General features: G+C 59.9%; 118 protein-coding genes, 9 tRNA genes, 5 pseudogenes and 1 riboswitch (1 of these 133 cut by a window edge). Of the genes and pseudogenes, 95 read left to right on the top strand and 37 right to left on the bottom strand.

Going from position 1 to position 109,868, the window contains the following annotated elements; genetic code table 11:
• Both PSH87_RS18855 and PSH87_RS18850 read right to left on the bottom strand, forming a co-directional pair.
• Nucleotides 1-141, bottom strand: the 5' end (the start) of a protein-coding gene (locus PSH87_RS18855) for an ABC transporter substrate-binding protein (protein ID WP_305430644.1). 870 nt of this gene lie to the left of the window's left edge; the window shows 141 of its 1,011 coding nt (coding positions 1-141); it begins with the start codon at nucleotides 139-141; its stop codon lies beyond the left edge, outside the window.
• Between the two features lie 116 nt (nucleotides 142-257).
• A riboswitch (cobalamin riboswitch) is annotated at nucleotides 258-452 on the bottom strand.
• Nucleotides 453-732: 280 nt separating this feature from the next.
• Nucleotides 733-2,115: an aldehyde dehydrogenase family protein gene (locus PSH87_RS18850; RefSeq protein WP_305430643.1), complete on the bottom strand. Its 1,383-nt coding sequence runs from the start codon at nucleotides 2,113-2,115 to the stop codon at nucleotides 733-735.
• Between the two features lie 103 nt (nucleotides 2,116-2,218).
• On the opposite strand from PSH87_RS18850, the gene PSH87_RS18845 reads away from it, so the two are divergent.
• A complete protein-coding gene (locus PSH87_RS18845; protein WP_305430641.1) occupies nucleotides 2,219-3,091 on the top strand; it encodes a LysR family transcriptional regulator in 873 nt (290 codons plus the stop codon).
• Nucleotides 3,092-3,196: 105 nt separating this feature from the next.
• On the opposite strand, the gene PSH87_RS18840 is transcribed toward PSH87_RS18845, so the two are convergent.
• Nucleotides 3,197-3,406, bottom strand: a complete 210-nt coding sequence (locus PSH87_RS18840) for a hypothetical protein (protein ID WP_017737877.1) — start codon at nucleotides 3,404-3,406, stop codon at nucleotides 3,197-3,199.
• A gap of 99 nt (nucleotides 3,407-3,505) precedes the next feature.
• A complete protein-coding gene (locus PSH87_RS18835; protein WP_017737876.1) occupies nucleotides 3,506-4,702 on the bottom strand; it encodes an amino acid aminotransferase in 1,197 nt (398 codons plus the stop codon).
• A 343-nt stretch (nucleotides 4,703-5,045) separates the two neighbouring features.
• Between PSH87_RS18835 and uvrB the strand changes: the two genes are divergently transcribed.
• A complete protein-coding gene (gene uvrB, locus PSH87_RS18830) occupies nucleotides 5,046-7,061 on the top strand; it encodes an excinuclease ABC subunit UvrB (protein ID WP_305430638.1) in 2,016 nt (671 codons plus the stop codon).
• A gap of 120 nt (nucleotides 7,062-7,181) precedes the next feature.
• Here the strand turns inward: uvrB and PSH87_RS18825 are convergent, their stop codons facing one another.
• Entirely contained in the window at nucleotides 7,182-8,672 is a 1,491-nt protein-coding gene (locus PSH87_RS18825; RefSeq protein WP_177325343.1) for an MDR family MFS transporter, read from the bottom strand.
• A 49-nt stretch (nucleotides 8,673-8,721) separates the two neighbouring features.
• Nucleotides 8,722-9,768, bottom strand: coding sequence for an HlyD family secretion protein (locus PSH87_RS18820; RefSeq protein ID WP_305430637.1), 1,047 nt, complete (start codon nucleotides 9,766-9,768; stop codon nucleotides 8,722-8,724).
• 196 nt (nucleotides 9,769-9,964) lie between these two features.
• Here PSH87_RS18820 and gltX point away from each other — a divergent pair, with 196 nt between their 5' ends.
• From gltX to PSH87_RS18755, 13 genes are all read left to right on the top strand, one after another.
• Nucleotides 9,965-11,446, top strand: a complete 1,482-nt coding sequence (gene gltX, locus PSH87_RS18815) for a glutamate--tRNA ligase (protein ID WP_017737872.1) — start codon at nucleotides 9,965-9,967, stop codon at nucleotides 11,444-11,446.
• A gap of 147 nt (nucleotides 11,447-11,593) precedes the next feature.
• Nucleotides 11,594-11,669, top strand: a tRNA-Ala gene (locus PSH87_RS18810).
• 79 nt (nucleotides 11,670-11,748) lie between these two features.
• Nucleotides 11,749-11,824: transfer RNA gene (locus tag PSH87_RS18805), tRNA-Glu, on the top strand.
• A gap of 50 nt (nucleotides 11,825-11,874) precedes the next feature.
• A tRNA-Ala gene (locus PSH87_RS18800) sits at nucleotides 11,875-11,950 on the top strand.
• An 81-nt stretch (nucleotides 11,951-12,031) separates the two neighbouring features.
• A tRNA-Glu gene (locus PSH87_RS18795) sits at nucleotides 12,032-12,107 on the top strand.
• Nucleotides 12,108-12,289: 182 nt separating this feature from the next.
• Nucleotides 12,290-12,829, top strand: coding sequence for a TetR/AcrR family transcriptional regulator (locus PSH87_RS18790; protein WP_017737871.1), 540 nt, complete (start codon nucleotides 12,290-12,292; stop codon nucleotides 12,827-12,829).
• Nucleotides 12,830-12,844: 15 nt separating this feature from the next.
• Complete coding sequence (locus PSH87_RS18785) at nucleotides 12,845-13,678, top strand: alpha/beta fold hydrolase (RefSeq protein ID WP_017737870.1); 834 nt, start codon at nucleotides 12,845-12,847, stop codon at nucleotides 13,676-13,678.
• 38 nt (nucleotides 13,679-13,716) lie between these two features.
• A complete protein-coding gene (locus PSH87_RS18780; RefSeq protein ID WP_017737869.1) occupies nucleotides 13,717-14,151 on the top strand; it encodes a thioesterase family protein in 435 nt (144 codons plus the stop codon).
• Nucleotides 14,152-14,206: 55 nt separating this feature from the next.
• Nucleotides 14,207-15,175: a tRNA-dihydrouridine synthase gene (locus tag PSH87_RS18775; protein WP_305430635.1), complete on the top strand. Its 969-nt coding sequence runs from the start codon at nucleotides 14,207-14,209 to the stop codon at nucleotides 15,173-15,175.
• A 422-nt stretch (nucleotides 15,176-15,597) separates the two neighbouring features.
• Nucleotides 15,598-16,512 carry a hypothetical protein gene (locus PSH87_RS18770; RefSeq protein ID WP_305430633.1) on the top strand — a complete coding sequence of 305 codons (915 nt, stop codon included), beginning with the start codon at nucleotides 15,598-15,600 and terminating at the stop codon, nucleotides 16,510-16,512.
• Nucleotides 16,513-16,601: 89 nt separating this feature from the next.
• Nucleotides 16,602-17,531 carry a hypothetical protein gene (locus PSH87_RS18765; RefSeq protein WP_305430632.1) on the top strand — a complete coding sequence of 310 codons (930 nt, stop codon included), beginning with the start codon at nucleotides 16,602-16,604 and terminating at the stop codon, nucleotides 17,529-17,531.
• 98 nt (nucleotides 17,532-17,629) lie between these two features.
• A complete protein-coding gene (locus tag PSH87_RS18760; RefSeq protein WP_305430630.1) occupies nucleotides 17,630-18,190 on the top strand; it encodes a hypothetical protein in 561 nt (186 codons plus the stop codon).
• Nucleotides 18,191-18,206: 16 nt separating this feature from the next.
• Nucleotides 18,207-18,926, top strand: coding sequence for a hypothetical protein (locus PSH87_RS18755; RefSeq protein WP_305430628.1), 720 nt, complete (start codon nucleotides 18,207-18,209; stop codon nucleotides 18,924-18,926).
• A gap of 3 nt (nucleotides 18,927-18,929) precedes the next feature.
• On the opposite strand, the gene PSH87_RS18750 is transcribed toward PSH87_RS18755, so the two are convergent.
• Nucleotides 18,930-22,208 (bottom strand): EAL domain-containing protein, encoded by a 3,279-nt coding sequence (locus tag PSH87_RS18750; RefSeq protein ID WP_305430626.1) that lies wholly within the window; start codon nucleotides 22,206-22,208, stop codon nucleotides 18,930-18,932.
• 66 nt (nucleotides 22,209-22,274) lie between these two features.
• Entirely contained in the window at nucleotides 22,275-23,165 is an 891-nt protein-coding gene (locus PSH87_RS18745) for a LysR family transcriptional regulator (protein WP_017737863.1), read from the bottom strand.
• A gap of 140 nt (nucleotides 23,166-23,305) precedes the next feature.
• Here PSH87_RS18745 and leuC point away from each other — a divergent pair, with 140 nt between their 5' ends.
• The 19 genes and pseudogenes from leuC to PSH87_RS18650 all read left to right on the top strand — a co-directional run bounded on the left by leuC (nucleotide 23,306) and on the right by PSH87_RS18650 (nucleotide 42,275).
• The gene (gene leuC / locus PSH87_RS18740; RefSeq protein WP_257782138.1) at nucleotides 23,306-24,724 is read left to right on the top strand and encodes a 3-isopropylmalate dehydratase large subunit; all 1,419 of its coding nucleotides are present in this window, start codon (nucleotides 23,306-23,308) and stop codon (nucleotides 24,722-24,724) included.
• Nucleotides 24,725-24,734: 10 nt separating this feature from the next.
• Entirely contained in the window at nucleotides 24,735-25,379 is a 645-nt protein-coding gene (gene leuD / locus PSH87_RS18735; RefSeq protein ID WP_017737861.1) for a 3-isopropylmalate dehydratase small subunit, read from the top strand.
• A 145-nt stretch (nucleotides 25,380-25,524) separates the two neighbouring features.
• Nucleotides 25,525-26,290 (top strand): annotated as a pseudogene (locus PSH87_RS18730) (class I SAM-dependent methyltransferase).
• Between the two features lie 53 nt (nucleotides 26,291-26,343).
• A complete protein-coding gene (gene leuB, locus PSH87_RS18725) occupies nucleotides 26,344-27,426 on the top strand; it encodes a 3-isopropylmalate dehydrogenase (protein WP_305430624.1) in 1,083 nt (360 codons plus the stop codon).
• Nucleotides 27,427-27,490: 64 nt separating this feature from the next.
• Complete coding sequence (gene asd, locus PSH87_RS18720) at nucleotides 27,491-28,603, top strand: aspartate-semialdehyde dehydrogenase (protein WP_017737858.1); 1,113 nt, start codon at nucleotides 27,491-27,493, stop codon at nucleotides 28,601-28,603.
• Between the two features lie 231 nt (nucleotides 28,604-28,834).
• Entirely contained in the window at nucleotides 28,835-29,845 is a 1,011-nt protein-coding gene (locus PSH87_RS18715; protein WP_305430622.1) for an aspartate-semialdehyde dehydrogenase, read from the top strand.
• A 162-nt stretch (nucleotides 29,846-30,007) separates the two neighbouring features.
• Nucleotides 30,008-32,572, top strand: a complete 2,565-nt coding sequence (locus PSH87_RS18710; protein ID WP_305430621.1) for a FimV/HubP family polar landmark protein — start codon at nucleotides 30,008-30,010, stop codon at nucleotides 32,570-32,572.
• 169 nt (nucleotides 32,573-32,741) lie between these two features.
• Nucleotides 32,742-33,566: a tRNA pseudouridine(38-40) synthase TruA gene (gene truA / locus PSH87_RS18705; RefSeq protein WP_017737855.1), complete on the top strand. Its 825-nt coding sequence runs from the start codon at nucleotides 32,742-32,744 to the stop codon at nucleotides 33,564-33,566.
• Nucleotides 33,567-33,629: 63 nt separating this feature from the next.
• A complete protein-coding gene (locus PSH87_RS18700; RefSeq protein ID WP_017737854.1) occupies nucleotides 33,630-34,250 on the top strand; it encodes a phosphoribosylanthranilate isomerase in 621 nt (206 codons plus the stop codon).
• 244 nt (nucleotides 34,251-34,494) lie between these two features.
• Entirely contained in the window at nucleotides 34,495-35,415 is a 921-nt protein-coding gene (gene accD / locus PSH87_RS18695) for an acetyl-CoA carboxylase, carboxyltransferase subunit beta (RefSeq protein ID WP_017737853.1), read from the top strand.
• A complete protein-coding gene (gene folC, locus PSH87_RS18690; protein WP_305430617.1) occupies nucleotides 35,412-36,719 on the top strand; it encodes a bifunctional tetrahydrofolate synthase/dihydrofolate synthase in 1,308 nt (435 codons plus the stop codon). The genes accD and folC overlap by 4 nt, the downstream gene beginning before the upstream one ends.
• Nucleotides 36,703-37,362, top strand: a complete 660-nt coding sequence (locus PSH87_RS18685; protein WP_305430615.1) for an SPOR domain-containing protein — start codon at nucleotides 36,703-36,705, stop codon at nucleotides 37,360-37,362. Before folC ends, PSH87_RS18685 begins: the two co-directional genes overlap by 17 nt.
• 258 nt (nucleotides 37,363-37,620) lie before the next feature.
• Complete coding sequence (locus tag PSH87_RS18680) at nucleotides 37,621-38,178, top strand: CvpA family protein (RefSeq protein WP_003192538.1); 558 nt, start codon at nucleotides 37,621-37,623, stop codon at nucleotides 38,176-38,178.
• Nucleotides 38,179-38,219: 41 nt separating this feature from the next.
• Nucleotides 38,220-39,725: an amidophosphoribosyltransferase gene (purF, locus tag PSH87_RS18675; protein ID WP_017737850.1), complete on the top strand. Its 1,506-nt coding sequence runs from the start codon at nucleotides 38,220-38,222 to the stop codon at nucleotides 39,723-39,725.
• Nucleotides 39,726-39,790: 65 nt separating this feature from the next.
• Complete coding sequence (locus PSH87_RS18670) at nucleotides 39,791-41,002, top strand: O-succinylhomoserine sulfhydrylase (RefSeq protein WP_017737849.1); 1,212 nt, start codon at nucleotides 39,791-39,793, stop codon at nucleotides 41,000-41,002.
• Nucleotides 40,999-41,778 (top strand): SDR family oxidoreductase, encoded by a 780-nt coding sequence (locus tag PSH87_RS18665; RefSeq protein ID WP_017737848.1) that lies wholly within the window; start codon nucleotides 40,999-41,001, stop codon nucleotides 41,776-41,778. The genes PSH87_RS18670 and PSH87_RS18665 overlap by 4 nt, the downstream gene beginning before the upstream one ends.
• A 107-nt stretch (nucleotides 41,779-41,885) precedes the next feature.
• A tRNA-Val gene (locus PSH87_RS18660) sits at nucleotides 41,886-41,961 on the top strand.
• Nucleotides 41,962-42,016: 55 nt separating this feature from the next.
• Nucleotides 42,017-42,093: transfer RNA gene (locus tag PSH87_RS18655), tRNA-Asp, on the top strand.
• Nucleotides 42,094-42,198: 105 nt separating this feature from the next.
• Nucleotides 42,199-42,275, top strand: a tRNA-Asp gene (locus PSH87_RS18650).
• Between the two features lie 242 nt (nucleotides 42,276-42,517).
• Here PSH87_RS18650 and PSH87_RS18645 read toward each other — a convergent pair.
• Nucleotides 42,518-43,801 (bottom strand): FAD-binding oxidoreductase, encoded by a 1,284-nt coding sequence (locus PSH87_RS18645; protein WP_305430613.1) that lies wholly within the window; start codon nucleotides 43,799-43,801, stop codon nucleotides 42,518-42,520.
• 184 nt (nucleotides 43,802-43,985) lie between these two features.
• Between PSH87_RS18645 and PSH87_RS18640 the strand changes: the two genes are divergently transcribed.
• Nucleotides 43,986-44,062, top strand: a tRNA-Val gene (locus tag PSH87_RS18640).
• Nucleotides 44,063-44,183: 121 nt separating this feature from the next.
• Here the strand turns inward: PSH87_RS18640 and PSH87_RS18635 are convergent.
• Nucleotides 44,184-44,435, bottom strand: coding sequence for a Pathogenicity locus (locus tag PSH87_RS18635; RefSeq protein WP_017737846.1), 252 nt, complete (start codon nucleotides 44,433-44,435; stop codon nucleotides 44,184-44,186).
• 403 nt (nucleotides 44,436-44,838) lie between these two features.
• Here PSH87_RS18635 and PSH87_RS18630 point away from each other — a divergent pair, with 403 nt between their 5' ends.
• The 4 genes from PSH87_RS18630 (at nucleotide 44,839) to pcp (ending at nucleotide 47,830) form a co-directional block, all read left to right on the top strand.
• Nucleotides 44,839-45,264, top strand: coding sequence for a GNAT family N-acetyltransferase (locus PSH87_RS18630; RefSeq protein WP_305430611.1), 426 nt, complete (start codon nucleotides 44,839-44,841; stop codon nucleotides 45,262-45,264).
• Between the two features lie 253 nt (nucleotides 45,265-45,517).
• Nucleotides 45,518-46,234: a DUF969 domain-containing protein gene (locus tag PSH87_RS18625; RefSeq protein ID WP_305430609.1), complete on the top strand. Its 717-nt coding sequence runs from the start codon at nucleotides 45,518-45,520 to the stop codon at nucleotides 46,232-46,234.
• On the top strand, nucleotides 46,231-47,181 hold the full coding sequence (locus PSH87_RS18620) for a DUF979 domain-containing protein (protein WP_017737844.1): 951 nt from the start codon (nucleotides 46,231-46,233) through the stop codon (nucleotides 47,179-47,181). Before PSH87_RS18625 ends, PSH87_RS18620 begins: the two co-directional genes overlap by 4 nt.
• Nucleotides 47,182-47,188: 7 nt before the next feature.
• Entirely contained in the window at nucleotides 47,189-47,830 is a 642-nt protein-coding gene (pcp, locus tag PSH87_RS18615; protein ID WP_026136930.1) for a pyroglutamyl-peptidase I, read from the top strand.
• A 15-nt stretch (nucleotides 47,831-47,845) separates the two neighbouring features.
• On the opposite strand, the gene PSH87_RS18610 is transcribed toward pcp, so the two are convergent.
• Nucleotides 47,846-48,163: a hypothetical protein gene (locus PSH87_RS18610; RefSeq protein ID WP_305430607.1), complete on the bottom strand. Its 318-nt coding sequence runs from the start codon at nucleotides 48,161-48,163 to the stop codon at nucleotides 47,846-47,848.
• A gap of 269 nt (nucleotides 48,164-48,432) precedes the next feature.
• Here PSH87_RS18610 and PSH87_RS18605 point away from each other — a divergent pair, with 269 nt between their 5' ends.
• Entirely contained in the window at nucleotides 48,433-49,053 is a 621-nt protein-coding gene (locus PSH87_RS18605) for an HAD-IA family hydrolase (RefSeq protein WP_050558326.1), read from the top strand.
• Nucleotides 49,054-49,064: 11 nt separating this feature from the next.
• On the opposite strand, the gene PSH87_RS18600 is transcribed toward PSH87_RS18605, so the two are convergent.
• Nucleotides 49,065-49,328, bottom strand: coding sequence for a hypothetical protein (locus tag PSH87_RS18600; protein WP_305430606.1), 264 nt, complete (start codon nucleotides 49,326-49,328; stop codon nucleotides 49,065-49,067).
• 205 nt (nucleotides 49,329-49,533) lie between these two features.
• A complete protein-coding gene (gene csrA / locus PSH87_RS18595) occupies nucleotides 49,534-49,728 on the bottom strand; it encodes a carbon storage regulator CsrA (RefSeq protein WP_003192511.1) in 195 nt (64 codons plus the stop codon).
• Between the two features lie 263 nt (nucleotides 49,729-49,991).
• Here csrA and PSH87_RS18590 point away from each other — a divergent pair, with 263 nt between their 5' ends.
• Nucleotides 49,992-50,357 carry a hypothetical protein gene (locus PSH87_RS18590; RefSeq protein WP_017737839.1) on the top strand — a complete coding sequence of 122 codons (366 nt, stop codon included), beginning with the start codon at nucleotides 49,992-49,994 and terminating at the stop codon, nucleotides 50,355-50,357.
• 30 nt (nucleotides 50,358-50,387) lie between these two features.
• Here the strand turns inward: PSH87_RS18590 and PSH87_RS18585 are convergent, their stop codons facing one another.
• The 3 genes from PSH87_RS18585 to PSH87_RS18575 all read right to left on the bottom strand — a co-directional run bounded on the left by PSH87_RS18585 (nucleotide 50,388) and on the right by PSH87_RS18575 (nucleotide 52,615).
• A complete protein-coding gene (locus tag PSH87_RS18585; RefSeq protein WP_305430605.1) occupies nucleotides 50,388-51,077 on the bottom strand; it encodes an endonuclease I family protein in 690 nt (229 codons plus the stop codon).
• Between the two features lie 4 nt (nucleotides 51,078-51,081).
• Complete coding sequence (locus tag PSH87_RS18580) at nucleotides 51,082-51,333, bottom strand: DUF1654 domain-containing protein (protein WP_017737837.1); 252 nt, start codon at nucleotides 51,331-51,333, stop codon at nucleotides 51,082-51,084.
• A gap of 193 nt (nucleotides 51,334-51,526) precedes the next feature.
• Entirely contained in the window at nucleotides 51,527-52,615 is a 1,089-nt protein-coding gene (locus tag PSH87_RS18575) for an asparaginase (RefSeq protein ID WP_026136927.1), read from the bottom strand.
• Between the two features lie 482 nt (nucleotides 52,616-53,097).
• Here PSH87_RS18575 and PSH87_RS18570 point away from each other — a divergent pair, with 482 nt between their 5' ends.
• From PSH87_RS18570 to PSH87_RS18540, 7 genes are read left to right on the top strand one after another with little or no spacing between them, the layout of a single operon-like run.
• Nucleotides 53,098-54,054 carry a sugar ABC transporter substrate-binding protein gene (locus PSH87_RS18570; protein WP_026136926.1) on the top strand — a complete coding sequence of 319 codons (957 nt, stop codon included), beginning with the start codon at nucleotides 53,098-53,100 and terminating at the stop codon, nucleotides 54,052-54,054.
• 57 nt (nucleotides 54,055-54,111) lie between these two features.
• Nucleotides 54,112-55,665 (top strand): sugar ABC transporter ATP-binding protein, encoded by a 1,554-nt coding sequence (locus tag PSH87_RS18565; RefSeq protein ID WP_017737834.1) that lies wholly within the window; start codon nucleotides 54,112-54,114, stop codon nucleotides 55,663-55,665.
• Nucleotides 55,662-56,639: an ABC transporter permease gene (locus PSH87_RS18560; RefSeq protein ID WP_017737833.1), complete on the top strand. Its 978-nt coding sequence runs from the start codon at nucleotides 55,662-55,664 to the stop codon at nucleotides 56,637-56,639. The genes PSH87_RS18565 and PSH87_RS18560 overlap by 4 nt, the downstream gene beginning before the upstream one ends.
• A gap of 3 nt (nucleotides 56,640-56,642) precedes the next feature.
• Nucleotides 56,643-57,665, top strand: a complete 1,023-nt coding sequence (locus PSH87_RS18555) for a LacI family DNA-binding transcriptional regulator (protein WP_017737832.1) — start codon at nucleotides 56,643-56,645, stop codon at nucleotides 57,663-57,665.
• Between the two features lie 23 nt (nucleotides 57,666-57,688).
• Nucleotides 57,689-58,606 (top strand): ribokinase, encoded by a 918-nt coding sequence (gene rbsK / locus PSH87_RS18550; RefSeq protein WP_305430601.1) that lies wholly within the window; start codon nucleotides 57,689-57,691, stop codon nucleotides 58,604-58,606.
• Entirely contained in the window at nucleotides 58,603-59,007 is a 405-nt protein-coding gene (rbsD, locus tag PSH87_RS18545) for a D-ribose pyranase (protein ID WP_124525712.1), read from the top strand. The genes rbsK and rbsD overlap by 4 nt, the downstream gene beginning before the upstream one ends.
• Nucleotides 59,008-59,033: 26 nt before the next feature.
• Entirely contained in the window at nucleotides 59,034-60,062 is a 1,029-nt protein-coding gene (locus PSH87_RS18540; protein ID WP_017737829.1) for a nucleoside hydrolase, read from the top strand.
• 33 nt (nucleotides 60,063-60,095) lie between these two features.
• Here the strand turns inward: PSH87_RS18540 and PSH87_RS18535 are convergent, their stop codons facing one another.
• On the bottom strand, nucleotides 60,096-60,308 hold the full coding sequence (locus PSH87_RS18535) for a hypothetical protein (protein WP_017737828.1): 213 nt from the start codon (nucleotides 60,306-60,308) through the stop codon (nucleotides 60,096-60,098).
• A 170-nt stretch (nucleotides 60,309-60,478) separates the two neighbouring features.
• Here PSH87_RS18535 and PSH87_RS18530 point away from each other — a divergent pair, with 170 nt between their 5' ends.
• Together PSH87_RS18530 and PSH87_RS18525 are read left to right on the top strand one after the other, a co-directional pair.
• Complete coding sequence (locus PSH87_RS18530) at nucleotides 60,479-60,787, top strand: hypothetical protein (RefSeq protein ID WP_017737827.1); 309 nt, start codon at nucleotides 60,479-60,481, stop codon at nucleotides 60,785-60,787.
• Nucleotides 60,788-60,930: 143 nt separating this feature from the next.
• A complete protein-coding gene (locus PSH87_RS18525; protein ID WP_305430600.1) occupies nucleotides 60,931-61,251 on the top strand; it encodes an I78 family peptidase inhibitor in 321 nt (106 codons plus the stop codon).
• Between the two features lie 73 nt (nucleotides 61,252-61,324).
• Here PSH87_RS18525 and PSH87_RS18520 read toward each other — a convergent pair whose 3' ends face one another.
• Both PSH87_RS18520 and PSH87_RS18515 read right to left on the bottom strand, forming a co-directional pair.
• On the bottom strand, nucleotides 61,325-61,537 hold the full coding sequence (locus tag PSH87_RS18520; protein ID WP_003234260.1) for a cold-shock protein: 213 nt from the start codon (nucleotides 61,535-61,537) through the stop codon (nucleotides 61,325-61,327).
• A 289-nt stretch (nucleotides 61,538-61,826) separates the two neighbouring features.
• Nucleotides 61,827-62,142 (bottom strand): annotated as a pseudogene (locus PSH87_RS18515) (hypothetical protein).
• Between the two features lie 366 nt (nucleotides 62,143-62,508).
• Here PSH87_RS18515 and thrS point away from each other — a divergent pair.
• The 9 genes and pseudogenes from thrS (at nucleotide 62,509) to PSH87_RS18470 (ending at nucleotide 69,967) form a co-directional block, all read left to right on the top strand.
• Nucleotides 62,509-64,433 (top strand): annotated as a pseudogene (thrS, locus tag PSH87_RS18510) (threonine--tRNA ligase).
• Nucleotides 64,433-64,984, top strand: a complete 552-nt coding sequence (gene infC / locus PSH87_RS18505) for a translation initiation factor IF-3 (RefSeq protein ID WP_169850653.1) — start codon at nucleotides 64,433-64,435, stop codon at nucleotides 64,982-64,984. The pseudogene thrS and the gene infC overlap by 1 nt, the downstream one beginning before the upstream one ends.
• 60 nt (nucleotides 64,985-65,044) lie before the next feature.
• Nucleotides 65,045-65,239, top strand: a complete 195-nt coding sequence (gene rpmI / locus PSH87_RS18500) for a 50S ribosomal protein L35 (protein WP_002553160.1) — start codon at nucleotides 65,045-65,047, stop codon at nucleotides 65,237-65,239.
• 30 nt (nucleotides 65,240-65,269) lie between these two features.
• Nucleotides 65,270-65,626, top strand: coding sequence for a 50S ribosomal protein L20 (rplT, locus tag PSH87_RS18495; RefSeq protein ID WP_003174975.1), 357 nt, complete (start codon nucleotides 65,270-65,272; stop codon nucleotides 65,624-65,626).
• A gap of 109 nt (nucleotides 65,627-65,735) precedes the next feature.
• A complete protein-coding gene (gene pheS / locus PSH87_RS18490; protein WP_017737822.1) occupies nucleotides 65,736-66,752 on the top strand; it encodes a phenylalanine--tRNA ligase subunit alpha in 1,017 nt (338 codons plus the stop codon).
• Between the two features lie 26 nt (nucleotides 66,753-66,778).
• Entirely contained in the window at nucleotides 66,779-69,157 is a 2,379-nt protein-coding gene (gene pheT, locus PSH87_RS18485) for a phenylalanine--tRNA ligase subunit beta (protein WP_017737821.1), read from the top strand.
• A gap of 3 nt (nucleotides 69,158-69,160) precedes the next feature.
• Nucleotides 69,161-69,463 (top strand): integration host factor subunit alpha, encoded by a 303-nt coding sequence (ihfA, locus tag PSH87_RS18480; RefSeq protein WP_002553164.1) that lies wholly within the window; start codon nucleotides 69,161-69,163, stop codon nucleotides 69,461-69,463.
• A complete protein-coding gene (locus tag PSH87_RS18475) occupies nucleotides 69,444-69,800 on the top strand; it encodes a MerR family transcriptional regulator (protein WP_010209127.1) in 357 nt (118 codons plus the stop codon). The genes ihfA and PSH87_RS18475 overlap by 20 nt, the downstream gene beginning before the upstream one ends.
• A gap of 90 nt (nucleotides 69,801-69,890) precedes the next feature.
• Nucleotides 69,891-69,967, top strand: a tRNA-Pro gene (locus PSH87_RS18470).
• 89 nt (nucleotides 69,968-70,056) lie between these two features.
• Here the strand turns inward: PSH87_RS18470 and PSH87_RS18465 are convergent.
• The 6 genes and pseudogenes from PSH87_RS18465 to PSH87_RS18440 form a co-directional block, all read right to left on the bottom strand.
• Nucleotides 70,057-71,171: pseudogene (locus PSH87_RS18465) on the bottom strand (phage integrase Arm DNA-binding domain-containing protein).
• Complete coding sequence (locus PSH87_RS18460) at nucleotides 71,171-71,383, bottom strand: hypothetical protein (RefSeq protein ID WP_059404374.1); 213 nt, start codon at nucleotides 71,381-71,383, stop codon at nucleotides 71,171-71,173. The pseudogene PSH87_RS18465 and the gene PSH87_RS18460 overlap by 1 nt, the downstream one beginning before the upstream one ends.
• Nucleotides 71,384-71,456: 73 nt before the next feature.
• Entirely contained in the window at nucleotides 71,457-71,780 is a 324-nt protein-coding gene (locus PSH87_RS18455; RefSeq protein ID WP_305430599.1) for a hypothetical protein, read from the bottom strand.
• Between the two features lie 49 nt (nucleotides 71,781-71,829).
• Complete coding sequence (locus PSH87_RS18450; RefSeq protein ID WP_178918758.1) at nucleotides 71,830-72,231, bottom strand: HNH endonuclease; 402 nt, start codon at nucleotides 72,229-72,231, stop codon at nucleotides 71,830-71,832.
• Nucleotides 72,232-72,510: 279 nt separating this feature from the next.
• On the bottom strand, nucleotides 72,511-72,927 hold the full coding sequence (locus PSH87_RS18445) for a DUF4406 domain-containing protein (protein WP_305430598.1): 417 nt from the start codon (nucleotides 72,925-72,927) through the stop codon (nucleotides 72,511-72,513).
• Nucleotides 72,928-73,132: 205 nt separating this feature from the next.
• Nucleotides 73,133-74,086 (bottom strand): DNA cytosine methyltransferase, encoded by a 954-nt coding sequence (locus PSH87_RS18440; RefSeq protein WP_305430597.1) that lies wholly within the window; start codon nucleotides 74,084-74,086, stop codon nucleotides 73,133-73,135.
• A 75-nt stretch (nucleotides 74,087-74,161) separates the two neighbouring features.
• Between PSH87_RS18440 and PSH87_RS18435 the strand changes: the two genes are divergently transcribed.
• Nucleotides 74,162-74,422 carry a hypothetical protein gene (locus PSH87_RS18435; RefSeq protein ID WP_305430596.1) on the top strand — a complete coding sequence of 87 codons (261 nt, stop codon included), beginning with the start codon at nucleotides 74,162-74,164 and terminating at the stop codon, nucleotides 74,420-74,422.
• 34 nt (nucleotides 74,423-74,456) lie between these two features.
• On the opposite strand, the gene PSH87_RS18430 is transcribed toward PSH87_RS18435, so the two are convergent.
• Both PSH87_RS18430 and PSH87_RS18425 read right to left on the bottom strand, forming a co-directional pair.
• Nucleotides 74,457-74,582: a hypothetical protein gene (locus tag PSH87_RS18430; protein WP_305430595.1), complete on the bottom strand. Its 126-nt coding sequence runs from the start codon at nucleotides 74,580-74,582 to the stop codon at nucleotides 74,457-74,459.
• A gap of 31 nt (nucleotides 74,583-74,613) precedes the next feature.
• Nucleotides 74,614-74,847 carry a hypothetical protein gene (locus PSH87_RS18425; RefSeq protein ID WP_305430593.1) on the bottom strand — a complete coding sequence of 78 codons (234 nt, stop codon included), beginning with the start codon at nucleotides 74,845-74,847 and terminating at the stop codon, nucleotides 74,614-74,616.
• A 411-nt stretch (nucleotides 74,848-75,258) separates the two neighbouring features.
• Here PSH87_RS18425 and PSH87_RS18420 point away from each other — a divergent pair, with 411 nt between their 5' ends.
• Complete coding sequence (locus PSH87_RS18420; RefSeq protein ID WP_305430591.1) at nucleotides 75,259-75,501, top strand: hypothetical protein; 243 nt, start codon at nucleotides 75,259-75,261, stop codon at nucleotides 75,499-75,501.
• 6 nt (nucleotides 75,502-75,507) lie between these two features.
• Here the strand turns inward: PSH87_RS18420 and PSH87_RS18415 are convergent, their stop codons facing one another.
• Nucleotides 75,508-76,068, bottom strand: coding sequence for a hypothetical protein (locus tag PSH87_RS18415; RefSeq protein WP_305430589.1), 561 nt, complete (start codon nucleotides 76,066-76,068; stop codon nucleotides 75,508-75,510).
• Between the two features lie 102 nt (nucleotides 76,069-76,170).
• Between PSH87_RS18415 and PSH87_RS18410 the strand changes: the two genes are divergently transcribed.
• Nucleotides 76,171-76,668 (top strand): hypothetical protein, encoded by a 498-nt coding sequence (locus PSH87_RS18410; protein ID WP_305430588.1) that lies wholly within the window; start codon nucleotides 76,171-76,173, stop codon nucleotides 76,666-76,668.
• A gap of 144 nt (nucleotides 76,669-76,812) precedes the next feature.
• Here PSH87_RS18410 and PSH87_RS18405 read toward each other — a convergent pair whose 3' ends face one another.
• The 7 genes from PSH87_RS18405 to PSH87_RS18375 all read right to left on the bottom strand — a co-directional run bounded on the left by PSH87_RS18405 (nucleotide 76,813) and on the right by PSH87_RS18375 (nucleotide 80,279).
• On the bottom strand, nucleotides 76,813-77,178 hold the full coding sequence (locus PSH87_RS18405; RefSeq protein WP_305430587.1) for a hypothetical protein: 366 nt from the start codon (nucleotides 77,176-77,178) through the stop codon (nucleotides 76,813-76,815).
• An 81-nt stretch (nucleotides 77,179-77,259) separates the two neighbouring features.
• Complete coding sequence (locus PSH87_RS18400) at nucleotides 77,260-77,574, bottom strand: hypothetical protein (RefSeq protein WP_305430586.1); 315 nt, start codon at nucleotides 77,572-77,574, stop codon at nucleotides 77,260-77,262.
• Nucleotides 77,571-77,747, bottom strand: coding sequence for a hypothetical protein (locus PSH87_RS18395; RefSeq protein WP_305430585.1), 177 nt, complete (start codon nucleotides 77,745-77,747; stop codon nucleotides 77,571-77,573). The genes PSH87_RS18400 and PSH87_RS18395 overlap by 4 nt, the downstream gene beginning before the upstream one ends.
• A 494-nt stretch (nucleotides 77,748-78,241) precedes the next feature.
• A complete protein-coding gene (locus PSH87_RS18390; RefSeq protein ID WP_305430583.1) occupies nucleotides 78,242-78,406 on the bottom strand; it encodes a hypothetical protein in 165 nt (54 codons plus the stop codon).
• A 2-nt stretch (nucleotides 78,407-78,408) separates the two neighbouring features.
• Nucleotides 78,409-78,846, bottom strand: a complete 438-nt coding sequence (locus tag PSH87_RS18385; RefSeq protein ID WP_122822414.1) for a tellurite resistance TerB family protein — start codon at nucleotides 78,844-78,846, stop codon at nucleotides 78,409-78,411.
• A 371-nt stretch (nucleotides 78,847-79,217) separates the two neighbouring features.
• Entirely contained in the window at nucleotides 79,218-79,469 is a 252-nt protein-coding gene (locus PSH87_RS18380; RefSeq protein WP_069553742.1) for a DUF1654 domain-containing protein, read from the bottom strand.
• A gap of 156 nt (nucleotides 79,470-79,625) precedes the next feature.
• On the bottom strand, nucleotides 79,626-80,279 hold the full coding sequence (locus PSH87_RS18375) for a LexA family transcriptional regulator (RefSeq protein ID WP_069553743.1): 654 nt from the start codon (nucleotides 80,277-80,279) through the stop codon (nucleotides 79,626-79,628).
• An 87-nt stretch (nucleotides 80,280-80,366) separates the two neighbouring features.
• Between PSH87_RS18375 and PSH87_RS18370 the strand changes: the two genes are divergently transcribed.
• The 27 genes and pseudogenes from PSH87_RS18370 to PSH87_RS18240 all read left to right on the top strand — a co-directional run bounded on the left by PSH87_RS18370 (nucleotide 80,367) and on the right by PSH87_RS18240 (nucleotide 101,211).
• The gene (locus PSH87_RS18370; RefSeq protein ID WP_069553753.1) at nucleotides 80,367-80,582 is read left to right on the top strand and encodes a YdaS family helix-turn-helix protein; all 216 of its coding nucleotides are present in this window, start codon (nucleotides 80,367-80,369) and stop codon (nucleotides 80,580-80,582) included.
• 88 nt (nucleotides 80,583-80,670) lie between these two features.
• Nucleotides 80,671-81,093 (top strand): phage regulatory CII family protein, encoded by a 423-nt coding sequence (locus PSH87_RS18365; RefSeq protein ID WP_069553754.1) that lies wholly within the window; start codon nucleotides 80,671-80,673, stop codon nucleotides 81,091-81,093.
• Nucleotides 81,094-81,163: 70 nt separating this feature from the next.
• Nucleotides 81,164-81,907 carry a phage antirepressor KilAC domain-containing protein gene (locus PSH87_RS18360; RefSeq protein WP_305430578.1) on the top strand — a complete coding sequence of 248 codons (744 nt, stop codon included), beginning with the start codon at nucleotides 81,164-81,166 and terminating at the stop codon, nucleotides 81,905-81,907.
• A gap of 11 nt (nucleotides 81,908-81,918) precedes the next feature.
• Nucleotides 81,919-82,680 carry a helix-turn-helix domain-containing protein gene (locus tag PSH87_RS18355; RefSeq protein WP_069553755.1) on the top strand — a complete coding sequence of 254 codons (762 nt, stop codon included), beginning with the start codon at nucleotides 81,919-81,921 and terminating at the stop codon, nucleotides 82,678-82,680.
• On the top strand, nucleotides 82,677-83,366 hold the full coding sequence (locus tag PSH87_RS18350; RefSeq protein ID WP_069553745.1) for a replication protein P: 690 nt from the start codon (nucleotides 82,677-82,679) through the stop codon (nucleotides 83,364-83,366). The genes PSH87_RS18355 and PSH87_RS18350 overlap by 4 nt, the downstream gene beginning before the upstream one ends.
• A 198-nt stretch (nucleotides 83,367-83,564) precedes the next feature.
• Nucleotides 83,565-83,873 carry a DUF1364 domain-containing protein gene (locus tag PSH87_RS18345; protein WP_305430577.1) on the top strand — a complete coding sequence of 103 codons (309 nt, stop codon included), beginning with the start codon at nucleotides 83,565-83,567 and terminating at the stop codon, nucleotides 83,871-83,873.
• The gene (locus PSH87_RS18340) at nucleotides 83,870-85,165 is read left to right on the top strand and encodes a site-specific integrase (protein WP_069553748.1); all 1,296 of its coding nucleotides are present in this window, start codon (nucleotides 83,870-83,872) and stop codon (nucleotides 85,163-85,165) included. The genes PSH87_RS18345 and PSH87_RS18340 overlap by 4 nt, the downstream gene beginning before the upstream one ends.
• 2 nt (nucleotides 85,166-85,167) lie before the next feature.
• Nucleotides 85,168-85,371 (top strand): hypothetical protein, encoded by a 204-nt coding sequence (locus tag PSH87_RS18335; RefSeq protein ID WP_305430575.1) that lies wholly within the window; start codon nucleotides 85,168-85,170, stop codon nucleotides 85,369-85,371.
• Nucleotides 85,368-85,688, top strand: a complete 321-nt coding sequence (locus PSH87_RS18330; protein WP_305430573.1) for a hypothetical protein — start codon at nucleotides 85,368-85,370, stop codon at nucleotides 85,686-85,688. The genes PSH87_RS18335 and PSH87_RS18330 overlap by 4 nt, the downstream gene beginning before the upstream one ends.
• A gap of 3 nt (nucleotides 85,689-85,691) precedes the next feature.
• Nucleotides 85,692-86,045, top strand: a complete 354-nt coding sequence (locus PSH87_RS18325; protein WP_305430571.1) for an antiterminator Q family protein — start codon at nucleotides 85,692-85,694, stop codon at nucleotides 86,043-86,045.
• 213 nt (nucleotides 86,046-86,258) lie between these two features.
• Complete coding sequence (locus PSH87_RS18320) at nucleotides 86,259-86,582, top strand: phage holin, lambda family (protein ID WP_221294105.1); 324 nt, start codon at nucleotides 86,259-86,261, stop codon at nucleotides 86,580-86,582.
• A gap of 151 nt (nucleotides 86,583-86,733) precedes the next feature.
• Nucleotides 86,734-87,066 carry an HNH endonuclease gene (locus PSH87_RS18315; RefSeq protein WP_305430567.1) on the top strand — a complete coding sequence of 111 codons (333 nt, stop codon included), beginning with the start codon at nucleotides 86,734-86,736 and terminating at the stop codon, nucleotides 87,064-87,066.
• A 202-nt stretch (nucleotides 87,067-87,268) separates the two neighbouring features.
• Complete coding sequence (locus PSH87_RS18310; RefSeq protein ID WP_064450968.1) at nucleotides 87,269-87,691, top strand: hypothetical protein; 423 nt, start codon at nucleotides 87,269-87,271, stop codon at nucleotides 87,689-87,691.
• Nucleotides 87,692-87,724: 33 nt separating this feature from the next.
• The gene (locus PSH87_RS18305) at nucleotides 87,725-89,482 is read left to right on the top strand and encodes a terminase large subunit (protein ID WP_169912461.1); all 1,758 of its coding nucleotides are present in this window, start codon (nucleotides 87,725-87,727) and stop codon (nucleotides 89,480-89,482) included.
• 7 nt (nucleotides 89,483-89,489) lie between these two features.
• The gene (locus PSH87_RS18300) at nucleotides 89,490-89,654 is read left to right on the top strand and encodes a hypothetical protein (protein WP_167345845.1); all 165 of its coding nucleotides are present in this window, start codon (nucleotides 89,490-89,492) and stop codon (nucleotides 89,652-89,654) included.
• Complete coding sequence (locus PSH87_RS18295; protein WP_305430562.1) at nucleotides 89,647-90,840, top strand: phage portal protein; 1,194 nt, start codon at nucleotides 89,647-89,649, stop codon at nucleotides 90,838-90,840. The genes PSH87_RS18300 and PSH87_RS18295 overlap by 8 nt, the downstream gene beginning before the upstream one ends.
• Nucleotides 90,830-91,168 (top strand): phage tail protein, encoded by a 339-nt coding sequence (locus tag PSH87_RS18290; protein ID WP_305430561.1) that lies wholly within the window; start codon nucleotides 90,830-90,832, stop codon nucleotides 91,166-91,168. Before PSH87_RS18295 ends, PSH87_RS18290 begins: the two co-directional genes overlap by 11 nt.
• An 8-nt stretch (nucleotides 91,169-91,176) precedes the next feature.
• Entirely contained in the window at nucleotides 91,177-91,926 is a 750-nt protein-coding gene (locus PSH87_RS18285; RefSeq protein WP_305430560.1) for a phage minor tail protein L, read from the top strand.
• 2 nt (nucleotides 91,927-91,928) lie between these two features.
• Nucleotides 91,929-92,684, top strand: coding sequence for a C40 family peptidase (locus tag PSH87_RS18280; protein ID WP_305430559.1), 756 nt, complete (start codon nucleotides 91,929-91,931; stop codon nucleotides 92,682-92,684).
• A 33-nt stretch (nucleotides 92,685-92,717) separates the two neighbouring features.
• Nucleotides 92,718-93,062, top strand: coding sequence for a hypothetical protein (locus PSH87_RS18275; protein ID WP_305430558.1), 345 nt, complete (start codon nucleotides 92,718-92,720; stop codon nucleotides 93,060-93,062).
• 58 nt (nucleotides 93,063-93,120) lie between these two features.
• Nucleotides 93,121-93,714: a tail assembly protein gene (locus PSH87_RS18270; protein WP_305430557.1), complete on the top strand. Its 594-nt coding sequence runs from the start codon at nucleotides 93,121-93,123 to the stop codon at nucleotides 93,712-93,714.
• A gap of 58 nt (nucleotides 93,715-93,772) precedes the next feature.
• Nucleotides 93,773-97,343: pseudogene (locus PSH87_RS18265) on the top strand (phage tail protein).
• A gap of 434 nt (nucleotides 97,344-97,777) precedes the next feature.
• Nucleotides 97,778-98,335 (top strand): hypothetical protein, encoded by a 558-nt coding sequence (locus tag PSH87_RS18260; RefSeq protein ID WP_305430555.1) that lies wholly within the window; start codon nucleotides 97,778-97,780, stop codon nucleotides 98,333-98,335.
• Nucleotides 98,336-98,400: 65 nt separating this feature from the next.
• Entirely contained in the window at nucleotides 98,401-99,792 is a 1,392-nt protein-coding gene (locus PSH87_RS18255; protein WP_017736525.1) for a hypothetical protein, read from the top strand.
• Nucleotides 99,789-100,139: a hypothetical protein gene (locus PSH87_RS18250; protein ID WP_017736526.1), complete on the top strand. Its 351-nt coding sequence runs from the start codon at nucleotides 99,789-99,791 to the stop codon at nucleotides 100,137-100,139. The genes PSH87_RS18255 and PSH87_RS18250 overlap by 4 nt, the downstream gene beginning before the upstream one ends.
• A 59-nt stretch (nucleotides 100,140-100,198) precedes the next feature.
• Nucleotides 100,199-100,708 carry a glycoside hydrolase family 104 protein gene (locus PSH87_RS18245; RefSeq protein WP_017736527.1) on the top strand — a complete coding sequence of 170 codons (510 nt, stop codon included), beginning with the start codon at nucleotides 100,199-100,201 and terminating at the stop codon, nucleotides 100,706-100,708.
• Complete coding sequence (locus PSH87_RS18240; protein ID WP_305430553.1) at nucleotides 100,705-101,211, top strand: lysis system i-spanin subunit Rz; 507 nt, start codon at nucleotides 100,705-100,707, stop codon at nucleotides 101,209-101,211. Before PSH87_RS18245 ends, PSH87_RS18240 begins: the two co-directional genes overlap by 4 nt.
• On the opposite strand, the gene PSH87_RS18235 is transcribed toward PSH87_RS18240, so the two are convergent.
• Nucleotides 101,192-101,551 (bottom strand): hypothetical protein, encoded by a 360-nt coding sequence (locus PSH87_RS18235; RefSeq protein WP_305430551.1) that lies wholly within the window; start codon nucleotides 101,549-101,551, stop codon nucleotides 101,192-101,194. The genes PSH87_RS18240 and PSH87_RS18235 overlap by 20 nt on opposite strands.
• Before the next feature lie 994 nt (nucleotides 101,552-102,545).
• Between PSH87_RS18235 and PSH87_RS18230 the strand changes: the two genes are divergently transcribed.
• Nucleotides 102,546-102,977, top strand: a complete 432-nt coding sequence (locus PSH87_RS18230) for a hypothetical protein (protein WP_081609247.1) — start codon at nucleotides 102,546-102,548, stop codon at nucleotides 102,975-102,977.
• A gap of 143 nt (nucleotides 102,978-103,120) precedes the next feature.
• Here the strand turns inward: PSH87_RS18230 and PSH87_RS18225 are convergent, their stop codons facing one another.
• On the bottom strand, nucleotides 103,121-103,972 hold the full coding sequence (locus PSH87_RS18225; RefSeq protein WP_017737067.1) for a hypothetical protein: 852 nt from the start codon (nucleotides 103,970-103,972) through the stop codon (nucleotides 103,121-103,123).
• A gap of 350 nt (nucleotides 103,973-104,322) precedes the next feature.
• On the opposite strand from PSH87_RS18225, the gene PSH87_RS18220 reads away from it, so the two are divergent.
• From PSH87_RS18220 to PSH87_RS18200, 5 genes are all read left to right on the top strand, one after another.
• Nucleotides 104,323-104,991 carry a GntR family transcriptional regulator gene (locus PSH87_RS18220; protein WP_017737068.1) on the top strand — a complete coding sequence of 223 codons (669 nt, stop codon included), beginning with the start codon at nucleotides 104,323-104,325 and terminating at the stop codon, nucleotides 104,989-104,991.
• A 77-nt stretch (nucleotides 104,992-105,068) separates the two neighbouring features.
• The gene (locus PSH87_RS18215) at nucleotides 105,069-105,875 is read left to right on the top strand and encodes an ABC transporter substrate-binding protein (RefSeq protein WP_017737069.1); all 807 of its coding nucleotides are present in this window, start codon (nucleotides 105,069-105,071) and stop codon (nucleotides 105,873-105,875) included.
• 12 nt (nucleotides 105,876-105,887) lie between these two features.
• Complete coding sequence (locus PSH87_RS18210; protein ID WP_017737070.1) at nucleotides 105,888-106,664, top strand: amino acid ABC transporter permease; 777 nt, start codon at nucleotides 105,888-105,890, stop codon at nucleotides 106,662-106,664.
• Nucleotides 106,665-106,666: 2 nt separating this feature from the next.
• Complete coding sequence (locus PSH87_RS18205) at nucleotides 106,667-107,446, top strand: amino acid ABC transporter ATP-binding protein (protein ID WP_124525702.1); 780 nt, start codon at nucleotides 106,667-106,669, stop codon at nucleotides 107,444-107,446.
• A gap of 30 nt (nucleotides 107,447-107,476) precedes the next feature.
• Complete coding sequence (locus PSH87_RS18200; protein WP_305430549.1) at nucleotides 107,477-109,087, top strand: gamma-glutamyltransferase family protein; 1,611 nt, start codon at nucleotides 107,477-107,479, stop codon at nucleotides 109,085-109,087.
• Nucleotides 109,088-109,868 lie beyond the last annotated feature (781 nt).

The raw sequence follows: 109,868 nt of genomic DNA, 5'->3' as shown, positions 1-109,868 counted from the left end.
GGTCACGCTGCGTGCGGGGGCTTGTTGGAAGCTGAGGCTGCTGCCGCAGTTTTCCAGCGACAGCGGGTAGTGGGTCGGCGCGGCGTGGGCCAGGGCACAGAAACCCAGGCCGGTGAGCAGGGCGGTAACGCGTGGCAGCATGGGGCAATCTCCGTTGGGACCGTACAGTGGACTGGGGAGGTACGGTAGTGGAAATACACCCACGAACACGGCCGCCGGGGCCGCGCAAGGATGTCCTTCCCGGACACCCCGCCGGTTGGTGATAACGCTGGGCCGGCAGGTCTCCTGACTGGTGCGTCGTCGCCTCGCTCCGGCCTTCCCGGACAGCGTCCAGTGGCAGTGGGGAGCAGGCTCGGCACCTACAGTTGCGGGGGCAGTTCCGATTGGCGCGATGGGGCGCGCTGGGGATTCCCTGTTAGTCCCCTTCGGGAACCGGCGCGCCATGGTAGTCGATCGTGGTGCGAAGGGGGAGTTGCAACGGGGAAATCGCAGAACAAATGCGATCTCTGAGGGAACTGGCTTGTGTGGGAGCTGGCTTGCCTGCGATGGCGGCGGGTCAGCTTGCATCTCTTTAACTGACAGACCGCTATCGCAGGCAAGCCAGCTCCCACAGTTGGACTGTGTTGGTAGGGCTGACAGTGTTCGGACCCAGGTCTCACGGACACAGCCAATCCCTGTGGGAGCTGTCGAGCGCCAGCGAGGCTGCGAAGGCGGCGGCACTGGTTGCCTGGTTTATTTACGATCCAGCCACACAGTCTGCGCATTGCAGAACTCGCGCACGCCGAAGTGCGACAGCTCCCGGCCAAAGCCACTCTTCTTGATCCCGCCAAACGCGACCCGAGGGTCAGAGATGCTGAACGAGTTGACGAAGATCCCACCGGTTTCCAGGCGGTTGGCGATATCGCGGGCTTTCGCCGCATCGGTGGTGAAGATGCTCGCGGTGAGGCCAAACTCGCTGTCATTCGCCAGTGCAACGGCGTGGTCAGCGTCGCGGGCGGTGATGATCGAGGCGACGGGGCCGAACAGTTCCTGTTTGAACGAGGTCATCTGGTCGGTGACGTTGGCCAGTACGGTGGGCTCATAGTAGTTGCCTGCGCCTGGGACCTTATGGCCGCCCAGCAGCAGGGTCGCGCCTTCTTCCAGGGTGGCCTGGACCTGGCCGTGCAGCTCGTCGCGCAGGTCGAAGCGGGCCATCGGGCCGATGTAGGTGCTGGCGTCTGTCGGGTCGCCCATCACCAGCGCGCGGCTGGCTTCGAGGAACTTGGCGGTGAAGGCTTCTGCCACGCCGGCTTCGATGATCAGGCGCTTGGCGGCAGCGCAGACTTGGCCGCTGTTCTGGAAGCGGCCGATCAACGCAGCTTGTACGGCGGCGTCGAGGTCGGCGTCGTTGAGCACGATGAACGGGTCGGAGCCGCCCAGTTCCAGCACGCATTTTTTCAGCGCGGCACCGGCCTGGGAGCCGATGGCGATACCGGCGCGCACGCTGCCGGTGAGGGTGACGGCAGCGATGCGTGGGTCGGCGATGGCTTTGGACACACCGTCCGGAGTCACGTTGAGCACTTCGAACAAACCGTCAGCGAAGCCGGCCTTTTTGAAGGCTTGCAGGATCAGGTAGGCGCTGCCCATCACGTTGGGTGCGTGCTTGAGCACGTAGGTGTTGCCGGCGAGCATGGTCGGCACGGCGCCGCGCAGCACTTGCCAGACCGGGAAGTTCCACGGCATCACGGCGAGGATCGGGCCCAGCGGGCGGTATTCGATCTGGGCGCTGCCGTTGTCCACCAGGGTCGGCTCCGGCGCGAGCATGGCCGGGCCTTGGGCGGCGTACCACTCGCTGAGCTGGGCGCATTTTTCGATTTCGGCACGGGCCTGGGCGATGGGCTTGCCCATTTCCAGGGTGATCATCTGCGCCATGTCTTCGGCTTGCTCGCGCAGGGCGGCGGCCAGGGCCAGCAACAGCTCGGCGCGCTGGCTGACCGGCTGGCGGCGCCAGGTGCGGAAGGCGGTGGTGGAACGGTCGAGGGCGGCGTCCAGCTGCGACTCGCTTTCGTATGGGTAGCTGCCGACGGTTTCGCCGTTGGCCGGGTTGATCGAGAGGGCGTGGGTGGTCGCGTTCATGGCACCGTCCTGCTGAATGAGTAAGTGGGGTTCAGCCTACGGGGCTGGCTCTTTTCTGGAAACTGAATAATATTAAGCAATACGTTCACGATTGGAGAATGACTTGGACCTGGTGCAGCTGGAAATCTTCAAGGCCGTTGCCGAGCAAGGCAGCATCAGCGCCGCCGCGCAGTTGATTCATCGGGTGCCGTCGAACCTGACCACCCGTATCAAGCAACTGGAGCAGGACCTGGGCGTGGAGTTGTTTATCCGCGAGAAGAGCCGCCTGCGTCTGTCGCCAGCGGGCTGGAATTTCCTCGGCTATGCGCGGCGCATCCTCGACCTGGTGCAGGAAGCCCGCGCGACGGTGGCGGGGGAGGAGCCCCAGGGCGCGTTTGCCCTCGGCTCACTGGAAAGCACCGCGGCGGTGCGTATCCCGGCCTTGCTCGCGGCCTACAACCAGAAACACACCAAAGTCGAACTGGACCTGAGCACCGGGCCGTCGGGCACCATGATCGAAGGCGTGCTGTCGGGGCGCCTGGCGGCGGCGTTTGTCGATGGGCCGGTGTTGCATGCAACGCTGGAAGGCGTGGCGGTGTTTGAGGAAGAGATGGTGGTGATCGCGCCGCTGCATCACGCGCCCATCACCCGGGGCCAGGATGTGAATGGCGAGAACATCTACACCTTTCGCTCGAACTGCTCGTACCGGCACCACTTTGAGCGCTGGTTCTCCCAGGATGGCGCAGTGCCGGGCAAGATCTTCGAGATCGAGTCGTACCACGGCATGCTCGCCTGCGTCAGCGCCGGCGCGGGCTTGGCCCTGATGCCGCGCAGCATGCTGGAAAGCATGCCGGGGTTTGCGGCGGTGAGCGTGTGGCCGTTGATGGACAGCTTTCGGGTGTTGCACACCTGGCTGATCTGGCGGCGGGGGACGGTGTCGCAGAGCCTGAACAGCTTTGTGAAGCTGCTGGAAGAACGCGTTCTAGAGCCAACATAGATCAAGTGTGGGAGCTGGCTTGCCTGCGATGGCATCAACTGGGTGGACCTGATGTACCGAGTCGCCTGCATCGCAGGCAAGCCAGCTCCCACAGTTTGATCGGTGCTAGCCGCCGAATTGCAGGGTGCCCATGGCGAGCTTGGTCATCAGTGCTGTCGCACCCAGTTGCACCAGCCATAGAGCCAGGCCACCAAGGAACACACCCAGGGCCACCTGCAACACTAGGCTTTTCTGCCGCTTAACCTGCGGCGCGCGCGGCGTGTAGTCATCCAGCTCATCGCGGTCGGCACGCAGGTCCAGGTCGTCGTTTCTCATAAGGCTCTCACAGCAAAGGGGCGGGCAAGGTTCAGTCTAGGGGCTGGCGACAAAAAAGGGGAAGCCATTGGCTTCCCCTTCTGTGCAACGGTTACCGGCTTACAGCACCTGAACGATTGCCTTTGTGACCGCGTCGATGTTCGACTGGTTCAACGCCGCGACACAGATACGGCCCGTGTCGAGGGCGTAGATGCCGAACTCGTTGCGCAGGCGGGTGACCTGCTCAACGCTCAGGCCGGAGTAGGAAAACATCCCACGCTGGCGACCGACAAAGCTGAAGTCATGGCCCGGAGCAGCCTTGGCCAATTCCGACACCATTTGCTCACGCATGCCACGGATGCGCAGGCGCATTTCGGCCAGTTCGGCTTCCCACTGCGCGCGCAGCTCAGGGCTGTTCAGCACCGCAGCGACAATCGCCGCGCCGTGGGTCGGCGGGTTGGAGTAGTTGGTGCGGATCACGCGTTTGACCTGGGACAGGATGCGCGCGCTTTCTTCCTTGGACTCGCCGACGATGGACAGCGCGCCGACGCGTTCGCCGTACAGCGAGAACGACTTGGAGAACGAGCTGGACACAAAGAAGGTCAGGCCCGATTCAGCAAACAGGCGCACCGCGGCGGCGTCTTCGTGGATGCCGTCGCCAAAGCCCTGGTAGGCCATGTCGAGGAACGGCACGAGGTTCTTGGCCTTGACCACGTCCAGCACGTTCTGCCAGTCGGCCGGGCTCAGGTCGACGCCGGTCGGGTTGTGGCAGCAGGCGTGCAGCACCACGATGGATTGTGGCGGCAGGGCGTTGAGGTCTTCGAGCAGGCCGGCACGGTTGACGTCGTGGGTGGCGGCGTCGTAGTAGCGGTAGTTCTGCACCGGGAAGCCGGCGGTTTCGAACAGCGCGCGGTGGTTTTCCCAGCTTGGGTCGCTGATCGCTACGACGGCGTCTGGCAGCAGTTGCTTGAGGAAGTCAGCGCCGATTTTCAGTGCGCCGGTGCCGCCAACCGCTTGCACGGTGGTGACGCGGCCAGCGGTCAGCAGCGGCGATTCAGCGCCAAACAGCAGGGTTTGCACGGCCTTGTCGTAGGCCGCGATGCCGTCGATTGGCAAGTAGCCACGGGCGGCGTGTTGCGCCACGCGAATGGCTTCCGCTTCGGCAACGGCACGCAAGAGTGGAATCTTCCCCTCCTCGTTGCAGTAAACGCCTACGCCAAGGTTGACCTTGGTGGTTCGTGTATCGGCGTTGAATGCTTCGTTGAGGCCCAGGATAGGATCGCGTGGTGCCATTTCGACAGCGGAGAACAGGCTCATTTTTGCGGCAGCTCTATGGGGGAAAGGAGGGACGTGTCGCGCTCCAGCCGAATGCACTAGAGCGGTGCACAAACGGGGAGCTAGTATAGAGGCCATCACCGCCTGAGGCGACAACCGAAACGGCTTTTCGGCCAAGTTTTTCGGTTTATTTGCTGACCGTTAGTCTTATTGCAACATTGACCGTTCAGGGCGTGTAGGACGATTGCCTTGAAACCCGTCACATTCGCCACCACTTCTACGGCTATCATGGTTTTTTCCTGCTGCCCGCTCTGAATCTTCGCGGGGAGCGGTCTTTTTCGTTCCCGACGGGTTTACAGTCTGGGGTGATTTCAAGAGGTACGTTATGTCGGATTTCCAACTCGTCACCCGCTTTGAACCCGCCGGCGACCAACCCGAGGCGATTCGCCTGATGGTCGAGGGCATCGAGGCCGGCCTGGCCCACCAGACGCTGCTCGGGGTGACCGGTTCGGGCAAGACCTTCAGCATTGCCAACGTGATCGCCCAGGTTAACCGGCCCACCTTGGTGCTGGCGCCGAACAAGACCCTGGCTGCGCAGTTGTATGGCGAGTTCAAGTCGTTCTTCCCGAACAACGCCGTCGAGTACTTCGTTTCCTACTACGACTACTACCAGCCCGAAGCCTATGTGCCGTCCTCCGATACCTTTATCGAGAAGGATGCGTCGATCAACGACCACATCGAGCAGATGCGGCTGTCGGCGACCAAGGCGCTGCTGGAGCGCAAGGACGCGATCATCGTCACCACGGTGTCGTGCATCTACGGCCTGGGCAGCCCGGAAAGCTATCTGAAGATGGTGCTGCACGTGGATCGCGGCGACAAACTCGACCAGCGCGAAGTGCTGCGCCGCCTGGCGGATTTGCAATACACCCGCAATGACATGGACTTTGCCCGCGCCACCTTCCGCGTGCGCGGCGATGTGATCGACGTGTACCCGGCCGAATCCGATCTGGAAGCGATTCGCATCGAGCTGTTTGACGATGAAGTCGAGAGCCTGTCGGCCTTCGACCCGTTGACCGGCGAGGTGATCCGCAAGCTGCCGCGCTTCACCTTCTATCCGAAAAGCCACTACGTCACCCCGCGCGAAACCTTGATGGACGCCGTCGAGCACATCAAGGTGGAACTGGCCGAGCGCCTGGAATACCTGCGTTCCAACAACAAGCTGGTGGAAGCCCAGCGCCTGGAGCAGCGCACCCGTTTCGACCTGGAGATGATCCTGGAGCTGGGTTACTGCAACGGCATCGAAAACTACTCGCGCTACCTCTCGGGCCGCGAATCGGGTGCGCCGCCGCCGACTTTGTATGACTACCTGCCGGCCGACGCATTGTTGGTGATCGACGAATCCCACGTCAGCGTGCCGCAGGTCGGCGCGATGTATAAGGGCGACCGCTCGCGTAAAGAGACGCTGGTGGAATATGGCTTCCGCCTGCCGTCGGCGCTGGACAACCGGCCGATGCGTTTCGACGAATGGGAAAGCATCAGCCCGCAGACCATCTTTGTCTCCGCCACGCCGGGCAACTACGAGGCCGAGCATGCCGGCCGGGTGATCGAGCAGTTGGTGCGCCCGACCGGCCTGGTGGACCCGCAGATCGAAATCCGTCCGGCGCTGACCCAGGTCGACGATCTGCTCTCCGAAATCAACAAGCGCGTGGCCCTGGAGGAGCGGGTGCTGGTCACCACGCTGACCAAGCGCATGTCCGAAGACTTGACCGACTACCTGGCCGATCACGGCGTGCGCGTGCGCTACCTGCACTCGGACATCGACACCGTGGAGCGCGTGGAAATCATCCGCGACCTGCGCCTGGGCACCTTTGATGTGCTGGTGGGGATCAACCTGCTGCGGGAAGGTTTGGATATGCCGGAAGTGTCGCTGGTGGCGATCCTCGATGCCGACAAGGAAGGTTTCTTGCGCTCCGAGCGCTCGCTGATCCAGACCATCGGCCGCGCGGCGCGTAACCTCAATGGCCGGGCGATTCTCTACGCCGACCGCATCACCGGCTCCATGGAGCGCGCGATTGGCGAGACCGAGCGCCGTCGCGACAAGCAGATTGCCTTTAACCTGGCCAACGGCATTACGCCCAAGGGCGTGTTCAAGGATGTCGCCGACATCATGGAAGGCGCCGTCGTGCCGGGCTCGCGTAGCAAGAAGCGCAAGGGCATGGCCAAGGCCGCCGAGGAAAGCGCCAAGTACGAAAGCGAACTGCGCTCGCCGAGTGAGATCACCAAGCGCATTCGCCAGTTGGAAGAGAAGATGTACCAGTTGGCGCGGGATCTGGAGTTTGAGGCGGCGGCGCAGACGCGGGATGAGATTGGCAAGTTGCGGGAGCGGCTGCTGGCTGTTTGATTTGTAGTGACTGGGCTGGCCTCATCGCGGGCAAGCCCGCTCCCACAGTTGACCGTGTTCTAACTTTGAAATGCAGTCAAATGTGGGAGCTGGCTTGCCTGCGATGGAGGCAACTCGGTCTCAATGACTCTCCCCAGCCTTCAACCCCGCCGGCAACGCCTTGGTCAACAACACCGCAACCATGCTGATCCCCAACGCCAACCCGACAAAGTGAAACGCATCGTTGTAGGCCATGATCTGCGCCTGCTGGTGCGCTATCTCACTGAGCTTGCCCAGCGCCGCCGTGTCGCTGCCGAACGTCTGCGCCAACGTCGCCAAGCGCTCCGCCACCTGCGGGTTGGTCGGCACCAGTGCCTCGCGTAAATAATCGAAGTAGGTCTTGGTCCGCGCATCCAGCAAGGTCGCCAGCAGCGCAATGCCGATGGCGCCGCCAAGGTTACGCAGGATATTGAACAGGCTCGACGCCGAACCCGCGTCCTGGGGCAGGATGTAGGCGGTGGCGATCAACGAGATGGTGACCATGATCAGCGGCTGCCCAAGGGCGCGGATGATCTGGATCTGGTTGAACTGGCTGCCGGCGAAGTCGGGGTTGAGCACCCCCGAGGAAAAACTCGCCAGGCCGAACAGGCCGAATCCCACGGTGCATAGCCATTTCGGCGACACGTATTTCATCAGCTTGGGCACCAGCGGGATCAGAAACAGCTGGGGCACGCCCATCCACATGATCACTTCGCCGATCTGCAGCGCGTTGTAGTTCTGGATCTGCGCCAGGTACAGCGGCAACAGGTAGATCGAGCCGTACAGGCCCACGCCCATGCCCAGGCTGGCGATGCTCGACAGGCCGAAATTGCGGTTGGCGAGGATGCCCAGGTTGATCAGCGGGTTGGGCTTGGAGAGCTGCACGATGACAAAGGTGATCAGGCTGAGCAGGGCGATGCTGCCGAGGCTGACGATCAGGCTGGATTCGAGCCAGTCCTTGCGGTGGCCTTCTTCGAGGAACACCTGCAAGCAGCCAAGGCCCACCGCGAGGGTGACGATGCCCAGGTAGTCGGTGCTTTTCAGCAGGTCCCAGTTCGACGCCTTTTTCTCCAGGCCGTAGAGCAGCCCGGCGATCATCAGCAGGCCCGGCGGCACGTTGATGTAGAAGATGTACTCCCAGCCCCAGTTCTCGGTGAGCCAGCCGCCGATGGTCGGGCCGATGGAGGGGGCGAAGGTGGCCGTCATGGCGAACATCGCCATGCCTTTGGCGCGGTGGTGTTCGGGCAGCTTGATCAGGGTGAGGGTGAACGCCAGCGGGATCAGCGCGCCGCCGGTGAAGCCTTGCAGGGCGCGGAACACGATCATGCTTTCCAGGCTCCAGGCCATGGAGCACATCAGCGAGGCGATCAGGAACCCCACCGACACCCACACCGCCAGCCGCCGCGCCGAGAGCAGCTGCACCAGCCAGGCGGTGAGGGGGATCATGATGATTTCGGCGACAAGGTAGGAGGTGGAAATCCACGAGCCTTCTTCCAGGGTGGCTGACAGCGCGCCCTGGATGTCCTTGAGCGACGAGTTGGTGATCTGGATGTCGAGCACCGCCATGAACGCGCCGAGCATCACGCTCATCACCGCGATCCAGTCGCGCCGGGTCGGTTCGCCGACCGGGCGCAGCAGTTGATCACCGGCCATCGGGCTGGTCTTGGATGTTCACTTTGACGGTCACGGACATGCCGGGACGGATCTTGCCGTGCAGCGGGTTATCCGCGGCGAACGTGAGTTTTACCGGAATCCGTTGTACGACTTTGGTGAAGTTGCCCGTGGCGTTGTCCGGTGGCAGCAGGCTGAACTGCGCGCCGGAGGCGGCGAACAGGCTGTCCACTCGGGCGTCGATGGGTGTGTCGGCATAGGCGTCGAAGGTCAGTTGGGCCTTTTGCCCGGGTTGCATGTGGCCGATCTGGGTCTCCTTGAAGTTGGCCTGGATCCAGATGTCCTGGTCGGGAACGATGGACAGCAGGTAGGCGCCGGCCTGCACGTACTGGCCGTTGCGCGCGGCGCGCTGGCCGACGAGGCCGCTGATGGGCGCATGGATCTCGCTGCGGGTGAGGTTGAGTTCGGCCTGGGCCAGGTCGGTCCTGGCGTTGGCGATCAGCGCGTCGAGGCGCTTGATTTCGGCGTTGAGGGCGTTGACCTGCTGACGCTGGCCCTGCAAATCGGCCTCGGCCATGGTCACCTGGGAGCGGGCGATGTGGTTGTCGGCGGACAGGGTAGTCACGCGTTCTTCCGAGACATAGCCGGGTTTGCGCAGGGTTTCGGCGCGGGACAAGTCGATCTGCGAACGGCCCAGGCTGGCCTGGCTTGACGCAACCCTGGCTGCGCCGGCGGCGATCAGGCTGGCTTGTTGGGTGAGCTTGCTCTGGGCCTGGGTGCGTTCGGCCTCGCGCATGGCCAGGGCGGCGTTGGCGCGGTCGACGGCGAGGTGGAAGTCGTCGCCTTCGAGTTGCACCAGGAGCTGGCCTTTTTGCACGTGTTCGTTGTCACCCACCTTGACCTCGACGATGCGCGCGCCGAGCTGGCTGGAGACGCGGGTGATTTCGCCCTGCACGTAGGCGTTGTCGGTGCTTTCATAGAAGCGGCCCTTGAAGAACCAGTGGGCGAAGAAGCCCAGGCCGATCAGGATCACGATAAACACGAAGATAAACAGGCGGCGCTTCAATGGGGCTGGCATGGGGGCAGTGTCTGTAACAAGAGGTAATGGAATATAGCCACCCAAGCATCTGTCCAATAGCCATGACTGGCGTTGAGACCGAAGCTTGGCCTAAATGCCATGCTCGATAGGGTGGGTGCTGGAGCCCAAGTGCCGAGGGCTGTTACCATTCGCCCCTTGTTTCAATTCCAGTTTCATCGCCCATTCGAGACCCGCCATGACCACCGTCCGCACGCGCATCGCGCCATCGCCTACTGGGGATCCCCACGTCGGCACTGCCTACATCGCCTTGTTCAACTACTGCTTTGCCAAGCAGCACGGTGGTGAATTCATCCTGCGGATCGAAGACACCGACCAGGTGCGCTCGACCCGTGAGTCGGAGCAGCAGATTTTCGATGCCCTGCGCTGGTTGGGCATTACCTGGGCCGAAGGCCCGGACGTCGGCGGCCCCCACGGCCCGTATCGCCAGAGCGAGCGCAGCGACATCTACAAGCAGTACACCCAGCAACTGGTCGACATGGGGCATGCGTTCCCGTGCTTCTGCACCGCTGAAGAACTCGACCAGATGCGCGCCGAGCAACAGGCCCGCGGCGAAACCCCGCGCTACGATGGCCGCGCACTGCTGCTGTCCAAGGAAGAAGTGGCGCAGCGCCTGGCGGCCGGCGAGCCCCACGTGATCCGCATGAAAGTGCCGAGCGAAGGCGTGTGCGTGGTGCCGGACATGCTGCGCGGTGACGTCGAGATCCCGTGGGACCGCATGGACATGCAAGTGCTGATGAAGACCGACGGCCTGCCGACGTACTTCCTGGCCAACGTGGTCGATGACCACCTGATGGGCATCACCCACGTGCTGCGCGGCGAAGAATGGCTGCCGTCGGCGCCGAAGCTGATCCTGCTCTACGAATACTTCGGCTGGGAACAGCCGCAGCTGTGCTACATGCCGCTGCTGCGTAACCCGGACAAGAGCAAGCTGTCCAAGCGCAAGAACCCGACCTCGGTGACGTTCTACGAGCGCATGGGCTTTATGCCGGAAGCGATGCTCAACTACCTGGGCCGCATGGGTTGGTCGATGCCGGACGAGCGCGAGAAGTTCTCGTTGCAGGAAATGGTCGATAACTTTGATCTGTCCCGCGTCTCGTTGGGTGGGCCGATATTCGACATCGAGAAGCTGTCGTGGCTCAACGGCCAGTGGCTGCGTGACCTGCCGGTGGAAGAATTCGCCAGCCGTGTGCAGCAGTGGGCGCTGAACCCTGAGTACATGATGAAGATCGCGCCGCTGGTGCAGGGCAGGGTGGAGACATTCAGCCAGGTCGCGCCGTTGGCCAGCTTCTTCTTTGCCGGGGGTGTGAACCCGGATGCCAAGTTGTTCGAATCCAAGAAGCTCTCGGGCGACCAGGTGCGCCAGTTGATGCAGTTGATCCTGTGGAAGCTGGAAAGCCTGCGTCAGTGGGAGAAGGATGCGATCACCGCGACGATCCAGGCGGTGGTGGAATCCCTCGAATTGAAATTGCGCGACGCCATGCCGCTGATGTTTGCCGCGATCACCGGGCAGGCGAGTTCGGTGTCGGTGCTGGATGCGATGGAAATTCTCGGCCCGGACCTCACCCGTTTCCGTCTGCGCCAAGCCCTTGATTTGCTTGGTGGTGTCTCGAAGAAAGAAAACAAAGAGTGGGAAAAGCTGCTGGGCGCTATCGCTTAATCAGCCCGTTGCAACGGCGAAACCCCGGTTTTCCGGGGTTTCGCCGGTAAGTGATTGTTATCCCGGCAAAAAACTTTGGAAAATGTTGAAAATAAATTTGACACACTTCCAAAGCGCCATTAAGATTCGCCCCGTCCTCACCGATGAGGGGCTATAGCTCAGCTGGGAGAGCGCTTGCATGGCATGCAAGAGGTCAACGGTTCGATCCCGTTTAGCTCCACCAATTTACAGGTTCAAGGTCTGGCCACACCGTCCTTGAATCGATCAGCTCTCAGCGCTGATCACGTTGTACAGAAGGTTTTGTCCCCTTCGTCTAGTGGCCTAGGACACCGCCCTTTCACGGCGGTAACAGGGGTTCGAGTCCCCTAGGGGACGCCAGTTTCAACAAGCAGCTCGAAAGGTCTGCTGCGCCGCGAGGCGAAAAATACGGGGCTATAGCTCAGCTGGGAGAGCGCTTGCATGGCATGCAAGAGGTCAACGGTTCGATCCCGTTTAGCTCCACCAATTTACAGGTTCAAGGTTCCGGCCACACCGTCCTTGAATCAGATCAGTTCTCAGCACTGATCGGTTGTACAGAAGGTTTGTGTCCCCTTCGTCTAGTGGCCTAGGACACCGCCCTTTCACGGCGGTAACAGGGGTTCGAGTCCCCTAGGGGACGCCACGATTACCCGCTCTGCGGGATTTTTAAGGGTCATTCAATTATTGAATGGCCCTTTTGTTTGTCTGGCGTTTGGCCAATTCTTTCTTCCCTTCCTGCTTTCTCTTCAGACCAATGGTCGTGCCTGTCGCTTGCCAAATATTATTATGGTAATAATATTCAACCCATGAGAACCGGAGGCTTTGATGAGCGATAAAAAAGCGCAAACCCGCGAACGCATTTTGCAGGCTGCCAGCGCGGCATTGATCCAGCGTGGCCCGGCCGAGCCGAGTGTGGGTGAAGTCATGGGCGCGGCGGGGCTGACCGTCGGTGGTTTCTACGCGCATTTTGAAAGCAAGGACGCGCTGATGCTGGAGGCGTTCACCGAACTGCTGGCCAAGCGTCGTGCGGCCATTGACGATATGGATGCGCTGTTGACGGGTGAAGAGCGCCGAGGCCTTGTGGCGGCGTTCTACTTGTCGCGCAAACATCGCGACTCCAGCGTTCAGGCCTGTCCGATCCCGGCGACCGTCGGCGAAATGAGCCGCCTGCCGGACGAGTTCCGCCAAGCGCTGAACGAACACTGCGAGCTGATGGCCGCCCAACTGGCCGCCAGCCCCGAAGACACCGACAAGGCCCTGGCTGACATGGCGCTGATGATCGGTGGCCTGGCCCTGGCGCGTGCGCTGGGCCCCGGTGAATTGTCTGACCGCGTATTGCGCGCCGCCAAGTCGGCCGTGCGCTAGAAGAGGGCTCTAAGGATGGGCACGTTAACCTGGATTCGTCGCTTCAACGGCACCCTGGGGCATCTGGCGCCGCACACCGTGGCCAACAAGATGCGGCGTGCCTTCATGACGCCGCGCGACCTGCCACCCCGCGACTGGGAGTTGCCGCTGCTGGCGCAGTCGGAACGCATCACCTTGCGTTTCGGCCTGTCGGCCCTGCGCTGGGGCCAAGGCCCGGCAGTCTTGCTGATGCACGGCTGGGAAGGGCGCCCCACCCAGTTCGCCAGCCTGATCACCGCCCTGGTCAATGACGGTTACTCGGTGATTGCCCTGGAGGGTCCGGCCCATGGCCGTTCGCCGGGGCGTGAGGCGCATGTGCTGCTGTTCGCGCGGGCGATGCTGGAAGCGGCCGCCGAACTGCCGCCGCTGCATGCGGTGGTCGGGCACTCCATGGGCGGAGCCAGTGCGATGCTGGCCGTGCAACTGGGGCTGCGCACCGAAGCGCTGGTGAGCATCGCTGCGCCGTCGCGTTTCCTCGATGTGCTGCGTGGGTTCACCAAGATGGTCGGGTTGCCTGCACGGGCCCGCTCGGCGTTTATCCACGAGGTCGAACAGACCTTCGGCATGCCACTGAAGCATCTGGACGTTGCCCACTATCAGATGAATATGCCCGGCCTGATCGTGCACGCCGAAGACGACACCTTCGTCCCGGTCAAAGCCGCCCAAGCCATCCACGAAGCCTGGTTCGACAGCCGCCTGCTGCGCCTGGAGCAGGGCGGCCACCAGAAAGTGCTGGCCGATCCCCGGGTGATCGAGGGCGTGCTGGCGCTGCTGGCCGGCCGTCGTCTACAGGCGCGACAAAGTGCCTGATACACTGCCCGGCCGAGATCAATCGACTGGAGCAAGGCATGGGCTGGGATCTGGCAACGCCGTTTATCATCGACCTGCAGGTCGGCGCCGAGGACATCGACGGCCTGGGCCACGCCAACAACGCCGTCTACGTGTCCTGGCTGGAACGCTGCGCCTGGCGCCATTCCCAGCGCCTGGGCCTGGACCTCACCGAGTACCGCCGCCTGGACCGCGCCATGGCGGTGGTGCGTCACGAGATCGACTACCTCGCCGCCGGCTACGAAGGTGACGAGCTGCAACTGGCCACCTGGATCGTCGACTGGGACCAGCGCCTGAAAATGACCCGACGCTTCCAGCTGGTCCGCCCCCACGACGGCGCCACCTTGCTGCGCGCGCAAACCACCTTTGTCTGCATCGAACTGTCCAGCGGCAAGCCCAAGCGCATGCCCGCCGAGTTTCTTGACGGTTACGGCCCCGCCCTGACAGGGGGTTAACGGTTGCCGCAGGAAACCCAGTAAACTGCGCGACGATTTTTGTTGAGTGTTTCCCATGCAAATTGCTTTGGCGCCCATGGAGGGGTTGGTCGACAACATCCTGCGGGACGTGTTGACCCGCGTGGGCGGGATCGATTGGTGCGTGACCGAGTTCATCCGCGTCAACGACCGCCTGCTCACCCCGGCGTATTTCCACAAGCTCGCCCCGGAACTGCTGCACGGTGCCCACACCGCTGCGGGCGTGCCGTTGCGCGTGCAGTTGCTGGGCTCCGACCCGGTGTGCCTGGCGGAAAACGCCGCGCTGGCCGCCGAGCTGGGTTCCGAGGTGATCGACCTGAACTTCGGCTGCCCGGCCAAGACGGTGAATAAATCCCGGGGCGGCGCGGTGCTGCTCAAGGAGCCGGAGTTGCTCAACCAGATCGTCGAGCATGTGCGCCGTGCGGTGCCGGCGCATATCCCGGTCACCGCCAAGATGCGCCTGGGTTTCGACAGCCCGGACGGCGCGCTGGTCTGCGCCACGGCGCTGGCCGAAGGCGGTGCGGCGCATATCGTGGTGCATGCGCGGACCAAGACTGACGGTTACAAGCCGCCGGCCCATTGGGAGTGGATTCCGCGGGTGCAGGACGTGGTCAAGGTGCCGGTGTTTGCCAATGGCGATATCTGGAGCGTCGAAGACTGGAAGCGCTGCCGCGAAGTCAGCGGCGCCGAAGACATCATGCTCGGTCGCGGTCTGGTGGCGCGTCCCGACCTGGCGCGGCAGATCGCAGCTGCAAGGGCAGGCGAAGAGGTCGTGGAAATGACCTGGGCGCAGATGCAACCGATGCTCCAAGAGTTCTGGACCCAGTCGGTGGCCCAGCTCACTGAGCGCCAGGCGCCGGGCCGTTTGAAACAATGGCTGGCCATGTTGACGCGCAATTACCCGGAAGCGGTCGAGTTGTTCACAGCCATGCGCCGCGAGACGGACCTGAAGCAGGTCAGTCGTCTGTTGGGTATGGCCCATCCGGGGCAATGCAGCGTGCCGTGAGATCCGTCCTGAGGTGCAAAAAAATGCCCCGTATCGAAAGATTCGGGGCATTTTGCGTTTTTGCGCTTGAACTCGGGGCTGCACCCGGTGGTGGTATTTATGTGCGCGGGAATACCACACCAGGTCGGCGCGTTGGCTCTTGAAGTATGTCGGTGAGTTGCTTTCTCAGCGGTTTATTAGCGAGTGTGTCTGTGAAAGTGCCGTCAGCACAGTCTGAATTGCGGTTTTCAAAAAAAGCGATGGGGCAAAATCCGAAAAGCTGGTTTGGTTTCTTTATATGAGTTGCGATTATCGGAACTCAATCACGGCGTCCTCCACGAAGGTAGGGACTGCGAAGCAATGAGTGTTGTTTCCGTCAACTTGAAACTCTCGACACTTCGACCGCTTTTTTAAGCAGGCACATCGAATAAAGGACCATGCTAATGTCTCTATCGGTTAACAATCCGCCTTCTGTAAAAGTTGATACGTCTACCTTGGATCAATCCGCTGTTACCCCCCACCGAGGTAGATTTTCATCCACTGCGCATTTGGGGCGTGCGCCATTTCGTCATGACAGTTCTCAGGTGGCGCATGGCGATGCGATGCTGAATGCCAATGCATTCGCCAAGTTGTTTGACATGTTCGAAGCTGTTTTCAAGGCAGTGCGCGATATGTTCGCGGGAAAAAATATAGCCGCCGACGCGACGCATTTGCCGAAGGTTGCACCTGGCGCAGACACTGCGCTCAAGGTAAAGCCCGAGGCACAGAGCCAGCCGAAGGTGATGCCTGAGGCGGGCAAATTGCCTTCTATTTCCATTACGCCTGCCCCTGTCGTTCCGGTTGCGCCAAACGTGCACAAGCCAGAAGTCAATATGGCCCATGACGCTGCTTCGCAGGTCAAGGTTGAGGTCAATATCAACAATTGTCATTGCCCAGGCACTCACGTTCGACGTGGCAGCGATCTCAATGTTTTACGGCCCATGCCTGGTACGGATCCAAGAGCCGAGATCGTGCCGCTGGTGCCCAGGGTCGTGCCGCATCCCGAGACCACACCTGGCGTTGTACCCAAGCTTGATATCGCGCCCAAGCTCGAAGTGGTTTCGCCGCCCGTGGCTACGGTTGTACCGAAAACCGATCTCAAGCCCGACTGGGTCGCCAAGTCTGACAGGCCGCCTTTACCCGCAGTGGCACCGATGCCAACCCCGGCTGTTAAACCGGAAACGGAAACCCGTCCCAAAGTTGATCCTGATGCCCCGTTGCCCAGGCCTGAGCCTGACTTGACGAGCCCGGGACCTGCGCAGGACATATTTGATCGCAGGGACTGGTATTCAGGTACACGTAAGAAGTACCCGTTTTAAATCATTTCGTTTCATCTGGTTAGATAAAATATTCAGTGGGTACTTCTCTAGTTAGTCCGGGTTGGGGGGTATTTGCTCATGGGGCTTTTATGTCTATTCGTTCAATTAATAATATTTCAACAGTGATGGATGTGCGTCAGGTAATACCGGTTGAATCGTTAGTTGCAAGCAACTCCGTACTCGAGCCGCACAAGGAGTCTCGGCCTGGTGCGATCAGAGTGGAGGCAGCAGTTGTTGAAAACAACACCGATATGCTCAATAAAATGGCGATGCTGTTTACGGCGTTCTTTAATCAGCTGATGGGTTTGATGGGCGAACAGAAAGATCCACGCACCGTTGATATTGCGCCCAAGCCTAAGCCTGAGGTTGCCCCTCAGGTCACCCCAGTGCCAGTGCCGCCACGGCCCAAGCCCGAGGCGAATATTCCAGGCCTGTCGAACGCGCGCAATGGAACAAAACCCAGGGATATCTGGGGCGGCTTCCGCCAGGGCCCCGACGGCAACTGTGTGACGGTGTCTGCCATCAAGGCGGCCATGCACCGATTTGGGCAAAGCCCTACGGATATTTACAAGGAGGTCACAAAAATTGCCGGGGGCTACCGGGTGGTCATGCGGGACAACTACCCACTCACCCTGACTGACCTCGAGTTGAAGCAAGGGGCACGTGGTGCACAATTTATCGGCCCCGATAAAGAGATGCTCAAGGATGCGCAGTTTTTATTCGCCGTCAGTGCCAAGCGCGCCCAGATGGAGAACAACGACCGCACTGCGGGCCGCAACTACAACGCAGCGATCAGCAGCCTCAACAATGGTGAGGATGAGACGGGGCCGGGCGAGGGGTTCAAGCGTCTTGGGCTGACCAAGCATATGAAGCGGGTATCGGTAGGTGACCTCGCCAGCGGCCAAGTGGGTATGTGCAACCGGACGGGGCACTCGGTGGCGGTGATTGATGGTCGTGAAGAGCTGTGGGGGCGCAAGGGCGGAGCACCGAGGCGAGGCGATGCGGTCGCTTTGATCTGACAGTCGTTTGCCTTATGTGGAACGTATCAAGCAGCCGGTGTTAGTGCTGGCTGCACGTTTTACAGGGGCCGTTATTGTTTGTGGTAGGAACCCATTGTATGAATACCTCTATGTATAGCCCTTCTGTTTACGCGCCACCGCTAAAGCCTGGGACCACGCCTGTGGTTGATCAGACCGGTGCGGGGGAAAAAAACGATGACATCCTTCGCGCGTTCAACGCAAGCGAGCGGCGGTTCGGTGAGAGTTTTGACTGCAGCACCCATGCCGCTGTGATCAAAATGATGATGATGACCTTTGGTAAAACGCCGCAGGATATGTTTGACCAGGTCAGGCCTGTTGCCGGTGGTTTTGCCATTACCATGAAGGACGAGTTCCAGGTACAGCTCTCCCATGACGAATTGCGGCAAGCATCCTTCGCATCGCGCTTCAGTGGTGCAGACCCCGAGGCTGTCAGCAATGCCAATTTCGTGTTTGCCGCGTTCGTAAAGCGCAAGCAAGTGTCGGGGGGGCATCCCAGTTTCGAGGCGGCCCTGGCAAAAACCCTGGAGGGTGAGACAAGCCTTAGATGTCTGCAGGGGATGGGGGTGTACGGGCTGTCGCAATATGTATCCGCACAAGAGATGGTAGGTGAGGGTGTGGCGGGTGTTGGAGACCCATAGCCGGGGGAGTGCGTTTGTGCTCGATGGTGTAAAGCACAGCTACGGTGATAGGCGTCATGCCGACCAAGGGTACGGGTATCGGCTGTTCAATTATAACGCTGTGCCTGATGCGACTCGGCAAGGTAGAGACAATGCGGCCGAGTCCAGCCAGCGAGTAGGAGCAAAACCCGAGGATATCTGGTCGGGTTTCTATCAAGGCTCGCAGGGCAATTGCGTCACGGTATCGGCGATCAAGGCAGCCATGATGCGGTTCGGGCAGAGCCCCGCAGACATCTACAAAGAGGTTGCCGCCACGCCCACGGGCTATGACGTAGTCATGCGCGATGGCGTCAGGGTGTCCGTGAATCACGACGAACTGAGCAGGGCCAGGCGCGGGGCCCTGTTGCGCGGCAATGATCAGACACTTCTGGACGACGCCAACTTCCTGTATGCCGTGAGCGCCAAGCGTGCGCAACTAGAGAACAACGACTTCCGAGGCAACCAGGGATTCGACGTGGCCATGGACACGCTCAACGATGGCGAATGGCCAGGTGAGGCGTTACGCCGGCTGGGGCTTTTTGGGTATGTTCGCGAAAGTGATGCCCGCGAACTGGCTGCCGGCGCGATTGGCACCCTGGCCAACAGCTGGCACTCGGTCGTGGTGGTTAACGGGGTGCTCGACTTCTATGGGGAAAAGCATGACCTGGGATCCTCACGCTGGATGACCAGCGGGTTGCGCGCGTTGAAGTTGGTGTGACAGCTAGCTGAACAGTTGCCTGAATTGCTCGATCGGCAACGGCCGGCTATGCAGGTACCCCTGGTACACATGGCACCCCAGCATTTGCAGGAACGCCAGTTGCTCCGGGGTTTCCACACCCTCGGCAATCACCTCCAGGTTCAAGCTGCGGGCCATGGCCACAATGGCGCGGATGATTTCTGCGTCGTTGGGGTCGTGGGTCGCATCGCGCACAAACGACTGGTCGATCTTCAGCGCGTCCACCGGCAGGCGCTTGAGGTAGGTCAGCGATGAATAGCCAGTGCCGAAATCATCCATCGCAAAGCTGACGCCGAGTTTTTTCAGGCGGCGCATCTTGGCCACGGTGTCGTCCAGGTTCTGGATCACGATGCCTTCGGTAATTTCCAGTTTCAGCAGGCTGCAGGGCAGGTCGTGCTGATTGAGGCTGCGTTCCACCCGCTCGACGAAGTCGTTCTGGCGAAACTGCCGGGGGCTGATGTTCACGCACAGGCTGAACTTGAGCGGGTCGATCAGGCCGTCCGCAATCAATTGCTGGAACGCCGCGCAAGCCTCGTCGAGGATCCAGGTGCCCACCTCCAGGATCAGTCCGCTGTCCTCCAGGACCTTGATAAATTCCGTGGGCGACTGCGCCCCCAGCTGCGGATGTTGCCAGCGCACCAGGGCTTCGGCGCCGATGATCTGGTTGCCGCGTGCGTCCACCTGCGGTTGGTAATGCACGCTGAACTCACCGCGCGAGAGGGCCAGGCGCAGGTCGGTTTCCATGCGCAGGCGTTCGCTGGCGGTTTTCTGCATGCTGTTGTGAAACATCTGCGTGGTGTTGCGCCCGGAGTCCTTGGCGCGGTACAGGGCGATGTCGGCGCGCTTGAGCAGGTCGGCCGGGGTGGAGCCGTGGTCGGGGATCAGCGCCACGCCGATGCTCGGCGTGACCTGTAAGCGATGGCCGTCGAGAAACATCGGCTCCGACAGTAACTCGCGCAGGGTATCGGCCAACTCCTGCACCTGGTTGCTGACTTCATTGCGCGAGCCATCCAGGCCGCTGAGCAGCACCACAAATTCATCGCCGCCCAGGCGCGCCACGGTGTCTTCCATGCGCACGCTGGCTTCCAGGCGGGCGGTGACGATTTTCAGCACGGTGTCGCCCACCGGGTGGCCGAGGGAATCGTTGATGTGCTTGAAGTGGTCGAGGTCGAGGAACAGCAGCGCACCGCGCAGGTTGTGGCGCTTGAGCAGGGCGATCTGCTGGCTCAGGCGGTCCATCAGCAGGGCGCGGTTGGGCAGGTTGGTCAGGGGGTCGTGGTACGCCAGGTGGCGGATCTGCGCCTGGGCGTTTTTCAGCAGGCTGACATCGCGGGCCGTCAGCAGCAGGCAGGGCATTTCATTGAGGGTGATCGGTTCGACCGAGACTTCCACCGCCAGCACGTCGCCGCGTTTGTTGTGCCAGAGCATTTCCAAGTGATGGATGCGCCCCTTGATCTGCAACTCGGCCAACAGTGCGGCACGCTGGTTCTCGTCGGCCCAGATGCCGATCTGGTACAGCGTGAGCCCGATGGCCTCTTCGGCGCGATAACCGGTCAAGCGGCAAAAGCCATCGTTGACCTCCACATAACGGCCGGTGTCGCGCTCAGTGATGGAGATCGCGTCGGGGCTGGAATGGAACGCCTTGGCGAATTTCTCTTCGCTGGCCTTGAGCGCCGCTTCCGAGCGTTGCTGCTGGGTAATGTCGCGCAGGGTGGTGACGATGCACGGTTGGTCGCTGACCGTGATCAAGCGGCTGGAGATCACGCAGGTCAGGCTCTGGCCGTCCTTGTGGTGGACGACAATGGCCACATTGCTCAATGACTGTTCGCGAATCACCCGTTCGATACGTTGCAGGCGTTTGCTGGAGTCATCCCACAGGCCGATCTGCTCGGCGCTTTTGTCGATGACCTCGGCGGCGGACCAGCCAAAGGTCTGGGTAAAGGCCGGGTTGATCTCGATAAACATCCCGCTGTCCAGGGCGGTGACACAGATGGGGTCGGGGCTGGCCTGGAACAGGCTGGCGAATTTCTCTTCGGAGGCGCTCAGGCGTTGTTCGCGTTCGACCTGGTCGGTGATGTCCAGCAAGGTGCCGGCCATGCGCAACGGCTTGCCGGCTTCATCGCGATAGAGGCGCGCACGGCTTTCCAGGTAGCGCGGGCTGCCGTCTTCGACCTGCACGCGGTAGGTCAATTGGTAATTACCGTCTGGGCCTTCGCGCAGGCTGCGGTAGGCGTTGCGCATGCCTTCGCGGTCTGCATCGGACATGCCCTCGAAAAATGCATCGAAGGATTCGTGGAATGGCTCGGGCGGCAGGCCGTGGAGTTGGGCGGCGCGGGCCGAGCCGTAGAGCATGCCGGTGGGAATGTGCCAGTCCCAGGTGCCCAGTTGCGCGGAGTCCAGGGCCAGGTCGAGGCGCTCCTGGCTGTCCTTGAGGGCTTGTTCGGCGTTCTTGCGTTCGGTGGTGTCGAGAAAGGTGCTGATCAGGTACGCCTCGCCGTCCAACTCAACCTTCTGCGCACTGAGGGTGCCATCGTGGATCTGGCCGTTGCTGGCGCAGAACTGCACCTCCATGGTGATGGGTTCGCCCTTGCGCTGGGTGGCCTTGACCAGTTGCGCACGTTGCTCGGGGTGGCGCCACAGGCCGAGGTCCAGGGTGGTGCGGCCGATGGCATCGGCGACCGGCCAGCCGAAGTGAATCTCGAAATACTGGTTGGCTTCGCTGATCAGACCGTCGGCCTGGCGGGTCAGCAGCACCATGTTCGGGCACAGGTGAAACAGCGTGGCGAAGCGCTTTTCGGAGTGGCCGAGGGCGTTTTCCCGTTCACGCTGGTGGGTGATCTCACGGATCACCCCGATCATTCGGCGGCGTCCGCTCTTGTCCGGCGCCAGGCTGCCGTTGATTTCCAGCCAGTGGAAGGTGCCATCGGGCCACTGGATGCGATGGCGCATCGCCTGTTCGAACGGCTCGCCGGCCAGCACCGCATGGAAGGCGCGCACGACTTTGGCGCGGTCAGCCGGGGCGAGCAGGTCGAGGTAATCCAGGTCCTTGGGCAACGGCGTACGCGGATCGAAGCCGAACAGCGCCTGGGTGCCCCGTGACCAGCTGATCTTTCCCGTGTCGATTTCCCAGCACCATGCGCCCAGCCGGGCCGCATTCAGGGCGGCCAGCAATTGCGGCGCACTGTCCCAACTCTGTTCCGCCTCTTGGGGGTCAAGGGCGTAAATGCGGGGCAACGGTGGCACGGAATCGACGGGGTTGCGCATTATCAAAGGGCCTTGGCTCGATGGGCGTAAGGCGCGGTTTTGGCTAAACCTTGAGGCCGCACAGCATCATGCCGGTATCCCTGGCAGATCGACCTGTGCATCCAATAGGCTCATGAAAGCCCGCGCAGCGTTCGACAGCGTCCTTTCGGTGTGCACGATATAGCCTAGCTGGCGACTGAGTTGTATGCCTGGCAAAGCGATACTTGCCACCTGATCATCCAGCATGGTGCGCGGCAAAACGCTCCATGCTAGGCCGATGGACACCATCATCTTGATAGTTTCCAGGTAGTTAGTGCTCATCGCGATATTCGGCGTCAGGCCCTGGGCCTCGAACAATCGGCTGACAATATGGTGTGTAAAGGTATTGCCGCCGGGGAAAACCGCCGGGTGACCGGCAATATCCGCCAGGCTGACGTGGCCGTTGTTGATCAGGCTGTGCTCGGGGGCCACGACAAAATCCAGCGGGTCATCCCACACCGGGGTGGCGCGCACCAGGTGGTGGGGGTCGGGCGCCAGGGTGATCACCGCCACTTCGGCGCGGCCGTGGAGGATTTCTTCGTAGGCCACTTCCGAGTCGAGGAACTGAATATCCAACGCCACGTTCGGGTATTCCCGGGTGAAGGTGCGCAGGATCGGCGGCAGGCGGTGCAGGCCGATATGGTGGCTGGTGGCCAGGGTCAGGCGCCCGCTGACTTCGCCGGTGAGGTTGGTCAGCGCGCGGCGCGTGTCGTCGAGCACATTGAGGATCTGATAAGCCCGCGGCAGCAGGGCCCGTCCGGCTTCGGTCAAACCCACTTCGCGGCCCAGGCGGTCAAACAGGCGCACCTTCAATTGCTGCTCAAGCCCGGCGATGCGTTTGCTGATGGCCGGTTGTGTCAGGTGCAGGCGTTCGCCGGCGCCGGAGAAGCTGCCGGTCTCGGCGATGGCAATAAAGGCATTGAGGTTGGCCAGGTCCATTGTGGTATTCCAGTTGGTAATCCAAAGCATAAAAAATATGAATTTGAGTTATTTAATGTAGCGCCATACCATCAGCCTCACAAGCCAAAGGGTTATTGAAATGCCCAGGGCATAGAAAGACCGATGATGAGGACCGACTGATGGCCGGCAAAACGCTTTACGACAAGCTTTGGGATTCCCATGAAGTGAAACGGCGCGACGATGGCTCGTCGCTGATCTATATCGACCGTCACATCATCCATGAAGTGACCTCGCCCCAAGCGTTCGAAGGCCTGCGACTGGCCGGGCGCAAGCCTTGGCGCGTCGATTCCATCATCGCCACCCCGGACCACAACGTCCCCACCACCCCAGAGCGCAAGGGCGGCATCGACGCCATCGTTGATACCGTGTCGCGCTTGCAAGTGCAGACCCTCGACGACTACTGCGACGAATATGGCATCACCGAATTCAAGATGAATGACGTGCGTCAAGGGATCGTCCACGTGATCGGCCCGGAGCAGGGCGCGACCTTGCCGGGCATGACCGTGGTCTGCGGCGACTCCCACACCTCGACCCACGGTGCCTTCGGCGCCTTGGCCCACGGCATCGGCACGTCCGAGGTGGAGCATGTGTTCGCCACCCAGTGCCTGGTCGCGAAAAAGATGAAGAACATGTTGGTCAAGGTCGAAGGCCAGTTGCCGTTCGGCGTGACCGCCAAGGACATCGTCCTGGCCGTGATCGGCAAGATCGGCACCGCCGGCGGTAACGGCCATGCCATCGAGTTCGCCGGCAGCGCCATTCGCGACCTGTCCATCGAAGGCCGCATGACCATCTGCAACATGTCCATCGAAGCCGGCGCCCGCGTCGGCATGGTGGCAGCGGACGAAAAGACCGTCGAATACGTCAAGGGCCGTCCATTTGCACCGGCCGGTGCCGATTGGGATGCCGCGGTCGAAGCCTGGAAAGACCTGGTCTCCGACGCCGATGCGGTGTTCGACACCGTGGTCGAGCTCGACGCTGCTCAGATCAAGCCGCAAGTCAGCTGGGGCACCTCGCCGGAAATGGTCCTGGCCGTTGACCAGAACGTGCCGGACCCGGCCAAGGAAACCGACCTGGTCAAGCGCGGCTCCATCGAGCGCGCCTTGAAGTACATGGGCTTGCAGGCCAACCAGGCGATCACCGACATCCAGTTGGATCGCGTGTTCATCGGTTCCTGCACCAACTCGCGGATCGAAGACTTGCGTGCTGCGGCGGTGATCGCCAAGGGCCGCAAGGTGGCTTCGACCATCAAGCAAGCCATCGTGGTGCCGGGTTCGGGCCTGGTCAAGGCGCAAGCCGAAGCCGAAGGCCTGGACAAGATCTTCCTCGAAGCCGGTTTTGAATGGCGTGAGCCGGGTTGCTCGATGTGCCTGGCGATGAACCCGGACCGTTTGGAGTCGGGCGAGCATTGCGCGTCCACCTCCAACCGTAACTTCGAAGGGCGCCAGGGCGCCGGTGGGCGTACCCACCTGGTCAGCCCGGCCATGGCTGCTGCGGCTGCCGTCAACGGTCGTTTCATCGACGTTCGCGAATTGATCTGAGGAATACCCGATGCGTGCTTTTACCCAACACACCGGCCTTGTCGCTCCTTTGGATCGTGCCAACGTCGACACCGACCAGATCATCCCCAAGCAGTTCTTGAAGTCGATCAAGCGCACCGGTTTCGGCCCGAATCTGTTCGACGAGTGGCGCTACCTGGACGTGGGCTACGCCTACCAGGACAACTCCAAGCGCCCGCTGAACCAGGACTTCGTGCTCAACGCCGAGCGCTACCAGGGCGCCAGCGTGTTGCTCGCCCGCGAGAACTTCGGTTGCGGCTCCAGCCGTGAACACGCGCCGTGGGCCCTGGAAGAATATGGCTTTCGCAGCATCATCGCGCCGAGCTATGCCGACATCTTCTTCAACAACAGCTTCAAGAACGGCTTGTTGCCGATCATCTTGACCGACGAAGAAGTCGATGAGTTGTTCAAGCAGGTGGAAGCCGACGTGGGCTACCAGTTGACCGTCGATCTGGCGGCGCAAACCGTGACACGTCCGGATGGCAAGGTGTATCACTTTGAGGTGGATGCGTTCCGTAAGCACTGCCTGATCAATGGTTTGGACGATATCGGCCTGACCTTGCAGGACGGCGATGCGATTGCAGCGTTTGAGGCCAAGCACCGGGCGAGCCAGCCTTGGTTGTTTCGCGACGCGTAATTCTGGGTAGACCGGACTGGCCCCATCGCGGGCAAGCCCGCTCCCACATTGATCGGTGTTCTCCTGAACAACTCGGTCAACTGTGGGAGCTGGCTTGCCTGCGATAGCGCCAGTACAGCCAACCCAAAACCCAAGGAAAACCACCATGACCCGCACCGCCCACACCCAAGTCGTGCAAAAACAATTCGGCGAGCAAGCCTCGGCCTACCTGAGCAGTGCCGTGCACGCCCAAGGCACCGAATTCGCGCTGCTCCAGGCCGAACTGGCCGGGCAGGGCGGTGCACGACTGCTGGACTTGGGCTGCGGCGCCCGGTCATGTCAGCTTCCATGTCGCGCCACTGGTGAAAGAAGTGGTGGCCTACGACCTGTCCCAACAGATGCTCGATGTCGTCGCGAGCGCGGCCGGCGACCGTGGCCTGGGCAACATCCGCACCGTCCACGGCGCCGCCGAACGCCTGCCGTTCGCCGACGGCGAGTTCGACTTCGTGTTCAGCCGTTACTCGGCCCACCACTGGAGCGACCTCGGCCTGGCCTTGCGCGAAGTGCGCCGTGTGCTCAAGCCGGGCGGCGTGGCGGCCTTTGTCGACGTCTTGTCACCGGGCAGCCCGTTGTTGGACACTTACCTGCAAACCGTCGAAGTGCTGCGCGACACCAGCCATGTGCGCGATTACGCCGCCGCCGAGTGGATGCAGCAGCTCAGCGAGTCCGGTTTGCACGTACGCAACAGCAGCCGCCAGCGCCTGCGCCTGGAATACACCTCCTGGGTCGAACGCATGCGCACGCCAGAAGTCTTGCGCGCTGCGATCCTGGCGCTGCAACAGGCGATGGGCCAGGAAGTGCGCGACTACTACGAAATTCAAGCCGACGGCACCTTCAGCACCGACGTGCTGGTGGTCTTCGCCGAACGCTGATTGATTTTTCCCGACCTGCCCACGGGCGGGTCGCTTGATGAAATGAGGAACGCATGAGCAAGCAGATTCTGATTCTCCCTGGCGACGGTATTGGTCCGGAAATCATGGCCGAAGCGGTCAAGGTCCTGGAACTGGCCAACAGCAAGTACAGCCTGGGCTTCGAACTGAGCCACGACGTGATCGGCGGCGCGGCCATCGACAAGCACGGCGTGCCCCTGGCCGACGAAACCCTGGACCGCGCCCGTGCGGCCGACGCCGTACTGCTCGGCGCCGTGGGTGGCCCGAAGTGGGACAAGATCGAACGTGACATCCGCCCTGAGCGCGGCCTGCTGAAAATCCGTGCGCAACTGGGCCTGTTCGGCAACCTGCGCCCGGCGATCCTCTACCCGCAACTGGCCGACGCATCCAGCCTCAAGCCGGAAGTGGTCGCGGGCCTCGACATTCTCATCGTGCGTGAGCTGACCGGCGGTATCTACTTCGGCTCGCCACGCGGCGTGCGCGAGCTGGAAAACGGCGAGCGCCAGGCCTACGACACCCTGCCGTACAGCGAAAGTGAAATCCGCCGTATCGCCCGTGTCGGTTTCGACATGGCCCGCGTGCGTGGCAAGAAGGTCTGCTCGGTGGATAAGGCCAACGTGCTGGCCTCCAGCCAACTGTGGCGGGAAATCGTCGAAGAAGTGGCCAAGGACTACCCGGACGTTGAACTGAGCCACATGTACGTCGATAACGCCGCCATGCAGTTGGTGCGTGCGCCGAAGCAGTTCGACGTGATCGTCACCGACAACCTGTTTGGCGACATCCTGTCCGACCAGGCGTCGATGCTCACCGGTTCCATCGGCATGCTGCCGTCGGCGTCCCTGGACACCAACAACAAGGGCATGTACGAGCCTTGCCACGGTTCGGCGCCGGACATCGCGGGCCAGGGCATTGCCAACCCGCTGGCGACGATTCTGTCGGTGTCGATGATGCTGCGTTACAGCTTCAACCTGAGCGACGCGGCCGATGCCGTCGAGCAAGCCGTGAGCCTGGTGCTGGACCAGGGCTTGCGCACTGGCGACATCTGGTCGCAGGGTTGCACCAAAGTCGGTACGCAAGAAATGGGCGACGCAGTAGTCGCCGCGCTGCGGAATCTGTAATCTCTCGGGCCCGCTTGCAGTTGTTGCTGCAAGGCGGCCCACTTTTTAACAAGGTGTAGTTGCGATGAAACGTGTAGGTCTGATCGGTTGGCGCGGTATGGTCGGTTCCGTGCTCATGCAGCGGATGCTGGAAGAGCAGGATTTCGATCTTATTGAGCCGGTGTTTTTCACCACTTCGAACGTTGGTGGCCAAGGGCCGTCCGTGGGCAAGGATATTGCCCCGCTCAAGGACGCCTACAGCATTGAAGAGTTGAAGACCCTCGACGTGATCGTGACCTGTCAGGGTGGCGACTACACCAGTGAAGTCTTCCCTAAACTGCGCGAAGCAGGCTGGCAGGGTTACTGGATCGACGCCGCGTCGAGCCTGCGCATGCAGGACGACGCCGTGATCATCCTCGACCCGGTGAACCGCAAGGTCATCGACCAGCAGCTGGATGCCGGCACCAAGAACTACGTCGGCGGCAACTGCACCGTCAGCCTGATGCTGATGGGCCTGGGCGGCCTGTTCGAGGCTGGCCTGGTGGAGTGGATGAGCGCCATGACGTATCAGGCGGCGTCCGGTGCCGGCGCGCAGAACATGCGTGAACTGATCAAGCAGATGGGCGCGACCCACGCCGCTGTCGCCGATCAACTGGCCGACCCGGCCAGCGCGATCCTCGACATCGACCGTCGTGTGGCCGAAGCCATGCGCAGCGATGCGTACCCGACCGAAAACTTCGGCGTGCCATTGGCCGGTAGCCTGATCCCATGGATCGACAAAGAGCTGCCGAACGGCCAGAGCCGCGAAGAGTGGAAGGCCCAGGCCGAGACCAACAAGATCCTCGGTCGCTTCAAGAGCCCGATCCCGGTGGACGGCATCTGCGTGCGCATCGGCGCCATGCGCTGCCACAGCCAGGCGCTGACCATCAAGCTGAACAAGGACGTGCCGATCGCCGATATCGAATCGCTGATCAGCTCGCACAACCCGTGGGTCAAGCTGGTGCCGAACAACCGCGAGATCAGCATGCAGGAGCTGAGCCCGACGAAGGTTACCGGCACCCTGAATGTACCGGTGGGCCGTCTGCGCAAGCTGAACATGGGCAGCCAGTTCCTCGGCGCGTTCACGGTGGGCGACCAGCTGTTGTGGGGCGCGGCTGAACCGCTGCGTCGCATGCTGCGGATCTTGCTGGAGCGTTGATCGCTTGAGGCAATCAAGAAACCCGCGTTCTGGTGACAGGCGCGGGTTTTTTGTTGTTCTTGAGAGGGGCATCGCAGGCAAGCCAGCTCCTACATTTTGATGTGTGAATACATTCAAGTGTGGGAGCTGGCTTGCCTGCGATGAGGCCCTCAGCTTCACCACAAACACTGGCCCAATTACCCCACCACCCGGTAAAGTGCCGCTCCCCCCGCAATGCCCGAGGCAGCCCCCATGACCCAGACCTTTGAAATCGCCGTGATCGGCGCCACCGGCACCGTCGGTGAAACCCTGGTGCAGATCCTCGAAGAGCTGGATTTTCCGGTGGGCACCCTGTACCTGCTGGCCGGCAATAACTCGGCCGGTGCCTCGGTGCCGTTTCGCGGCAAGAACCTGCGGGTCAAGGAAGTCGACGAGTTCGATTTCAAAAAGGTGCAACTGGCATTTTTTGCCGCGGGGCCGGCAGTGACCTTGAGCTTCGCCCCGCGCGCCACGACGGCCGGTTGTGCGGTGATCGACCTGTCCGGCGCCTTGCCGGCTGAGCAAGCGCCACCGGTGGTGCCGGAAGCGAACGCGCACGTATTGGGCGGCCTGAAAAAACCGTTCCAACTCGCCAGCCCAAGCCCGTCCGCCACCAACCTGGCGGTGGTCTTGGCACCGTTGCGCGGCTTGCTGGATATTCAGCGCGTGAGCGTTACCGCGAACCTGGCGGTGTCGGCCCAGGGGCGCGAAGCCGTGAGTGAGCTGGCGCGACAAACCGCCGAGCTGCTGAATGTGCGTCCGCTGGAGCCGAAATTTTTTGATCGGCAGATGGCCTTCAACCTGTTGGCACAAGTTGGTACGCCAGACGCCCAAGGTCATACAGCCTTGGAGAAACGTCTCGTACACGAACTGCGCGCCGTACTGGAATCTCCTTTACTAAAGATTTCCGCAACTTGCGTTCAAGCCCCGGTGTTTTTTGGCGATAGCTTGACTGTGTCTCTGCAATTGGCCGCACCGGTCGATCTCGCCGCCGTTAACCGCGCACTCGACGCAGCGCCGGGTGTAGAGCTGGTGGAGGAGGGTGATTACCCAACCGCCGTTGGCGATGCCGTAGGACAAGACGTTGTGTATGTAGGACGGGTTCGCGCCGGGGTGGACGATCCGGCGGAACTAAATCTGTGGCTGACGTCAGATAACGTACGCAAAGGCGCCGCACTGAATGCCGTACAGCTGGCGCAGTTGTTGATAAAAGACCTTGTGTAAAAGATACTTGGCGGCAATTTGTAGATTGATTCTAACCAGGCGCTATGCTTGGCCCCAAGCAGGAACAGAAGCGTGTCGGTGACCTATCGGCTCGCCATGCCTTATGGCAGCGGTTACCAACCTTCTCGCAGGCCGGGGAGTGTTCAAACAAAGGATGAGGCTATGGTTCAAGTTCGCAAACTGGTGTTAGCAATAGCGGCCGCCTCGGCGCTGTCCTCCGGTATGGCGCAGGCGCTGCAACTGGGGGAAATGACCCTCAAGTCGCAGTTGAACCAGCCGTTGTCGGTGGAAATCGAATTGCTCGATGTCGGCGGCCTCACGGCTTCCGAGATCACGCCGAGCCTGGCTTCGTCCCAGGCGTTTGTGGATGCGGGCGTCGATCGCCAAGCGTTTCTGAATGACCTGGTGTTTACGCCGGTGATCAATCCCAGCGGTCGCAGTGTGGTGCGCGTCACCTCCAGCAAGCCGTTGCCGGAATCCTACGTTCGTTTCCTGTTGCAGGTGCAGTGGCCCAACGGCCGCCTGATGCGCGACTACAGTGTGCTGCTGGACCCGGCCAAGTTTGACCAGCCGGCCGCAACAGCGCCTGCACCGCGTGTGTTGGCGCCGGCCAGCCCCGCGCCTGCCGCGCCCGCCGCGAGCAAAGCGGCGCAGCACACCACCACTTCCCGCGACACCTTGTGGGAAATTGCCGCGAAGAACCGCAATGGCGGCTCAATCCAGCAGACCATGCTGGCGATCCAGGCACTGAACCCCGATGCCTTTATCGACGGCAATATCAACCGCCTGAAAACCGGCCAGGTCCTGCGTCTGCCGGACACCGTACAAAGCACCGCACTGCCACAGCCCCAGGCGATTGCCGAAGTGACGGCGCAAAACGCCGCCTGGCGCCAGGGGCGTCGCGGGGCGACCAACCAGGTCGCCGGCAAGCAGCAACTGGATGCCACCAAGCGCACCCAGGCGGGCAATGCACCGTCGAGCACCAACGCCAAGGACAACTTGAGCCTGGTCTCGGCTGAGTCCGCCAAGCAGGGCGCGAAAGGCAAGGCCGCTGACGGCCGTGCCCTGAGCGACAAGCTGGCGATGACCCAGGAAGAGCTGGACACCACTCGTCGTGATAACGCCGAGCTGAAAAGCCGTGCGGCGGACCTGCAAAGCCAGTTGGACAAGCTGCAAAAACTGATTCAACTGAAGAACGATCAACTGGCGCGCCTGCAAGCGGAAAAGGGCGACCCAGCGGCTGTGCCTGCGGTGATTCCGGCCCAGTTGGCCGGTGATCCGGCGGCGGCAACTCCGGCGGCTCCCTCTGCACCGGCAGCCACGCCTGCGCCGACGGCTCCGGCCCCGGAACCCGTCAAGCCTGAAGCGGGTCCTGCCAGTAACGATGGCAAATTCAATGAGCTGCTGACCAACCCGGTGGTCCTCGGCGTAGTGGGTGGCGCCGCAGCCTTGGTGGCTTTGTTGCTGCTGCTGCTGGTGCTGCGTCATCGCAACGCCCGTCGTGAAGAAGAAAAGCACCTGCGCATGGCCCGCGCCTTGGCCGAAGAGCCGGAATTCACCTCGAACATCGACCAGGACCTGCCACCGGACAGCTTCGAAGGCCTGGAAGTGCCGGCGCCGAGCGTCAAGCTGGCGGCGGCTCCAGTACCGGCGCCAGTGGTTGAGCCGGCCGTCGTGGTGCCGACTGTTGCTTCGGTGCTCGCGCCCCTGGCAGTGGCCGTGGCCCCGATGAATTCCAATGATGCGTTGGCGCAAGCCCAATCCCTTGTCGATCGCGGTCACCTGAACCAGGCCGCCGACGTGTTGGAGCAGGCGATCAAGCAAGAGCCCAAGCGCAGCGACCTGCGGTTGAAGCTGATGGAAGTCTACGGCCTGCAGAGTGACAAGGACGGCTTCGTCACCCAGGAGCGCCAATTGGTGGCCAATGGTGACAACCATGCCCAGGTCGAGCTGCTCAAGTCGCGCTTCCCGGCGATGGCGGTGCTGGCGGCGGGCGTGAGCGCCGCAGTGGCCGCCGCCGCCCTGGACGCGCAATACGTCAAGGACCTGCTGGAGGACAAACCGGCCGCCCCGGCGCCAGAACCGGAAGCCTTCGACACTGATTTCGACCTGAGCCTGGATGATCTTGAGGCGGTATCGCCTGCCGAGGTCAATCCTGAAGATGTGCTGACCTTCGAGTCCGTACTGCAGCAGCAGGCTGAAGCGAAAGCCAGCCCGGACGATCTGTCGGACTTCGACCTTGACCTGCAATTGGATGCGCCGGCGTCCACGCAGGCCGATGATGATTTCCTTTCCGGTCTTGAAGAACAGATGCAGGATGTGCCTGCAGTCGAGCCGCCAACCCTGACGCCTGCTGCGCTGGATGAGTTCGAACTGCCGGAAGACTTCGACCTGTCCCTGGCCGATGAGCCAGAAACGGCCACCAAGCCGGACGCCTTCGCGTCCGAACTGGACGACGTCAATGCCGAGTTGGATCGTCTGTCCCAGAGCCTGGAGCATCCGTCCATCGAACCGTCGTTTACCGCAGAAGACGCGGCGCTGGGTGGTGATGAGCCGGAATTCGACTTCCTCTCCGGCACCGACGAGGTGGCAACCAAGCTGGACTTGGCTCAGGCCTATATCGACATGGGGGATGCGGATGGCGCGCGGGATATCCTTTCTGAAGTGCTGACCGAAGGTGACGAGTCGCAGCGCGGCGAAGCCAAGGAAATGCTCGGCCGTATTTAAAGCACAACGAAAATCCACTGTGGGGGCGGGCTTGCTCTGGTGAGGGAGCAAGCTCCCTCGCCACAGCAAGCCCGCTCCCACATTTGGGCGTCCCTCTTTATAATGGCCGCCTTTGCGCAACTCATCAGGCTCTCAGTTCTTGGCAAATATAGATAACGCGGCCGCCGAAATGGCGGCCGCAGGCTTTTACCGCATCGCCCTGGGCGTGGAATACAAAGGTTCGCGCTATCGCGGCTGGCAGCGCCAGGCGTCGGGCGTGCTGACGGTGCAGGAAACCCTGGAAAAGGCTCTGTCGAAAGTCGCGGATTCACCGGTGTCGCTGATGTGCGCCGGGCGTACTGACGCCGGTGTGCATGCTTGCGGCCAGGTGGTGCACTTCGATACCCAGGCCGAGCGCACGATGAAGGCGTGGGTGATGGGCGCCAATATCAACCTGCCCCATGACGTCAGTGTCAGTTGGGCCAAGGTCATGCCGGCGCACTTTCATGCGCGCTTCAAGGCTATCGCCCGACGTTATCGTTATGTGATCTACAACGATCAGATCCGCCCGGCGCACCTCAACGAAGAAATCACCTGGAACCACCGCCCGCTGGACGCCGAGCGCATGGCCGAGGCCGCGCAGCATCTGGTCGGCGTGCACGACTTCAGCGCGTTCCGCGCCGGCCAGTGCCAGGCCAAGTCGCCGATCAAGGAAGTCCACCACCTGCGGGTGACGCGCCACGGCAAGATGATCGTGCTGGATATCCGCGCCGGTGCGTTCCTGCACCATATGGTGCGCAACATTGCGGGCGTGCTGATGACCATTGGCACGGGCGAGCGCCCGGTGGAGTGGGCCAAGGAAGTGCTGGAAAGCCGTGTTCGCCGTACGGGCGGTGTCACCGCCCATCCCTTTGGCCTGTACCTGGTGGATGTGGAGTACCGCGACGAGTTCGAGCTGCCGGAACGTTTCATCGGGCCACACTTCCTCACAGGTTTCAGCGAACTTGGCGGCTGACGCCCGGAAAAGCTTTTGTTACCATCCGGGACTTTCTCGGCCCAACCCTGAGGTTTCCACGACATGTCAGCCGTTCGCAGCAAGATTTGCGGGATTACCCGCATAGAAGACGCGCTGGCGGCAGTCGAGGCGGGGGCGGATGCCATTGGTTTTGTGTTTTATGCCAAGAGCCCACGGGCGGTGAACGTGCTGCAGGCGCGGGCGATCATCGCCGCACTGCCGCCGTTCGTCACCACCGTGGGCTTGTTCGTCAACGCCAGCCGCTGCGAACTCAACGAAACCCTGGATGCCGTACCGTTGGACATGCTGCAGTTCCATGGTGACGAAAGCCCTGACGAATGCGAAAGCTACCAGCGCCCGTATATCAAGGCGTTGCGGGTCAAGGCAGGGGACGATATCGCCGCCGCCTGCGCTGCCTATGTGGGCGCTCGCGGGATCTTGCTGGACACCTACGTCGAAGGCGTACCGGGTGGTACGGGCGAGGCGTTCGACTGGACGCTGATTCCCGAAGGGCTGAGCAAGCCGATCATCCTGGCGGGTGGGCTCAACCCTGCGAATGTCGCGGCAGCCATCGAGCAAGTGCGCCCCTATGCGGTGGACGTCAGTGGTGGCGTGGAGCAGGGCAAGGGCATCAAGGATCACAGCAAGATTCGCGCATTCATGCAGGCTGTGCGCGGGATGTGACGGCTGGCAGTCTGCCGCCGTCCATAACTACCACTGTGTAAAACAGCCCGGTGCCGCCTGTGGGTGGCCCGGAAATGAAGTGGCAACCCTGCACTGGCAGGTTGTCTGGAAGGCTGAGGATGCATGCGGGAAATGGCTGGTCGAACGCCTGACCCCGTCCAGCATGTGTCATCGCCACATATGAATTTAGCTCAAGGGCATACGCGGGGCTGTGTTCAAGCCACCGGTACTGGAGAAAGAAAGCATGAGCAACTGGTTAGTAGACAAACTGATCCCTTCGATCATGCGTTCCGAGGTGAAGAAAAGCTCGGTTCCTGAAGGTCTGTGGCACAAGTGCCCATCCTGCGACGCGGTGCTGTACCGCCCGGAGCTGGAAAAGACCCTGGACGTTTGCCCCAAGTGCAACCACCACATGCGTATCGGCGCCCGCGCCCGTATCGACATCTTCCTGGATGCCGACGGCCGTGCCGAACTGGGCGCTGACCTGGAGCCGGTTGACCGTCTCAAGTTCCGCGACAGCAAGAAGTACAAGGACCGCCTGACCGGCGCGCAAAAGCAGACCGGCGAGAAAGACGCGCTGATCTCCGTCAGCGGCAAGCTGCTGGGCATGCCCGTTGTGGTCTCGGCGTTCGAGTTCTCCTTCATGGGCGGCTCCATGGGCGCCATCGTTGGCGAGCGTTTTGTACGCGCTGCCAACTACGCCCTGGAAAACCGTTGCCCGATGATCTGCTTCGCCGCCTCCGGTGGTGCGCGCATGCAGGAGGCGCTGATCTCCCTGATGCAAATGGCCAAGACCTCCGCGGTGCTGGCGCGTCTGCGTGAAGAAGGCATCCCGTTCATCTCCGTACTGACCGACCCGGTCTACGGCGGCGTTTCCGCCAGCCTGGCGATGTTGGGTGACGTGATCGTCGGCGAACCCAAGGCCCTGATCGGCTTTGCCGGCCCGCGCGTGATCGAGCAGACCGTGCGCGAAAAACTGCCGGAAGGCTTCCAGCGCAGTGAGTTCCTGCTGGAGCACGGTGCAATCGACCTGATCATCCCGCGCGGCGAGCTGCGTCCACGCCTGGGCAACCTGCTGGCACAAATGATGGGCCTGCCGACACCCGTGTACGTCGCGCCTAAAGTTGAACCGATTGTCGTGCCGCCGGTGCCAGCAAACCTATGACCCAACGTACCCTGGGCGAATGGCTCGCCTACCTTGAGCAGTTGCATCCGTCCGCCATCGACATGGGCCTGGAGCGCTCGCAACAGGTAGCGGCCCGCCTCGGGTTGGGCCGCCCGGCACCTCGCGTGATCACGGTGACCGGCACCAACGGCAAAGGCTCTACCTGTGCCTTTGTCGCCGCGCTGCTGCAAGCCCAAGGGCTGAAGGTCGGCGTGTACAATTCCCCGCACCTGCTGCGTTACAACGAGCGGGTGCAGCTCAATGGCGTCGAAGCCACGGATGAGCAACTCTGCGAAGCCTTCGCCGCGCTCGACGCCGGGCGTGGCGAGATTTCCCTGACTTACTTCGAGATGGGCACCCTGGCGGCGTTCTGGCTGTTCGAGCGTGCGCAGCTGGACGTGGTCGTGCTGGAAGTGGGTTTGGGCGGGCGCCTGGACACGGTCAACGTGGTGGATGCCGACCTGGCGCTGGTGACCAGTATTGGCGTGGACCATGCGGATTATCTTGGCGATACCCGTGAGTCCGTGGCCTATGAAAAGGCCGGGATCTTCCGTCAGGGCAGGCCTGCGCTGTGTGGTGACATTGACCCGCCGCATACCTTGCTGGACAAGGTGCGCGAGCTGGGCTGCCCGTTCTACTTGCGGGGCCGCGAATTCAATCTTGAAGTCGGTGAGCAGCACTGGCAATGGCGCGGGCGTGATGCGCGTGGTCAGGTGGTGGAGTTGCACGACCTGCCGCTGCTGAACCTGCCGATGGAAAACGCCGCGCTGGCGTTGCAGGCTTACCTGTTGCTGGATCTGCCGTGGGATGCCGGGCAGATTGCGGCGACCCTGCAGGCCACTCGGGTGGTGGGGCGCCTGGATCGCCGTGCGTTCGAGTGGGATGGCAAGCGCCTGAACCTGCTGCTGGATGTGGGGCATAACCCGCATGCGGCGCAATACCTGGCGCGGCGCCTGTCGCGTACGCCGCCGGTCGGTCGTCGTCTTGCGGTATTCGGCTTGCTGGCCGATAAGGATCTGGACGGCGTGGTGGCGCCATTGCTGGATGATGTCCAGGCCTGGGCGGTCGCGCCGCTGGATTCGCCGCGTAGCCGTCCGGCTGTTGAGCTGGCGGCGGCGTTGAAGAACCTTGGTGCGTCCGTGGCGTCGTATGCAAGCGTCACTGCAGCCCTTGAGGCGCAGTGCGCGGTTGCCACGCCTGACGACGAAATTCTGTTGTTCGGATCATTTTATTGTGTTGCCGAGGCGCTTGAGTGGTTGGCCCGGCGCTCCACGGAGGAAGCTGCACATGGCATTACTGGATAGCGCATACAAGCAGCGAATGGTCGGAGCTCTGGTTCTGGTGGCGTTGGCGGTGATTTTCCTGCCGATGCTGTTTTCCCGCCAGGATGAGCAACGCCAGGTCGTGGTTGAAGCGCCCGCTGCGCCGCAGATGCCTGTGGTGCCTCAGGTGCAGGTAGAACCGGTGGTGGTGCCAGAGCCGCAGGTCTTGCCTGAGGAAGAGCCGGTGCCGAGCGATGCTGAAATCGCCGCGCAAACCGCACCGTCGATGCCTGTGCAGCCAAGTGTGCCGGTGGTCAAGCCAGCGCCGGCGCCCGTTGTGGCGGCCAAACCTGCTGCGCCGGCTCCTGCGCCCAAGCCTGTAGCGCCGCAACCGGCCGCGCCGGGCAAGCCGGATGTGGGACAGAGCCGTATCGATCCGAATGGCCTGCCGATCAGTTGGTCGATCCAGCTGGCCAGCCTGGCCAATCGCGAGAGCGCCGACGCCTTGCAGAAAAAGCTGCGTGCTCAGGGCTATAACGCCTACATCCGCAGTGCCGACGGCAAGAACCGGGTGTTTATCGGGCCGCTGATCGAGCGTGCCGAGGCGGATCGCCTGCGCGATTTGCTGGGGCGCCAGCAGAACCTCAATGGTTTTGTGGTGCGTTTCCAGCCTGAGCGCGGCTGATTACCGCCAGTTTTCGAGTGAAATGCAGGCCAAGTGTGGGAGCTGGCTTGCCTGCGATAGCGGTGGGGCAGTCAACAGTGATGTTGAATGTGCCGGCCTCATCGCAGGCAAGTCAGCTCCCACATTGTTTTTGGGGTGGGGTTGAAATGGCATCAATCCATCACAAACTACTGATTTGCAAAGCACGCACAATCACCGCTTACCGATAGCCCAGCGCTCTGCTAAAATGCGCCGCCTTATCTGTCTGTAGGCTGCACTGTGCCATTTACCTGGGTTGATTGGGCGATCGTTGCAATCGTCGCCATCTCCGCTTTGATCAGTCTAAGCCGCGGCTTCGTAAAAGAAGCTCTGTCGTTGCTGACCTGGATCATCGCAGGAGTCGTAGCCTGGATGTTCGGTGGTTCACTGTCGGTCTACCTGGCCGGATACATCGAGACACCTTCGGCTCGCGTCATCGCGGGCTGCGCCATCATGTTCATCGCCACGCTGCTGGTGGGGGCAATGGTCAATTATCTTATTGGCGAGTTGATACGTGTCACCGGCCTCTCCGGGACCGATCGATTTCTCGGCATGGCCTTTGGTGCCGCGCGTGGCGCGTTGCTGGTGGTTGTGGCGGTCGGGCTGTTGAGCCTGGGGCCAGTACAGCAGGATTCGTGGTGGCAGGAGTCGGTACTCGTGCCAAAATTTCTATTGGTTGCCGATTGGTCCAAGAACCTCATTCTGGGGTGGAGCAGTCAGTGGCTGGCCAGCGGAATCAGCGTACCCGCTGATCTTCCGTTCAAGGAACACCTCTTGCCGGCCAAAACGCCGCAGTAAGCTGTGTTCAGTCAAGATTCATTAAGTAGGGGTTGCGTCGCATGTGTGGCATCGTCGGTATCGTCGGTAAGTCGAACGTCAATCAGGCGCTGTATGACGCGCTAACCGTCCTCCAGCACCGCGGCCAGGACGCTGCCGGTATTGTGACCAGCCACGACGGCCGGTTATTCCTGCGCAAGGACAATGGCCTGGTACGTGACGTGTTTCATCAGCGTCACATGCAGCGCCTCGTCGGGCACATGGGCATTGGCCATGTGCGTTACCCGACTGCCGGTAGCTCGACTTCGGCCGAAGCTCAACCGTTTTACGTCAACTCGCCTTACGGCATCACCCTGGCGCATAACGGCAACCTGACCAACGTTGAACAGCTGGCCAAGGAGATTTACGAATCTGACCTGCGCCACGTCAACACCAGCTCCGATTCGGAAGTGCTGCTGAACGTGTTTGCTCACGAGCTGGCCCAGCGCGGCAAGCTGCAGCCGACCGAAGAAGACGTGTTCGCTGCCGTCACTGACGTGCACAACCGTTGCGTCGGTGGCTACGCGGTCGTAGCGATGGTGACCGGTTACGGCATCGTTGGCTTCCGTGACCCCCATGGCATCCGTCCGATCGTGTTCGGCCAGCGTCACACCGACGAAGGCGTCGAGTACATGATCGCGTCCGAAAGCGTGTCCCTGGACGTGCTGGGCTTCACCCTGATCCGCGACCTCGCGCCGGGCGAAGCGGTGTACATCACCGAAGATGGCAAGCTGCACACCCGCCAGTGCGCCGTGGCACCGAAACTGACCCCATGCATTTTCGAGCACGTCTACCTGGCGCGCCCGGATTCGATCATCGATGGCGTTTCGGTGTACAAGGCGCGCCTGCGCATGGGCGAGAAGCTGGCCGAGAAGATCCTGCGCGAGCGTCCTGAGCACGACATCGACGTAGTGATTCCGATCCCGGACACCAGTCGTACCGCTGCACTGGAGCTGGCCAACCACCTCGGCGTGAAGTTCCGCGAAGGCTTCGTGAAGAACCGCTACATCGGCCGTACCTTCATCATGCCGGGTCAGGCAGCACGCAAGAAGTCGGTGCGCCAGAAGCTCAACGCCATCGAGCTGGAGTTCCGTGGCAAGAACGTGATGCTGGTGGATGACTCCATCGTGCGTGGCACCACCTGCAAGCAGATCATCCAGATGGCCCGCGAAGCCGGTGCGAAGAACGTGTACTTCTGCTCCGCAGCCCCAGCTGTGCGTTACCCGAACGTGTACGGCATCGACATGCCGAGCGCCCACGAGCTGATCGCCCACAACCGCACGACCCAGGACGTTGCCGACCTGATCGGCGCCGATTGGCTGATCTATCAGGACCTGCCGGACCTGATCGAAGCCGTGGGTGGTGGCAAGATCAAGATCGAGCAGTTCGACTGCGCCGTGTTCGACGGCAAGTACGTGACCGGTGATGTCGATGAGGCCTACCTGAACAAGATCGAGCAGGCGCGCAACGACTCGTCGAAGATCAAGACCCAGGCGGTCAGCGCGATCATCGATCTGTACAACAACTGAGTAGACACCGGCCCTGAGGGGCCGGTTTTGTATCTTAAATAAAGAATTGAGTAAGGAGTGGCAGCATGAGTCAGGAATGGGATGCCGGTCGGTTGGACAGCGACCTCGATGGCGTAGCTTTCGATACCCTGGCTGTGCGCGCCGGTCAGCACCGCACGCCGGAAGGTGAGCACGGTGATCCGATGTTCTTCACGTCCAGCTACGTATTCCGTACTGCCGGTGATGCGGCTGCGCGCTTTGCTGGCGAAGTGCCGGGCAACGTCTATTCGCGCTACACCAACCCGACCGTGCGTGCGTTCGAAGAGCGTATCGCGGCCCTGGAAGGCGCTGAGCAGGCGGTAGCCACGGCGACCGGCATGGCGGCGATCCTGGCGGTGGTGATGAGCCTGTGCAGCGCCGGCGACCACGTGTTGGTGTCGCGCAGTGTGTTCGGCTCGACCATCAGTCTGTTCGAGAAGTATTTCAAACGCTTCGGTATCGAAGTGGACTACGTGCCGCTGGCGGATCTTTCCGGTTGGGACGCAGCGATCAAGGCCAATACCAAGCTGTTGTTCGTCGAGTCGCCGTCCAACCCGCTCGCCGAGTTGGTGGATATCGCCGCGTTGTCCGAAGTGGCTCACGCCAAGGGCGCGATGCTGGTGGTGGATAACTGCTTCTGCACGCCGGCATTGCAGCAGCCGCTGAAGTTGGGCGCGGACATCGTCGTGCACTCGGCCACCAAGTTCATCGACGGCCAGGGTCGTTGCATGGGCGGCGTGGTTGCTGGTCGCGGCGAGCAGATGAAGGAAATCGTCGGCTTCCTGCGCACCGCTGGCCCGACTCTGAGCCCGTTCAACGCCTGGATCTTCCTCAAAGGCCTGGAAACCCTCAGCCTGCGCATGAAAGCCCATTGCGCCAATGCGCAGGCACTGGCCGAGTGGCTGGAGCAGCAGGACGGTATCGAGAAGGTGCACTACGCCGGCCTCAAGAGCCACCCGCAACACGAGTTGGCCCAGCGCCAGCAGCGTGGTTTCGGTGCAGTGGTGAGCTTTGAAGTGAAGGGCGGCAAAGACGGCGCCTGGCGCTTTATCGATGCCACGCGCCTGATTTCCATCACCGCCAACCTGGGCGACAGCAAGACCACCATCACCCATCCGAGCACCACATCTCACGGGCGCCTGGCGCCGCAAGAGCGTGAGGCGGCGGGCATCCGTGACAGCCTGATCCGTATCGCGGTGGGCCTGGAAGATGTGGCCGACTTGCAGGCTGACCTGGCTCGCGGGCTGGCGGCCTTGTGATCGAATGGTCCCAGGAGGGCGCGGCGGCCACTAACGGCCGCGTCGCGTTGGTGACGGGTGCTGCCCGTGGTATCGGCCTCGGGATTGCCGCATGGCTGATCAGTGAAGGCTGGCAGGTGGTGTTGACCGACCTGGACCGCGAGCGGGGTTCCAAGGTGTCCAAGGTGCTGGGGGAAAACGCCTGGTTTATCACCATGGATGTGGCCGATGAGAAGCAGGTCGCCCAGGGCGTTGCCGAGGTGCTTGGGCAATTTGGGCGCCTGGATGCCTTGGTGTGCAATGCGGCGGTGGCTGATCCGCGCAATATCACCCTGGAAAGCCTCGACCTGGCCTACTGGAACCGCGTGCTCGCGGTGAATCTCAGTGGGCCGATGTTGTTGGCCAAGCACTGTGCGCCGTACCTGCGTGCCCATGGCGGTGCCATCGTCAACCTGGCGTCAACCCGCGCTCGTCAGTCCGAGCCGGACACCGAAGCCTATGCGGCGAGCAAGGGTGGTTTGCTGGCGCTCACCCACGCGCTGGCCATGAGCCTTGGCCCGGAAGTGCGGGTCAACGCTGTAAGCCCTGGCTGGATCGATGCGCGTGATCCGGCTGCGCGGCGTGCCGAGCCTTTGACGGATGTCGACCATGCCCAGCATCCTGCGGGCAGGGTCGGTACGGTGGAGGATGTGGCGGCAATGGTGGCGTGGTTGTTGTCGCGCCAGGCTGGGTTTGTCACCGGGCAAGAGTTTGTCGTGGACGGTGGCATGAGCAAGAAGATGATTTACAGCGAGTAGGGCGGGTAGCTGTCTTGAAGCATTTTTGTCTTTTTCAGAAAAACTTCAAGCAGGCTATTGACTTAGGTCCGTTACCTGCGTAAATTTCGCGGCCTCAACGAAGCAAAGGGTGATTAGCTCAGCTGGGAGAGCATCTGCCTTACAAGCAGAGGGTCGGCGGTTCGATCCCGTCATCACCCACCACTTCTTGAGAGTTTTGCCTTAGGGCAAGACGCAACGTTAAAGGTTGCACCGACGCGCAGCGGTAGTTCAGTCGGTTAGAATACCGGCCTGTCACGCCGGGGGTCGCGGGTTCGAGTCCCGTCCGCTGCGCCATATTTTCCAGGTCTGATCTGTCAGGCTTGAGATCGAACAGCCAAGGCTGGTTGATCAGATGTTTAAAGACGGTTGGGGGTTTATACCCAGCCAGTCAAGCGATACGCAGCGGTAGTTCAGTCGGTTAGAATACCGGCCTGTCACGCCGGGGGTCGCGGGTTCGAGTCCCGTCCGCTGCGCCATATCTGCTCCAGGGCCCACTGAACGCCTTGAAGCACAAAGAAAGCCTCTGGCTACTTTGATCCGATAGCAAAGACCCTGGTCGAAAGACCGGGGTTTTTTGTGCCTGCGATTTGCTCCAGTGACACCAACAGGTCAAAAGTGTGGGAGCGGGCTTGCCCGCGATAGCGGTATATCAGTTGGTGAGTTTGTTGACTGATCCGGCGCCATCGCGGGCAAGCCCGCTCCCACAGTTGGATTGTGGTCAGAACCCTAGCTTGTCTCGCAGCCCGTAATACCAAGCCCCCAGCGCCGCAAACGGTGTACGCAACAATTGCCCGCCCGGGAACGGGTAGTGCGGCAGGTCGGCAAACGCGTCAAAACGCTCTGCCTGTCCTCGCAATGCCTCCGCCAGTACCTTGCCCGCCAGGTGCGTATACGTCACGCCATGGCCGCTGCAGCCCTGTGAGTAATAGATATTGTCGCCCAGGCGGCCTACCTGCGGCAGGCGCGACAGGGTCAGCAGGAAGTTGCCGGTCCAGGCGTAGTCGATCTTCACGTCCTTGAGCTGCGGGAAGGCCTTGAGCATCTTCGGGCGGATGATTGCTTCGATGTTCGCCGGGTCGCGCGCGCCGTACACCACGCCACCGCCGAAGATCAGGCGTTTGTCGCTGGTGAGGCGGTAGTAGTCGAGCAGGTAGTTGCAGTCTTCGACGCAGTAATCCTGTGGTAGCAATGTCTTCGCCAGCTCGTCGCCCAGCGGTGCGGTGGTGATGACCTGGGTACCGCATGGCATCGACTTGGCCGCCAGTTCCGGCACCAGGTTCCCCAGGTAGGCGTTGCCCGCGACGATGATGAACTTGGCCCTGACCTTGCCCTCGGCGGTGTACACCACCGGATTGGCGCCACGCTCGATACGTAGCGCCGGCGACTGTTCGTAGATCGTGCCGCCCAGGGACTCCACTGCCGCCGCTTCACCCAGGGCCAGGTTGAGTGGGTGGATGTGACCGCCGCTCATGTCCAGCAGGCCGCCCACATAGTTGTCACACGCCACGACTTCGCGGATGCGGCGCTCGTCCAGCAGTTCCAGCTGTGTATGACCGTAGCGCTCCCACAGGCGCTTCTGCGACTCCAGGTGGCCCATGTGCTTGCTGTTGAGTGCGGCGAACACACCGCCGTCCTTCAGGTCGCACTGGATCTGATATTTGGCAACCCGCTCGCGGATGATCCGGCCGCCCTCAAACGCCATCTGCCCGAGCAATTGCGCCTGCTGGGGGCCGACGCTGCGCTCGATGACATCAATATCTCGGCTATAGCTGTTGACGATCTGCCCACCGTTACGGCCTGACGCGCCAAACCCTACCTTGGCGGCTTCCAGCACCGTCACGCGAAAACCGTTCTCCAGCAGGAACAGCGCGCTGGAGAGGCCGGTGTAGCCGGCGCCAATCACGCACACATCGGTTTCGACATCACCTTGCAGCACCGGGCGGGGCGGAACCGCATTCGCGGACGCGGCGTAATACGACTGGGGGTAGGGGGTGTTCGCCATCCTGGAACCTCTGTTTTATATTTTTTACGAGTGCCCCGATCCTACCTGAGTTGAAAATTGCCTGCCAGCCACCCGAAAACCACGGGTATCCCCAGCTCAAATAAATAATTCGCATATTCATAGGGTTAGCTGCAAAAAAGATGTTGACACCCCTCCGGAATTCCGTAGAATGCCGCCTCACAGCAGGCACGTAGCTCAGTTGGTTAGAGCACCACCTTGACATGGTGGGGGTCGTTGGTTCGAGTCCAATCGCGCCTACCAAACAAAATCCGCTCTGCTGGGCGGTCTAGAAAGGCTCACCGAAAGGTGGGCCTTTTTTTGTTGTCTGGATTTACACGTGGCCGCAGCCTGGCACCAGGCTTTGTGCGTGCGAATCCACTGGTCAGGCTGGATCTCGCGCAATAGTGCTTCTCGCAAGGCCAACCGCCGCGGTAATGGCGGCCCGGGCTTGTGGGCTGTTTTTCCAACAGGTCGAACCTACTGCGGCTGAGGCTTGCGCCAGAATGTCACTGACGTTCGATTCTCCGAGCTCGGCCAGGGATTCGATGCCCATCTGTTCAAGTCGAGCAATCACGGTCGGCCCTACGCCCTTGAGCGCAAGCAGCAGAAATCTTTCTTCCGGTGAAAACGGCATCCACAAAATCCTTTTTGGGTGTTGGGTAAATCCTGGGCAAACGAAAGTGGAGTCAAAACGACTCCAGCGGTGAATCCATATAGCCTGGGCGTATTGATCAATCAGCAAAAAAGCTGAGCCACCGATAGCAGGCAGATGATCTGTACAACCATCTGGCAGCGAATCTCACCATTTGTTGTCGCCATACCCATTTGTCCGGCGTACATAGTGGACTACCTCTTTGTCAGCTAAGCGATGCACAGAAATGCGCTACCGCACGAATGAGTATAGGTGCTGTGTGAGATTCTTCATCGTTACGCCGACCAGGCGCGACGAGCAGTATTGGGGTCAACCCGGCGGTTGGCCCTTTTTTCATCGTTGGCGCCATACTGAGCGACGTTTTCGTCTCATGCAGGGGGTTGCAATGGAATTGGCAATGGAAGTGTCGTTCAACGTATCTGAACAGGAGCGCGAGGCAATCCTCAAGCCGCTGCGCGCTTACAACCTCAGTGTTACCGGAGAAATGCCTTTCGAAACCGTCGGGATTTTACTGCGTGACCCCGACAGCCAAGAAGTTGTTGGGGGGCTCTACGGGAAGATTTCCTACGGTTGGCTGTTCGTTGAATTGTTGAGTATCCCGGACCGGATGCGCACCCAAGGCACGGGCACGCGGTTGATGCGTACCGCTGAGGACTTGGCGCGCCAAAGAGGTTGTGTCGGGATCTGGCTGGATACGTTCAGCTTTCAGGCGCCCGGGTTTTATCGAAAACTGGGTTTCAGTGAGTTCGGTCACGTTGCCGACTACCCGCCGGGTCATCAGCGCTTCTTTTTTCAGAAGCGTTTCGCGTAGAACCCTGGGCGCTGATGACCGCCAGCGGGCTTCAGCGCAGCCTCCAATCACTCACAAAATTTATTGGTTTGCAGCAACAATTTTTCTTGTTGGACACCTCCCGCCCCAGGCAGCAAAGTTGCCGCCACTGACGCTCGACCTTCCGGGTCAACAATAAAAAACCGAGCCGACTGCACGCCACTTCTTGCTGTGAACCCTTTGTTCACATCCTGCTGTAATGGCGCCGCAGCGCGCATTTAAGGACTTCACCGTCATGCAAACTGTTGTGAACCTATGGCCGTTGATCGGCGTACTTGTCATCGTGGTTGGCTTTGTCCTGCGCTTCAATCCACTGTTGGTGGTCACCGCCGCCGCCATCGCCACCGGGCTTGCTGCCCATTTCCCCTTGGAAAAAATCCTCGCCACCATGGGGGATGGTTTCCTTCAGACCCGCGCCCTGCAATTGATCCTTTTGTTGCCCCTGGCTGTCATCGGCTTGCTGGAGCGCCATGGTTTGCGCCTGCATGCGCAGAACTGGATTGCACGGTTTGAGCGAGCGACGGTTGGGCGCTTGTTGATCATCTATCTGTTTGTGCGTGAATCCACGGCGGCCATGGGCTTGACCAGCCTGGGCGGGCATCCGCAGATGGTGCGTCCGCTGTTGGCGCCGATGGCCGAAGGTGCGGCGGAAAAGCGCTACGGCAAGTTGCCGGACAAGGTACGACACAAGGTGCTGGCGATGTGTGCGGCGACTGACAACGTGGGGTTGTTTTTTGGTGAGGACATCTTTGTCGCCTTTGGCGCGATTGCACTGATGCACACTTTCCTGCTCGGCTCGGGCATTGATGTGGAGCCACTGCACATTGCGGTGTGGGGCATTCCCACGGCGATCTGCGCCTTTATCGTCCACGCGATCCGTTTGCATTGGTTTGACCGCAGGCTCACCCGTGAGCTGACGCCGGCCGCTACGTCTGTGGAGGCCGTGCAATGATTATCTCTATTCAATATCTGTACTGGTTGGCCGGTGTGCTGCTGCTGATCACCGCAGGCATGATCGTGCTGGATCGCAGCCACCCCAAGCGCTGGTCCAGCGCGTTGTTCTGGCTGCTGTTTGCCATCCCCTTTCTGGTTGGTGAGCGCTTGCCGTCGGTAGTTATCGGTGCCGGGGTCGTCGTGATGGCATTGATCGCCGGGATGGGCGGTGTTGGCCGTGGCCAACACGCTGAACTCCATGACAAGGCCTCTCGCGCCAGTGCCGGTCGCTTGGGGCACAAGCTGTTTATCCCTGCGCTGGCCATTCCCCTGACTACGGTTATTGGCTCGGTATTGCTCAAGCACACCGAGATCGGCGGCGTACCGCTGCTGGACCCGAAAAACACCACCTTTGTGTCCCTTGGCATCGGCTGCCTGATCGCCCTCGGCCTGGCCTGCTGGCTGACTCGCGATACACCGGTGCAAGCCCTGCGCGAATCCCGGCGCCTCACAGAAGCCTTGGGCTGGGCCATGGTGCTCCCGCAAATGCTGGCGATGCTTGGGTTGTTGTTCAATGAGGCGGGTGTCGGTACGGCCGTCGCCCACGTCACCACCACCTATATCAACCTGGATTACAAGTTGGTGGCGGTGATGGTCTATGTGTTGGGCATGGCGTTGTTCACAGTGATCATGGGCAACGGTTTTGCGGCCTTCCCGGTGATGACCGGTGGTGTCGGCGTGCCGGTACTGGTGGGGATCTACGGTGGCAACCCGGCGGTGATGGCGGCCATTGGCATGTTTTCCGGCTACTGCGGCACGTTGATGACGCCGATGGCGGCCAACTTCAATATCGTACCGGCAGCGCTGCTGGAGCTGCCGGACAAGAACGCGGTGATCAAGGCACAACTGCCTACGGCGTTGATGATGTTGGTGGTCAATATCGTCCTGCTTTACCTGCTGATGTGAGATCAAGATGGAAACGATACTACTGACAGGATTTGAACCTTTTGATCGAGACCTGGTGAATCCATCCTGGGAGGCGGTGCGCCAGCTGGACGGCATGCAACTGGACGACGATGTGCGGATTGTTGCGCGACGGTTGCCTTGCGCGTTTGCCACGGCGGGCGACTACCTGGCCCAATTGATCGCGGAGCTGTCCCCGGTGATGGTCATTGCCACTGGCCTCGGTCCGGGGCGCAGCGATATTTCCATCGAGCGGGTGGCGATCAACGTCAACGATGCGCGCATCCCCGATAACTTGGGCGCGCAACCTATCGACACAGCGGTGGTTGTGGGTGGTCCCGCAGCCTACTTCACCACGCTGCCGATCAAGGCGATGGTCAAGGCCGTGCGCGAGGCAGGGCTCGCGGCCTCGGTTTCGCAGACCGCAGGTACGTTTGTATGCAACCAGGTGTTTTATCGGTTGCAGCACCTGCTGGCCGGGACAGCTGTGCGCAGTGGGTTTATTCATGTGCCCGCCATGCCGGAGCAGGTGGTTGGATCGGGTCAGCCTTCGATGGCTTTGGCGATGCTGGTTGAAGGCTTGCAGGTTGCGGTACGGGCGGCGTGGCGTACACCCATGGATGTGGTGGAGGCCGGCGGACAGGTCAGTTGACCTGTCCGATTGGCCTTAGCTGGAATGCAATCGGATCAATCCGAAGGCGATAGCGCATGCAAGTCCAGCCATTGCGAGCGTGGTAGCGACGAAGCATTTGATGATGTTCATCTCCGTCGTCGCCAGGTCTGCCCGGGTTGCGAAGTGTTTTTCAATGGAGTCAGCCTTGTTCGAAACAGTTAATAGCTTCTCTTTCATTTCTGTTAACCCCTTTTCCAGTAAGCCCAAGCGTTTTTCCAGGCCGGAACCTCCGTCGTTACCTCCAGCGATTCTGCCTTGAGCCAGAGTATTCAGGGTGTTCGCGTCAGCGAGCTGATGTTGTCTTTTTTCCACTGCGTGACATCCGTTTCAAACAATGTGAGTGAGTGCTTCGGAACCAAGAATAGTAGGAGTGCGAGCCAGCAGGGGCAGGCAAATTTTTGCAAAATAACACCGTGGCTCTGGGTTGTGGTTTTCAGTCCCCCGGCTCGGTGAGCAGCCAGCGTTTACAAGCATCGATGGCATCCGTAGATTGCTTCGGGCCGATCATTTGTTACCGCCCATGAGGAAGCCACGCAGTGTCCATCCCAGCAGCTCAACATTACCGCGCCTTTCTGTTCGATATGGACGGGACCCTGCTCAACTCCATCGCCGCTGCCGAGCGGGTGTGGAGCATTTGGGCGCAACGCCATGGTCTGGACGTAGCGGCGTTCCTGACCACCATTCACGGCGCCCGTGCGATTGACACGATCACGCGCCAGGCATTGCCCGGCGTCGATCCAGAGGTCGAGGCGCAGTGGATTACCGAAGCCGAGATCAACGACGTCGAAGGTGTTGTCGCGATACCTGGCGCCGTTGCTTTCCTGAACGACTTGCCGGGCGATCAATGGGCGCTGGTCACGTCTGCCCCTCGGACGTTGGCGTTGCGTCGTCTGCAGGCTGCGGGAATTACTCCACCAGCTGTGTTGGTGACCGCCGAAGATGTCGTCACCGGCAAGCCTGATCCCGCCTGCTACGTTTTGGGTGCGCGGCGACTGGGTGTGCCGGTTCAGGAGTGCCTGGTGTTCGAGGATGCAACAGTGGGCATTCGGGCGGGCGAGGCTGCGGGTGCAGATGTGATGGTCGTGACCTCGACACACCTCAAGCCCATGGTGACAAAGCATCCGTCGATAAGCGGATATGAAAAACTACAGGTCCGGCGCAGCGCCGACGGCTTGCTGTGCGTGCAGGGCAGGGACGAATGATACGAAGGTCATCAGCGTGCCGCTTTGCGTTGCAGCTGTTGGGTCGCGCTGCGGTATAGCCTGCGCTGGACGGTGGCCTGGATGGGCTTGAGGCAGAACGCGAACAGATAGGCACACAGGAATAAGCCAAGTTCCAGCCATGAGCGGGTTTCAGGGCTGGCGGCTTGTTCGGCTTCCAGACTCAGGCCATATTCCAGACCTGCGAAGGCAAGCCCAATCAACAGGGCGATTATCCAGGCACGGGTGGCAAAGGGTTGCGTTGCAGTGCGCCTCATCGACGTGCTCCTGACTGCACTCTGATGGCGGGGAAAGGGTCAGGAGATTCGGCTGTGTATTGGCCGACAAGTTCCAGGCGCCTGCACAGTTTCATCTTTGCAGGGATGACCAGGCGCGGCATGTGAACTTACGGAAAACCCAAGCAGGACTCGGGGTTTTCGCCAGCCGTTACAGTGAACGAAAAGGCTGGCTACTGAGTGCGCTTCAAGGCGTCTGGTTTTTGTCTGGCGCGGTCAGCCCAGCCTGGATGCGTTGGTAAATCTCCTCGCGATGCACGGCAACGTCCTTTGGTGCGTTGATGCCGATTCGTACTTGCTGGCCGCTAACGCCCAGGATGGTGATCGTGATGTCATCACCGATGTTTATGCTTTCACCGACTTTGCGGGTGAGTATAAGCATGGACTTCTCCTTGATTACTTTTAAGGACACATGTTTCAGACAGGGCAGGTGTCGGATGTGTGTAGCTTACTGCTAAGCGCTTCCCTGTGACTGCCTCTTTTAGGACGCATAGAGGCGACATTAATTCCCATGGCGGCATCATACAGGTCTGCGATACATGATTCGCATTGTTTAAGCCAACGTTTATGACGGCCAGAATAGACAGTGAATGATAAAGTTGCCTCTTTATCCTTTAAAGGAGCAGGGCAGTGCGTAAAGTAGCGATGGCAATTGCGGTGTTGGCATTGGCCGGTTGCGGTGAAGGCAAACGTGTCGATGCCCCCAAGGCCAAGCCTGCCGTGACCGAAAGCCAGCCTCAAGCCGGTACGATTGCCGCCCAGGAGTGGGATGTGCGCGTAGGCCCGCCGGACCACAAGTTGCAGGCGATTACCGACCTGACCGCGTGGTTGCTGGAACATGGTTTCAATTTTTATATCGTGAAGGTCGACGGCAAGGACGAAGTGTTTCTGGGGCCTTTCGCAAGCAAGGCCGAGGCTGAGGCCAAGCAGGCCTTGCTCAACGAGAAGATGGCCCGCGCCAAGAAAACCGATACCGAATCACAGGTTGTCGAGCACCAGGCTGCGCAATAAGGGCTGGTTGGGCGGGAGTCCCGCCCACGTTCAACTACAGGCCTTGAGGTTTACCGGGCCGACAAATTCATTTCCGCGCCCCATCACGCAGGCCACCGTCTGGTTACGCTGACGCTCCCAGGTTTGCACCGGGTAGGTCTTGTTCCAGGCTTCGTACAGTTGGCGATCCTGTTTCGACAGGCGCAAACCGTATTGCTTGCTCATGTAGAAATAAGTGCGCGCAATCATCCCGCGAACTGATGGGCGCGGCATGACCTTCTTGGCCTTGAAGTCCACCTGGGTCAGGCATGATCCGTACTGCCCGCGTTGCACGGGCAGCCAACCAAAACTGAAGTTGTTACGGTCCCCGTTGACCTCGCCGATGCTTGGCACCAGGTTGTGCAGGTCGGCCTCGGCGCGCTTGAATACATCGTCATGGCGCGTGCAGTTTTTGCGCCCGCCGTTTTTCCAGCATTGGCGCTGATGCCCGATCTGCCAGGCTGGGACAATATGCTCCCACTCGATACGGGCAGCGCGGCTGGCGTTTTTGCGGGGGATGTAGCCACAGGCTTTCAGGTCCACACGGTTGCCAGTGTATTTGCAGCCACAGTAAAACTCGGTGGATTGCGGCGCGTAGAGTGTCCAGGCGACTTTCTTGGCTTCGCTGAACGTGCGAGGCGCTTGCGCGTGGGCGGTGATGCAAAGAAACAGGCAACACACAGCAATAAAGCGGGCACTCATTGAATCAATCTTCCTTCGGCACAACCCAGAAAATCTGCACGCCGCCATCATCCCGGTAGGCGAGGGTGACGTTGTCGTTCTCTGCGATTTCCTCCAGCAGGCGCTGCCACTCATCCTCGGGCTCATCCGGCAGGCGGAAGATCAAGGCTGCCTTGGCTTTCTGGGCATTGGTCGAATTGATGATCTTTTGCACACGAATGGCCAGGCGTTCGTAAGCACCAGGTGGGGTTTGTGCTGCGGAAGAGGACTTTGCCACGGGGGACTCCTTAGATAAGCTGTACGTGCATACAGTATTTAACTGCGAGCAATTTCGCAACTGCTTAAAATTCAGGAAGTTCTTCTGATACCGACTTGCGCGGTTTGAGGTAGGAAGGGGCGGTTCTAATGGTGGGCATTTGCGAGGGGAGGCAGGGGCGGGTAGGTCGCCCCTGCCGGGGTGTCACCAGGAATCAGTATTCCCAGAACATCCGTTGCAGCTCTTTGCTGTCCTGGGTCTTGGTCAGGGCGACCATCGCGAGGATGCGGGCTTTTTGCGGGTTCAGGTCATGGGCAACCACCCAGTCGTACTTGTCGTCAGGTTGTTCGGCGTTGCGCAGAACAAAACCGCCAGCATTCACGTGGGACGAGCGAATGATCTGCACGCCTTGTTTGCGCAGTTCCTGCAGGGCAGGGACAACCTTGGAAGACACCGAGCCATTACCGGTGCCGGCATGGATGATGGCTTTGGCGCCAGCCTGGGCCAGGGCCTTGTAGGCCGTGTCGCTCACGTTGCCGTAGCCGTAGGCGATTTCAACGTCAGGCAGGCTCTTGATGTTCTTGATATCGAACTCCGAGTCCATGGTGTGGCGCTTGGCTGGCAGGCGGAACCAGTAGGATTTGCCTTCAACCACCATACCCAGTGGACCCCATGGGCTCTTGAATGCTTCGGTCTTGATGTTGACCATCTTGCTCACGTCGCGACCCGATTGGATTTCGTCGTTCATGGTCACCAGCACGCCCTTGCCGCGTGCATCTTTGCTGCCGGCCACGGCCACGGCGTTGTACAGGTTGAGCATGCCGTCTGCCGACATGGCAGTGCCTGGGCGCATGGAGCCGACCACGATGATTGGCTTGTCGGTTTTTTCCACCAGGTTCAGGAAGTAGGCGGTCTCTTCCAGGGTGTCGGTGCCGTGGGTGATCACGATGCCGTCCACGTCCTTGCTGTCGGCCAGTTCGGCGACGCGGCGGCCCAGTTGCAGCAGGTTGTCGTTGTTGATGCTCTCGGATGCAATTTGCATCACTTGTTCGCCGCGCACGTTGGCGATCTGGCTAAGCTCAGGAATACCAGCAATCAGTTGTTCGATACCGACCTTGGCTGCCTGGTAGGTGGCACTGTTGGCCGAGCTGGCGCCAGCGCCGGCGATGGTGCCGCCGGTGGCGAGGATCACCACGTTGGAGAGTTTGGTCTTGGTTTCAACTTCCTTTGCCTGGGCGGCAACGGGGAACAGCAGCAGGAGGGCCAGCGCGCCCGGAACAATGTTCTTCAATGCAGATTTCATTATTTTTCTCTCTGGTTTTTGATGAGTGCTGGTGCAGGTTCATCTAGAGCGCCCGGGCGGTTCTGAACGCCGCGAGGTGCAGGGAATGAGCAGGATCTGTACCAGCCGGAGCAATTTTTTAACCATAAAATAAGATGTTGATTTATAAGGAATAAACCCGTCTTTTTGAGTTTCTTCAGCGATACGTTGTCCGGCTTTCCGAACAATTGGGCGGTAGCGCGTTCGGTTGTCCGAAAAAATTATCGAATCTCTCCTCCGGGTTTGTGCGACACAGCCTCGCGGCCTGTCGTTTTAGAGAACGACCAGGCATTGGCGATGTTTAAGGGCGCACGTGAAGACAGAGGTCAGAGGGCGCGCATGAAAGCGTGCTGGAGACCGTTGACAAATCCCGACAAGGTTCTCATAGTTTGAATAACGCAAACGTTTGCGAGATGTTTCGTTGCAGGCGTTGCTTACAATAATCATAAGATCGGAGTGAACCCATGAAGCTGCCATTCGCTGGACGTCTTCTTGCTGTCGCTGTGCTTGCTGCCGCATCCGCTGCTTTACCTCTCTCCTCTGCATTTGCCGATGACGCCGCCAAACCGAAGGTTGGCCTGGTGATGAAGTCCCTCGCCAACGAATTTTTCGTCACCATGCAGGACGGTGCAAAGGACTATCAGAAGTCCCACGCCGCCGATTTCGACATGATCACCAACGGTATCAAGAACGAAACCGATACCGCCGCGCAGATCGACATCGTCAATCAGATGATCCTCGCCAAAGTTAACGCCATCGTCATCGCCCCCGCCGACTCCAAGGCGCTGGTCACTGTGCTGAAGAAAGCCTCCGACGCCGGTATCAAGGTCGTGAACATCGACAACCGCCTCGATCCGGATGTGCTGAAAAGCAAAAACCTCGATATCCCCTTCGTCGGCCCCGACAACCGCAAAGGCTCCAAATTGGTGGGTGACTACCTGGCCAAGCAACTGGCAGCGGGCGACAAGGTCGGCATCATTGAAGGTGTACCGACTACCACCAACGCCCAGCAGCGCACCGCAGGCTTCAAGGATGCGATGGACGCGGCCGGCATGAAGATCGTTTCCACCCAATCCGGTAACTGGGAAATCGACCAGGGCAACAAGATCGCTGCGGCGATGCTGAGCGAGACACCGGACATCAAGGCCCTGCTGGCCGGTAACGACAATATGGCCCTGGGTGCAGTCTCGGCTGTCCGCGCCGCAGGCAAGGCCGGCAAAGTGTTGGTCGTTGGCTATGACAACATCGAAGCCATCAAGCCGATGCTGCAAGACGGCCGTGTCCTGGCGACCGCCGACCAGGCTGCGGCCCAGCAAGCTGTGTTCGGTATCCAGAACGCGCTGAAGCTGGTCAAGGGTGAGAAAGTCGATGCCAAAGATGGCGTGATCGAAACCCCGGTCGAACTCGTCCTCAAGAAGTAATCCTGGCAGCACCCAACAGCGCCCGCTCATCGTGAGCGGGCGCCTGGAGATTTTCCTATGTCATCTTCCGCCCCGAACGCTGTCCTCTCGGTCAGCGGTATCGGCAAGACCTATGCCCAACCGGTTCTGTCCGACATCACCCTGACGCTCAATCGCGGTGAAGTGTTGGCGCTGACCGGTGAGAACGGTGCAGGTAAAAGTACCTTGTCGAAGATCATCGGCGGCCTGGTCACGCCGACCACCGGGCACATGCAATTCAACGGGCACGACTATCGCCCGGGCAGTCGCACCCAGGCTGAAGAGCTGGGTGTGCGCATGGTCATGCAGGAGCTCAACCTGCTGCCAACGCTCACCGTGGCCGAAAACCTGTTCCTGGATAACCTGCCCAGCCACTGTGGCTGGATCAGCCGTAAGCAACTGCGCAAGGCGGCTATCGAAGCCATGGCCCAAGTCGGCCTGGACGCCATCGACCCAGACACACTGGTTGGCAGCCTGGGCATTGGCCATCAGCAAATGGTCGAGATCGCGCGCAATCTGATCGGCGATTGCCATGTACTGATCCTCGACGAACCGACGGCGATGTTGACCGCCCGTGAAGTCGAGATGCTCTTTGAACAGATCACCCGCCTGCAGGCCCGGGGCGTGGCGATCATTTACATTTCGCACCGGTTGGAAGAACTGGCCCGGGTTGCCCAGCGCATTGCGGTACTGCGTGACGGCAAGCTGGTGTGCGTCGAGCCGATGGCCAACTACAACAGCGAGCAACTGGTGACCTTGATGGTCGGCCGCGAGCTGGGTGAGCAGATCGACCTGGGCCCACGGACCCTTGGCGCGCCTGCGCTGACGGTAAAAGGCCTGACGCGCTCGGACAAGGTGCGCGATGTGTCCTTTGAAGTGCGGGCCGGCGAGATCTACGGCATCTCCGGCCTGATTGGCGCCGGCCGTACCGAACTGCTGCGCCTGATCTTCGGCGCTGATCTCGCCGACAGTGGCACCGTGGCACTCGGCTCGCCGGCCCAGGTGGTGAGCATCCGCTCGCCGGTTGACGCGGTTGGCCACGGCATTGCCTTGATCACTGAGGACCGCAAGGGTGAGGGCCTGCTGCTGACGCAATCCATCAGCGCCAATATCGCCCTGGGCAACATGCCAGAAATTTCCGGCGGTGGCGTAGTCAACGGTCGTGATGAAACCGCTTTGGCCAAGCGTCAGATCGACGCCATGCGCATCCGCAGTTCCAGCCCCGCGCAGTTGGTGTCCGAATTGTCTGGCGGCAACCAGCAGAAAGTGGTGATTGGCCGCTGGCTGGAGCGCGACTGCGCGGTGATGCTGTTCGATGAGCCAACGCGCGGCATCGATGTAGGGGCCAAGTTCGACATTTATGCCTTGCTGGGCGACTTGACCCGCCAGGGCAAGGCGCTGGTTGTAGTGTCCAGCGACCTGCGTGAGCTGATGCTGATCTGCGACCGCATCGGTGTGTTGTCTGCCGGGCGCCTGATCGAGACCTTCGAACGCGATAGCTGGACCCAGGACGAATTGCTTGCCGCCGCCTTTGCTGGCTATCAGAAACGTGATGCGCTGCTCAATGACGCAGTGCTTAGGGATACCCCATGAAAACCACAACTACCCCCGGTAAAGCGGGCGGCAACTTCTACGGGCTTGGCACCTACCTGGGCCTGGCGGGCGCCTTGTTGGCGATGATCGCGCTGTTCTCCGTACTCAGCGATCACTTTCTGTCCTACGACACCTTCAGCACCCTGGCCAACCAGATCCCGGACCTGATGGTGCTCGCGGTCGGCATGACCTTTATCCTGATCATCGGCGGTATCGATTTGTCGGTGGGTTCGGTGCTGGCATTGGCCGCGTCGGCGGTCAGCGTGGCGATCCTGGGGTGGGGCTGGAGCGTTGTGCCAGCCGCCATACTCGGCATGGCCTGTGCCGCGCTCGCGGGCACGATCACCGGATCGATCACCGTGGCTTGGCGGATCCCGTCGTTCATCGTGTCCCTCGGCGTGCTCGAAATGGCCCGTGGCGTGGCGTACCAGATGACCGGTTCGCGCACGGCCTACATCGGTGATTCTTTTGCCTGGCTGTCCAACCCGGTGGCCTTTGGTATTTCGCCGTCGTTCATCATTGCGTTGCTGGTCATCATCGCGGCGCAATTGGTGTTGACCCGCACGGTGTTCGGTCGCTACCTGATCGGTATCGGTACCAACGAAGAAGCGGTGCGTCTGGCAGGTATCAATCCAAAACCCTACAAGATCCTGGTGTTCAGCCTGATGGGGCTGCTGGCGGGTGTGGCGGCGCTGTTCCAGATCTCGCGATTGGAAGCGGCTGACCCGAACGCGGGTTCCGGCCTGGAGCTGCAAGTGATCGCGGCGGTGGTTATCGGCGGGACTAGCTTGATGGGTGGGCGCGGTTCGGTGATTAGCACCTTTTTTGGTGTGTTGATTATTTCGGTATTGGCCGCTGGCTTGGCGCAGATCGGTGCTACGGAACCGACCAAGCGCATCATCACCGGTGCGGTGATTGTGATTGCGGTGGTCCTCGATACCTACCGCAGCCAGCGCGCCAGTCGGCGGGGCTGAACCATGGCAACGATCAAGGATGTGGCAGCGCTTGCAGGCATTTCCTATACCACGGTGTCCCATGTGGTGAACAAGACGCGCCCCGTGAGTGAGCCAGTAAGGATCAAGGTCGAAGCGGCGATCAAGCAGCTCGACTACGTGCCCAGTGCTGTCGCGCGCTCGCTCAAGGCCAAGACCACGGCCACGATTGGCCTGCTGGTGCCCAACAGCCTCAACCCGTATTTTGCGGAGCTGGCCAGGGGCATCGAGGATTATTGCGAGCGTAACGGCTACTGCGTGATCCTGTGCAACTCCGACGATAATGCGGAAAAACAGCGCAACTATTTGCGGGTACTGCTGGAAAAGCGCATCGACGGCTTGATCGTCACCTCGGTAGGTGGCGATGACAGTGGCCTGGCGGCTGGCTTGAGCGCCGTGCGCACGCCGATGGTCATTGTCGACCGGGCGCTGGACGGCATCGATGTCGATCTGGTGCGCATCGATCACGAGGAGGGCGGTTACCTGGCGACCCGGCATTTGCTTGAACTGGGTCACCGTGACATCGCCTGCATCGGCGGCCCGGCTCACACCCGCGTCGCGCAGATGCGCCTGGCGGGCTATCACCGTGCGCTGCGTGAGGCGGGGGTGGAGGTGGCCGCCGATCGCACCGAGGAAAGCGATTTCACCAGTACCGGCGGTTATGCTGCCGCTGTGCAATTACTGGCGCACAATCCGCCCAGCGCAATTTTCGCCAGCAACGACATGATTGGCTTCGGCGTGTTGCGTGCAGCCGCCGAGCGCAATATCCGTGTGCCTGGCGAGCTGTCGGTGATTGGTTTCGATGATATTCAGATGGGCCGCTACGTGTACCCGGCGCTGACCACGGTCGGGCAGTCGATCGTGCAGCTGGGCGAGACGGCGGCGGAGCTTTTATTGCGACGAATTGCGACACCCCAACTGCCGATCGATCAACGCATCGTGACGCCGAGCATTGTGTTGCGCGAGTCCACGGCCCCCGTCGCCGGTGTGTTTGCCCAATACCGCTGAACCGAATTGATGAGTATTGATGTATGTGCGCAAACGTAGTGGTAGTAGGCAGCTTGAACATGGACCTGGTCACCCGCGCCAGCCGGTTGCCCCGCGCTGGAGAAACCCTGGTTGGCCAGGCGTTCTCCACAGTGCCTGGCGGCAAGGGCGCCAACCAGGCGGTGGCGTCCGCGCGGCTGGGCGCCGAGGTGGCGATGGTTGGCTGCGTCGGCAGCGATGCCTATGGCGTCCAGTTGCGTGATGCGCTGCTGGTGGAGGGCATTGACTGCCAGGCCGTCAGCCGTGTGGACGGCTCCAGCGGCGTGGCGTTGATCGTGGTGGATGACAGCAGCCAGAATGCGATTGTGATCGTTGCTGGCAGCAACGGCGAATTGACACCCGCCTCGTTGCAGGCGGCTGACACGGTGTTGCAGGCGGCCGACGTGATCATCTGCCAGCTCGAAGTACCGATGGAGACCGTGGGCTACACACTCAAGCGGGGTCGTGAGCTGGGCAAGACCGTGATCCTCAATCCCGCGCCAGCCAGTGGCCCATTGCCCGCCGAGTGGTATGCCTCGATCGATTACCTGATCCCCAATGAAAGTGAGGCCACGGCGCTGAGCGGTGTGACTGTCGACTCCCTCGACAGCGCCAAGCTGGCCGCGACGCATCTGATCAAGGCGGGTGCCGGCAAAGTCATCATCACCTTGGGTTCCGAGGGCGCGCTGTTTGCCGACGGCCAGGCGTTTGAGCATCTTCTGGCGCCCAAGGTCAAGGCGGTGGATACCACGGCGGCGGGCGACACCTTCGTCGGTGGTTTTGCCGCCGCCCTGGCCAACGGCAAAAGTGAAGCCGAGGCCATCCGTTTCGGCCAGGTCGCAGCCGCGCTGTCGGTGACTCGCGCCGGTGCACAACCCTCCATTCCTACGCTGCACGACGTGCAAGGTTTTGTGCCCTCATGAAAAAGACGCCATTGCTCAACATCGCCCTGTCGCGCGTGATCGCCTCCCTGGGCCACGGCGACATCCTGGTCATCGGCGATGCCGGTTTGCCCGTGCCGCCGGGTGTCGAGCTGATCGACCTGGCGCTGACCCAGGGCATTCCTGATTTCATCAGCACCTTGCGCATTGTGCTCAGTGAAATGCAGGTGGAAAGCCACGTGTTGGCGCAAGAAATCCTGCACAAGCAACCGCCGGCGCTGACTGATCTGAACACGCTCGCCGAGCAGGCGGCGCTTGGTGAGCGGCGTCTGCTCAGCCACGAAGAGTTCAAGCAACTCAGCCGAAAGGCGCGTGCCGTGGTGCGTACGGGTGAGTGCCAGCCCTATTGCAATATCGCGCTGGTGTCCGGCGTAACCTTCTAGAGTGTCCCAACAACAAGGAGTGTTTTATGCAACGTGGTCTTCCAACCCTGAGAAATCTGTTTCGGAGTGTCCTGCTCTTGTCCGCACTCACTGCAGCAAGCGCCCACGCGGCGGAAAAAATCGACCTGATCATTGATACCGATCCTGGTGCCGACGATGTGGTGGCGTTGCTGTTCGCCATGGCCTCCCCGGACGAGTTGAATATTCGTGCGCTGACCACCGTTGCGGGCAACGTACGTCTGGACAAGACTTCGCGCAACGCGCGCCTGGCCCGCGAGTGGGCAGGGCGCGAGGATATTCCGGTTTACGCCGGCGCGCCCAAGCCGCTGCTGCGCACGCCGATCTATGCCGAGAACATCCATGGCAAGGAGGGTATCTCCGGCGTTACCGTGCATGAGCCGAAAAAAGGCCTGGCCGCCGGCAATGCCGTTGACTATCTGATCAAGACCTTGAGCACCGCCAAACCCCACAGCATCACGATCGCCATGCTGGGCCCGCAGACCAACCTGGCGCTGGCATTGACCCAGGCCCCGGAAATCACCCAGGGCATCAAGGAAGTGGTGGTGATGGGCGGTGCACACTTCAACGGCGGCAATATCACGCCGGTGGCGGAGTTCAACCTGTTTGCCGACCCGGCGGCGGCAGAGATCGTGCTCAAGAGCGGCGTGAAGTTGACCTACTTGCCGCTGGACGTGACCCACAAGGTACTGACCAGTGACGCGCGCCTGAAACAGATTGCCGACCTGAACAGCAACGCCAGCAAGGTTGTGAGCAATATCCTCAACGAATACGTCAAGGGCGACATGGAGCACTACGGCATCCCAGGCGGCCCGGTGCATGACGCCACCGTCATCGCCTACTTGCTCAAGCCTTCGCTGTTCAGCGGTCGTCAGGCCAATATGGTGGTGGACAGCCGCGAAGGCCCGACCTTCGGCCAGACCATCGTCGATTGGTACGATGGCCTCAAGCAGGAAAAGAATGTGTTCTGGGTTGAGAACGGCGACGCCCAGGGCTTCTTCGATCTGCTGACCGAGCGCCTCGCGCGTCTGAAGTAAAACCCTTGCCGGTCGGCGTTCGCCGGCCGGTTCTTATTCGCGCTCGGGGTTGTGCGCGCCCATGTGATCGGCCGGGTATTTTGCAAATACCTGGGCGATGAACGCTTGCGCTGCCTGGGTGCCCAGCTCCTTGACCAGAAGGTCGATACCGATGATCGCCAACTCCTCCGTGCTACCGGGGCTGTAGGAACTTTGCCCTTGGGGCCACTTGGCTTTGATGTCGGCTTGCAGCGTTACGGTGGTCATGACGGTCTCACGGGGCTGAAATGCTGGGCAGTGCGCCGGAGCGCGTTTCTTACGCCGGCAGTTAACCATTTTGTATCGACTTTGGCACTGATACTTAGGCATAAGGCGCTTCGGGATGAGGCGAGCGCTGTGCGACACTGTCCGCCTGTCTAATTGCCGGGGAACACCGCGTGCAGATCGATTTGAACAACCCCGAGAACCTGACCTTGGCCGCCGTGCGCCAACTGATCGCCAGTGCCAGCGACGACGAACACACCCAATTGCGGGTTACCAAGGCCGGTATAGCCTATATCTCTTGCGGGAAAGCAGTGGGGGGCGTGGACATAGACGGCTTGTTGTTTCGCCTTGAGACCTGGGCCAAGGGGGCGGGCTATGTCGGCAATGTGGCCGCCAGTGACGAAGTCTGGGTCATGCAGATCTTCAATGCGCTGAAGCAGAATTGGCCGAAGCCGCCGTTTGACTACATCGACGTCTACTGAGTACGTTCATATCTGGTGACGATTGATCGGGCGAATGCCGGTCGAGAGTCAGGCAGACTTGCCCTCCGGCGGTTTACGTCTTGAAACCAATCCGCCTCACCGCTGTCGCACGATCTCTGTCCATTTTTATCATAGGAGGCTTCATGCCTTGGAAGCTCGCATCATTCGGTACTTTGTTGGCAGCACTCGCGTTGGCGGGTTGCAGCACCCCGGGTGCCTCTGAGCCAGCCAAAGACGCCGCCATGGCCGATGCTGGTCATACCCGCTGCGAATCGAAGGCCGCAGAGTTCACGATCGGCCAGAAAGCCTCGCCTCAGTTGCTGGAGCAGGCCCGCACCCGCGCCGGCGCGCAGAACGCGCGGATTCTCAAGCCCAACGACATGATCACCCTGGAGTACCGCTCCGACCGCCTGAACCTGAACACCGATGACAACCTGGTGATCACGCGCGTCAACTGCGGCTGATCGTATCGAGCTTTTACAGCGCTCATAAAAAACCCCGTCACATGGACGGGGTTTTTTTTAGCTCAGCGGAGAATTACTCGCCGCGAACCTGTGCAGCTTGCATACCCTTTTGGCCTTTCTCAGCCACGAAGGAAACGGTTTGGCCTTCTTTCAGGCTTTTGAAACCGTCGCTTTCGATAGCTTTGAAGTGTACGAACAGGTCGTCACCGCCACCTTGAGGAGTGATGAAGCCGAAGCCTTTTTCATCGTTGAACCATTTAACGGTGCCGGTTTGGCGATTAGACATGGTGTATCTCCAAGAAACATATATTTTCAGTAGTGCTGTGCTGCTCAGGCCAACTGGGCACACCGGGCTATCATAGTCGAAATGTTCGGCTTGGGAGCCCCCCCAAGGCATTGTTTGCTAATCAATAGCGTTGCGTTTAGTGCCTGTCTGCGCTGAAAGCCCCGATCTACGGGGCTTTGGTGCGAAATATCAGCTGGTAAAAAAAGCCGTAAAAGCTGCGTAATTTGTGCGAAATGGCAGTTTTTGGACTGTTTTTCTAGCGAAACGCTCGCCTGATCTATGGTCGTTCTTACTTTTTCTTCACGACTTTGCACGACGAAATAGCCGCGACCGCTTTGTTTTTAAGCTCAGGCTTGGCGTTCGGGTTTTTCATCAGCTCGGTGATTTCTGCAGTGGTCAATTCGGCGTTGATCTTGTCAGCGCCGCATTCGCAGTGGTCTTTGGCGGTTTTGGCATCTACGTTCTGGCTGGCGGCGGCGCTGCAGTCGTTGACGAAGCTGTCGCGGGCGCCGGCCGGCCAGTTCGACGGGGCCGCTGCCTGTGCACCGAGGGACAGGAGGGTCAGGGGAGGCAGCGAGAGCGAGGGTCGAGGTGAAACGCATCATGGGATGCTCCTTTGGGTCGGGGACGAACGGCGATTCTCAGTGGGTTTGAGGCATTGCGTACAGCTCAAGTTCCGTTTTGCAGCGACAAAGCCTGGAATTTGTCATTACCTGGCATGGCGTCGGCGCGATGACCGTTCATCTGTGCTAGCATCGCAGCCCTGGCTATTTCCAGGTGCGCCATTTGCCGCCTTGCCATGTTCTTTTTAGCTCACTCCAGTCACTCTGGTTCGATTATCGGTTGGCCGAAAGGCTCCTGCCGCTGTAAGGCAGGCGTTCATCACTGAACGGCCTGGTGTTGGATCTTGTACTGGCTCATCCCAACCCACGTGACCTTTGGTAGGGGTCACCACTAGGAGAGGAGGCGCCATGCCAACTATTACTCTTCCCGACGGCAGTCAACGTTCATTCGATCATCCGGTTTCCGTAGCCGAGGTCGCCGCATCCATTGGTGCAGGCCTGGCGAAGGCTACCGTGGCCGGCAAGGTCGACGGCAAGCTGGTTGATGCCAGTGACCTGATCACCGCCGATGCCAGCTTGCAAATCATCACCCCCAAAGATCAAGAAGGGCTGGAGATCATTCGCCACTCTTGTGCTCACCTGATTGGCCACGCGGTCAAGCAGCTGTACCCGACGGCGAAAATGGTGATCGGCCCGGTCATCGATGAAGGCTTCTATTACGACATCGCCTATGAGCGTCCTTTCACTCCGGACGACCTGGCTGCGATCGAGCAGCGTATGCACGCGCTGATCGAAAAAGATTACGACGTGATCAAGAAGGTCACGCCGCGCGCCGAAGTGATCGACGTGTTCACCGCCCGTGGCGAAGACTACAAGCTGCGCCTGGTGGAAGACATGCCGGAAGAGCAGGCCATGGGCCTGTACTACCACGAAGAATATGTCGACATGTGCCGTGGCCCGCACGTGCCGAACACGCGCTTCCTGAAGTCGTTCAAGCTGACCAAGCTGTCCGGTGCCTACTGGCGCGGCGACGCAAAGAACGAGCAACTGCAGCGGATCTACGGCACTGCCTGGGCTGACAAGAAGCAGCTGGCCGCCTACATCCAGCGCATCGAAGAAGCCGAAAAGCGCGACCACCGCAAGATCGGCAAGCGTCTGAACCTCTTCCACCTCCAGGAGGAAGCGCCGGGCATGGTGTTCTGGCACCCGAATGGCTGGACCCTGTACCAAGTGCTTGAGCAGTACATGCGCAAAGTACAACGCGACAACGGCTACCTGGAGATCAAGACTCCGCAGGTCGTTGACCGCAGCCTGTGGGAAAAATCCGGGCACTGGGCCAACTACGCCGACAACATGTTCACCACCCAGTCGGAAAACCGCGACTACGCCATCAAGCCAATGAACTGCCCGTGCCACGTGCAGGTGTTCAACCAGGGCCTGAAGAGCTACCGCGAGTTGCCGATGCGCCTGGCCGAGTTCGGTGCCTGCCACCGTAACGAGCCATCGGGTGCGCGTTGCACGGCATTATGCGTGTACGCGGCTTTACCCAGGACGACGCCCATATCTTCTGCACCGAAGAGCAGATGCAGGCTGAATCCGCCGCGTTCATCAAGCTGACCATGGATGTCTATCGCGATTTCGGTTTCACCGACGTCGAGATGAAACTGTCCACTCGTCCAGAAAAACGCGTCGGTTCCGACGAGTTGTGGGATCGCGCCGAAGCTGCACTGGCCGCAGCGCTAGACAGTGCGGGCCTTGCGTACGATCTGCAGCCGGGCGAGGGTGCCTTCTACGGTCCGAAGATCGAGTTCTCGCTGAAAGATTGCCTTGGCCGCGTCTGGCAGTGTGGTACCCTGCAGCTCGATTTTAACCTGCCGATCCGTCTGGGAGCCGAATACGTCTCCGAAGACAACAGCCGTAAACACCCGGTTATGCTGCACCGGGCGATCCTCGGCTCGTTCGAACGGTTCGTCGGGATCCTGATCGAGCACTACGAGGGAGCATTCCCTGCGTGGCTGGCGCCGACCCAGGCAGTGATCATGAATATCACTGATAAACAGGCAGATTTTGCGGCTGAAGTTGAAAAAACTCTCAACGAAAGCGGATTTCGTGCCAAGTCCGACTTGAGAAATGAAAAGATCGGCTTTAAAATCCGCGAGCATACTTTGCTCAAGGTTCCCTATCTTTTGGTTATCGGAGATCGGGAAGTCGAGATGCAGACTGTCGCTGTGCGTACTCGTGAAGGTGCTGACCTGGGCTCGATGCCCGTCGCCCAGTTCGCTGAGTTCCTCGCGCAAGCGGTTTCCCGGCGTGGTCGCCCAGATTCGGAGTAATTATTATTAAGCGTGAAATGAGACAAGATAAACGAGCTGCACCGAAAGCCCCGATCAACGAGAATATCTCGGCACGCGAGGTTCGGTTAATTGGCGCTGACGGCGAGCAGATTGGCATCGTCTCGATTGATGAAGCGCTTCGTATCGCTGAAGAGTCCAAATTGGACCTGGTGGAAATCTCCGCCGACGCAGTCCCGCCTGTTTGCCGGGTGATGGACTACGGCAAATCGATCTTCGAAAAGAAGAAGCAGATTGCTGCGGCGAAGAAGAACCAAAAGCAGATTCAAGTAAAAGAAATCAAGTTTCGTCCAGGGACGGAGGAAGGGGATTACCAGGTAAAACTGCGCAACCTGGTACGTTTCCTGAGTGATGGGGACAGGGCCAAGGTATCCTTGCGATTCCGCGGCCGTGAGATGGCCCACCAGGAACTGGGGATGGAACTCCTCAAGCGGGTTGAAGCTGACCTGCTCGAGTACGGTTCGGTCGAACAGCATCCTAAGATGGAAGGACGCCAACTGATCATGGTCATCGCCCCGAAAAAGAAGAAGTAATCAACAGGGCACGGCAGGCCTTCTGATTATGTTTATCAACTGAATGCGGAGTATCCGAACATGCCAAAGATGAAGACTAAAAGTGGTGCTGCTAAGCGGTTTCTGAAAACTGCTAACGGTATCAAGCACAAGCACGCTTTCAAGAGCCACATCCTGACCAAAATGTCGACCAAGCGTAAGCGTCAACTGCGCGGTAGCAGCTTGCTGCATCCGTCTGACGTGGCAAAAGTCGAGCGCATGCTGCGCCTTCGTTAATTTTTGGATCAAGACTAGAGGAAGTAACTCATGGCTCGTGTAAAGCGTGGCGTCATTGCCCGTAAACGTCACAAAAAAATTCTGAAACTTGCTAAAGGCTACTACGGCGCGCGTTCACGCGTATTCCGTGTTGCCAAGCAAGCGGTAATCAAGGCAGGCCAATACGCCTACCGCGACCGTCGTCAGAAAAAACGTCAGTTCCGCGCTCTGTGGATCGCTCGTATCAACGCTGGTGCACGTGTTAACGGTCTGTCCTACAGCCGTTTCATCGCTGGCCTGAAAAAAGCTTCCATCGAGATCGACCGTAAGGTTCTGGCCGAACTGGCAGTGAACGAAAAAGCGGTGTTTGCTGCGATTGTCGAGAAAGCTAAAGCCACTCTGGCTTAAGTACCCCCGACAATCACCCTGGGTTGCTCCTGTAGCCCAAGGTGGTAAACGTCTTAAATAGGGGAAGAGCCTTCAAGCTCTTCCCCTATTTTGTATCTGGAGTCTGTACATGGAAAACCTGGACGCGCTCGTCGCTCAAGCTCTTGAGGCTGTGCAAAGCGCTGAAGATATCAATGCCCTGGAGCAAATCCGGGTTCACTACCTTGGCAAAAAGGGTGAATTGACTCAGGTGATGAAGACCCTGGGGAATTTGCCGGCTGAAGAGCGTCCGCAAGTCGGTGCGCTGATCAACGTCGCCAAGGAGCGTGTTACAGAGGTGCTCAATGCGCGCAAGGCGACGATGGAGGAGGCCGATCTTGCGGCCAAACTCGCCGCCGAATCCATTGACGTCACCTTGCCTGGCCGTGGCCAGGCCTCGGGCGGCCTGCATCCGATCACCCGGACTCTGGAACGTATCGAGCAGTTCTTCACCCATATCGGCTACGGCATTGCCGAAGGCCCTGAGGTCGAAGACGACTATCACAACTTCGAGGCGCTCAACATCCCAGGCCACCACCCGGCCCGGTCGATGCACGACACCTTCTATTTCAACGCGAACATGCTGTTGCGCACCCATACCTCGCCGGTACAGGTCCGCACCATGGAAGCGAACAAGCCGCCGATCCGCATCGTCTGCCCAGGCCGTGTGTACCGCAGCGACTCCGATATCACCCACTCGCCGATGTTCCACCAGGTCGAAGGCCTGCTGGTTGATCGCGATATCAACTTCGCTGACCTCAAGGGCACCATCGAAGAGTTCCTTCGTGTGTTCTTCGAGAAAGAGCTGGCGGTACGTTTCCGTCCATCGTTCTTCCCGTTCACCGAGCCGTCCGCTGAAGTCGACATGGAATGCGTGATGTGCAGCGGCAAAGGCTGCCGCGTGTGCAAGCAGACCGGCTGGCTGGAAGTGATGGGCTGCGGCATGGTTCACCCCAACGTGCTGCGCATGTCCGGGATCGACCCGGAAGAATTCTCGGGCTTTGCCTTCGGCATGGGCGTTGAGCGTCTGGCCATGCTGCGTTACGGCGTGAACGACTTGCGTCTGTTCTTCGACAACGACTTGCGGTTCCTCGCGCAATTTCGCTAGTCGTAACGAATCTTTAGGAGAGCAGGATGAAATTCAGTGAACAATGGCTGCGTGGCTGGGTAAGCCCGCAGGTAGGTCGCGACGAGCTGGTTGCCCGTCTGTCGATGGCCGGTCTTGAGGTCGATAGCGTTACGCCGGCCGCCGGTGTTTTCAGCGGCGTGGTCGTGGGCGAGGTGCTGAGCACCGAGCAGCACCCGGATGCCGACAAATTGCGTGTGTGCCAGGTCAGCAATGGCGCGGAAACCTTCCAGGTCGTGTGCGGAGCGCCCAATGTGCGCCCGGGCCTGAAGATCCCGTTCGCAATGATCGGCGCTGAGCTGCCGGGCGACTTCAAGATCAAGAAGGCCAAGCTGCGTGGCGTCGAGTCCAACGGCATGCTGTGCTCCCAAGCCGAACTGCAAGTAGGCGAGGGCAACGATGGCCTGATGGAACTGCCGGCCGACGCGCCAGTGGGCCAGGACATCCGCGTTTACCTGGAACTGGAAGACGCGAGCATCGAGGTCGACCTGACCCCGAACCGCGGCGACTGCCTGTCCCTGGCCGGTCTGGCCCGTGAAGTGGGTGCGCTGTACAACGCGTCGGTCACCCGTCCAGTGGTTGCCACGGTGCCAGCTGTGCACGACGAAGTGCGCCCGATTGAAGTGCTGGCGCCACATGCCTGCCCGCGTTACCTGGGTCGTGTGATCCGTAACGTTGACCTGTCCAAGCCAACGCCGCTGTGGATGGTTGAGCGTCTGCGTCGCGCCGACGTACGCAGCATCGACGCTGCCGTCGATATCACCAACTACGTGATGCTGGAGCTGGGTCAACCGCTGCACGCCTTCGATCTCGCCGAGATCAACGGTGGCATCCGCGTACGCATGGCTGAAGAAGGCGAGAAGCTTGTGCTGCTCGACGGCCAGGAAGTCAGCCTGCGTGCCGACACCCTGGTCATCGCCGACCACTCCCGCGCCCTGGCAATCGCCGGTGTGATGGGTGGCGAGCACAGCGGTGTGTCCGCGACCACTCGCGACGTTTTCCTTGAAAGCGCGTTCTTCGACCAGATCGCTATCGCTGGCAAGGCCCGTTCCTATGGCCTGCACACCGATGCTTCGCACCGATACGAGCGTGGCGTGGACTGGCAGCTGGCCCGTGAAGCCATGGAGCGCGCCACCGGCCTGCTGCTGGAAATCACCGGCGGCGAAGCCGGCCCGATCACCGAAACCGTCAGCGAGCAGTACTTGCCGTCCGTTGCGCCGATCACCCTGCGTGCCAAAAGCGTCGAGCAGATGCTGGGCCTGGTGATCGAGCCGGCTGAAATCGAGCAACTGTTGTCGGCCCTGGGCCTGGCTATCTCCGTGAGTGGGGAAGGGCAGTGGCACGTTGAAGTGCCAAGCCATCGTTTCGACATCAGTCTCGAAGTTGACCTGATCGAAGAGCTGGCGCGCCTGTACGGCTACAACCGCCTGCCGGTTCGTTACCCGCAAGCGCGCCTGGCGCCACAACCGAAGGCCGAGGCGCGTGCGCATCTGCCTGAGCTGCGTCGCCTGCTGGTAGCCCGTGGTTACCAGGAAGCGGTGACCTACAGCTTCATCGATCCGAAGCAGTTCGAACTGTTCAACCCGGGCGTCGAGCCGCTGTTGTTGGCCAACCCGATTTCCAACGACATGGCGGCCATGCGTTCGTCTCTGTGGCCAGGCCTGGTGAAAGCACTTTCCCACAACCTGAACCGTCAGCAAGACCGCGTGCGCATGTTCGAAAGCGGCCTGCGTTTTGTCGGTCAGCTGGATGGTCTGAAGCAAGAGCCGATGTTGGCTGGCGTGGTGTGCGGTAGCCGTCTGCCGGAAGGCTGGGCGCAGGGCCGTGATGCCGTGGACTTCTTCGACGTCAAGGCTGACGTGGAAGCGGTACTGGGTTTCGCCGGTGCACTGGATGCCTTCACCTTCCTGCCAGGCAGCCACCCGGCGTTGCACCCGGGCCAGACTGCGCGCATCGAGCGTGAAGGGCGTCTGGTTGGTTTCGTGGGTGCCATCCACCCGGAACTGTCGAAAACCCTCGGTCTTGACCGTCCGGTGTTCGTGTTCGAGCTGGTCCTGGCGGAAGTGGCCTCGGGCAAGATGCCGAAGTTCAGCGAGCTGTCGCGCTTCCCTGAAGTGCGCCGCGACCTGGCCTTGATCGCCGACCGTGAAGTGGCCGCTACTGCGGTTCTGGATGTAATCCGTGAAAATGCAGGGGAATGGCTGACGGACCTCAGGCTATTTGACGTCTATCAGGGTAAAGGTATTGATCCGCATAGAAAAAGCCTCGCAGTTGGCTTGACCTGGCAGCATCCATCGCGCACTCTTAATGACGATGAGGTGAATACCACGACACAAAATATCCTCACCTCGCTCGAACAAAGGTTGAACGCCACGTTAAGGAAGTGACGTATGGGGGCTTTGACGAAAGCTGAGATGGCGGAACGTCTGTACGAAGAGCTGGGTCTGAACAAGCGCGAGGCCAAGGAATTGGTCGAGCTGTTTTTTGAAGAAATCAGACACGCTCTGGAAGACAACGAGCAGGTCAAATTGTCCGGTTTCGGCAATTTTGACCTGCGGGACAAACGCCAGCGGCCTGGCCGCAATCCAAAAACGGGAGAAGAAATCCCGATCACGGCTCGCCGTGTGGTCACCTTTCGTCCAGGGCAGAAGTTGAAGGCCCGAGTTGAGGCTTATGCTGGAACCAAGTCATAACGACGAGCTACCCGTCATCCCAGGCAAACGCTACTTCACCATTGGTGAAGTCAGCGAGCTCTGTGCGGTAAAACCGCACGTGCTGCGCTACTGGGAGCAGGAGTTTCCTCAACTCAACCCCGTCAAACGCACCGGGAACCGTCGGTATTATCAGCGCCAGGACGTGCTGATGATCCGACAGATCCGCGCATTGCTGTATGACCAGGGGTTCACCATCAGCGGTGCGCGCCAGCGTATGTCCGGTGATGAAGCCAAAGACGACACCACCCAATACAAGCAAATGATCCGCCAGATGATCGCTGAGCTTGAAGATGTGCTGGTGGTTTTGAAGAAGTGATTCAAGCTTTTAAAATACTTCCACATTTCAAAAGCTTGCGGTATATTTCGGGTCGCTTCGTTATGAAGCAAACTCAGTAACACGCCTAGTCGGGGCGTAGCGCAGTCCGGTAGCGCACTAGCATGGGGTGCTAGGGGTCGAGTGTTCGAATCACTCCGTCCCGACCATTATTCCTGAGTAAAATCAGACACTTGAGCCGATCAGATAGATCGGCTTTTTTGTGCCTGCGCAAAACCTGCGCAAAACTGGCGCAAAACTACCCGGTGATTTCGCTGATATTCAGGTCAGGAACTGCCTCGGACCAGATGATTTCCTCGTGGTCCCGCTGGTAGTTTTTGGTCATGCCCTCGCTCGCATGACCTGCAATCTTCTGCCCATCCTTGCCGGCTTTCTTGTACAGGTGCAGCGACAGCGCTCGCACCTCGTGAAAGCCCGGCATTTCCTCTTCCTTCCATCCCGCGTAGCAGTTCGCCGCCTCTCTGGCCTCCTTGAATGCTCGCGTCAAATACCGCTCCTCAACCTTCGTCCAGTGGTCCTTCGTCTGTGCCTGCTTCTGTTTCAGTCGATCCGGCTTGCGGTGCACCAGGGTACGGTGACACGACATCATCGCGGCACCGGCTGATTACCGTCTGCAACTCGGGCGTGGCCCTGAATCGAATCCAGGCCGCGTCAGTAGCCTTGGCCGTCTTCTTCTGCACGACATAGAGGAAACCTTCCCTAACCCCCATCAAAGCGCATGTCCAGGATGTCCGTGCGTCGCTGGGCGGTTATCAGTGCTAGGTCGATTGCATTCTGTAGCCATGCGGGCGACTTCTCCCTGATCGCTTTCAGGCCCTCGACGGTATGCCTTTTGCGCTGCTTCTTCTCGATCCGATTGATGGTGCTAGCCGCCGGGTTGTCAGGGCATAGGCCTTTGGCTGCTGCGTGGTTGAAAATGTCGATCAGCAGCGCCCGGGACTGGTTCGCCGAGCGGGGCGTAATTGCGTCCAGCATCTCTGCGATCATGCGGATCGTGATCTGGTCGACCGCCTTGCCTTCGAACTGCTTGCGGAAGCGTCGGAAGTGCACGGCATATAGACCAAGGGTTCCCTTGGCCAGCTCGCGCGGCGGAAGGACTTCGCGCTCGTAAGTGTCGAGGAATGTGGCGAACGACGCCGACGAAGCAGAGAGAACTGCGCCGACCAGGTCAGCGCCGCGCATGAACTCTAGGTTCAGTTGTTTTGCGGCGTCGATTGCTTTGATTCGATCGACGCCGAACTGGAACCACTTCCCATCGGTCGGCCGGCGATAGCGATATGTCGACCGGCGCGCATCGAAGTAAAGATTCTGCGGTAGGTTCTTGTTCGCCTTGTTGCGCGGCCGAGGGACCATCATGCAGCTCCTTTCAATACCATCGCCACCAGGTCGTTTCCGTCCGAGCGAGTAAATGCGGTCCAATCAACGTACCAGAGTTTCCCGATCTGCTCGCCCGGCACTGCTCCATTCCGGATGTGGTTGCGTATGGCTTGAGGGCACTGGGGCGTTCCATTCTCTCCCCAGCGCCGGCGCTGGAACTCACTGATTTTGATCAGCTCTCTTTTCATTGGGTGCTCCTTTCCTTGCTTGGCGGCATGAGGTCGCCCGCCGCTCACCGGCAGGCATGTAGGGGGATTGGGTTTAGGGAAGCGTGCTGCCGATTTGCGCTGCTACGACGGTGATAGCTTGGCGGAGAGCGCCACCTCGATCCTCGTCATCGGTCCAGCCGATGTTCTCGCCGAAGCCGCGCCGCTCGACCATCACGTACTGCAGGTTGGTGAACCAGAGGATGCTGAGCTGAAGGTCTACCGCCAGGCGCATGGCTTGGACGTCATCACTGAGTGGCTGCCATTGCTCACGACCGGATTCTGGATCGTCGTAGTAGAAGGCATCGCTCCCGTGTCGGTATTCCAGTTCGAAGGCCATGGCCTTTGCTGACAGCCGTAACAGCTCATGGTCTGTCATGGCCTTGGCCCCTTGTAGATGAACACGTAGGCGAACCAGAGGGTGGCGATCATGGCTGCTGCTCCTTTTCGAAGTGGAAAACCACCGGCGCGCCTGTCTCGGCGATCAGGCCATATGCCTTGGCCAGGCGGTAAATTGGGGTGTAGTTGTTCAGCGACTCGACGTGTCTTGAGATCCAGCTGCGCCAGCCTTCCAGGGTTTGGCCGCCCTTGCTGATGTTGCAGGGCGCGCAGGCCGGCATCATGTTCTCCAGCACGTCATGCTCAGGCCGTAGCGGCTTGCCCGACACCAGCTTCCAGGTGCCGGCGGCGGTCTGCTTTGAAAGCAGCTCGCGCACTACCGGCGCCAAGTGGTCGGCGTGCCACCGGTCACCCAGCACCACACCGCAGTAGGCGCAGTGCCCGCCGTACTTCAGGCGCACTTTTTCGCGCTCAGCTTTCTTCAGGCGCATAGGTATCCTTGCCGCTATAGCGGCTGACTTTAAAGGGGGGGTGTGGGTTGTAACGCTTGCTCAAATCGGGCCGACTAGAAATGCAGTCGGTCAATGAACCTTTTCCATTGGTGGCCTGTCATTTGCCTGATGGGCGCGACCCGGCATCTCCGGATAGGCCAATTTCGAGGCGAGCGCATGAGCGACTTAGACGATTTTAGATTTAGAGCACACGAGCTATTGGTCAGGCTCGATGCTGAAACCACGAAAATGATGATGATGGTGGTATCGAAGAATGTCTCAGGTAAGGAGTGGGACGATGCTGTCAGAAAACACCTCGATGCCTTTGAAGCATGGACCTCTCTCATGAGCGCTTCGAATTCCAAAGCGAACGACAAGGGTTAAAACAACCGCGCTCCTCTTTACCAGATCATGGGCATTCACAACCGTCATGCCGAGGCGTTCGGCTGTCAGGACTTCCAGGCGTGCACCCTTTGAATGCTCCCAACCGGGCAGGGTGGCCACGGTGTCGCAGTCCATCAGGGCGACGATATCGCGGCGCATGCAGTCGCTCCAGGTGCCGCCGTCGGGGTTGAGTTCGGCGGGGTTGGTGACGGTGTGGCCGTCGGCGCGCAAGTTGGTGGTCATGGCGTGGAAGGCGGCGAAGTTGAGGCTGGGCAGGCCTGTCATGGGGCCGCTCAGGTAAATCCGTTTCACGGGGAGTCCTTGCCGGGCCATGCCCGGGCGGTGGAGTGGGGGAGTGGAAAAAGCCCAAGAGGAATGGCAGTGCTGGGCTTGAATTAATGGGGCACCCATAACTAAGGAAAAAATCCTTGGTGCTTCTCTTCCTTAAGGTGCCCCATGAAACTATTGATACTGGTAATTGAACTGATGAACGCCCTGGTCAACTTGGCCGACTCTCTCAGCCGGGCCGGCTGGTTTTGAGTTGTTGCAGGAGGCGTCGGCCGATCCAGCGAACCACGGTGACGGCCTTGCTGTTGCCAATCGCCTTATAACGTGGGCCGTCTGGGCATTCGCTGGCAGGCTTGCCGCGCCAAGGGATCTGCGTGTAGTTATCGCGGAAGCCTTGGCAGCGCTCCCATTCGATCACGCTGGTCCGGCGGACGCCTTCGGGCTCCAGCACATATGCCTCTCTATCATCGAGAGAGCCCCCCCCTTGTGCCGTGAGAGTAGGGTGAAGTGCAAGCTTCGCCGGCCATCCCGGCGGGCTATCCCGGCGAGTGCCTTCGCGCTCAAAAAGTACCTCGGCGGGATCGAACCCGTTTCGAGCACTTGCGACAACGAACACACGACGGCGCCGTTGGGCCAGGCCGAAATATTGGGCGTCCAGGACCCGCCACGCGATTGTTCTTTTGGGTCCATACACACAACCAGCGTCCTGCCATTTTTTCCCTGGAGGCTGCAGCTCGCAGTCTTCCCCAGCAAGCGCGCCAAGAAAGCATCCGAAGGCGTTCCCTTTGTCGCTGAGGACGCCGGGGACGTTCTCCCAGACGATAACGCTGGCGGGCTTTCGCTGGCCGGCGCGAACATAGTCAACTGCATCTGCAAGCTCCACGTATTTGATGGTGAGGGCGCCGCGCGGGTCGGTGAGACCTTCACGCATGCCTGCAACCGAGAAGGCCTGGCACGGGGTGCCGCCGACCAGTACGTCTGGCGCCGGGATCTTGCCGGCCAGCACCAGGGCGGCCAGCTTCGTCATGTCGCCGTGGTTCGGCACGTTGGCGTAGTGGTGGGCCAGAACCGCCGAGGGGAACGGCTCAATCTCAGCGAACCAGGCGGCGCGCATGCCCAGCGGGTGCCAGGCCTGAGTCGCAGCTTCGATGCCGCTGCACACGCTTCCATAGGTGATAGGCATTCAGCTGCTCTCCTGGCTCAAAAACAGGCTATGAAAAATGAGGTAAAATTCGGTCTTTCATAAGGAGATCGAAGAATGTCAGTAGAAATTCGAGAAGTCGTTTCCAGCTTTGTTTTGGATGTTTCTGGTCACACTGTGCATGCCCGAATTACAAAGGATATTGATGGTTCGGAAGGCTTTATCTGGGATATCAGCCATCATGGGGGCGGTTTTTCTCGAGCAAAAAAAGCTCAGATGGCTCCAGTGAGTAGTCGTAAAGAGGCGCTGGAGCAGATCATCGCCTATGCCCAAACCTTCGAGCCGGGATACAGCCCGGTGCCGAACAGCCGCTACTGAGATATGAGTGAGCTAATCGACAATCCTCATGGATTCATGCCGCTTGATCTTCTTGCTTCGGAGGCCACTGCGAAAAGCCTACTCGAGGCGCTTTAGTCTTCGGGTTGATGATCGGCTTGCCTTTGGCGTCCGCCAGCACGGCCTTGGCCCGGATCTGCATATCGCGGCACCTCAGGGTCTTGCGGGCCAGCTCAATGAACTGCTCGGCGTACTGCGGAGCGTCGAAGAGCGGCGAGAGCTGGCGGACCGTACCCCCCCCCCATTATCTTCTCGGTGCGCTTGGCGACCAGCTCCAGCCATTCAGCTTCGGGGATCGGTTCGACGCCGCCCGGTGCCTTTGGGTTCTTCCGGGTGCCGGCCGTTTTCTTGCGGGCCTCGGTCTTGGCGACATCAAGGGTCATTCCAAACACTGCAAAGGTGCTCATGAGTTATCTCCAAGCGTGCGCCTGCCTCGCCGGCTGGCGTGATTCGTTGATAGGGGAGATGGCAAGCAGACCAGTGGCCTTGGCGTATCCGGGGAATAGCCTACCCTTCAGGGGCGGTTCCCATATCCAAGGAGGTCAACATGTCGAAAAGTGGCAGTGGTAAAGGAGCGGGTGGCTCTAGCGGTTCAGGGAAGGGTTCGGGCAGTTCATCCCGCGGCCCATCAAGCCATTCAGGGCCGGGAGGAAACTGGCCAAGTACAACCGGAAAAGTCTCGGGTGGCGATCGAGGAAATGCGCAGTCAGGCAAGAAGGGCTGACATTCAACTGTAAGTTATTGACCACCCTCATCGGAATAGGTGAGGGTGGGCTATTACGGCTGACCGGCATGGAGCCGGATCAAGGAGTTTTGCGATGAGCTACAAGACCAGAATCGTTTTCACAGTCAAAGAATCAGGTGATGGTGTTCCATGCTTGAACATGGAGTTTCACGACAATATCCCCGGCCTTCCAGAAGATCCCCCAGCTTTTGATCTGAACCCTGGAACAGACCTGAAAAAGGCAAAGGAAATTGCGGCTTACCTCAATCAGAACTTAGCTGCGTTTCGACCATTTCCTCTCGAATCGAAACCCGGATTTCAACAGGGCGTTAAGTAGCCGGCATTAGGCATCCTGTCGCTGGCTTAACGCCAGTTGGCGCGCCGCTTCAAACTCGCTGCCGAGGATTTCGGCTGCGCCCTCGATGCTCTCGTGTCCATCCTCAAGCCTGATGCCGAGATTTAGGTAAACGACCCCATCCAGCTCGAAGAACACTCCGCCGCACATCCACAGGGCACCCGGGCTCAGTCCAATCGACTCCCAGGCTTCGTCCATGTCGATGCTGGCCGGGCAATGCTCCTTCCACAGTGCCGACAGGCGCTCATGCTCGGCAACCTGAGCGGCCCGTGCTTCTTTCGGCGTACCTTTAGCGGGCTTGGCACTGGAGCGCAGTGCGCGGTAGTCGTACTGATCGGGGCGGCACCAATGCACATCCAAATCCCTGCTGGCGCTGATCTTCACGCCGCCGACGTAGCTTCGACTACCTGACCGCATCGGCGAGGCAGATCCGCCAAACACCTGGCCAAGCTTGGTGCGCTGTGCGTCCCACTCTTTGCGTTTGGCGACCCAGGCGATTACCGCAGCAACCACGGCAGGGGCGGTGGTCTTGTACATGTAGTTGCTCATGGATTATCTCCAGTCTGGCGCCGCCCTTTGTGACCGGTGGTGGCAATTTGGTTTTGGTTGGGGTATTACGGGGGACCTGCATGGAGCCGGAAGGGAAAAAAGATGTATCAATTCCAATACTGGAAAGAGATGCAGGAGCTCAAAGTTCACGCCTACTATCTTGAGTTCTATCAAATAGAGTGCGAAAACTCAGAGCGCTTGATCAGCGTTTTCCTCGCAATTACGTCCTCAGCTAGCATTGGAGCCTGGGCTATTTGGAAGAACGCCGCGATGCTTTGGGGGGGTGTGATTGCTGCCAGCCAAGTGCTTTCGGTGGTTCATCAGTTCCTTCCATTCAGAGCGCGAATTAAGCCGCTTGGCGTGGCCGCTATAGAGCTTTTCCTGCTTTCTGAGGAAGCAGAACAGGGTTGGTATGAAGTCTCTGAAGGGCTGTTGAAAGGGAAGGAGGTTCACGATAAGCGAATGGAATTACGCAGAAAGAAATCAGCGATTATGAAAGCTGCTTTTCCTGGTGGAACAATTCCTGTCAAAAGCAAGCTACTAGATAAAGCTGAAGAAAAAAGCGCAAGTTACTTCAATAACTACTATCCGGTGAATTGAGATGAACAAAGATAAAGAACCGAAAGGCCGCAATGACAATTCAAGGGGAGTTCCGACTTTCGATCACGCACTGCCACCTATAAAAAACACAACACCAATGCCTCAAGTCAAACCTCTGAAAAAGGATGACAGCTGATCCTGCGCTTAACCGGGCGCTTCGATTTCGTCTTCAGGCTCGGGCGGATCGTCCGAGAGCGACTTCAGGCCGGCTTCGCGGATGATTCGTGACACCTTTTCGGTAACAACAAAAGGTGTCGCGACACACTTGAGCATGTGCGCCGCCGTTTCGAAGTCGGCGGCGATCAGGTTGCGCAGCAGGTTCTGAAACACTTCCTGCTGATTGTTGAAGCCGTGCTGCTTCATCAGCCGCTTGAGGTCGGCCTTGAAGACGCCGGCCACCTCAACCGTAAACTTCTCGACGCCCAATGCAGCGTTCTTCTCTGCTGCCTTCTCGCGCTTGCGGCGCTGCTTCAGGGCTTCCGTCGTCGGCTGTTGCTCTTCCTCGGCCATGGCCTACCTCTTCGATTCCACTTGCCGGAATGGGCAGCCAGGTCGGCCTGCGCCGCGCGGCGGTGATTTTGCTGATGCGCCTCATGGGGTGTCAGCGAACTTGAAGCCGTTCTCTTCGGCGATCAGCTTGAGGCGCTTGATGTGCATGCCCAGGCTCTTTGCCGCCACGCTGGCGATAACGCCCTTGGCTGCTTCGGCGCGCACGGCTGGTGCCAGCTTGTCGCGCTGGGCCCGCAGCTTTTCGTGGTGAGCGGTGGTACCGAAGAACGGCGCTTCTGCACTCACGCCAGACGCGACCTGCTGAACCGTCTTCCCGGCGCCGAAGTAGGCATCCAGTTGCTGGTTCAGGTTGGCGATGATCGAGTCCTTCGGGTTGGGCATTGGCTCGCCGATCATTGCGCACCGCCCGACAGCGTCACCTTCACACCATCGGCGCGGCACTCCAGGGCCTGGGCAAAGTTGCTGGCTTCCTTCCAAGTCCAGCGGAAACCCTTCACCTTGCCGGTGGACAACTCCACGATGTGGTACGCGTTGCCCTTGGTCTGTACCTGGTAGCGAATCTTCTGCACGGGCTGCTCCTTGCCAAGCATGACGTAGAGTGCGGCGGTGGCTACGCTTGCCCGAATACGGAGGGCGGTGCGCGCGGCGTTGGGGTTATGCATTGCGGTTTGCATGGCTGTTCCCTCTGTATGGGATTGCGTTTATTCGTCAGCAACCTGACCGCCTGCTGTTTGCCGTTGGGCGCAGGGGAGGGTGCTGACGGATAAAGGCGAGGCGTAAAAAAGCCCAGTCGAAACCGGGCTTTCAGTTCTGTCACAAACGCCTCCGTACGTGACAAGCCAGCGGGGCCTGGTTGGCTGCGCCGGTATCTGTGCGTTTACATGGCTGCCAATCCTCCGCGTGAGATTCAGGTGTTCGGCAATTCCGAACTACTGGGCGCACTGCTTTTTATGACGCGACTATCGCAACGCTCACCCGTCGCACGGGTGGATACAGGTGGCCGGCATTGCCAGGTGTTCGTCCGCATCCCGCTGCCCACTCAGTGAATGGGCAGAAGTGATGCCTACGGTTTCTGTTTTCCGGCCATCAGCACCACCAGCAGCAAAGCGACCAGTACCAGGTCGCCAACCATTGAGAAGATGCGGCTCGCCGAGTCGACGAAGACAACGCCACCGGCGAGCCCGTAGGCCGCGAGGGAGCGCGCTTTGTTGCTGATCCTGCCCAGCATGGTTACAGGTAGTCTTTCAGGTTGAGGTTCATGATCTTGGCGGCCTTCTCCAGCACCACCATCTCGGCGGGCTCGATCTCGCCGTCGGCCTCGGCCACGGTGAGCATGAAGTTCAGGACGGTCGCTGCGTCGTCGACGCTGTGAGCCAAGTCCTTCAGTTCCTTTTCGGCGTTCTGACGGATGATGCGCGGGCCGCCGTCGTTGAAGTCGGCCTTGGCGCGATCAATGGTGTTGCTCAGCTCGGCGCCGAACCCCTTCAGGGCTGCCGAGTTGTTGATCAGCTTCTCGATCTTTTCGAGCTCTTCCTTTTCGATATCGCCGTCTGCGGAAGCGACGTAGAAAACGCCATAAACCGAAGCCTGCATAAGATCGCGGTTGGTCATCACGGCCAGGGCCTGACGCGCTTCGCCGGATTTCTTGCCAAACAGTTTGCCGAACATGGGTGAATCCTCTGGGTTGGGTTGCATCCCGCTGCACCCTGTCGCCAAGGTGCAGCAGTGATGCTGTCCGTCCAATTGCCGCCGGAAGTGGCGGGGCGCATTGCATGCCGGGTCATTCACTCGGTTCTGGCGTTTCACCATCGAGCAGCCGTACAAGGTTTTCCCTGTCGTTGGCAGGCTTTCGGGCCTGTCTGCTCGCCGGTCGCCGGTAGAGGCAATGCGGTCTTTTTTTTGTTGCGCTGACTGTTAAAGAGCGATGCCGGTTATGTGTCGGCATGGGCAAAATATAGGTGTGCACATATTCTGTGTCAATGGGTAAGCCCATATATTTTCCCTTGGGTGATAAAAAGCCCGCTAAGTGCGGGCTCCGCTTACAGGTCGATGTATCTCTTCCAGCTAATCCTTACGCTACCTTCGGCCAAGCGCTCGACGGTGATTCCGTCAGTCTCGTCAAATTCCTGGAGAACTTGATCCCAGGCATCAGGGGATTCATCTTCACGCCTGAGGATGGTGACTGCTTGGACCTTTTGCACGCCGGGGTCGGAGACCATGCGTTGAATCCGCCGGCCAACCTGCTCGTAGGAGTTGGGTGTAAAGGTAGTGCTGGTTGTGCAGATACTCATGCGCTTCTTCCTTGTTGTTACTGTATGGATAGACAGTATTTGATCCATAAGGAAACGGCAATACGGAAGGAGTACATTTGTACTCTTTCTTTTATGAGGCCAAAAAAAACCCGCTATCTGCGGGCTCATTTATTTGCTGGTTCGGCAAGAGAGGATCTACAGTTTCCCGCTCATCCTTACCGCAACGCCAATGATCCGGCACTGCTCATCGCACTCGACCATTTTGTAGGCTGGGTTCAATGGCTTCAGATACCGTATGCCGCCGTCTTCTACGAGCTTCTTGAACGTCGCCTCGTTACTGGCTGGAAGTTTGGCAATCACAAGCTTGCCGGGCTTCACGTCCGCCTCCGTGTCCACGAGGATCATCATCCCCTCGGGTACGCTGGTGCCTGTCGGCGCCGTCATAGAGTCGCCTTTGACTTCGAGCCAGAATGCAGGGCCCTTTGAGTCGTAATCCGAGATCTCATACCTGTCAGAAAAACCGTCTGGGTATGGCTGAACTGCTTCCTCCCAAGACCCAGCAGAGACCCAGCTGATGACGGGGTATCGATAGAGCATCTCAGGCTGAACAACGTCTTTCACGTTGGACGGCTCCGCATCGGCGGACACCATCGGCCCAGTACCGCTCTCGATCCATATGGCCGACACGCCACACGCCTTCGCAATCGAGGCGTTATAAGACGATCGCTGGGATCTACCTCGCTCGAGATCAGAAATAGATGCCTGGTCGATGCCAACAACCTTCGCTAGCTGAGCTTGGGTGAGGCCTGCGTGGCGCCGAGCGGCTTTGATTCGTTCTTTATATTCCATCCCCCGATTATTACTGGTGCACCCATACCGTTGCAAAGTGGTATGCCCATGATCTACGATATGGGTATTCACATACGGAGGGGCAGCATGAAGACCATCTTTAAAGACCTCGTTGCCTTCTTCGGGACGCAAGAAGTCACCGCCGAGAAGCTCAAGGTCGATCAAAGCACAGTTTCTGGTTGGGTCCGGGGTAAGCACGGGATGTCTCCTGTCATTGCCAAGCGGGCCGAAGATTTGACCGGCGGGTCGTTCAAGAAAGAAGACCTTTGCCCCGCTTTTCCTTGGGCCGAAATGGTGGCCTGAAGCGACTCCGCTGTCGCTCCGGTCCTTGGGAAACATTTTGCAACGCGTGATGGCGCTCAGCCACATAAACATTTTCGAGGTTTTACGGATGCAGGACTTTCTGAACGCTTGCGACATGGTTGTGGAAGAGGCTGATACGAAGAGCCTGGCAACTCTGCTGGGAATGCCACCGGTAAGCCTGCTTCAGCGCGCCAACGCGAACTACGACGGCGCCTGGTTCAACGTGAAACACATGTACGCGCTGCTTCTGCACACGCAAGACATGCGCCCGCTGTCTGCATTGGCTGGCGAGTTCGGTTATTCGATCTTGAAAAAAGACCAGCCTGCAGCCCTCGGCATTCATGAGGCCCTAGGTCGCGCAACGCTGGAGTTCGCCGAAGTCACCGTCGAGACCCATGCCGCGATGGCTGATGGTCGTGTTGATCAGGTGGAGCGCGCCCGGATCTTGAAAGAGATCGCTCACGCCGAGGAGGCGCTGGCGCAACTGAAGGCATCAATAAAAGTCGCCTGAATCGCAGGCACAAAAAAGCCGGGCTGCAACCCGGCTCTTTCAACAACTTGTAAAACACAGTGGGGCCATTATGAACATGACATCTACCCCTGGCAATACCCCTAGTGTCGCGACACTTTTTGCGAGTGATGAAAAAGTGTCACAACACAAAATGTCTTCCCGAGAAATTGCCGAGTTGACCGGGAAGCGCCATGACAACGTCAAGCGCACGATCGATTCTTTGGTGGTGGATCGGGTTATTGATTTTCCTCAAGTTGAGGAAAACCCCGCAAGCCTTGGTCGGCCAGGTCGGCACTACCTGATTGGAAAGCGCGACAGCTTTGTCGTAGTCGCCCAACTCAGCCCTCAATTTACCGCAGCGTTGGTGGATCGCTGGCAAGCGCTGGAGTCCACGCTGATCGGGCGAATCCAGGTACCTACCAGCTTCTCCGAAGCGCTGCGCCTCGCGGCTGACCAGGCTGAACAAAATCAACAGCTTCAGCAGGTCATCCAACAGCAGGCACCGAAGGTTCAGGCTCTTGCGCGTCTGGCCGGCACCCACGGCTCTGTCTGCATCACCACGGCCGCCAAGCAGCTCGGTGTGGGTCCTCTAAAGCTCTTCAAGTGGCTCAGCGACAACCGCTGGATCTATCGCCGTGCGGCGTTCTCGGCCTGGTCTGCGTATCAGCCCCGTCTCACCGCCGGCCTGCTTGAGCACAAGCTGGTCAAGGTGGGGGAGGGCGCCGAAGAAGACCTCAAGGTAGTCGAGCAGGTCATGGTCACCCGCAAAGGCATCACCACTCTTGCCGAACAAATCCAAGGAAACTCGCTGTGAGCGTTCAAGCAATGTCCTGGGCGCTCTCTCTGCCCGTTCAAACCCTCAAAGACTCAAGCGCACGCCATGTGCTGCTGTGCCTGGCCAACTACGCAAGCTCGAATGGTGTTGGCGCCTTCCCGTCAGCCAAGACCCTGACTGATGACACTGGTTTGTCCGAGCGAACCGTCCGCATCAAGCTCGACTTGCTGGAAGAGGTAGGCCTGATTGTTCGTGGTAATCAGGCCTTAGCTGCCGTGTACATCGATCGCCATGACCGACGGCCAGTTGTGTACGACCTGATGCTCAAGCGGGGTGCAGTAGCTGCACCCCGCACTGATGCAACGGGGTGCAGCCTTGAACAGAACGGGGTGCAGCCTACGACAGAACGGGGTGCAGCCACTGCACCCAATCCATCACTTAACCATCAAGGAACCGAAGAGCAGCAGCAGCGCGAAATTGCTGAGTTGATTTCTGAGCAGGATCGCCAGGCTCTGGAGGCGCAAGACGACCGCCAGCGGTTCGCGATGTTTGCCGCGTTCGAGCCCCCAATGCAGGCGCTGCAAACCCAGCTGAAAATCGCCGGACTTCCCGCTGATGCCCTTACGCCAGATCTGCTATCCGGCTTCAAGGGGTTCTTCGTCGCCAAAACAACCGTTCTCGATACCTCCGGTGGCTGGTGTTTCAAGTTGGCAGGTTGGATCAAGCGAGAGCGCGCCCAGGCCTCCGGCACAGCGAGCACCGAAGAAGGCTCGGGCGTTGATGACTGGTCATCGAAAGGAGTACGACTGTGAATCGAGCAGGCAAGCCTGTCGCTGTGGGGGAGTTGGTTGCTCGCCGCCGGTCAGATCCGACCTATCAGGGTCCCGAACAATCTCTAGCTGTGGTCACAGTTGATCCTTCAACCCGGGCGGTTATTGACGACCTGTTCCTTCGGTTGCGTGGGGCATGCGGCGCCTGGCGACAGTCCTGGCCCACCGAGGCCGTCATGAACGCCTCTAAGCTTGAGTGGCTTGGCGAGTTCATGCGCTCAGGCATCAGCCGTATGGAGCAGATCGACCACGGCATGAGGGTAGTGAGTGCGAGCAAGTCAGCTTTTGTGCCGGCCCCTGGCGTTTTTGTCAGCTGGTGCTTTGCACCTGAAGGCTTGGGCCTTCCGAGCGTCGAGTCTGCTTACGCTCAGGCGCTCCGCAATTGCCACCCAGCAATGCGCAACTGTTCGAAGTGGTATCACCCAGCCGTCTACCACGCAACTGCTGCCGCCGGCTTCCATAGTCTGCCGTTGCTCTCCCGTGAACTGGGTCTGGCGAGCTTTGAAAAGCAGTACCTAAACCAATGCCGTCGAATTTGGCAGGGCGAGAGTCTTGAGCCCGTTCCGGTTGCCGAGCTTGCTGCGCCTAAACCAAAAATCACCCCCGATGTTGGCAATAGGGCCCTGGCCGAACTGCGCGCATGCCGCGCCGGAGGTTCCCGTGGCTGATCGTCTCCTGGCAACGCCCGAGCCTCACCTGTACCCATACGCGGTCTTTTGCTGCTCGTTCAAGTTCGACCTTGGCGGCACTCCTGACCACGCCATGGCGCTTTTCGCTGACCGCAACATGGCTGCTCGATACGGCTGCGGGATGTGGCCTGAGACGTACCAAGTGATTGATTTGCGTACATCCCAGAGGGTTGCCCCATGACCCGCCAGACCAAGCTGACCAAGGCCGCGCGCGGTCAAGACTGCCAGGTCCGTCTGCCGGGCTGCCCAGGCGATACCGAAACGGTGGTGTTGGCCCATTACCGCCTGGCGGGGATTTGCGGAACGGGCATGAAGCCACCAGACCTGATCGGGGCCTGGGCGTGCGAGTACTGCCACAGCCTGAGCGATGGCCGCACCAACCGAAACACCCTGGGCATGAGTTACGACGAGATCCGCCTCTATCACGCCGAGGCCGTTCTGCGGACTCAGGCCATTTTGATCAAAGAAGGAAAGGTGATCGCTTGAGCACCCAAATCAAAACCCTGACGGTGAAACTGTCGGATGCCGAGATCGTCCGTAACGCCAAGCTTGAGCATGTGCGCGACCTGCGCGACGCGAGCCATCCGGCGTTGCACTTCCGCTTCGCAAAGAATCGCACCCGTGGCTCCTGGTACTTGCTCAACAAGCGCCAATGGCACCGGCTCGGCGCCTTTCCTGACCTCAACACCAAGCAGGTAATCGCGGCGTTGCCTGCGGTGCGTCTGCGCGTGGCTGCCGACGGCGCTGCCAGTGTTTCGGGCTGGGTGACCGTGGGTGAGCTGCTCGACTGGTACGGCTCCCGCATGGCCAAGTCCAAGGCGCTTTCGGAGAAGCGCCGGGCGGCGATCAAGTCGGCCATCAGCTGCCAGCTCAAGCCGCGACTGGATGATCTGCTGATCGGCGATGTGAATGCGCAGACCCTGGACAAGCTGCTGATGTGGCCAGCCCAGGCGGAACTGTCGCTGTCTTACGTCCAGCAGCTGTACAGGCTGCTCGCCGTGGCGTTCCGGCAGGCCCGCAAGCTCGACCTGATCCCCTCGAACCCGATGGCCGAGTTGAAGTTTGGCAACTTCACCGCGGCGCGCATCATGCCCAAGCCTGCACGCCTTCGTGATGTTCATGTGCAGGACCTAGTGACGCTGCTGGCTGAGCGTTTTGATAGCGCGCCAGGTGACGCCATGCTGGCCCTGATGATGCTGTGCCACGGCACCCGTATCGGTGAGACGCGGCAATCACGCTGGGCAGACATCGCGCTGGCTGAACGTGAGTGGTTCTTGCCGGCAGAGCACACCAAGACCAAGACCGAGTTGCGCGTGCCATTGACTGACCAGGTCTGCGCGTTGCTGGCCCGCTACCGTGATCGACAGGCCGCCCAGGGATACGAAGGGGCTTTCCTGTTCCCATCACGCCGTGGCAAGCCACTGAGCGATCACCAGGCCAGTGCTGTCTTCACTCGGCTGGGGCAGGGCGCCTGGACAAGCCACGACCTGCGCAAGGTGGCCCGCACAGCCTGGACAGACCTCGGCGTCGACGGCCACATCGGCGAGATGCTGCTCAACCACTCGCTTGGCAAGATCGCCTCCACCTACATCAACACCCAGGCCAAAGAACAGCGCCGCCTCGCCCTGGTGAAGTGGCACAACTGGTTAGATGGGCGTGGCTTCAAGGCGATTCACGCGCAGACAGGCGTTAGATATGAAGATTCGCAAAACCTCGTAGACGCCTTGAACGGCGGCGCCTGCGAGCCTGATCCGCAATTTGTTAAGGGCGAGGTTTAAAAATGCTGATTCAGATTCTAAAGCGCACCCGACTCGCCGTGAACCCGGCCGATATCAGCGCCATCTTCATCTACACCGTGAATCACGATCCGATCCTTGAGGTGCGCATGCAGGGTGGCGACAAGTACCGCGTACATCACGAACCTAATTTGCCGAACGGGGACGATGTTTACGAAACCCATAGGCGACTGCTGGAGGCCAAATGAAGAAGTCGCACGGCCCTGCGTTCCGCGCCGCTCAGCTCGACCTGGACAAATGCCCGGCATGCCGTGGTCGGGCAGTGATCAGTGGCGTATTCCATGAGCTGGCCTGCGTGCAGTGCAGCGCCTCGGGCTGGGTCACCGCCGAAACCGGTGAGGCGCTGCCGCTGGAAGTGCTGGTGACGCAGTTGAGCATTCGTCTCCAGGCAGCAGAACAGCAGATTGATCAGTTGAAGCGCCCGGACCCGGTGTTCGGCCCGGACGCCCAGTACAACGACAACAACCGCCGTGGCCCAGGTGCCACCAACTTCACAGGGGATTGAGCCATGGCCTTCACACCGAGCTTTAAAGAACGCACCGCCGAGGATCTGCTGGAGCATTGGGGCCGCTGGGTTGTCCTGGGCTCCAGTGTGTCGTGCTGCGCCTCCCGCGAGAACACTATCCTGTCGCCGATGATCACCGACGACGATGCGCTGATGATCGATGGCTTAATGGGTCGCCTGCTCAAGCGCTACCCCGAATGTGGCCAGGTGCTGATGAAGTACTACACCACCCGCGACAGCTCGTTGATGGAGGTCGGCAAGAAGATGGGCTTCGGTGAAGAGAAGACGCGCGGCCTGTGGAAGGCTGGCCTCGCCTGGATTGACGGCGCTTTAGATGTTCGTCGTCAGGCTGCTTGACAGCCCCGGTCCCTGCATATAGATTTCAGTTACTTTGCGGTTTTTCCGCGAGCAAAGCCCGACCCTAGAGTCGGGCTTTTTGCTTTCTACACTTCCTTGAGCCTCGGCATTTGCCGGGGCTTTTTCGTTTTCGGCTCCACCACACCCATTGCTCCGAGCTGGGAGTGCTGCTGGAGCCGGATCTATCCACTCCCCGAAAGGGAGGAACCTGAGATGCCGAACATGCCTGAAAAGGATCCTGGTCTGTGGGCCGCAGTAATTGCCTGGCTGGTGATGCATCAACCTCAACTCTACGCAGCTGGCCTATCGGTCGGCATCGCTGTGCTGCGCGTGATGTACGGCGGTGGCACGCGGCGCCAGATGTATCTGGAGGGTGCGCTCTGCGGCCTGGTTACTTTGTCTCTGGTCCCGCTTCTCGAATGGATGGGCTTGCCACAAAGCATGGCCACCTTCGCCGGTGGTGCTGTTGGATTCCTTGGGGTCGAGAAGGTGCGTGGTTACTACGACAAGGCCGCCACGCGGAAGGTCGAAGGCTGATGGCTTGTAGCGCTTGCGCCGCACGCCGAGCCAGGGCGATCAAGTGGCTGAGGATCGCAGCAGAGCGTGCAGGCCTGGTGCCCGCCGCTCAACCAACTGAACCGCCAACCCATCAGCCCGCTAAGAGCGAGCCTACCAACGAGTGAGCGACATGCCGGTCAGGCCGCAGCGACACAAGCCCGCCTCACCCGCCACACCCAAGCACACCACGCCTGAGCAACAGCGAGGCACCAGCAACGAGCGCGGCTACACATACCGCTGGCAACAGTCGAGTAAGGGATACCTGGCCAAGCACCCGCTGTGCGTCCACTGCCAAGAGCAAGGGCGCGTGGTGGTGGCCACTGACGTTGATCATATCGTTCCGCACCGCAGCGACATGGGTCTGTTCTGGGATCGGGCCAACTGGCAGGGCCTGTGTCACCCATGCCACTCAGCCAAGACGGCCAAGGAAGACGGTGGGTTCGGCAATGCCAGGCGCAGCTGATGTACCGCTCACATGGGCCTGTACGCAGCTGTCGTCAGGCGTAAATGAGAGGAAATCCCATCAGAATGCACCGAAATGGAGCAAATAGGCAGGCTCAATGGGTGGGGGCGGGTCAATAGTCTGGGGCTTTTCGCTTCTAGACCGCGCCCGAGCCGTTTTTTCGCACCGTCAAAATTAGCTTTTCAAAATTGAAGGACCACAAATGACCCGAGGACGGAAGCCAACGGCCCCGCACCTCAAGGTTCTGGCCGGTACAACTCGCCCGGATCGCGAGGAAGCTGACGCGCCAGAGTTCGACCTGGTCGCCGACTTCCCAGATCCACCTCAGCATCTGAATGTCGACGGCTCGGAAATGTGGCGATCGCTTGGTCGCCAGCTTGTCAGCGCAAGGGTGCTGCAAGTCGTAGACCTATATTCGCTCGAGCAACTTTGCTTCGCCTGGCAATGCTTCCGGAAAAAAGCCAAGGCCGACATGGAGTCAACCGCGGCGGAAACTACCGCGCTCAAAGCATTGTTTTCAGAGTTCGGCATGACTCCGGCCAGTCGCCGGAAGGTGTCCTCTGGTTCCGAAAAACCGAAGGGCAACGCATTCGCCGGAAACGGCCGCAAGCAGGGTGCCAAATAATCGAATGATCTGGCTGTCCAGTCTGGAGTGGGAATGCGTGATTTCGTCAAGATCGCGACCGACTACGCCAAGGCTGCGGTAGCTGACAAAAAAAGGAAGAAGCACGGACGCCTGATCCGCGAAGCATCGAAGCGATTTCTTGATGACCTGAAGCGGGCAAAAAAGAAGGACTGCCCGTTTCTCTTTGACCCATGGCACGCGAACGACCCATGCGACTTCATCGAGAAGCTGCACCACGTCGAAGGCAAGTGGGAAAAACCCACTATCGTCATGCACCCTTCGCACATCTTCTTTGTGGTGCAGCTGTTCGGGTTTCGCAAACGCCAGGCGGTATATACCGAGGGCTGGGGTGATGATGGGATGTTCCATCCCCGGCGGTTCACCTCTGCGCTCTTTGCCGTGGCGCGGAAGAATGCCAAGAGCACGTTGTCGTCGGCCATTCTTCTGTATTGCGAATGCTGCGAGCCGGAAGAGGGCGCCCAGATTGTCAGCGCGGCCACGACCTTCGGCCAGGCCGCAATCATCTTCAACGCTGCAAAGCGCATGGTTGAAAAGAATGCCGATCTGCGCGAGTACTTCGGTCTGGAAGTCTGGGCCAAGTCCATCACACGCGTGGAGACAGGGGCGAGTTTTAAGCCGATTCATGCAAAGGCTTCCACACAGGACGGCCTGAACCCGTCACATGTTGGCCTTGACGAGATCCACGCGCATAAAACTGCGGATCTGCTCAACGTTTTGACTTCTGCCGCCGGCGCGCGCGGAAACCCGCTCTGGCTGTACACGACTACCGAGGGATACACGAACCCGGGGCCCTGGGCTGAAATCAGGATGTTCGCCAAGAAACTGCTGTCTGGCCTGTTCGGGCACACAGCCGATCACTTCCTGGTGGTGTTCTACGCCGTTGATGACGAAGACAAGTCGCTCGGCATAAAGGCTGACCAAGAGTTCGACGAGACCTGCTGGATCAAAGCCAACCCTTTGATGGATGTGAACCCGCACTTGATGGCGGCCATCCGCAAGGAGTCGGTAGAAGCCAAGCAAATGCCATCGAAAATGGCAGAGTTTCGAATTAAGCGACTGAACCGTCCGGCATCTACAGCCGACGGCTGGGTCGACCTCAACAAGTGGCAGCGGTGCGATGGAGAGGTCGATCTTGATTGGCTATCGGCGTACCCGTGCTGGGGCGGCCTAGATCTGGCATCGACCACCGACCTTACATCGTTCCGCCTGGTGTGGAATGTCGATGGCGTGCTCTACACCTACGGTTGGCGGTGGGCGCCGGAGAGCGCGGTCGCTTTCCGTACCGAGCGCGGTACCGTCCCATACGCGTCATGGGTCGAATCTGGCCTGCTTAAACAGACCGAGGGTGACGTCACGGACTACGCCGTGATCGAGGCCGACGTTAAAGAGGTTTGCGCCCGTTTCAATGTCCAGGCAATTGCCTACGACAAGTGGAACGCAAGCGACCTGGTTAACCGTTTGGTGGCCGCTGAACTGCCGATGATTGAGTTCATCCAGGGGCCCAAGTCGTATCACCCGGCCATGCAGGCGCTGGAGCGCGCTTACATCGCCGGGAACCTGGCCCACGGCGGAGACATGATCCTCAACTGGTGCGCTTCCAACCTGATCGCCAGGCGCGACGACAACATGAACATGGCACCAGACAAGAAGCGCTCCGCCGACAAAATCGACGACCTCGCTGCGCTGTTGATGGCGATAGGGGTTTCAGGCGCCGATGTGCAGAGCCAGGACCTGTCCGACTTTTTCTCAAACCCGATCATCATTGGATAAACGAACCATGGATAACGGCCTGATCCTTTTTTTAGTGGTCGCCATCGTCGCGCTTGGCCTGCTGGTGGCGGGTGTTTTTGTGCTCGCCGGGCTCGGATGGTCGCTTATCGCTGCTGGCTCTGGCTTCTTGGCCGCTGCCGGATTCATCCGCAAGGGGCTGACTGGTGAATAAACCTATCAAATCAGTCCTGCGCCAGGCCCTTTTCAAGTCTGCCGAGCCTGGATTCGTGAAGTCCTCACTCGCCGGCTGGGTTGGAAGGCGTATTGGCCTGGGCGATGCGTCCTTCTGGAACGGTTACTACGGCACCGACTCTGCATCGGGCAAAACAGTAAGCCAGCAAACGGCACTTCAGCTGTCCACAGTCTGGGCGTGCGTGCGCCTGATCGCTGAAACCTTGGCCACCCTGCCGATTGCGCTTTACGAGGACAAAGATGGCGTCCCGGTTGTGGCCTCATCGCACCCTGTGCACCGCGTAATCAGCATCCAGCCGAATGCCGATCAAACGCCCGTCGAGTTCTGGGAGTGCGTGGTGGCCAGCCTGCTTTTGGCCGGCAACAGCTTTAACGAGCCGCACCTGGTAGGCGGTGAGCTTTCTTCCCTGGAGTTCCTGCTGCCCCAGGCGGTATCGGCGCCGCGACGCACCAGTAGTGGCGCCATTGAGTATCGGTTCATCGACAGCGAGGGAAAACCGCACACGCTGCTCGATGAGCAAATGATGCATACCCGTGGGTTCGGCACCGACCCAATGAGTGGGCTGAGTCCGCTGGCAATGGGTCGTAACGTGTTCGGCGCTGCCATGGCTGCCGATGAGTCGGCGAGCAAGATGTTTGCCAACGGCATGAAGCTGGGCGGAGTCTTGTCCACTGACCAGATCTTGAAGCCTGAGCAGCGCAACGATATTCGCGAGGACATGGCCGCAAAATTCGCCGGCGCCGTTAACTCCGGCAAGACGATGGTGCTGGAAGCGGGCATGAAGTATCAGCAGGTGTCCATGACGCCTGAGGATGCGCAAATGCTGCAAACCCGAGCCTTCAACGTCGAAGAGATCTGTCGGTGGTTCCGCGTTCCGCCTTGGATGGTGGGGCACACGTCCAACAGCACCAGCTGGGGGACGGGGATGGAGCAGCAAATGATCGGCTTCCTGAGTTTTACCCTGCTGCCTTGGATGAAGCGGATCGAGCAAAGCATTATCCACCAGTCCTTTGCGGTTCAAGGCGCTGAAGGCGGCACTTCTCAGCGCGACTCTGAGGCGCTCGGCCAGGCATATGCCGATGTGGCTCGCCGCGGTGCTCAAGCTGAAATTGCCAAGGAAACTCAGCCTGGCGGGCAAATTTGGAGACTTGTGAATGGCCGTTGAAACCTTTGGCTGGTGCCCGATGATCTCGGCCACCAGCCTGGCGGAATACAGGAATCGGTCTTCGAAGTTCGGGAGCGGATACGAGCAGGTTGTCGGAGATGGCCCGAACAATCGGATTGATTCCTGGCCGCTTACTTTCGTGGTGAAGGAGGCGGTAGCCCTGCAAATCAAGGGTTTTCTTGATCGTCACGCTGGGCACAAGTCTTTCTTCTGGACGCCGCCACTGGGGGAGCTCTCGTTTTTCCGTGGTAGCGCGCCCTCGATCACCCCGAACGGAGCCGGCATGTTCACCCTGACCACCACCTTCACCCAATCCTTTCTTCCGTAGGGGCAAACATGCCACTGATCAGTGATATCCAGGTTCTTGAACCTGGCAGTGAAGTACTGCTCTTTGAGTTGGACGGAACCGAGTTTGGCGCCGATGTTCTGCGCTTCCACGGGCATGCGATCCCGTACACGGCTGCGGAATTGATCGCCGCCGGCGCTGACGCGGACCAACTGCCGGCCAAGGCCATTTATTGGCAGGGCGAGGAATATAGCGCCTGGCCCATGCAGATCGACGGCATCGAGGCGAACGGGGACGGCACCGCTGTCCGCCCGACGCTCTCGGTCAGCAACGTCAATGGGCGCATCACCGCGCTTTGCTTGGCGTTTCAGGATCTCGCCGATTTCAAGCTCACCATGCGCCACACCCTGGGCAGCTATCTCGATGCCGAGAATTTTCCGGACGGCAATCCGGCCTCCGACCCGACCCAGGAGACAATCGAAATCTGGTACATCGACCAGAAGACGAATGAGGACGGTGAAACAGTCAGCTGGGAGCTGGCCAGTCCGGGCGACGTGGGCGGCGAGTCAATCGGCCGGCAAGCCACGACGCTTTGTCACTGGTGCCTCACCGGTGGCTATCGCGGCCCAAACTGCGGCTACACAGGCCCTTACCGTGACAAGGACGGCAACCTCACAGACAACCCTGAGCTCGACCAGTGTGACGCTACGCTGGGTCGAGGCTGCATTCCGCGCTTTGGTGAAGGTAACGCCTACCCCTACGGTGGATTTCCGGCTGTGAGCTTGATCGCGAGGAGCTGACCATGCGCAAACACATTTTGAACGCGATCCATACGCATGCTGCGGCCGAGTACCCAAAGGAATGCTGTGGCTTGGTGCTGGCCGTGGGAAGGGCGCAGAAGTATTTCCCGTGCCGCAACACTGCCACCGAGCCGAACGAAGAGTTTCGCATCGCTCCGGAGGAGTACGCCGCTGCTGAAGACGCTGGCGAGGTGGTCGGCATCGTTCATTCGCATCCCGACGCCACCAGCAGGGCATCGCCGCGCGACTTGGCGATGTGTGAGGCTACATCGCTACCCTGGCACATTGTCAGCTGGCCTGAGGGCGATCTGCGCACCATCACGCCATCTGGTGGCACTCCATTGCTCAACCGCCCGTTCGTGCACGGCGCTTGGGACTGCTGGCAAGTCTGTGCGGACTGGTATCAGCGTGAGTGGGGTCTGGGGTTCGAAAACTTCAAACGCGCGGATGGCTGGTGGGAGAGCAAGGACAACACCAGCTTGTATGAGGCGAACTACGAGGCCGCCGGCTTCATCCGTGTCGACAAGCCTCAGCGCGGTGACATGATCGTAATGGAGGTGGGGCGGACCGCTCACCCGAATCATGCAGGCATCTATCTGGGCACCGATCCAGTTCTACCTGGCGAAGATACAGGTGTGTTCGGCCCAGGCCCGTTTCTACTGCATCATTTGTATGGGCGACCATCTGAGGTAATCGTATTCGGCGGTCCTTGGCTTGAGCGCACCCGTCTGGTGCTGCGTCACTGCGACGCGCAGTGATAAGGTGATCGCCTTTCCACAGGAGTGAACCGCATGAAACTGATCATTGGAACGCTGGCGGTAGCGCTATTAGCTGGCTGCGTCTCGCCAAGCGACCTTAAAAATAACACCCCAACCACCACGGGCAATACCAGCAAGACCCCAAGGCAATACGCTCTTTGTGTTTTCCCAAAATGGCAGGACGCCCGCTCTGAGGCGGTCATGTCGGAAACTGAGAACGGCTATAGATTGGTGATTGGAGCGATGCAATTGACCGATGAGTTGCTCGAAGTAAGGAAAACATCTGGCGGCAGTTCGGTTGTCTTCTATCAGCGTGTGGCCTGGATGCCTGGAGTGGGCCGCAGCGCTATCGAAGGTGCCGTTAAGACCTGTCTCTAAGTAATTTATTTGAAACCGGCCGCCGTTTGGCGGCTTTTTTATTGTCCGGAGAAAAGGCATGTCCACAGTTGCGCATTACTCACCGATGACATCAATTAAGCTGTCCGGACCTTTGGCCGCGCGTTTTGGTCGGCTTCATCGACGCCTTTTGGATGGTGGCAGTGTGCAAGAGGCCTTCGCCGCACTGAAGGCTACGATACCGGGGTTCACCGAAGAAGTTAGGCGACTGGATCTGCTCGGCATGCGATTCGCAATCTTCCGGAACAGAAAAAATGTTGGTGTGGATGATTTCAGTCTTGGTGGAGTCAATGAACTGCGCATTGTCCCTGTTGTAGGCGGCAGTAAACGCGCAGGGCTGCTGCAAACCATAATCGGGGCCGTGATTTTCGTCGCCTCCTTCTTCATTCCCGGTATGCAGGGGTGGGGGCAGTCGCTTGGCGCATCATTGGCGCTCGGTGGGGTAATTCAGATGCTCAGCCCGCAGGCATCCGGACTGAAGCAGAGCGCCTCCCCTGAGAACCTACCCTCCTACGCATTCGGCAGCGCAAAGAACACCACCGCCAGCGGCAACCCCGTCCCTATCTGCATAGGGGAGCGGGACTGGGGCGGGATGATTATCTCAGCCTCGATTTATGCCGAGGACAAAACCTAACAATCACAGCAACACATCAACCGCCCGATAGGCGGTTTTTTTATGCCTGGAGGAAAGTATGGGCGCAGCGGCACAGATCGATATCCATGGCGAGAAAGGTGGCACCAGCAAGCCCAAGTCGCCTACCGAAGCTAGCGACAGCCTGCGCTCTACTAACGTTGCCAAAATCTTGATTGCCATGGGCGAGGGGGAATTCGATGAGGCTCCTACCGATTACACGATCAAGTTAGACGGCACACCAATCCGAGATGCAAGCGGTAACTACAACTTCCCGAATGTGACGTGGGATTGGCGTCCTGGGTCTGTCGATCAGACCTATATCCCAGGCATCCCTGCCGTGGAAAACGAAACCTCGCTCAACGTGGAGTTGCGAAGTGATGCACCGTGGATTCGTTCGATCACCAATACGCAGCTGTCTGCCGTACGTATGCGCTTCGCGTGGCCAGCCCTGCAGCGTCAGGATGACGAAGGCAATGTGGTGGGGTACCGCATTGATTACGCGATTGACTTGGCCACAGACGGTGGCGCATATCAGCAGGTCTACCCTGATGCCGTAGACGGCAAGACCACCACGCGATATGAGCGTTCTCGGCGTGTTGATTTGCCTCAGGCCACTACGGGCTGGCTGATCCGCGTGCGCCGCCTCACGCCAAACCAAAATAGCAACAAGATCGCTGACACTATGCTGATTGCTGGCATCACAGAGGTAATTGACGCAAAGCTGCGATATCCGAACACGGCGTTGCTCTACATTGAGTTTGATGCCGAGCAGTTCACCAACATTCCTGTCGTCACCGCGAAGTGCAAGGCTCGCCGCTGGATGGTTCCTAGCAATTACGACCCCATTCAGCGCACTTACACCGGCATATGGGATGGCACCATGAAGTCGGCGTGGACGAACAACCCGGCCTGGATCACATACGGGATTTGCACGGAGGACCGGTTCGGCCTGGGCAAGCGCATCAAGTCGTTTATGGTCGACAAGTGGGAGCTGTACCGGATTGCCCAGTACTGCGACCAACTGGTACCGGACGGGAAGGGCGCCACCGAGCCCCGTTTTCTGTGCGATATGAACCTGCAAGGCAAGGCTGACGCCTGGTCGCTGTTGCGCGACATTTCGGCAATTTACCGGGGCATGACCTACTGGGCCCAGGGCCAGTTGGTGATGCAGGCCGACATGCCGCGTGCGCAGGACTTTGACTACGTCTTCACCCGATCCAACGTGATCGACGGCAAATTTTCGTATGGCAGCGCCTCGGCCAAGACTCGCTACACTCGGGCGCTGGTGAGCTACGACAATCCGGCAAACAACTACGACACCGACGTTATCCCGTTTTCGGACCTGGATTTACAACGGCGCTACGGCGACCGTCCGACCGAGCTGAGCGCTATTGGTTGCACCCGCGCTTCCGAAGCGCAGCGCCGCGGTAAATGGGCGGTCCTGAGCAACAACCAGGATCGAACCGTGTCATTCAAAACTGGCATGGAGGGCGTGATTCCGCTGCCTGGGCATATCATCCCGGTAGCGGATTCGTTACTTGCTGGGCGTGAGGTCGGCGGGCGCATCTCTTCGGCTACTGGGCGCGTAGTCACGATTGATCGTGATGCCCAGGCCAAGGCCGGTGATCGGTTGATCATCAACCTGCCGGGCGGCCGTGCCGAGGGCCGCACAGTGCAGAGCGTCAACGGCCGCGCCGTAACGGTCACGGTCGCGTACAGCGAGCCACCAATTGCGCAGCTGCAATGGGCGCTCGACGCAGATGACTTGGCAATCCCCCTGTATCGAGTGTTGCGCACCAAGCGCACGACCGAAGGTGATTACGAGATCAGTGCTTTACAGTTTGAGCCCAGCAAGTTCGAACACATTGACACTGGCGCCCGCCTGGAAGACCGTCCGATCAGCGTGATTCCAATTACCGTTGTGCCTGCTCCGGCAAGTGTCGCGCTAGCTGCAACCTCTTCGGTGGCCCAGGGCCTGGCGGTGGCCACCATGACCATCAGCTGGCCGCCTGTAGACGGCGCGGTCAGTTATGACGTGGAGTGGCGCAAGGACAGCGGCAACTGGATCAAGGTGCTGCGCACGGGCATGACCAATGTGGATGTTGTCGGCATCTACGCGGGTGCGTATATGGCACGCGTGCGTGCGGTGAGCGCCTTCGATATCGCTTCGACCTGGCGTAACTCGCTGCTGACTAGCCTGAAGGGAAAAGAGGGCCTGCCGCCGGCGGTGGCGTCGCTGACCACCACCAGCGAACTATTCGGCATCGGCATCCGTTGGGCTTTCCCGCCCGGCGCGGAGGACACCCAGCGCACCGAGCTGTGGTACGGACCGGCCAACAACCTGTCGGCGGCCACCAAGCTTTCCGACTTGGCCTACCCTCAGGCGAATTACCGCATGCAGGCTCTCAAGGCTGGTGCGCAGTTCTTCTTCTGGGCGCGCCTGGTGGATCGGAGCGGCAACGTCGGCCCGTTCTATCCTGTCGTCAATGGTGTGATGGGAATGGCCAGCGCAGACGCGGCGCCGGTGCTGGAGTTGATCGCCCGGCCAGGTCGGCAGGACTGAGTTCGGCAAGGACATTATTACCGAGATCGACAAAATCCCTGGCTTGCAGGCGCAGATCGATGCGCTCGACGGCCTGGCTGTCTACGAGCCCAAGTTGACCTACTTGGTAGATGACCTGGTGGTGGTCGGCAAGCGGATCTACCAGGCCATAGACCCGGTACCTGCGAACAAGCCTCCGCCGAATGCCATCTACTGGCAGGACGTGGGCCAGGCTGTGGTCACGGCCAATGGCCTGGCGCGCCAGGTTGCGACCAACACCACCAGCATCACCGAGCTGAACGGTGTGGTCACAGCACAGGCGTCCAGCCTACAGACGTTGCAGGCGGCTTCCCGGGATGACAATGGGGAAGGCGACCTGGCGGACGCGATCGGGGGTTACAACGCCACGGCGAGCTTCGCGCAGGAAGTGACGGTGCGCACCTCGCAATACGCGGCCACTGTGCAGCGCCAGACCGAGCTCACCGCTTCTGTGGGCGAAGTTGCCGGTACCGTGACCAATCTGGAGCGCGTAGTGGTCACGGATCGGCAGGTGACCGCCCAGGCCATTCAGCAAGTCGGCGTGAAGCTCGAAGGGAACTCGGCGGATATCCAGACTGTGAGCAAGGCCCAGGCCGACGCCGAGGGCAAGCTCTCGACGATGTGGTCCGTGAAGATGCAGCTCAACCAGAACGGGCAGTACGTGATGGCTGGGATCGGGCTTGGCATTGAGAACGTCGATGGCGTGCTTCAAAGCACGTTCCTGGTGAGCGCGGATCGTTTTTCCATTGTCACCACATTGGCCGGCGGGCAGGTGTTCACCCCGTTCACTGTGCAGAACGGCCAGGTGTTCATGCGTTCGGCGTTCATCCAGGACGCGTCGATTGGCGTTGCAAAGCTGACCCAGAGCATCCAGTCGGCGAACTACGTTCCGGGGAAAACCGGGCTGATGATCAACTTCGTCACCGGTGAGTTCGAGCTGAACAGCACTGTAGGCGCGGGCGGGCGTCAGACCATCAACAACCGTGGCGGCAAGGTTTACGACGACAATGACGTCAAGCGCTACCAGTGGGGGGATCTTTCTGCGTGAACTTTGGCATGAGGGTGTGGGGGCCGACCGGCCTCCTTGAGCTGGATGAAAACTCGTTTACTGTCCGGGTTGTGTATTCAGAGATCGTTCAAGCTGGCATTCCGGCACCAGGGAGGACTCGGTATGTGTCCATCCCCGGCATTGACCCATCGACCCACTCGGCTGTTTGCATTCCGGTCGCGGCTTATGACACTTCGGGGCAAAGCAACTATGCCATTCAATACACGCCCGTTGTTGGTGCGGGAGGGGTGACGATCTACTTTGGAAACCCAGCTACTTCCACGGGCCCGATTGGGTTGAGCCCTCAAAGGCTTCTAGTTATGAGGTTTCGGTGATGACTTATGGCGTCACGTTCACCAATAACAATGATGTAGTAACGCTGGACTCTGAATTTGCAAGACTGGTGGTGCTTGGCAAAGGCACATGGAGCGGCAATGGCGCAGGGGTATATGTGCCATTTCCGAAGGCCATTACATCAGACGAGCCTCCCCTGGTTTTTCGTGAGGCTAGACCAGTCCAACACGCTGTGTTTCTGCGTGATTCAGGGATCAGCTGGAGCGTGGACCGGCTTCTCTTTTGCCGGGATCGCAGGCCAGGGCACGTCTGGCAAATGGTTTGCGGCGGCTTTCAAATCAGAGCCAACGGCTACTCATGGATTTCGCCTATGGGATGGAGGCTCGAAACTTCTATTTGATAGCGGCACGCCTTGTGCGCAATTCACAAGGTCGATAACTGGTTGGACCTATTTGGGGGCGACTCAGACCGGCCAGGGAGTTTATCGACTTAGCTGGACAGCGCCCTCCAGCCTGGCGGGCGGCGACTACATGCTTCTAAACAACATTGCGATGGATATTGCTGGTAGCACATCCCGGCAAGGGAATATGTACGCGGTGTGGGAATACCACAACGACAGACTGGTAATTCAAGCGGTCGGTGTTGACCTGCAAACCTCCCTGTTTATCCCGGTTGTTTTTGCGAAGCCGATTTCCTAACTGCTGATATTTCGAATTGAACCCGATAACCGCCGAGTGCGGTTTTTTATTGCCTGGAGAAAAGTATGGGCTGGTACAGGGCGGGCACTGTTTCCGTTACGAAAAATTCGACCGCGGTTGTCGGTACAGGCACCGCGTTCCTCGCCAATGCGCGGGTCGGCGATGGTTTCCGTGGCCCCGATGGTGCGTGGTACGAAGTAGACAACATCGTCAGCAACACGACCCTTTCCATTACGCCTGGGTACTTGGGGGCAACGGTTGCTACCGGTGTCTACGCCATCATGCCGGTGCAAGGCTACGTGAAGGACAGTGCGGACGCGCTTCGACAAGCCTCCAGCGCGGCGTGGCAGCTTGTTGGGCAGAAGTCGCAGCCTGGCGGCCTCGCTTCATTGGACGCCGCAGGTGTCGTACCCACAGCGCAACTGCCAACGACCGACAAAATCACAGAAGGGACCACGAACCGGTGGTGGACGAATGCGCGAACTATTGCGAGCACCCTTGCCGGTATGGTGGTCACCAATTCGACGGTTGTTCTTGTAACCGATTCAATTCTGACTGCTATCGGAAAGCTACAGACCCAAAACACGGTTAGCGGCTGGGGAGTGCCTGGGTTCAAAGCCTCACCAGCAGACTTGAACTCCATGGATCTCGGCATCAGCAAAAGCTTTACCACGGGCGTAAATACAGCCAACTCCCCGTACAAGTTTGGTAGCACCACCGCCAGATTTGATGCGGGGTCTTCGGGGTACAAGATCGGGTACGCTGACGACAACGACGAATACCACTGGGCCATGATGCTGTTTGATCGGACCTCCAGCGCCGTCGCGGTCAGGCGCTCCAGCGGCAAAAACATCCGTGCTGATGATTACCTGGTTCTTTATCCGACCGGCAAGACGGTGCTGGACGCCACACAACTGCCCGCCATGTTCGGGGCTACCGCGAGCGCGGTCGGCAGATCCGGCATAGTTCCTGCTCCTGCTGCAGGCGATCAGGCAAAGTTTCTGGCGGGGGATGGGACTTACAAGTCCGTGGCGACCACGGTTTCGTACGGCACCATCACCGGTTACCCGACCGACAGCTCGGCGTTTGTGACAGAGCTGTCCAGGTATCTTCTCAAGTCGGACGTCGTCGCCGCGAATCAGGTTATCGCAGTAGGCACTTTCACAACGGCGGCCCCGCCAGTTCTCAGCGCTTCAAACAATATCGCGTCGGTAACCCGCGTAGCTGTCGGTACGTACACGATAAACATGTCGAGGACGCTGAAGGCTGGGTTCAAGGTTTTGGGCTTCACCGGCGGCCGTGGTGGATCCTCCTACGTTGATAGCTTCTTGGTTGACTGGACGACCACGGGCTCGGGAAACACTGCTGCAATTCGCGTCCTGATGGTTTCCGGGACCACCCTGGTAGACCCCAACAGCGCGCCAACCCAGGTGGTCATCATTGGAGAGTGGGCATGACGGACGATTACATCATTGTTGGCGAAGACGGCAGCGTCACGGCCGTAGCTGCAGACATCGACATCTTTGAGTACGTCAAAGAGATCGGCGGCACGCTGGTCAAGCGGGACGAATACATCCCGCCGCCGTACGTGCCAACCGCCCAGGAGCTGGCGGACACTGAAAACCAGTGGCGTGACGAGCAGATGCCCAAGGCCAAAGACACCGTGACCGCCATCGAGTACGGCGAGGAGGGCATCCTTGGCAGCGCGCAGCAGTGGCAGATGTACTGGCGTGAGCTGCGCAAGTGGACCGACACCAACCCCGACTTCCCCGACAGCAGCAAGCGCCCGGTTCAGCCTGTCTGATCCTGCACCTAACACCGACACCCGCCACGAGCGGGTTTTTTATTGCCTGGAGAAAAGCAATGGCACGACTTTCTGAATCGCTCGCCGGCGGCCGCAATGCGCTGGCCTTCCTGGATATGCTCGGCTGGTCCGAAGGTACCAGCACCTCGCCAGCCACGGCCATGGATGGCTACGACGTCATCGTGACTGGCATCGACCGCAAGCCTGAAGTGTTCAAGGATTTCACGGACCACCCGTTCGCCAAGGGGCGCGCGTCGAAGGTCATCAACAGCAAGGGGCTGACGTCCAATGCTTCCGGCCGGTACCAGCAGATGCTGAAGGACTGGCCGCACTACAAGGCGCTGCTCAAGCTGCCTGACTTCAGCCCGATCAGCCAGGACCTGCTGGCCCTGCAACATATCCGCGAGTGCCGGGCCTTGCCTGACGTGCTTGCCGGCCGGATCGAGACGGCTATCTCGAAGTGCCGAAACATCTGGGCCAGCCTGCCGGGTGCTGGGTATGGTCAGCGAGAGCACCGGCTGGAGGATCTTCTGAAGCAGTACCGCCTGGCGGGCGGGGTGATGTCGTGACGCCCGGGCAGATCCTGTTCGCGATGCTGTTGGCGATGGTGACCAGTGCCGGCGGCACCTGGCAGGTGCAGGACTGGCGCATGGGCGAGAAGCTCGCCGAGCAGGCCGGCCTGCACAAAGATGACCTGGCGGCGATCACCAATGCCGCCGCCGCCCAAGCGCGCGCCGAGCAGGACAAGCGACTGGCCCTGGAGCAGCAGCTCGCCGGCCAGGACCAAAAACACACCAAGGAATTATCCGATGCCCAACGAAACCAGGCTGTTTTGCGCGATCGCCTTGCCACTTCTGATGTCCGGCTGTCAGTCCTTCTCGACGCGGCCGATTCAGCCGGTGGCTGCAATGTGCCTGCCGCCACCGGCACCGTCGGCGTGGTTCATGCTGCCCGTCGAGCCCAACTTGACCCAGCGCATGCTCAACGAATTATCGCCATCACCGACGCCGGCGACCAAGGGCTGATCGCACTGCGGGCCTGCCAGGCGTATGTCAGGGCTGTGGCCCCCTGAGTACGCTCAACTCCAGCAGTAACCGCTGATTCTCTCTGTGCAAGTGGTCGCGCTGTTCTGTAACCAGGTCGATGGGGCGAAAGCTGCCTGTCTCAGGTTTCTCCTGGGTAGTCCCTGATAAGCGGTCCTGGGCCTCCTTGAGCGATCTTTCTGTCCGGGCCTTGGCTATGAGCAGCGTGTCGTTCATCTGCACGAGGCCGGCGACATTTGCCCGCGCCTTGGCCAGGTGTCGCTGTAGGTCGTGTATCTCGTCCTCGAGCAGGGCGCACTGGTGCTTGTACATTTCCAGAGGCGTGGGGCAGCCAAGCCACGCTGAGGTGTCTTCGTCAATGAGGTGCATGGGGATGTAAACTCAAGTGCTGTATATGCGTACAGTAATCGAGGTTTGGACGTAACGCGATTTGAGGCGACGAGCTGTATCATTTTTGGGTTTGGTGTTCGGTCGGCAGGACGCCGGAGGCAGGGGGACCACTGTAGGAATATACAACGCTAAGTTATTGATTCTTATAGGGTGATATAGCTGTTTTGGATGCTGCTCAATATCGGCAATTTTCTTTATATATCAGATGTTTGTGCGTGTTCAGGGGTCACCTTGACATGGTGGCGCGCTTAAATGATCCAGTGCTCCGTGAGAGCACCGGAGGATTGCCAATTATTTGCCTTTAGGTGCCGCGTTCCCGCGCCCACCTCCAGATGGTTTCCCGGTAGTGCTCGGGAGGTTAGCTACCGCTGGTGCTTTCGATCCGCCAGATTTTCCTGAACTGGATCCTGCCTTTCCGCCGCTTGATTTTGACATGACCATCTCCTTGGTTACGCAAAGTGGAGTTGCACTTCCACAATAGATGCTTTTTTAGATAGTGCGAGTTCTGGAGTGGAGCGTGCGCAAAACCTCCGCTGAAGTCCCAGTATTTCCGTTTGCATAAGCACAAAAAAACGTATGATTTGCCAGTAAAAATATGCAGGGTATTCTTTATAAAACAGTAGGTTATGCCGCTATAGCCCCCAGCATGGGGTGCTAGGGGTCGAGTGTTCGAATCACTCCGTCCCGACCATATTTTTCAATGACTTAGGCCAATGCTCAAAGCATTGGCCTTTTTCATGTGTGTGATTTTTGCATGACTTCACGCCAGGCCCGCCCAGTTAGGGGTGTCTCGTATCTGGGACGCCTGTCTCAATTCTAATGACTGCATAGCCGCCCCCATCACGGCATACCTTGTTACAACCATTCGCCCCTGGGGATAGTCGGTATAGAACTTCGGCCTTTTGTTCTCCTCCAAATACCAGGCGTGCTTTAAACCGTGAGCGCCAGCTGACAACCCATAGAGGTTCACAGAATGAAAATGACACTACCCGCCCTGGTTTTGGGTGCCCTCATTGCGCAAGGAGCGATGGCCGCTGGAGATGGCACCGCCGCTCTTGGAGGCGGCGTTGGTGGTGCCCTTGGAAACATCGTAGGTCAACAGCTCGGTGGCTCGACGGGCGCAGCGGTAGGCGCAGGTGTTGGTGGTGCCGCGGGCAGTGCTGTCGGCGCTCAACGAGGCAACAGAGCGGAAGCCGCACTAGGTGGCGGTATCGGCTCAGCCGGCGGCTCGCTTATTGGTAATCGTCTCGGCGGCACCACTGGATCGACTATCGGCGCCGGTGTAGGTGGTGCAGCGGGCGGCGCGCTGGGGAATAACCTGGCAGATGATGAGAGTAGTCATCGATCAGATGGCAAGAAGCACAAAGGTAACAACAAACACAAACACAAGAACAAGCATCGTTAGCGCCTGACCTTGCTGCATTGAAGCCCGGCCCAGCGCCAGGCTTCTTGTATCTGGCATCTGAGAAGGTTGATCGATGAATTATCAACACGGGGGCTCCACTAAGTCAGTAGTGGAGCCCCTTTCTCGATTCAGGCTTCGCTGTTTTACCCGAGCATACCCTCGACATCGGCCAGGGTGGCATGCGGGACAACACTGTCGGGAATTCTCGAGATGTCAGACAGGTTGTACACCCTGAAGTCATCACCCATAACCTTATCGGACATCAATTCGAACGACGGCAATATGCGCGTGAAATAGTGTTGATCGAGCCCGCAGGGTGAGTGAGTGGATTCTGCGTTCTCGTAAAACCTGCCTGAGCGCTCGTCCAGATCAACGCCCACCAGAAAGACTTGGGTGAACCCCACATGGAACGCCAGCTGTATGGCCAGATAAGCCACGGTTCGCGCATCAAAAAAGCCCTCGCTCATGTCTTTGCTGAACCCCAGCGGTCTTTCGCGGCTGGGCAGCAAGGGATGATTGACGACCAATGCGTTGTGTTTGCCCAGCACAGATTCCAGCCAGGAAGGCCGCTTGGCTTTGGACAACGGGTAAAGCCGCCCCGTGGGGCGAACATGCGCAGATCGCGCGTGGTCTTCCCACAGCGCAACCCTCTGGCTGATCGCCATGGCGTGTTTGAATAGATCGGGCTGCTGTTCGGAGAAACTCCTGTCCGTGCAGGCGTAAAAATACGGCTTAACGTCAGTGTCCAGAAACAGTGAAATGGCGCCATTCATCGTGATCATGGGTACGTGCGCAAATTGCTCGATGGGAAACGACTTGGCTGATGGTCCGGAGGCAATGATGAAGACTGCGCCCGACTCGGTGTTCCGGCAGGCATCAAAATCGCTCAGGTCCAGAGCGTATTTGGTCGAGAGCCAGGGAGCGGTGTAGGGGGCGTGCAAAGCTCGCTGAATGCTACCGGCGTGCTCAATGGCGACGAAGGGTGTCTGTTTCATCGGGCCCAACCTTGAAGTCAGAAGAAAGTACCTACATCACCCGACCCGACGAGGCACCGCTCAGTTCCTTCTTAAAACAAAGTTCATCAGCCTGAGCGCCTATTTTTCAGTGGGCTACTTCCCGAAGTTGGCAGCATTCATGGGCACTCACCGTTACTTCAGCCCACAGACGGTGCGCTTTCTGAGCCATTTAGTAGCAATTTCCTACAAAGGCTCTTAGCTCGACATCCGACATTTTCCCGGTACGCCATGCGAATCAATCACTTGGTTCACCACCAGACCAGTTGGCACACATCCTGCTTTTTTGCATTCATGGATAATTGGATACAAAAATTCAAAAGGTGCTGCCGATGCAATTTGCCCCCGCTTACGTTGACCGCCAGCCCCTCACCGCCGAGGAGGAGGCCTACAACTTCCTGCTCGACGCCATTTGCAACGGTCGCTTGCGCAAGGGCGACCGTTTGATTGCCGAAGACATCGCCAGTGAAATCGGCATGAGCCGCATGCCGGTGCGCGAAGCGTTTCGCCGCCTGGATGCCCAGGGCCTGGTGACGCTGCGGCCCAATCGCGGCGCCATCGTCAGCGGCCTGGACATTGAGGAGTTGCACGAGGTGTTCGAGATGCGCAGCGCCCTCGAAGGCCTGGCGGTACGTGTTGCGGTCGGCCGTATCGGCGAGCGCCAACTGGCCGCCCTGGAACGCATGCTCGACGAAATGGATGACTACCGCGACGAAAGCGCCGCGTGGGTCAGCCGTCACCGCGCGTTCCACGAATACCTGTGCAGCCTCAGTGGCCGTCCGCGCTTGATGAAGCAGATTTCGGCGCTGTACTCGCTGGTGGAAGCGCCCATGCGCCTGTGGTTGCAGCACGGCGACAAACCCCTCAGCGCCCGCCAGGAACACGCGGTGATCCTCGATGCCATCCGCGCCGGCGACGCTGCCCGCGCTGAAGCCGTGGTGCGCGAGCACATCGAAGGCACCGTGCCGGCGCTGATCCAGTTTTTGCAATCGGAAAAATAATCAGAGGCGGGCCCAAGCCCGCCCGTGTTTTGACTTTGAGTCCTGCCCCGTTATTCAACGAACTGGAGTGTCTGGTCATGCATAAACGCCGTGCCTTGCTGGTGGCTGTCTCCCTCGGGCTCTGCGCACAAGGGGCCGTTGCGGCGCTCCAAGTGCCGGAGCGCTTGCAGAAAGTCGACAAACTCACCTACTGCTCGGGGATGGACTCGCCGCCCCTGGTGTCCTTCGATGAAGCCCAGAAACCGCGCGGCCTGACCGTCGACCTGGGCCTGGAAATCGCCAAGCGCCTGGGCGACAAACAGGTGCAGTGGCGGGTGATCCCGTTCTCCGGCCTGGTGCCAGCCTTGCTGGCCCAGCAGTGCGACATGATCGTCGACCAACTGTTCGACAAACCCGAACGGCGCCAGGTGATCGACATCGTCAACTACATGTATTCCAGCCAGTCGGTGGTGGTGCCTAAAGGCAACCCCAAAGGCATCAAGACCCTGGATGACTTGTCCGCGCACAAGGTCGCGGTGCTCAACGGCTCCACCATCAAGACCCTGCTCGACACCCAGAACGAAAGCCTGATCAAAGCCGGCAAGCCACCGATGAAACTGGTGGTGTACAACACCGACACCGATGCCTTCCAGGCCCTGCGCATCAGCCAGGTGGACGCCTACGGCACCACCGTGGAAACCGCCGGATATTACGCGGCGATGGCCCCGGACCTGTTCGAGGAAGGCGTGCCGGCGTTCAGCCGCATCCTCACCGGCCTGGGCATGCGCAAGGACGATCCACAACTGACCGCCGCCGTGCAACAGGTGATCAACGATATGCGCAGCGACGGCAGCTACGTGCAGCTGTTGAACAAATGGCATGTCAGCAGCGACACACTCGACTGAGGCTGGGCGGCGATGAATTTCAATTGGGATGTGTTCTGGCAATACCTGTTGCAGCCCAGCGGGGTGTACCTCAACGGGCTCTGGCTGACGTGCCTGATCAGCGTGCTGGCCATGCTGTTGGGCTGCGCGCTGGGGCTGGCGGCGGCGCTGTTGCGCCTGTCGAAGAACCCGCTGTTGCACCTGCCGGTGCGGTTTTATGTGTGGCTGATGCGCGGCACGCCGCTGCTGGTGCAGATCGTGTTTCTGTACACGGCACTGGCGGCGGGCGGGCTGTTTCGCTTCGAGGACATCGAGCTGTTCGGCTTGATTGTGCCCGGCAACATCCAGGCCGCAATCATCGCCCTGGGCCTCAACGAAGGCGCGTACATGGCCGAGATCATCCGCGCCGGCATCGGTGCGGTGGACAAGGGCCAATACGAAGCCGGGCGTTCCCTGGGCATGGGCTTCGCCAAGCTGATGCGGCGTATCGTGCTGCCCCAGGCGTTCCGCGTGATCGTGCCGCCGCTGGGCAACGAGTTCAACGTGATGCTCAAGAACACCACCCTGGTCAGCGTGATCGGCGTGCAGGAGTTGTTGCTCAGCACGCAGATGGTCACCTCGGCGACGTTCCGCGTGTTTGAGTTGTACCTGGTGGTGGCCATCTACTTCCTGATGCTCACCACCCTGTGGGGCTTTTTCCAGCGTTGGCTGGAAGCGCGTTTCGGCCAGTCCGACCGGCCTTCGGCGCCGCCACCGGCCTCCAGCCGCATGTTCGGGCGCAGCACCTTGAAACTGCTGAGAGGACGCTAACCATGGCGCACAAAAGTGACGAACTGATCATCGACGCCCAGGACCTGCACAAGTCGTTCGGCGACTTGCAGATCCTCAAGGGCATCTCCCTGCAAGTGCGCCGCGGCGAAGTGGTGGTGCTGATCGGCGCCTCGGGCTCGGGCAAGACCACTTTCATCCGCTGTATCAACCTGCTGGAAGACATCCAGGGCGGGCGCATCCGCGTCAACGGCCGTGCCATGGGCTACCGCGAACGCAGCGACGGCAGCCTGGTGCGTGATTCCGAGCGCAACATCGCCCGCCAGCGCCGCGACATCGGCATGGTGTTCCAGCGCTTCAACCTGTTCCCGCACATGACTGCGCTGGAAAACATCATCGAGGCGCCGATCCACGTGCTCGGCACCCCGCGTGCCGAAGCTCTGGAGCAGGCCCGTGGCTTGCTCGCGCGGGTCGGCCTGGCGGACAAGGCCAACCACTACCCGTCGATGCTTTCCGGCGGCCAGCAACAACGGGTGGCGATTGCCCGCGCCCTGGCGATGAAACCCCAGGCCATGCTGTTCGACGAGCCCACCAGCGCCCTCGACCCGGAGACCGTCGGCGAAGTGCTGCAAGTGATGAAGGAACTGGCCGAGGAGGGCATGACCATGGTGGTGGTCACCCACGAAATGGGCTTTGCCCGGGAAGTGGCCGACCGCGTGGTGGTGCTCGACCAGGGCGAACTGATCGAACAAGGGCCACCGGAACAGATTTTCAGCCACCCCAGCCATCCGCGTACCCGTGCGTTTCTCAGCCGCGTGTTATGACCTGAAACCTTGTGTGGAAGAACCTTTGCCATGTTGAAATTTTCGGCTCACGAGTACCCTTATCCGTCGCAACGCCAGAGCGTGTTTGCCCAGCGCGGCATGGTCGCGGCGTCCCAACCGCTGGCAGCGCAGGCCGGTATTGAGATCATGCAACAGGGCGGCAACGCCATCGACGCCGCCATTGCCACGGCCGCCGCGTTGACGGTGGTCGAGCCCACCGGCTGCGGCCTGGGCGGTGACGCATTCGCGCTGGTCTGGTGCAAGGGCCAGTTGCATGGCCTGAACGGCAACGGCCATGCGCCGGCGGCGTTGAGTGTCGAGGCGGTCAAGGCGGCGGGGCATGACCAGATGCCGCTCTATGGCTGGACCCCAGTCACCGTGCCCGGTTGCCCATCGGCCTGGGCCGAGTTGTCGCAACGCTTCGGCAGGCTGCCGTTTGCCGAGTTGCTGCAACCGGCCATTCGCCTGGCGCGGGACGGTTTTCCGCTGTCGCCGGTGGTCGCCCACCAATGGCAGATCGCGCTGGATGAATTCAGCCCCCACCGCGACCCGGTGCTGGATGCCTGGTTCGACACGTTCCTCATCGACGGCCGCGCGCCTCGGGCCGGGGAGCTGTTCCGCAACCCAGCCCAGGCCCGTACCCTCGAAGAACTCGCTGAAACCCGCTGCGAAAGCCTGTATCGCGGCGCCCTCGCCGAACGCCTGGATGCCCACTCCCGGGCCAGCGGCGGCTACCTGCGCGCCAGCGACCTCAAGGATTACCGTGCGCAGTGGGTGGAGCCGATCCACGTCAACTACCGTGGCGTCGATGTCTGGGAAATCCCCCCAAGCGGCCAGGGCCTCGTCGCCCTGATGGCGCTGAAAATCCTTGAAGGCTTCAGCTTCGATCATCGCGACAGCCAACAGACCTGGCACCGCCAGTTGGAAGCCATGAAGCTCGCCTACAGCGACGGCCTGCACTACATCACCGACCCGCTGCACATGCGCGTGGCTGTCGCCGATTTGTTGAGTGACGACTACAGCCGCCGCCGCCGCGCGCAAATCGGCGAACAGGCCCAGCCGCCCAAACCCGGCGACCCCCACGCCAGCGGCACGGTGTACCTGGCCACGGCGGACGCCGAAGGCAACATGGTTTCGTTCATCCAGAGCAACTACCACGGCTTCGGCTCCGGCGTGGTACTGCCCGACAGCGGCATCGCCCTGCAGAACCGTGGGCAGGAATTCAGCCTCGACCCCACCCACGCCAACTGCCTGGCGCCCGGCAAGAAAACCTTCCACACCATCATCCCCGGCTTCCTCACCAAAGACGGCCAGGCCCTCGGCCCATTCGGCGTGATGGGCGGCTACATGCAGCCCCAGGGCCATGTGCAGATGGTGATGAACCTCGTGGATTTCGGCCTCAACCCGCAAGCCGCCCTGGACGCGCCGCGCTGGCAATGGCTGGGCGAGATGAAGGTCGGCATCGAGCAAGGCGCCTCGCGCGACCTGGCCAACGCCCTGGCACGCCGCGGCCACCAGGTGCAAATCGCCAGCGACCTCACCGACTACGGACGCGGGCAAATCATCTTGCGCGACCCGGTCAGCGGTGTGCTGTGCGGCGGCACGGAACCGCGAGCGGACTCCCATATCGGCGTGTGGTGAAGACGATCTTGCCTTGTGAACCCAGTCAACTGTGGGAGCTGGCTTGCCTGCGATAGCGGTGGCCCAGGCGAAACCTCCGTTGCCAGACCCACCGCCTTCGCAGCCTCGCTAAAGCTCGACAGCTCCCACAGGGGATTGGGTTTGCAGGCTATGTCAGGTGCACACCGTTCAAAAATGTGGGAGCTGGCTTGCCTGCGATAGCGGTGGCCCAAGCGAAACCTCCGTTGCCAGACCCACCGCCTTCGCAGCCTCGCTAAAGCTCGACAGCTCCCACAGGGGATTGGGTTTACAGACTTTCTCAGATGCACACCGTTCAAAAATGTGGGAGCTGGCTTGCCTGCGATAGCGGTGGCCCAGGCGAAACCTCCGTTGCCAGACCCACCGCCTTCGCAGCCTCGCTAAAGCTCGACAGCTCCCACAGGGGATTGGGTTTGCAGGCTATGTCAGGTGCACACCGTTCAAAAATGTGGGAGCTGGCTTGCCTGCGATAGCGGTGGCCCAGGCGAAACCTCCGTTGCCAGACCCACCGCCTTCGCAGCCTCGCTAAAGCTCGACAGCTCCCACAGGGGATTGGGTTTACAGACTTTCTCAGGTGCACACCGTTCAAAAATGTGGGAGCTGGCTTGCCTGCGATAGCGGTGGCCCAGGCGAAACCTCCGTTGCCAGACCCACCGCCTTCGCAGCCTCGCTAAAGCTCGACAGTTCCCACAGGGGATTGGGTTTACAGACTTTCTCAGGTGCACACCGTTCAAAAATGTGGGAGCTGGCTTGCCTGCGAAGA

Origin of the sequence: Pseudomonas sp. FP453 (genome assembly GCF_030687495.1) — a bacterium.
GTDB lineage: Bacteria > Pseudomonadota > Gammaproteobacteria > Pseudomonadales > Pseudomonadaceae > Aquipseudomonas.
This window is presented reverse-complemented; position numbering and strand designations above follow the sequence as displayed.

Bases quoted from the DNA above. Each gene is read 5' to 3' on its own strand.
- PSH87_RS18390 (WP_305430583.1), bottom strand. From the start codon at position 78,406: ATGCTGGGCAGGATCAGCAACAAAGCGCGCTCCCTCGCGGCCTACGGG.
- PSH87_RS18440 (WP_305430597.1), bottom strand. From the start codon at position 74,086: ATGCCTATCACCTATGGAAGCGTGTGCAGCGGCATCGAAGCTGCGACT.
- PSH87_RS18205 (WP_124525702.1), top strand. From the start codon at position 106,667: ATGGCGCACAAAAGTGACGAACTGATCATCGACGCCCAGGACCTGCAC.
- PSH87_RS18670 (WP_017737849.1), top strand. From the start codon at position 39,791: ATGAGTCAGGAATGGGATGCCGGTCGGTTGGACAGCGACCTCGATGGC.
- gltX (WP_017737872.1), top strand. From the start codon at position 9,965: ATGACCACCGTCCGCACGCGCATCGCGCCATCGCCTACTGGGGATCCC.
- PSH87_RS18285 (WP_305430560.1), top strand. From the start codon at position 91,177: ATGCCACTGATCAGTGATATCCAGGTTCTTGAACCTGGCAGTGAAGTA.
- PSH87_RS18255 (WP_017736525.1), top strand. From the start codon at position 98,401: ATGGGCTGGTACAGGGCGGGCACTGTTTCCGTTACGAAAAATTCGACC.
- rbsD (WP_124525712.1), top strand. From the start codon at position 58,603: ATGAAAAAGACGCCATTGCTCAACATCGCCCTGTCGCGCGTGATCGCC.
- rbsK (WP_305430601.1), top strand. From the start codon at position 57,689: ATGTGCGCAAACGTAGTGGTAGTAGGCAGCTTGAACATGGACCTGGTC.
- PSH87_RS18435 (WP_305430596.1), top strand. From the start codon at position 74,162: ATGTCAGTAGAAATTCGAGAAGTCGTTTCCAGCTTTGTTTTGGATGTT.
- PSH87_RS18320 (WP_221294105.1), top strand. From the start codon at position 86,259: ATGCCGAACATGCCTGAAAAGGATCCTGGTCTGTGGGCCGCAGTAATT.
- PSH87_RS18790 (WP_017737871.1), top strand. From the start codon at position 12,290: ATGAGCGATAAAAAAGCGCAAACCCGCGAACGCATTTTGCAGGCTGCC.
- PSH87_RS18555 (WP_017737832.1), top strand. From the start codon at position 56,643: ATGGCAACGATCAAGGATGTGGCAGCGCTTGCAGGCATTTCCTATACC.
- PSH87_RS18220 (WP_017737068.1), top strand. From the start codon at position 104,323: ATGCAATTTGCCCCCGCTTACGTTGACCGCCAGCCCCTCACCGCCGAG.
- PSH87_RS18625 (WP_305430609.1), top strand. From the start codon at position 45,518: ATGCAAACTGTTGTGAACCTATGGCCGTTGATCGGCGTACTTGTCATC.
- PSH87_RS18520 (WP_003234260.1), bottom strand. From the start codon at position 61,537: ATGTCTAATCGCCAAACCGGCACCGTTAAATGGTTCAACGATGAAAAA.
- PSH87_RS18780 (WP_017737869.1), top strand. From the start codon at position 13,717: ATGGGCTGGGATCTGGCAACGCCGTTTATCATCGACCTGCAGGTCGGC.
- PSH87_RS18345 (WP_305430577.1), top strand. From the start codon at position 83,565: ATGACCCGCCAGACCAAGCTGACCAAGGCCGCGCGCGGTCAAGACTGC.
- PSH87_RS18620 (WP_017737844.1), top strand. From the start codon at position 46,231: ATGATTATCTCTATTCAATATCTGTACTGGTTGGCCGGTGTGCTGCTG.
- PSH87_RS18645 (WP_305430613.1), bottom strand. From the start codon at position 43,801: ATGGCGAACACCCCCTACCCCCAGTCGTATTACGCCGCGTCCGCGAAT.
- PSH87_RS18560 (WP_017737833.1), top strand. From the start codon at position 55,662: ATGAAAACCACAACTACCCCCGGTAAAGCGGGCGGCAACTTCTACGGG.
- PSH87_RS18570 (WP_026136926.1), top strand. From the start codon at position 53,098: ATGAAGCTGCCATTCGCTGGACGTCTTCTTGCTGTCGCTGTGCTTGCT.
- PSH87_RS18225 (WP_017737067.1), bottom strand. From the start codon at position 103,972: ATGAAACAGACACCCTTCGTCGCCATTGAGCACGCCGGTAGCATTCAG.
- PSH87_RS18335 (WP_305430575.1), top strand. From the start codon at position 85,168: ATGCTGATTCAGATTCTAAAGCGCACCCGACTCGCCGTGAACCCGGCC.
- PSH87_RS18410 (WP_305430588.1), top strand. From the start codon at position 76,171: ATGTATCAATTCCAATACTGGAAAGAGATGCAGGAGCTCAAAGTTCAC.
- PSH87_RS18420 (WP_305430591.1), top strand. From the start codon at position 75,259: ATGAGCTACAAGACCAGAATCGTTTTCACAGTCAAAGAATCAGGTGAT.
- PSH87_RS18590 (WP_017737839.1), top strand. From the start codon at position 49,992: ATGGCAATTGCGGTGTTGGCATTGGCCGGTTGCGGTGAAGGCAAACGT.
- PSH87_RS18840 (WP_017737877.1), bottom strand. From the start codon at position 3,406: ATGAGAAACGACGACCTGGACCTGCGTGCCGACCGCGATGAGCTGGAT.
- PSH87_RS18415 (WP_305430589.1), bottom strand. From the start codon at position 76,068: ATGAGCAACTACATGTACAAGACCACCGCCCCTGCCGTGGTTGCTGCG.
- accD (WP_017737853.1), top strand. From the start codon at position 34,495: ATGAGCAACTGGTTAGTAGACAAACTGATCCCTTCGATCATGCGTTCC.
- PSH87_RS18455 (WP_305430599.1), bottom strand. From the start codon at position 71,780: ATGACAGACCATGAGCTGTTACGGCTGTCAGCAAAGGCCATGGCCTTC.
- PSH87_RS18430 (WP_305430595.1), bottom strand. From the start codon at position 74,582: ATGCAGATCCGGGCCAAGGCCGTGCTGGCGGACGCCAAAGGCAAGCCG.
- asd (WP_017737858.1), top strand. From the start codon at position 27,491: ATGAAACGTGTAGGTCTGATCGGTTGGCGCGGTATGGTCGGTTCCGTG.
- pheT (WP_017737821.1), top strand. From the start codon at position 66,779: ATGAAATTCAGTGAACAATGGCTGCGTGGCTGGGTAAGCCCGCAGGTA.
- PSH87_RS18820 (WP_305430637.1), bottom strand. From the start codon at position 9,768: ATGCCAGCCCCATTGAAGCGCCGCCTGTTTATCTTCGTGTTTATCGTG.
- PSH87_RS18385 (WP_122822414.1), bottom strand. From the start codon at position 78,846: ATGTTCGGCAAACTGTTTGGCAAGAAATCCGGCGAAGCGCGTCAGGCC.
- PSH87_RS18310 (WP_064450968.1), top strand. From the start codon at position 87,269: ATGACCCGAGGACGGAAGCCAACGGCCCCGCACCTCAAGGTTCTGGCC.
- PSH87_RS18770 (WP_305430633.1), top strand. From the start codon at position 15,598: ATGTCTCTATCGGTTAACAATCCGCCTTCTGTAAAAGTTGATACGTCT.
- leuC (WP_257782138.1), top strand. From the start codon at position 23,306: ATGGCCGGCAAAACGCTTTACGACAAGCTTTGGGATTCCCATGAAGTG.
- pheS (WP_017737822.1), top strand. From the start codon at position 65,736: ATGGAAAACCTGGACGCGCTCGTCGCTCAAGCTCTTGAGGCTGTGCAA.
- PSH87_RS18355 (WP_069553755.1), top strand. From the start codon at position 81,919: ATGTCCTGGGCGCTCTCTCTGCCCGTTCAAACCCTCAAAGACTCAAGC.
- PSH87_RS18245 (WP_017736527.1), top strand. From the start codon at position 100,199: ATGGCACGACTTTCTGAATCGCTCGCCGGCGGCCGCAATGCGCTGGCC.
- csrA (WP_003192511.1), bottom strand. From the start codon at position 49,728: ATGCTTATACTCACCCGCAAAGTCGGTGAAAGCATAAACATCGGTGAT.
- pcp (WP_026136930.1), top strand. From the start codon at position 47,189: ATGGAAACGATACTACTGACAGGATTTGAACCTTTTGATCGAGACCTG.
- PSH87_RS18260 (WP_305430555.1), top strand. From the start codon at position 97,778: ATGGCGCAGGGGTATATGTGCCATTTCCGAAGGCCATTACATCAGACG.
- PSH87_RS18540 (WP_017737829.1), top strand. From the start codon at position 59,034: ATGCAACGTGGTCTTCCAACCCTGAGAAATCTGTTTCGGAGTGTCCTG.
- PSH87_RS18685 (WP_305430615.1), top strand. From the start codon at position 36,703: ATGGCATTACTGGATAGCGCATACAAGCAGCGAATGGTCGGAGCTCTG.
- PSH87_RS18715 (WP_305430622.1), top strand. From the start codon at position 28,835: ATGACCCAGACCTTTGAAATCGCCGTGATCGGCGCCACCGGCACCGTC.
- PSH87_RS18850 (WP_305430643.1), bottom strand. From the start codon at position 2,115: ATGAACGCGACCACCCACGCCCTCTCGATCAACCCGGCCAACGGCGAA.
- PSH87_RS18745 (WP_017737863.1), bottom strand. From the start codon at position 23,165: ATGGACCTGGCCAACCTCAATGCCTTTATTGCCATCGCCGAGACCGGC.
- PSH87_RS18575 (WP_026136927.1), bottom strand. From the start codon at position 52,615: ATGAAATCTGCATTGAAGAACATTGTTCCGGGCGCGCTGGCCCTCCTG.
- PSH87_RS18405 (WP_305430587.1), bottom strand. From the start codon at position 77,178: ATGGCCGAGGAAGAGCAACAGCCGACGACGGAAGCCCTGAAGCAGCGC.
- PSH87_RS18370 (WP_069553753.1), top strand. From the start codon at position 80,367: ATGAAGACCATCTTTAAAGACCTCGTTGCCTTCTTCGGGACGCAAGAA.
- PSH87_RS18300 (WP_167345845.1), top strand. From the start codon at position 89,490: ATGGATAACGGCCTGATCCTTTTTTTAGTGGTCGCCATCGTCGCGCTT.
- PSH87_RS18760 (WP_305430630.1), top strand. From the start codon at position 17,630: ATGAATACCTCTATGTATAGCCCTTCTGTTTACGCGCCACCGCTAAAG.
- PSH87_RS18325 (WP_305430571.1), top strand. From the start codon at position 85,692: ATGGCCTTCACACCGAGCTTTAAAGAACGCACCGCCGAGGATCTGCTG.
- PSH87_RS18200 (WP_305430549.1), top strand. From the start codon at position 107,477: ATGTTGAAATTTTCGGCTCACGAGTACCCTTATCCGTCGCAACGCCAG.
- PSH87_RS18585 (WP_305430605.1), bottom strand. From the start codon at position 51,077: ATGAGTGCCCGCTTTATTGCTGTGTGTTGCCTGTTTCTTTGCATCACC.
- PSH87_RS18250 (WP_017736526.1), top strand. From the start codon at position 99,789: ATGACGGACGATTACATCATTGTTGGCGAAGACGGCAGCGTCACGGCC.
- PSH87_RS18565 (WP_017737834.1), top strand. From the start codon at position 54,112: ATGTCATCTTCCGCCCCGAACGCTGTCCTCTCGGTCAGCGGTATCGGC.
- leuD (WP_017737861.1), top strand. From the start codon at position 24,735: ATGCGTGCTTTTACCCAACACACCGGCCTTGTCGCTCCTTTGGATCGT.
- PSH87_RS18535 (WP_017737828.1), bottom strand. From the start codon at position 60,308: ATGACCACCGTAACGCTGCAAGCCGACATCAAAGCCAAGTGGCCCCAA.
- rpmI (WP_002553160.1), top strand. From the start codon at position 65,045: ATGCCAAAGATGAAGACTAAAAGTGGTGCTGCTAAGCGGTTTCTGAAA.
- PSH87_RS18450 (WP_178918758.1), bottom strand. From the start codon at position 72,231: ATGCGCCTGAAGAAAGCTGAGCGCGAAAAAGTGCGCCTGAAGTACGGC.
- PSH87_RS18375 (WP_069553743.1), bottom strand. From the start codon at position 80,279: ATGGAATATAAAGAACGAATCAAAGCCGCTCGGCGCCACGCAGGCCTC.
- PSH87_RS18280 (WP_305430559.1), top strand. From the start codon at position 91,929: ATGCGCAAACACATTTTGAACGCGATCCATACGCATGCTGCGGCCGAG.
- PSH87_RS18635 (WP_017737846.1), bottom strand. From the start codon at position 44,435: ATGCCGTTTTCACCGGAAGAAAGATTTCTGCTGCTTGCGCTCAAGGGC.
- PSH87_RS18425 (WP_305430593.1), bottom strand. From the start codon at position 74,847: ATGAGCACCTTTGCAGTGTTTGGAATGACCCTTGATGTCGCCAAGACC.
- PSH87_RS18315 (WP_305430567.1), top strand. From the start codon at position 86,734: ATGCCGGTCAGGCCGCAGCGACACAAGCCCGCCTCACCCGCCACACCC.
- PSH87_RS18270 (WP_305430557.1), top strand. From the start codon at position 93,121: ATGTCCACAGTTGCGCATTACTCACCGATGACATCAATTAAGCTGTCC.
- PSH87_RS18525 (WP_305430600.1), top strand. From the start codon at position 60,931: ATGCCTTGGAAGCTCGCATCATTCGGTACTTTGTTGGCAGCACTCGCG.
- PSH87_RS18750 (WP_305430626.1), bottom strand. From the start codon at position 22,208: ATGCGCAACCCCGTCGATTCCGTGCCACCGTTGCCCCGCATTTACGCC.
- purF (WP_017737850.1), top strand. From the start codon at position 38,220: ATGTGTGGCATCGTCGGTATCGTCGGTAAGTCGAACGTCAATCAGGCG.
- PSH87_RS18700 (WP_017737854.1), top strand. From the start codon at position 33,630: ATGTCAGCCGTTCGCAGCAAGATTTGCGGGATTACCCGCATAGAAGAC.
- PSH87_RS18710 (WP_305430621.1), top strand. From the start codon at position 30,008: ATGGTTCAAGTTCGCAAACTGGTGTTAGCAATAGCGGCCGCCTCGGCG.
- truA (WP_017737855.1), top strand. From the start codon at position 32,742: ATGGCGGCCGCAGGCTTTTACCGCATCGCCCTGGGCGTGGAATACAAA.
- PSH87_RS18215 (WP_017737069.1), top strand. From the start codon at position 105,069: ATGCATAAACGCCGTGCCTTGCTGGTGGCTGTCTCCCTCGGGCTCTGC.
- PSH87_RS18210 (WP_017737070.1), top strand. From the start codon at position 105,888: ATGAATTTCAATTGGGATGTGTTCTGGCAATACCTGTTGCAGCCCAGC.
- PSH87_RS18290 (WP_305430561.1), top strand. From the start codon at position 90,830: ATGGCCGTTGAAACCTTTGGCTGGTGCCCGATGATCTCGGCCACCAGC.
- PSH87_RS18765 (WP_305430632.1), top strand. From the start codon at position 16,602: ATGTCTATTCGTTCAATTAATAATATTTCAACAGTGATGGATGTGCGT.
- PSH87_RS18360 (WP_305430578.1), top strand. From the start codon at position 81,164: ATGAACATGACATCTACCCCTGGCAATACCCCTAGTGTCGCGACACTT.
- leuB (WP_305430624.1), top strand. From the start codon at position 26,344: ATGAGCAAGCAGATTCTGATTCTCCCTGGCGACGGTATTGGTCCGGAA.
- PSH87_RS18275 (WP_305430558.1), top strand. From the start codon at position 92,718: ATGAAACTGATCATTGGAACGCTGGCGGTAGCGCTATTAGCTGGCTGC.
- uvrB (WP_305430638.1), top strand. From the start codon at position 5,046: ATGTCGGATTTCCAACTCGTCACCCGCTTTGAACCCGCCGGCGACCAA.
- PSH87_RS18475 (WP_010209127.1), top strand. From the start codon at position 69,444: ATGCTGGAACCAAGTCATAACGACGAGCTACCCGTCATCCCAGGCAAA.
- folC (WP_305430617.1), top strand. From the start codon at position 35,412: ATGACCCAACGTACCCTGGGCGAATGGCTCGCCTACCTTGAGCAGTTG.
- PSH87_RS18305 (WP_169912461.1), top strand. From the start codon at position 87,725: ATGCGTGATTTCGTCAAGATCGCGACCGACTACGCCAAGGCTGCGGTA.
- PSH87_RS18380 (WP_069553742.1), bottom strand. From the start codon at position 79,469: ATGAGTATCTGCACAACCAGCACTACCTTTACACCCAACTCCTACGAG.
- ihfA (WP_002553164.1), top strand. From the start codon at position 69,161: ATGGGGGCTTTGACGAAAGCTGAGATGGCGGAACGTCTGTACGAAGAG.
- PSH87_RS18785 (WP_017737870.1), top strand. From the start codon at position 12,845: ATGGGCACGTTAACCTGGATTCGTCGCTTCAACGGCACCCTGGGGCAT.
- PSH87_RS18600 (WP_305430606.1), bottom strand. From the start codon at position 49,328: ATGAGGCGCACTGCAACGCAACCCTTTGCCACCCGTGCCTGGATAATC.
- PSH87_RS18605 (WP_050558326.1), top strand. From the start codon at position 48,433: ATGGACGGGACCCTGCTCAACTCCATCGCCGCTGCCGAGCGGGTGTGG.
- PSH87_RS18460 (WP_059404374.1), bottom strand. From the start codon at position 71,383: ATGAAAAGAGAGCTGATCAAAATCAGTGAGTTCCAGCGCCGGCGCTGG.
- PSH87_RS18365 (WP_069553754.1), top strand. From the start codon at position 80,671: ATGCAGGACTTTCTGAACGCTTGCGACATGGTTGTGGAAGAGGCTGAT.
- PSH87_RS18230 (WP_081609247.1), top strand. From the start codon at position 102,546: ATGAAAATGACACTACCCGCCCTGGTTTTGGGTGCCCTCATTGCGCAA.
- PSH87_RS18630 (WP_305430611.1), top strand. From the start codon at position 44,839: ATGGAATTGGCAATGGAAGTGTCGTTCAACGTATCTGAACAGGAGCGC.
- PSH87_RS18775 (WP_305430635.1), top strand. From the start codon at position 14,207: ATGCAAATTGCTTTGGCGCCCATGGAGGGGTTGGTCGACAACATCCTG.
- PSH87_RS18235 (WP_305430551.1), bottom strand. From the start codon at position 101,551: ATGCACCTCATTGACGAAGACACCTCAGCGTGGCTTGGCTGCCCCACG.
- PSH87_RS18330 (WP_305430573.1), top strand. From the start codon at position 85,368: ATGAAGAAGTCGCACGGCCCTGCGTTCCGCGCCGCTCAGCTCGACCTG.
- PSH87_RS18835 (WP_017737876.1), bottom strand. From the start codon at position 4,702: ATGAGCCTGTTCTCCGCTGTCGAAATGGCACCACGCGATCCTATCCTG.
- PSH87_RS18400 (WP_305430586.1), bottom strand. From the start codon at position 77,574: ATGATCGGCGAGCCAATGCCCAACCCGAAGGACTCGATCATCGCCAAC.
- rplT (WP_003174975.1), top strand. From the start codon at position 65,270: ATGGCTCGTGTAAAGCGTGGCGTCATTGCCCGTAAACGTCACAAAAAA.